The sequence below is a fragment of the Plantibacter sp. MCCC 1A11337 genome (genome assembly GCF_013349365.1).
Taxonomy (GTDB): domain Bacteria; phylum Actinomycetota; class Actinomycetes; order Actinomycetales; family Microbacteriaceae; genus Plantibacter; species Plantibacter flavus_A.
This window is the reverse complement of record NZ_JABJWX010000003.1, coordinates 224,644-339,986: the sequence shown is the minus strand read 5'-3', so window position 1 is coordinate 339,986 and position 115,343 is coordinate 224,644. Positions and strand designations below refer to the sequence as shown.

Below are 115,343 nucleotides of genomic sequence, written 5' to 3'. Positions count from 1 at the left end.
CGCTCGACACGTCGGACGCTCCGGATCACGTCCTGCTCGAACGTCCGGAGAACGGCGGTTTCTCCGCTGGAGTCAACATCGGTTTGCGCTATGCCCTCGACGCTGGCGCAGACTTCGTGCTCGTCATCAACAACGACGCTCGGCTGCATGAGGGGGCTTTGTCCGCGATGCTGGCCGCGGTCGAACGCGATGCGAGTGTGGGGATCGTCGGCCCGGCGATCCTCAACGAGGACGGCTCACTCCAGGCGCTCGGTCCGAGCATCGGGTTCCCCTTGCGGATCGACGAGACGGCGGGATCGACGAGCCCCGACTTCGTGACCTGGGCGTGCGTCCTGGTCTCCCGACGACTTCTGGAGACGATCGGCCTGCTGGACGAGACCTTCTTCATGTACTGGGAGGACGTGGAGTTCGGCTACCGCGCCCGCGCCGCTGGTTTCGGGATTGCGACCGCACCCGACGCGACCGTCGCTCATGCGGTCTCGTCGTCGCACAGCATCGCCGGCGACCGAGTCCAGCTCTACTCGGCGTATGGACTCGGCCGTGTCGCTGCGCGTCAGCGGCACTTCCTCCTGGCGTCCGCCATCCGCGCGACGCTGCGTGTGGGCAAACGCGTCGCCGCAGGCCGATTCCGCTTCGCTGGTGACCTCTGGCTGGCGTATCGAGACGGCCTGCGCCAGACGGAACAGCCTGCTTTCGAACGTGTGACGAAGGACGCTTGGCCCCGATGACTCAGAGACCCATCGCCCGGTACTACCGCGGCGCGCGAACGACGCACCTCGAGCGGCTGCACGACAGTGCCCCGGGCGACTTCTTCTATCAGAAACCGATGTACGACTTCGATATGACCCGAGCTCCTGCAGGGGTCCGGGTCGAACAGACCTCATTCCTGCACATCGCGGCGCTGGTTCTCAAAGGCACCTACTCGAAGCTGGAGATCGTCGAACCGTACGCACCGAGCGCGCTGCCGCAGAACCTTGTGCTCTCGGCGGCAGCCCGAATCGGCCGGGTGTTGCATCGACAGCCGACCCAGCTCGTGACCTACGCGATCGAGAATGCCGACCTGCCGAGAAAGGTCGCCGCAAGTACACATCTGCCAGTTGCCGTCACCCGAGCCCTGCTGCGTCTGACGGTCGGATTCTGCTACCGATCGCTGACTCGGGTCGTCTTCGGCACCGCCGACGCGGAGACGAACTACGAAGCCCTCCTTGGCGCCCGGATGAAGCGTCGTCCACCGGAAACGACCTTGATCTGGGGCCTGCCGACGGCCCACCCGTCCGCGCTCGCCGTCGACAACGAGGAGCGAGCATCCAAGGTGCTGTTCGTGGGTGCGCTCGACGAACGGAAGGGCATTCGCCAGCTCATGGACAGCTGGTCGGACGTCGTGGTCGCCTTCCCGGACGCGGAGCTGCAGATCCTCGGCAAAGGGCCGCTTGAGGCGGAGGTGCTCACATGGGCGAAGACTGCTCCGCGTACGACGGTCATCATCGACCCCACCCGCGACGTCATCTTCGAGGCGCAGCGTCACGCCGACGTGGCCGTCCTGCTGTCGCAACCCTTCACCAACTGGAAGGAGCAGATCGGCCTTCCGATCGTCGAGGGCCTCAGTGTCGGAACCGAGATCGTCGCGAGCACGGAAACCGGCATAGCTGGCTGGCTCGAGAATCACGGGCATCAGGTGCTGGCACCTCACGCTCCGCGAAGCGCCCTTGCGTCCGCAGTCGTCCACGCCCTCCAGTCCCGGCGGGTGCGCTCGGCAGTACTAGCTGACCTTCCTGACATCGACGGCCGGCTTGCCGCCGATCGGTGGTTGTTCATCCCGGCGATCTGATCGCGGCAGGAGACTCGGTGGCATCCGCCGGCCGTCACCTGACATCAAGGTGGCAGGTCTGTGGCGAGGCGAATCTCAGACCGAGGGTGTCCGGGTCACAGCTTGGGACGGGCCTATCGCCCTGGTCGAAGACGTCGACTGCCGCGTTGCCAGCTGCACCTGATCCTCAGCACGGGCCGGGACCGTCACCGCTGCGGCCGCGAGCGCTGCGGGGATGAACCAGGTCGGAAAGAGCATGTAGCTGGAATCGATGCTCGCTCCGATGGCGAGCGTCAACCACACGACCCACATGCCGCTTCGGCGAGAGATGGAACGCGCGATGATGGCGACGAGCAGGATCATCCCGAAGATGCCGATCTGCATCATCATCCCGATGACCCCCTCTGCGGGAGTTCGCCAGGTCGCCATCCCGAAGAAGTACTCGAGCGGTGTCAGCTGCGACAACACCATCGACCAGACATCGCTTCTGCCGGCGCCTCCCGATGCGAGGATGTTGTCAATGGAATACCGCTCGATGAAGCCTGGCTGGATCGTGACCACGGTCATCACGACGCCCACTGCCACGGCGGAGATGGCGAGTTTGCGACTGAGGCTTCCTCCTCGCAGGAACACGACAAGCGTCACGATCGCGGCAGCGAGGATAGCCGTCCTTGAGCCAGAAAGCGCGATCGCCGCGAGCGCCCCCAGGAGGACGACGACGTCTTGCACGCTGGATTGCTTCTTCGCGATCCGCAGCAGTGCGGCTGAGAAGAACACCGCGGCCGCCAGCCCGAAGATATTCCCGTTCTGGTAGGTGGACGGGATCTTCGAGAAGTCGGCGACGGTGCTTGAGTAGATGACGTTGTTCTTCTCCAGGATGTCATCGCCAAGTGCGTAGGACAGGCCGGGAATCGCCGTCTCGACGACTCCACCGACGAACTGGACGAGCGCGTACACGCAGGCAACCAGGAATCCTCGCTCCAAGCTCTTTCGGATGGGCGTCCCGTCACCCTTGAGATGAGTCGTGATGACGAGGAGGACGACGGGGATCGCCGACCAGGCGAGCAACTGGAATGCAGGTGTGAAACCGGCCGGGAGTCCGACTGCGACGACCCGGCACAGGACCCAGACCAGGTAGATCAGCAGCAAGATGTCCATCGTCGGGGCGCGACGCTTCCATCCGAGTGCGATCGTGGCGAGAGCGATGGCGAGGATGAGCCCGAACAAGAACACAGGGAAGGGGAATCCGTCGACCTTGATTCCGGCTTTCGGGAACGCTGCCGTCAAGAAGGCGAGGACGCACGCCGCTTGGAGCGGCTTGAACAGCGCCCACACGATCAGCAGACCAGCCCCAAGGAGCAGCAGGGAGATCACCGGTGAGAGAAAACGAAGGCAGGCAAGCACGAGGACCGCAGTGGCGATAGCACCGCCGATCCCCCAGACCACCCCGCGATTGTTCACGGGTCCAGTATGACTCACCTGACCAGCGGCCCCGGGAGTTCTCTCCGATATCGCGCGCACGAGTGACGCTTCGCAGAATGACAGGCGCTCCGAACGAGCAATGCGACGTTCAATGGTGTACCCCGTTGGTAGTCTGAGACGCACCATCACGCTCAGGACAGTGCTGAGATCATGCCGTTTCTTTCCGCTTCGCCCTGAAAGGCATCTTGTATGGGTCGGCTGCGCTTCCCGGAGCTCTCGCGACGTGAGAACGACGCATGAGAATCGCGATCTTCACCCCCGACATCACGTCGAACTCACTTGGACGCACCTACTGCCTCTGGCTGCTCATGCGGGCCAACGGCTGGGAGACGCAGGTGTTCGCACCACGCGGTGGCGAGATCTGGGGTCCACTCCGCGGCGGGGACTTTGCCGCGAACTGTCGCACGGTCGACGAAGACGACCCAGAACTTCTTGCGGCGGTCGAAGCTGCCGACCTGGTCCTCGCGGTCAAGCCGGTGGAGACGTCCTTCGGGCGCGCAAGACGGCTCGCACGCGCCGCGCAACGGCCACTTCTCCTCGATGTCGATGACCCGGATCTCGAAGCCGCGTTGTCGTGGCGGCGCCCGTTGCGCCGCTTCGCGAAGGGCATCCTGAAATTCAGCGCCGTGCGGAAGAACACGGAGCTGAAACGGCTCGCTCTGCAGGCGGACACCATCGTGAGCAATCCGGTCCTCCAAGCCATTTACGGCGGGCCCGTCGTCCCCCATGTTCGCGACGACCGCGGTTTCGGCGCACCGCACACCGGCTCCAAGCCCTCCATCGCATTCGTCGGAACGAATCGGAAGCACAAAGGCGTCGACATCCTGCGTGAGGCGGTCGCGAACCGTCAGGATCTTGGCATCACGCTCAAGCTCACCGACGAAGCTCCCGAGGACGCTCGGCCCTGGGAGCAGTGGGTCGGAATGACCTCCTTCGACGAGGGCCTCGCGCTGGTCGAGAACGCTGACATCGTCGTGATCCCGAGCAAAGACGACGGATACGCCCATGGCCAGCTCCCGGCGAAGTTGATGGACGCCATGCTCGCCGGCCGCGCGGTCATCGTGAGCGACATCGAGCCCATGACCTGGGCAGTGGGGTCCGGCGGTCTGACGGTGGAACCATCATCGGTGCCTGCCCTTGCAAACGCGTTGGAGCAATTGACCGATCCTCTCGTTCGCCGGGAGCTCGGCTCTCGAGCGCGGCGCAAGGCGCTCGACCTCTTCACGATTGAGGCCAACAGCGAGCTCTTCCGCAAAGCCTGCGAGCGGGTGGTGTCATCTTTCCAGCGGCCAGAAGGCGGCCAGTGAGGTTGCCGCAGAAGCTCCGTCTCCTGGAAGACACTCTCCGATGAATGCGAAGACGTTCCGTCGACTCTTCGGATTTCTGGTTCTCCCGATGCTTGGCGCGATCAGTCCGCTGATCGCGCTACCCGCGATCACTTCCAACTTCGGGGCCCTCGCATGGGCAGCAGTCGCGATCGCTCAATCAGTCGGCGCAGCCGGCGGCGTCCTCGTCGAATTGGGCTGGGGTCTCAACGGACCGCAGAGGGTGGCACGAGCACGAGCGGCGAATCAGCGTCAGATCTTGGCGACCTCGCTTGCGACGAAGGGCCTTGCTTTTGTCGTCATAGGGCCGATCGCTGCAGTTGTTTCGGTGCTGCTAGCGCCGGGCTACGAGATCGCCGCGGCTCTTGTCGCAGTCGGAGCAACCGGAGTTGGGCTGACGGCGTCTTGGTTCTTCGTCGGGACCGGTTCACCTTCGAAGATCATGATTACGGACTCCTTGCCTCGAATTGTCGCGGTGATCATCGCAACTGTGGCGATCAGCCTCGGTGCGCCGCTGTTGGTCTATGGCCTGGCGATCCTCATTCCATCCGTCGCTTCACCGGTCCTAGCGCTCCTGCTGACTCGAGTGAGGTTCGGCGATTTCCGAACCGTTCGCGGAAGTCGGATCCTCATCGCTATCCGCCTCCAGATGGTTGCCCTCTCAGGACGAGCGGTCAGCGCTCTCTACATCGCCCTACCCATCACCCTTGTCAGCATTGTCTCTCCGCAATCGGTCGCGGTATTTGCCTCGATCGAGCGACTGCAGCGGATGACCTTGACTGTCCTGCAATCGATCCCAAACTTCATGCAGGGCTGGGTCGGTCGTGCGCCAGATCGCGAACTCAGACTCAGGCGCGCTACTCGCTCCATACTCCTGAACGCAATCATGGGGGCCGCTGCGGGAGCGGTGTTTGCGGCGCTAGCCCCGTGGGCCAGTTCGATACTCTTCTCGGGAGTCGTCACCGTATCCTTCACCCTGAGCGCCCTTGGCGGCTGCATGATTTTCATCGTTTGCGTGTCCCGCGCCACCGGGAACATCGCCCTTGTCGCCTTACGTAACATCCGCGCAATCAGCCTCAGTGCACTCGCAGGCGCGCTGGTCGGCGTTCCAGCAATCCTTCTACTGGCCTTCCATTTCGGACCGCTCGGGGCTCTCCTCGGAGAGATCGGTGCGGAGGCAACAGTTCTCCTCATTCAGCTCTCGGCGGTCAGACGAGCATTCAAGTCACGCCGATAGATACCCTCGCCGTTCTCGGCCGATCTGCCCCATTCTCCTGAAACGACAGCCGCGCGACGCGCACCTCGCCTGAGGTTGCCTCCGCGGCCCATCCAGCTACGTCCGCGCAGCTCGAGACGGGCGCCACAGCGCGCATGGTGCGCCGCGACCGAGAGCGCACTCTAGCGAGGCTCGCCTGTCGCAGATGACAGTGGTCCAACGGTTGGTGCCAGATCCGGCTTCCGTCGGGTGAAGAGTCTTGATGACGGCTTTTCCACGAAGAACCAACTTGCCGCAGCCAACGGAATGGTGAAAGCCACAGCGAGACCGGCGAACGCCGCGACCGGCAAGCTCGCGAGGATTGTTCCAGCCATTACTTGCTGAATCGGAAAGGCGTAAATATAAAGACCGTACGAGAGGTCGTTCCTCATCGTGAGCCACCGCACTTTCGTCAGTGCGCCGACGGAGACCAAGAGGTACGCGTACGGCCAAACACCAAGAGTCCGATAGTCAGGCAGAAACAGGGATCCGACGAATAACGCAGCAGCCAAAGTAACGATCGGCCAGGTCACAGGCAATCGTCGGCCGATCTTGAAGATCAAGACACCAGCTAGAAACAGCAGGGCAAACCGAAGGCCGTCTGCCAGACGGCTCAGCACGAATGAGTCTGCATCGAGTCGGCCCTGTAGAGCCATGTAGAGCGCCCAGCAGCCGACAGTGAGCACTGGCACGACCCATTTGCGCGCGAGCAACCCGGTGAGGCCGAGGGCAAGCAGCCCCAAGTAGCAGAATGCCTCCCATTGGAGCGTCCACAACGACCCGTTCCAGACGCCCGGGTACGGTACGCCGCTCGGAGTGCTCCCGATGGAGTGTTGGAATATGTAGAGCGCCGCATTCTGCGCGACGTATGAAATTGACTCTCCAGAGGAAATCAGCTTCCATCCGTTACCCCCATGCAGCGCAACTCCGACTGGCGCCAGCACGAAAGCGGTAACGAGGAGCGCAACCCAGAAGCCGGGAAGGATGCGCCGCGCGCGCGCGAGGAGGAACGCCCGCCAATCTGGCCGACGGGCCCAGCTGCCCGCAATCAGATATCCCGACAGGATGAAGAATCCGTCCACCCCGAGCGTGATGAGGGGTCCCGAGAACTCTCTTCCGGTGAGCGGCCACGAGTGCGCAACGATGACGCTCGCGGCAAGAAGCAAACGAATCGCGTTTAAGGCGTTGAGCTTGGGGTTGAACACGAGCTCAAGTGTTGGCAAAGCGGCATTGCGCGACAAGTGGAACTCCCCAGGTTTCGTTTGCGTCACCGGAGGCTACCGCACGAGCAGTTGAATTACGGTGCTATCAGCCATCGGCGGGTAGCCGGCTGCAGCGGTTTCTCACGGTGCGGAGCTCTGACAAACCGGATTCGCACCGGCGTGCAACCTGGCCACAAGATCGCCCCCAGCCAGCGCGAAGCGCCGGCGCTCTCACGTGGATCTCTTCGAAGCGGCCTACGCTATTGGGAGCACGGTAGTGCCGTCGAGAGTGAGGGCAAGAATGGCAGTAGGCAGAGATTCCACGCCGGCAGCCGAGGATGCCCCGGATCCCAACCCCAAACGCCCCACCTCCCGCCGCGACTTCTTCCGCGCCGCGGGCTTCGGCGTCGCGGGTCTCGCAGCTGGCGGTGCCGTCGCCGGTGGCATGGCGGCCGCCACCGCGTCCAACCCGCAGGAGGACTACGGCTTCACGCCGCTCCCCAAGCGCAGCGAACCGGGGTTCGACCACGTCGTCGTCGTGATGTTCGAGAACCGCTCCTTCGACCACATGCTCGGATGGCTGTACCCAGCCGGAGGCGAGCCCGCCGGCCAGAGCTTCGACGGCCTCGCCCAGGGCGACTACAGCAACCCCGGTGAGTCCGGCGAAGCCGTCCGCGCCCACGTCTACACGGGCCCCACCGACCAGATCATGGCGCAACCTGACCCGGACCCCGGCGAGTTCTATCCACACGTCAACACGCAGCTCTTCGGCACCATCGACCCCGAGAGCAACGGCGACCTCCGCAACCCGCTCCAGCCGCCGTGGAACCTCCCCGCCGACACCTCCTCCCCCAAGAACGACGGCTTCGTCAGGGACTACATCGTCAACTCGACGCTCGCCCGCGGACGCAAGCCGACGCCCGAGGAGTACTCCACCGTCATGGGCGGCTTCTCCCCCGAGATGCTGCCGGTGCTGTCCACGCTCGCCAAGAACTTCGGCGTCTATGACCACTGGTACGCGGCGGTCCCCTCCCAGACCTTCTGCAACCGCTCCTTCTTCCACGCGAGTACCTCCCACGGCTACGTCACCAACATCGAGGGCGACGGCATCGGCAAGTGGCTGAGCGCACCTGCCGTCCCCACCGTGTTCAACCGACTCGAGGAGGCCGGCAAGACCTGGCGCGTCTACTACGACGCTCAACAGGTCGTCTCCCTCACCGGCCTCCTGAGCGCACCGTCGATCGAGCAGTACTGGAAGAGCAACTTCCGGAGCATGGAGCAGTTCCACGAGGACGCGGCGAACGGAAACCTGCCCGACTACGCCTTCGTCGAACCACGCATGGTGTTCGACCACAACGACATGCACCCGCCGGTCGTCCGTCCCGACAACCCGAGCCGGGACGACCTCGACCCGGAGCTCGACTCCGCCTACTCCGACATGCGCGCCGGCGAGCAGCTCCTCGGCGAGGTCTACACGGCGATCAAGCACGGGGCGTCGACCACCGGCTCGAACGCGATGAACACGGTCATGCTCGTCACCTTCGACGAACACGGCGGCATCTACGACCACGTTGCGCCACCTGAGGCGACCCCGCCGTCTGGCAAGCCGGAGGCGGGCGAGATGGGCTTCACCTTCGACCGCCTCGGACTGCGGGTGCCGACCATCGTCATCTCCGCGTACACGAAGGCCGGCAGCGTCATCAACGAGGAGATGCATCATGGCTCACTCATGAAGACCCTCGCCGAGCTGCACGGACTCGACCCGCTGACCGAACGCGACCGCACCGCCACGAGCATCTTCAACGCCGTGAACCTCACCTCACCGAGGCAACCGGTGCTGTGGCCGACGGTGACGCCCGCCTACGTGCCGCCGAACCCCGAGGCGAACGCCCGTACCGACAAGGACAAGGACCGCAAGCGACCGCTCACGCCGCCGGCTCTCGGACTGATCGGAATCCTCCTCGCGAAGTACGAACCCGGCGCCCCGCTGCCGGACAACTACGCCGACGCGTACGAGGTGCTGACGAAGCACGGCGAAGGTCTGTTCGGCACGCGGGACTGATTCGGGCGGTGGTGCCCTTCGACAGGCTCAGGGACCGAGCCGGATCGTGACGGATGCGAACGCTTCGGTCTTTCGCACCGCTCCCGGCCTCTGAGCACCACTCCCGGTCCCGGTGCGCCTTTCCCGGTCCCGGCGTGCCTTTCCCGGTCCTGGCGCGCCTTTCCCTGCCCCCGAGCACCCCACCCGGTTCCCGAGCGCCTTTCCCGGTCCCTGAGCCCCCTACGGTCCCTGAGCCTGTCGAAGGGTGGCGACCCCCGTCGAGAGGTGCGAGCCCACCGACCCGCGACCTCAGAACTGGACGTCCGCCACCGGCGGGAACTCGGTGATCGGTTCATCGCCGAACGGGGCGAGTTCCAGGTACGTCGGCCGGTCGTCCTCGATGAAGAGGAGGAGGAACGCGTTCGACGCACTCGCCTCGAGGACCGTCTGACGCGCCGTGGTCGGCCGGTCGTAGCCCTCAGGGGCAAGGTCGATCGAGGGACACGTGCCGCACCCGCATGTCCCGTGCACCATGACGCCTGGAAGGTGTCCCGCCCACCGTTCTCGATCGGAGGCGGCGATCACCCGATCACCACCGTGCTCCGTGCCGCGGGCGATCAAGGCGACCAGGAGGTCACGCTCACGGTCGGCGAGGGGGCGCATATGGCGAGTGTACGCGGGCCACGCGAGAACTCGCTTCCCTCTCGCCGAGCCCGGCAAGACATCCGCACGCAACAGACGTTGGCTAAATATCCCAGATCAGCGGAGGAATCGCTCGGCGTTCGAATGTCAGTGGCTCATGTTTGGATGGTCCCATGTCCAGCAGCCCACGCGATCCCCTCGGTCCGGTCTCCGCCGACCCCTTGGGCACGCTGGGCGAGACGGTGTCCGAGCTCCTCCGCACCTGGTCGGGCGCGCTCGACCCGATCCGCCCGGGCGACGACGCCATCGAGCAGCTCGCCGGCATGAACGACGCCGGCGTGGTCCGCGTCCTCGACCAGCTGGGTGCGGTGCAGCACGTGGTCGAGGTCTTGGCCGCTCGGGTCATGGGTTCGGTGTCGGAGCGCTCCCGCGGCGGCATCGTCGGCCACGAGCCGTTGGCCCGCAGCCACGGGTACGCGACACCGGCCGTCATGCTCTCGGAACGCTGGCGCATCCCTCGCGGACGAGCCGCCACGATCACCTCGGTCGCCCAGGCGATCACCCCCAAGCGCGCCCTCACCGGCGACGTCATCGAGTGCGACCGCCCCGAGATCGCCGCCGCCATCGAACCCCGGCCCGCCGCCGACGCGCCCTGCCTGCCGCTGTCCGAAAGCGACAACCCGACGTGCACGGTCGACCACGACGAGACGGCCGCCCCATCCCGCTTCGTCCGGTCCGCACTCAGTGTCGAGGGCGCGGGTATCCTGCTGCGCGAGCTGCGACTGGTGGGCTCCGGTGTCGACGACGAACGCGTCCACCGTGCCGTCAGCGCCGGCATCGAGCACAGCGACGGTGCGCCGCTGGCCGAGGTCGGCAGCCTCGCCAAGCTCGTCCGCACCAGCCTCGACCAAGACGGCCCCGTGCCGCGTGAGATCGCGCTCCGGAAGCAGCAGCGCTGCACCCTCCGCGAACTCCCCGACGGCATGACCGAGCTCCGCGCCTTCCTCGCACCCGAGGCGGCGGGATGGGTCCGCGCCACGATGGACGCCGTCGTCGGCAAGCAGCTGCGGCAGGTCCGGTTCGTCGACCCCTCCGATGAAACGGCCGCGGCGGCAGCAACCAGCGGTGAGCTACCCTCCGCGGATCCCCTCGACGATACCTACGTTCCGGCCGCAGAGATGCCCGACACCCGCACGATGGACGAACGCCGCGTGGAAGCACTCGTCGGGGTCTTCCGTCACGCCGCGGGTTGCGAGTCGGCGGTCATGGAACTGGCGCCCGTCTCCCTCATCATCCGCATGGACGAACCCGATCTGGCCGACGACGGCCAGTGGTCCGACGGCAGGGCCTACATCGACGGCGTCTCCGAACCGATCTCCGCCGGCACCGCACGGTGCATGGCGGCCGACGGACGGATCATCCCCATGGTGCTCGGCGGGCCGTCCCAGGTGCTCGACCTCGGAGTCGGCACACGGTTGTTCACCAAGGGGCAGAAGATGGCCCTCGCCGAGCGCGATGGCGGCTGCGCCTGGACCGGCTGTACCCATCCACCGTCGTATACCGAGGCTCATCACCTCGTCTGGTGGTCACGAGGCGGACCGACCGACCTGTCCAACGGCATCCTGTTGTGCAGTTTCCATCACCATCGCATCCACAACGACGGATGGGAGGTCATCGTGCGCGACCACGTGCCCTGGTTCATCCCGCCCGCACACATCGATCCGCATCGCATCCCGCGACGCGGCGGAAAGCCGAGGCTGCGCGCCGCGTGACGCGCTCAGCACGACCGGACGATTATCTCGACGTCAAACCAATCCACGCCGCCGGACGCTCCGAAGCACTGTTTCCGGTCATTTTCGTTACCCGAACGCGCAAATGGCTGGCGCGCATGGCCTGGGCCAAGCGGTCCCGGCACGTGCGACCGGGCGGAGTGCAGCAATGGAGCTGCCGCTCCGCCTTCCTCCCCCGCTGGGCTCGAACCAAGAACTCTCCCGTGGGCCCTTCGACAAGCTCAGGGAACGGGAAACGGGCACTGAGCCTGTCGAAGTGTCAGCGCCCCGGCGGCAGCACGAAGCCCCGCCCTCGACCGGAGTCGTGGACGGGGCTTCGAAGGTGAGACTAGGCCGTGACCTGCGCGCCCTTGCGACGAGCAGCTGCGAACAGCATGCCGGCAGCACCGAGGAGGAGCAGCGCGGCAGCGCCACCGACGAGGACACCCGAGTCCGAACCGGTGTCAGCCAGCGTCGGAACGGCCGGGGCGCCAGCGGCGACCGGGTCGGCGATGACGGCGATGGAGTCAGCGCGAGCGTTGCCGGCGGTGTCGGTCACGGTGAACGTGTAGGTACCGACCTGGATGCCCTCGCCCTGCAGGGTGAGGCCCGAAGCCGCGAAGCCACCGGTCTCGTCAGCGATGACCGTGTTGGCGCCGTCGGCGGAACCGAAGATCTCACCGTTCGGGTCGGTCACGGCGAACGACAGGGTGTCGCCCGGGGTGAAGCCCGTGACGGTCACGCTGAAGCCGGCGCCGCCGGGGCGGACGTCGGAGAAGTAGATCGTGTCGGGGTCGACGAGGACCTTCGGGTCGAAGACCGGAGCGACGACCGGAGCGGCGAAGTTGTACGTGTCAGCGCCAAAGGTCACCGACTGCAGCGTGTCGACCGTGCCGGCGTTGGCGAAGACACCGAACGCGAGCAGGTTGAAGTCGCCGAGCGCTTCGCTGAGCTCTGCCGGCGTGTAGGTCGCGTCGGTCGCGAGACCCGGAACGTTCCGGCTGACGACCCAGTCGCCACCGAGGTTCTCGACGCCCGGCGCCACAGGACGCAGGGTGGTGAAGGTGTCGGAAGTGCCGTCTGCGAAAACGGGGATCTGGAAGTAGAGGTCGTCTTCGACAGACGCGTAGCTGATGCTCGCCGCTGCTTCGAGGAAGCCGCCAGCCGCGACCGGGACACCGCCGGTGTTGTTGAAGCCGTAGATGATCTGCGAGTCACCGGTCATGGTGAGGCCGGCGTCGCTCAGGACGGCAGGAGCACCAGGAGTGGCGACACCCTCGTGCCAGCCGGCGTAGGTCGCCTCGTTCGGAGCGATCTGATCTGCAGTGACCTGGATCTCCGCTGCGGAAGCGGGTCCGGCGATGAGGAGCGTGGATCCGGCGACAACTGCGAGGCCGGTGGCGAGAGCCGCAGTGCGGCGTGACGTCTTCAAATTCACGGAGTTGAGTACTTTCGTCTAGGGGTCCGACAGGCGCGACGTACCTGTTGGTTTTCTGAGACTAAGCGGATTCCCAGGGAAAGTTAATAGGGGGAACCACTGATTCTTTTGTCCTCCGCAGAGGGGACACAGGGAGCGATGGTCGCCCGTGGGCCCTTCGACAAGCTCAGGGTCCGGAGGAGGCCTCCGCAAACAGACTTCGGTCACTGAGTCTGTCGAAGTGCATACACGGAACCCCGACCCTTCGACAAGCTCAGGGACCGGAAGAAGCGCTCCGGGTCCGGGCGAGGTGCTCCGCGGCCACGTTTCGGTCACTGAGCCTGTCGAAGTGCACACGAAGAACCCCGCCCTTCGACAAGCTCAGGGACCGGTAGAGGTGCTCAGGGTCCGGCAGAGGTGCTCAGGGACCGGCAGAGGTGCTCAGGGACCGAAGGGTCGGCGACTCGCGGCTACGCCAGTGCGGCGACCGTCTGGCGGGCGATCTCGAGCTCTTCGTTGGTGGGGACGACGAGGACGGTCACCGGGGAGTCGCCCGTCGAGATCACCCGGATGCCACGCGCACGCTCAGCGTTGCGGTCCTCGTCGAGGATGATGCCGAGCCCCTCGAGCCCCTGCACCGCACCCGCGCGGATCAGCGGCGCGTTCTCGCCGACACCGGCGGTGAACACCACCACGTCGAGACCGCCGAGGACCGCGAGGTACGCCCCGAGGTAGTGCCGCAAGCGGTGGACGGTCACGTCGAGCGCGAGCTGCGCCGCTTCGTCGCCCTTCGACGCCGACTCGGTGACGTCGCGCATGTCCCCGGTACCCGACAGCCCCAGCAGACCACTGCGGCGGTTGAGCAGCGTGTCGAGCTCGTCGAACCCGAGCCCCGCCTTGCGATGCAGGTGGAACAGCACCGCGGGGTCGAGGTCACCGGAGCGCGTTCCCATGACGAGTCCTTCGAGGGGCGTCATACCCATCGAGGTGTCGACCGAGCGGCCGCCGTCGATCGCGCACGCCGACGCACCGTTGCCGAGGTGGAAGACGATCTGCTTCAGCTCACCGAGCGGGCGGTCGAGGAACGCCGCCGCAGCCTCCGACACGAACTTGTGCGAGGTGCCATGGAAGCCGTACCGACGCACGCGGTGCTTCGCTGCGAGCTCCGCGTCGATCGCGTAGGTGTACGCCGCTGCCGGGATGGTCTGGTGGAACGCCGTGTCGAAGACCGCCACGTGCGGGACGTCGGGGAACGCGACCTGCGCCGCGTTGATGCCCTGCAGGTTCGCCGGGTTGTGCAGCGGCGCCAGCTCGGAGATGTCCTCGATGTTGATCTTCACGAGGTCCGTCACCACGGTCGGCTCGAAGAAGCGCTTCCCGCCGTGCACCACCCGGTGGCCGACCGCGATCGGCGCGTGCTCGTCGAGTGACGGCCCGTGCTCGGCGAACGCTTCGATCATGACCCGGAACCCGGCTGTGTGGTCGGGGATCTCGCGCTCGATGACCCAGCGCTCCTCGATGGGCGGGGTCGTCGCGCCGGCGGCGTCCGGCAGGTACGACCGGTGCTCGGCGGCACCCGTCGCGTCGCCGATGCGTTCGACGAGTCCGCTGGCAAGCGTCCGCTCCGTCTCGACATCGATGAGCTGGTACTTGAACGACGAGGAACCGGAGTTCACCACGAGGACGGTGGGCATGTCTGTCTGGACCTATTCCTGTTCCTGCGCCTGGATGGCGGTGATCGCGACGGTGTTGACGATGTCCTGCACGAGCGCGCCGCGCGACAGGTCGTTGATCGGCTTGTTGAGCCCCTGCAGCACCGGGCCGATCGCGACGGCACCCGCGGAGCGCTGCACCGCCTTGTACGTGTTGTTGCCGGTGTTGAGGTCGGGGAAGATGAACACCGTCGCACGGCCGGCGACCTGCGAGTCGGGCATCTTCGTCGCGGCCACCGCGGCGTCGGCAGCGGCGTCGTACTGGATCGGCCCCTCGACGAGGAGGTCGGGCCGACGCTCGCGCACCTGCCGGGTCGCTGAGCGGACCTTCTCGACGTCGGCACCCGCACCGGAGTCACCGGTGGAGTACGACAGCATCGCGATGCGCTGCTCGATCCCGAACTGCTCCGCCGTCTCGGCCGAGGAGATCGCGATGTCGGCGAGCTGGGCGTCGGTCGGGTCGGGATTCACCGCGCAGTCGCCGTAGACGAGCACGCGGTCGGCGAGCGCCATGAGGAACACGCTCGACACCACGGAGACGCCGGGCTTCGTCTTGATGATCTCGAACGACGGCCGAATCGTGTGCGCCGTCGTGTGCGCGGCGCCCGAGACCATGCCGTCGGCGAGCCCGAGGTGCACCATCATCGTGCCGAAGTAGGACACGTCGGTGACGGCGTCGCTCGCCATGTCGATCGTGACGCCCTTGTGGGCCCGCAACCTGGCGTACTCCTCGGCGAACTTGAGGCGCAGCACCGCGTCGAAGGGGCTGACGATGGTCGCCTTGCTGAGGTCGATGCCGAGCTCGATGGCCCGCGACCGCACCTCGATCTCCTCGCCGAGGATGGTGAGGTCGGCGACCTCGCGGGCGAGCAGGGTGCCGGCCGCGCGGAGAATGCGGTCGTCGTCGCCCTCCGGCAGCACGATGTGCTTGCGGTTCGACCGCGCGCGCTCCAGCAGCCCGTATTCGAACATGAGGGGCGTGACGACGTCGGCGCGCGCGACGTTGAGCAGCTCGAGCAGGAGCGGTGCGTCGACGTTCTGCTCGAACAGCGCGAGTGCGGTGTCGTACTTGCGCTGCGAGTCTGCGGCCAGACGACCACGGGTGTTCATGACGCGGACCGCGGTGTCGTAGGTGCCGAGGTCGGTGCTGACGATCGGCGGGATCTCGCCGAGACCGGAGATGAGTTCCTCCACCACCTCGGGCAGCGGGAACCCACCGTTGAGCACGATCCCCGCTATCGACGGGAACGTGCCGGAGGCGTTGGCCATGAGGGCGGCGAGCAGCACCTCGGTGCGGTCGGCCGGGATGACGATGACGGATCCCTCGGTGATGCGCGGGAGCACGTTCACCATGGACATGCCCGCCACGACGACGCCGAGCGCCTCGCGGGTGAGCAGCTCCTCGCTGCCCTTCACCAGGGTGCCGTCGACGGCCTCGAGGATGCTGTCCATGGTCGGCGCGATGAGGAAGGTGTCTTCGGGGATGGCCCAGACGGGGACCATCGCGGCACCGGCGGCGTGGCCGGCCGGCGCGACGACGGAACCGTTCGCGGAACCGTTCGGGTGGATGGCGTCGCTGATCGCGGCGGTGATCTCGAGGAGCTTGTCGGGATCGGCGCGGTTCGCGACGACAGCGAGCAACTGGGCGTGCGCGTCGGCGAGCTCACCCAGGGCGAGTTCGGCGATGTTGCGCATGTCGTCGGGTGTGCGGGCGACGGACTGCCCGAGCTGCTCCCCCGCACCCTGACCGGCACGGCCGCCGAGCACGAGGAGGACGGGTGCGCCGAGGTTGGTGGCGATCCGGGCGTTGTAGCCGAGCTCCGTCGGGCTGCCGACGTCGGTGTAGTCGGAGCCGAGGATGACGACCGCGTCGCACTGCGCCTCGATGTGCTTGTACCGCTGGACGATGCGCGAGAGCGCCGCCTCAGGATCGGTGTGCACGTCGTCGTAGCTGACGCCGATGCAGTCCTCGTAGGCGAGGTCGACGCCGTCGTGCTCGAGCAGCAGCTGGAGCACGTAGTCGGGTTTCGTCGTGGACCGTGCGATGGGGCGGAACACCCCGATCCGCTCGATCTGATGACTCAGGGTGTCGAGGACCCCGAGGGCCACCGTCGACTTCCCGGAGTGTCCTTCGGCAGAGATGATGTAGATGCTTCGCGCCACGGTTTCCAGCCTACGGGGGCGACGTCTGCGGGGGCTGGGTAAGCGCACAATGTCGTGGTCGCGAAGAGCGGTAGCAGCAGAACCGACCCAGGGCAACCCCGGATCGCCGCCGCCATCAATGTCGCGGCCGCGTGATCTGCAGGAGTGCAAACGCTTACATCATCGAGAACCGCGCCCTTCCGCGGAAGCGGCTCCCGATCACCGCGCTACACCCGCGTAGCGTGGCGCTGATCAGGCAATTTTGTCGATCATCCAATTTCCGCTCTGGGGTCAACAGCGCTCCAAACACTGTTAGCTTCTCCCGCAGGGCGACCGACATCTGACGGGCGCCTGATCCGGTCGTATCTCCCGTCCACGAACACGGACGCTCTGCACAGTCGCATGCGGCTGTCCTGCCGGACGCTCCAGCCCGATCCTCGAACCCAAGGAATCCTCTTGTCACGACACCTGTCCTGGCGGAAGGCACTCGCCGTGCCCGCCGCCATCGCTCTCGCCCTCGGCGGCGCAGTACTCACCGCCGCTCCGGCCTCCGCTGCCGAAGCCGGCCTCACGGTCACCGCGCCTGCCCAGAACTCCACCGTCGACTCCCGCACCGTCACCGTCACCGGTTCCGTGTTCGGCGGCTCGACCGTCATCGTCTACGCGGCGGACGGCACCACGCCGCTCGCCCGGACCAACGTCGGCGGCAGCTTCGGCCAGCCCATCGACTACAGCGTCCAGCTCCCGACCTACGCGGACGACGCAGCCGTCGCCCAGAACATCAAGGTCGGCGGCCTCTTCGGCGGCAGCGGCATCCCGCAGGTCGGTGTCGACTTCTCCCTCCCGGCAGTCGCCCCCGCCTTCGCAGTGACGAGCCCGACCGAGGGCCAGGCTCTGGACTCCCGCACGGTCACGTTCACCGGCACCGGCACCGACGGCTCCACCGTCAACGTGCTCGACACCAACGGCGACCGCGTCCCCGGCACCACCGCCGCCGTCGTGACCAACGGCCAGTGGACCACCACCGGCACCTACGCCGACGACGCAGCCGTCGCCCAGACGGTCAACGTCAACCAGGTCACCGGCGGCGCAGGCCGCGGCGAAGCGACCGTGAACTTCACCCTCCCGGCCGCCGTGCCCGCGCAGACCTTCTCGGTCACCAGCCCGACCGAGGGCCAGGCTCTGGACTCCCGCACGGTCACGTTCACCGGCACCGGCACCGACGGCTCCACCGTCAACGTGCTCGACACCAACGGCGACCGCGTCCCCGGCACCACCGCCGCCGTCGTGACCAACGGCCAGTGGACCACCACCGGCACCTACGCCGACGACGCAGCCGTCGCCCAGACCGTGAACGTCAACCAGGTCACCGGTGGCGCAGGCCGCGGAGAGCAGACCGTGAACTTCACGCTCCCGACCAACACCGTCCTCGGCGCTCCGAGCATCACCAGCCCGACCGAGGGCGAGACGGTCGTCGGCGACGTCGTCACGTTCACCGGAACCGGCGAGCCCGGCGCCTACATCGGTCTCCTGACCGTGCCGACCGCGGCGCTCGACGAGGTCTCCGCGAATGCCCGCGCAGCAGCCGAGCCGGCCGACCCCGCCGACGAGATCCTCGTCGACGAGAACGGCCAGTGGAGCGTCACGCTCGCCTTCGCGCCGAACGCCTACACGACCGTCGCGATCCAGAGCACCGTCCCGGCCCCGACCGAGGTCGACCAGATCTCGGCACCTTCCGAGCCGGTGTCCTTCACCCTCGCCGCGGCTCCGGCCGCTGCCGCACCGGGTGCCGCCACGCCGCCGGCGGCGAACGCCGGGAACACCCTCGCGTCGACCGGTGTCGACGGCACCGCGTTCCTCGGTCTCAGCGCCCTGCTGATGCTCGGTGGAGCCGCTCTGCTCGTCGTTCGGAAGCGTCGCGCCCAGCTCAGCTGACCTGACGCACTCCAGAGTCCCGGAGTCCTGCCGTGTGCAGGGCTCCGGGACTTCGACGTTCGCGCTCGAGACGAGACCGGATCGAGCACAGGAGATCGGCGCGAGAGCAGGAGGAAGCAGGGCCGGGTGTCCTGCTGCCGGGCGGATGTCCTGCTGCGGCGCGAGCGGGCGGAGAGCGGGAGCCGGGCGCCGCGGGCACGAAAAGACTCCCCGCGCACCCGCCAGAGCCCGGTTACCCTTGCTGCGTTTCCGCCCTGGGGGAGTTGGCCTGGATGGCGCCACGCGGGGAGCCGTCTCCTAGTGTACCCGAGCCGCGACCGGGTTGCGTACGCCCCGGTTGAGGCGTTGACTGGCGGATCTGGGACCACTGGCCCCAGACCACCGATCGACCGCCGTCCCCACGAACGGGCGGCGGACTGACCGGGACCGCATCGAACGAGAGGACTCACATGACCGACGTCGTCATCGCCGGAGGACACGGACAGATCGCCCTGCACCTGCAGCGACTGCTCGCCGAAGCAGGACACTCCCCCGCCGGCATCATCCGCAACCCCGAGCAGGTCGGCGAGCTCCAGGGCATCGGCTCGCGAGCCATCGTCCTCGACCTCGAGCACTCCTCCGCGGCAGAACTGGCCGACGAACTCGCCGGAGCCGATGTCGTCGTGTTCGCGGCGGGAGCCGGCCCGAACAGCGGCGCCGACCGCAAGCTCACACTCGACCGCGACGGCGCCATCCTCCTCGCCGAGGCCGCCGAGCTCGCCAAGGTCCCGCGCTACGTGATGGTCTCGTCGATGGGTGCCGACGACTTCGACCCCGACTCGGACGAGGTGTTCCAGGTCTACCTGCGGGCGAAGTCCGAGGCCGACGCCGACCTCCGCGGGCGCGACCTCGACTGGACGATCGTGCGCCCCGGTGGCCTGACGGACGACGCCCCGACCGGAACGATCACCGCCGCGACGACCACGGGCCGCGGCTCGATCCCGCGCGCCGACGTCGCCGCTGTGCTGTTCGCGCTCATCGAGTCGGGCGCGGCGTCCCGCACGCAGTTCGAGGTCATCGGCGGCGAGACCCCGATCCGCGAGGCGCTCGCGGCGCTGTAGGCCCTTGCACCTCGACAGGCTCGGTGAACGGACCCCCGTTCCCGGGCCTGTCGTCGTTTCGAGCACACCCGATCCCAGAGCTCGAACCCGGTCCCTGAGCCTGAACCCGGCCACTGAGCCTGTCGAAGTGCACACGAGACACCCCGCCCTTCGACAAGCTCAGGGACCGGAGGGGGTGTCAGGGACCAAAGAGCGTTTCAGGGACCGGAGAGGGTGTCACGGACGGGAGAACGTCTCACCGACCGGAACGAGGACGGGCAACGAACACCGAACACTGAGCCTGTCGAAGTGCACACGGGACACCCCGCCCTTCGACAAGCTCAGGGACCAGAACGGGACGGTCAACCAACACCGCTCCCTGAGCTTGTCGAAGGGCCGCACAACCGTTGGGCACGTCGGCTCCGAAGAGTTACCCGACCCGCACCGGCACCGTGTGTGTGCGACCTGGTGCACATATGGAGTTCCTGTGGGCGACACGTCCAGGGGTGTTACCTGTTCGTTATCAGTCTTAGGATCGGGCAACGGGTTCCGACCCGGACGATGTACGCAGCGCGACGGAGGCCGACGATGGACCAACGCTACGACCCCGCGTTCCAGCGCGGACACACCGACGAGCGCACCCGCCCGAACACCGGTGACACCGGCCGGCGCAGTCACCTCGCCTCGCTCGAGGAGATCGCCCCGCAGCTCATCCAGCCGCCCACCGACGGTCGCCCCGTCCGCCCGCCGACCGACGACCGGTTCGACGATGGCCCGCGCGCCCAGCCGTCCCGCGGCATGCCCTCGCAGGCCGACCGTCGCATCCACCCGTTCGAAGCCCGGACCGGCGACACGACGACGGTCGCCGATCCGCCTGGGGTGACAGGTCCCGACGCGCAGCAGACCCAGCTCGACCAGCAGCGATACGAGGAGTACCTCGACGCCGCCGACGCCCACCGGGTCCGCGCCGTCGTCTGGGAGCGAGCCCTCTGGATCGTCGGTGTCGTCCTCACCCTCGGCGGCGGCGTAGGGCTGTGGCAGTCGTTCACCCTGCTGTACCGCGGGTTCGTCGGCGACAGCGGCCCGACCGACAACTACCTCTGGATGCAGTTCCTCGGAGCACTCGCCCCGACCCTCATCACGATCGGCCTCGCCACCATCGTCGCGCTGCTGTTCAAGCGCATGCTCGACCACGACCGCAGGAGCCGACCATGACCGAGCAGAGCAACACCAGCCGCGCCCCACGGGACACCGTCGCCGAACTGAAGCCGGCACTGAACGCCGAGGAGTTCCAGGTGCTGGCCGAGCGCATCCTCGACAACGTCGAGCGCGTCCTCGACGGCAAGCCGTTCGCCGCGCGGATCGCGCTCATCGTGATGCTCGCCGAGGGCCACCTGCTCATCGAGGACGTCCCCGGCGTCGGTAAGACGGTCCTCGCGAAGGCCCTCGCCGCGTCCGTCGGCAGCACCGTCCGCCGGATCCAGTTCACGCCCGACCTGCTCCCGTCCGACGTCACGGGCGTCTCGATCTTCAACCAGGTCGACCGCGAGTTCGAGTTCAAGCCCGGCGCGGTGTTCGCGAACATCGTCATCGCCGACGAGATCAACCGCTCCTCGCCGAAGACCCAGTCGGCGTTGCTCGAGTCGATGGAAGAGCGTCAGGTGACGGTCGACGGCGAGACGCACGCCCTGCCGTCGCCGTTCACCGTCGTTGCCACGCAGAACCCGCTCGAGATGGAGGGCACCTACGCCCTGCCGGAGGCCCAGCGCGACCGCTTCATGGCGCGCATCTCCATGGGATACCCCGACGCTTCCGCGGAGCTCGCGATGCTCCGCCAGCGTGACACGGTCAACCCGCTCGACACCATCGGACCGGTCGCCTCACGCGGCGACGTCGAGCGCCTCATCGCCTGGGCACGCGGCGTCTTCGTGTCGCCGATCGTCGAGCAGTACTGCGTCTCGCTCGTGCAGGCGACTCGTGTGCACCCGGAACTCCGGCTCGGCGCGAGCCCGCGCGCCACCCTGCAGCTCGTCCGCGCGGCCAAGGTGCTCGCCGCGCTCGACGGTCGAGAGTTCGTCCTGCCCGACGACATCGACCAGCTGCTGGCACCGGTCCTCGCCCACCGGCTCATCCCCACCCGCCGTGCGGTCAGCGCCCACGACCGCTCAGGCGTCCAGGCGGTCTCCGAAGTGCTCGCCGAGCTGCTGGAGCGGACACCCGTGCCGCACTCCGGTCGCACCGAGCTGAGGTCGTGAACCGATGGCCGCGCACCGCGACCGCCGGATCGCCGTGAACCGGCAGCGGAGGTCCTGAGCCCATGAAGCGTCGCGTGCCGTTGACGAGACGCGCGGTCGGCGTGCTCGTCGCGGCCGGCGTGTGCCTCATCTTCGCGCGCGGGATCGGCTCGCCGGAGCTGCTCGCCGCCGCCGGACTGCTCGTCGCGCTCGTCGCCGCCAGCTTCGGCGCGGTCTACCTCGAACGGCCGTCGCTCCGGGTCGACCGCACCACCCGGCCCGACCTCGTCGCGGTCGGCGGTCGGATCTCCGTCGAGGTCTCGATCGCCGAGACGAGCGCGCTCCCCCACGTCCACACGGAGTGGAAGGACCGCGTGCCGGCCGGACTCGCCGGCAGCGCCGAGGGCACCCTGCCGAGTACCGGCGTCGCGGGCATCGGATCGCGTCGGCGAACGGCCGAGTACACCGTGACGGCACTGCGTCGCGGAGAGCACGAGCTCGGCCCGCTCGGACTCACCGTGAGCGACCCGTTCGGACTCGTCGTCCGTCGCCGCGACGTCGGCGGGACGCATGCGGTCGTCGTCCTACCGGAGGTCGTGGTCCTGCCCGAGATCCCCGCGCTCACGGCCAGCCGCGACGGTTCCACGCGCCCGTCGTCGCTGCACGTCGGCGCCGGCGAGGACGACATCATCGCGCGCCCGTATCTGCCGGGGGACGCGATCCGCCGACTGCACTGGCGGGCGAGCGCGCACCACGGTGAGCTGATGGTGCGGCAGGAGGAGCAGCAGAACGACCCCGAGGCGACGGTCCTCCTCGACACCGCCGCGGCCCACTGGGCCTGGCCCGACGACGATCCGTCGTACCTGCCGGCGTTCGAGCAGGCCGTGTCGCTCGCGGCCTCGATCACCGCCCACCTCGTCGACGCCGACTACCGCGTCAACCTCCTCGGAGCCGGCACCGAGGAGCTGTCGCGCGAGATCAGTGCGAGATCCGCGGCCGGTGGCCTGCGGTCCAGCCCCGTCGGCGACATGGGCGACGCGCTCGCCCGCGGCGGGCAGCATCTCGAGGAGGACGACCTCGACGCCGCGCTGCTCGACCTGGCCCTCCTGCGTCCATCGGTCCGACCCGATCGGTTCCTCGACCTCTCACCCGTCATCGCCGCACGCCGGTCGCAGCCGGTCATCGCGATCCTCGGCGACGTGGAGGAGGGCGACCTCGGTGAACTGACCGCGGTCGCGCACCTCTCGCCTCTCCCTGTCGCACTGCTCCCGGCCGGCGCGCGGCGTCGGTCCATCGAGCTCCTGGAGTCGGCCGGGTGGCGATGCCACGTCGGCGAGCGCGGCGCATCGTTCCAGGCCCTGTGGTCCGGCACGAGCGGTCCGGCGACCACCACGCTGGCGCCGCAGTCTTCCGGCCGCGGCGGCCGTGGTGGTCGGGGTGCCGGAGGTTCGTATGTCCGTCGCTGAGGAACGCCGCGCGGCGGCCGCCGCCCGTGGCCGAGTGTCGTCTCGCGGAGGCGTGCCGTCGGGGGTCCGTCCTGGTGTCGGCTCGTCGAACCCTCGGCGACCGTCCCGCGGTGGAACCAGCGGCGGGTCGTGGTCGGGAGGCGCCGGCGGACGCCGCGACGACCCGCGCGACACCGCGAACGTCGGCGACCTGCGTCTGGGCCTCGCCGCCTTCCTCCTCCTCGCGACGGGTGGCCTCGGATTCGGGCGGGTGCTCGACGCGCTCGACTGGTGGTTCATCACGAACCTGGTCATCGCGATCGTCCTCGCCACGGCGATCCTCCTCCGGCGCACGAGACTGCCCGCGGTGTTCGTGTGGCTCGGCGCCGGCATCGCATGGCTGCTGACGATCACGCTGTTCTTCGCCAGTGAGACGGCGATCGTCGGCATCGTCCCGACCCCTGCGACGCTCGGCGCCTTCGAACGGTTGCGCGACGCCGGGTTCCAGACCTTCCACGACGGCTCGGCCCCACTCGACACCGACGCCGGCGTGGTCTTCGTCATGGCCGCGGGCGGCGGCCTCGTCGCGCTGGCGGTCGCGTGGCTCGTGCTCGGCCGCCACGCACCGGTGCTCGCGGCCGTCCTGGTCTTCGCCGTCTACGCCGGGCCGACCGTCGCCGTGTCGTTCCCGCTCGATCCGTGGGTGTTCGCGTTCGTCGCCCTCTCCTTCCTCTGGCTGCTCCGCGAGGACGTCCGGCGCCGCGAGTTGCTGCGAGCGCTCGCCTCGGCCCGGGCTGCCGGCGACGGACGCGGCGCCGGACCGTCGGCGATGACCGGCGCCGGTCGCTTCGGAGGCCTCGGTCCGGCCGTCCTCGTCAGTGCCGTCGCGGTGGTCGTCGCGCTCCTCACACCGGCCGTGCTCCCGGACCTCGCCGTCCGGGACGTGACCGCCGGCGCCCGCGGGAGCGGTCCGTTCGTGAACGGCATCAACCCGCTCATCTCACTCGGCCAGAGTCTGCGGCGCCCCGCGAACACCACCGCACTCGAATACACGACCACCGCCGACGAACCGCCCTACCTCAAGGTCACCGACCTCAACGAGTTCACCGGCACCGTCTGGGGACCGGACAACTCGGGCTACAACGACGGCAACACGCTCGACGCCTTCCCCGCGCCGGCCGGACTCAGCGAGGCGATCCCGGTGGAGACCTTCGAGACGACGGTCACGGTGGACTCGCTGTCGAGCCCGTGGCTGCCCTTGCCCTACCCGACGCAGAAGGTCGACGGGCTCCGCGGCGACTGGCGGTTCGAGGCCGCCGGGCTGACGGCGATGGCGGAGCGTGGATCCACCCGCGGGCAGACCTACACGGCGACGAGCACCGCGATCCTGCCGACGGCGCAGCAGATGCGCGACGTCCCGCCGGTCGCCGACCCGGCGTCAGCCGCCCCCTATCTCGAGCTGCCCGACGACCTGCCGCAGATCATCCGTGACACCGCTGCGGACGTGACGGCGACCGCCTCCACCGACTACGACCGCGCGATCGCCCTGCAGCGCTACTTCCGCAGCACCTTCGAGTACTCGGAGTCGGCACCCGTCGAGGAGGGCTTCGACGGCAGCGGCGCCGAGGTCATCGCGACGTTCCTGGAGCGCAAGGCCGGCTACTGCATCCACTTCTCGTCCGCGATGGCCGTGATGTCGCGCGTCCTCGGCATCCCCGCGCGCATCGCCATCGGGTACCTGCCGGGCACGACGATCGACAACACCCCGGCGAACCGCGACACCTACATCGTCACCTCGGACCAGTTGCACGCCTGGCCGGAGCTGTACTTCGAGGGCGTGGGCTGGGTGCCGTTCGAGCCGACGGCCAGCCGCGGGGTTGTGACGCAGTTCAGCGACGCGAGCACGGCGACGCCCGGCAGCGGATCGGTGAGTCCTGACAGCCGTCCGGCTCCGACCGCGGCGTCGACGCCCACCCCCACTGCGGACGCGCTCGGCGGACCGACCTCGACCCGCTCCGACGGGGCGTTCACCGCCGCCCTCGTCCCGCTCGCGATCCTGCTCGGCGTGCTGGTGTTGCTCGCCACCCCGTCGATCGCCCGGGGTCTCCGGCGCGCGGCCGGGCGGCGCCGTGCACGCACCGAGGGGAACTCGGCGGGCTGGGCCTGGGCGGAGTTCCTCGACACCGCCCGCGACCTCGGTTTCCCGGTGACGTCGGCGGAGTCACCACGCGGGTTCGCGTCGAGGCTGCGCGGGCAGTTCCGGATCGAGTCACCGGCCGTCGACCGGCTCGTGGCCGCGGTCGAGCGGGAGAGCTATGCGCCGAGCGCTGGAGCGCGACGCGACATCGGGGGCGATCCCCGGATCGGTTCCTCGGCTGGTGGTGCGGCGAGCGCCGGTTCGGTCGACGCGGCGTTGGCTGACGCGAAGGCGGCCCTGCGGTCGGCGAGTCAGCCGCTCGAACGCGTGCTCGCGGCAGTCCTCCCCCGGTCGCTCGTGCTGCGGCGTGACCAACGGGTGGACTGGCGGCCGCCTGCTGCGAGCTGACGCGAGTGGCGCTCCGTGCCGGTGTGTTCGACCGCTCGCGTTCGTGGTCGGCCGGGCTCGGCCGGGCTCGGAGCGCGGCGGCGGGGCCGGGTGGCGCGCGGCGGTCCGGGAACCAGGTATGCTGCTATCTGGCCGTTTTTCACAAACTGCCTTGGAGAATTCGCCTAGTGGCCTATGGCGCACGCTTGGAAAGCGTGTTGGGTTAACGCCCTCGGGGGTTCGAATCCCCCATTCTCCGCCAGCTGCACCCTGAACGCCCCGCCTCGTGTGGGGCGTTCTGCGTTTCCGGGCCTCCCCAGCGACGTATCTCCGTGGTGCCAGCGCGGTGCGCTGGCGTGAGCGCGGGTCACACGCGTGAGCGCGGGTCTCCGGAGGGGCGCGCTCAGGGATACGACCCGCGCCCACGCCGAACTCGTTGGTTTCGTGTCAGAGCACCGCGCTGACGCCGAGTCAGCCCAACTCACGCCAGCGCACCGCGCCGAGCAAGTCGATCATTCGATGGTTGACAGTTAGAACTCGAAGCGTTAGTGTTCTAACCATGGACGACGAGACACCCGATTTCAGCAGCACACTCCAACTGCTCCGCTGGATCGCGTGGGCACAACGCAAAGCCGGCGAAGACTGGATCCGCGCTCGCGAACTCACGCACGAGCAGGCCTTCGTCCTCGGGTACCTCGTCCAGCATCCAGGCTCCATCCAACGCGACATCGCCGAGGTGAGCCGGACGAGCGCCGCCAGCGTCTCGAGCCTCCTGCAGGGACTCGAACGCCGAGCGCTCGTGGAACGACGCGCCGAAGCGGGGAACGCCCGCACCAAGCGGGTCTTCGCCACGCAGCGCGGCACCGAGCTCATCGCCGGGTTCGAGACCGCGATGGCCGATGCCGACGACAGCATCCTCACCCCGTTGGACCAGAGCGAACGCGACACCCTGCACGCTCTGCTCACGAAGCTCACGGCACACCTGCCGCAGCCGACCCGCTGATCACCGCTCGGGAACCCGAGCTCCCCGACCACGCGCCGAGACCACTCGCCGCGCCATCCGCCGACCGCCACACGCGATGGCGGCCGCGAACGCCACGACGGCGCTGTCCGTCGCGCCCGGACGCCTGCTGAGCCCGTCCGCTCGGCCCGCGCCGGACGACCACCCCACCAACGAATCCTCGCCGCGCCGGCGCTCATCGTCGCGCCCGGAACCTGCCCGAAACGGAGCCTGCCATGCACCCCGAAGACCACATCGATCCCACAACCGGAACACCCCTCCCCAGCCGCACCGCACCGTCGACGGACACCGCGCCACCGACCGTCACCACAGCCTCGACCGACACCGCACCATCGGCCGACACCGCACCATCGACCGCCGCCGACACGGTCGGCAGCAACCGCTGGTACCTCGCGACCGCCCCGATCATCCGGGCACTCATCCACCTGTGCGTCCCGATGGCGGCGGCCCTGGTCGTCAGCGCCGTCTACAACCTCATCAACGCGGGTGTCGTCGGCTCGCTGCACGACACCACCCTGCTCGCCGCGATCACGCTCGGAGCCCCGATCCTCGGACTCATCATGGCGATCGGCGACCTGTTCGGCGTCGGCGGCGGCGCACTCATCTCCAGGCTCCTGGGCGCCTCCGAACACGACCCGGCACAGGCCGGAGACATCAAACGGGCCGCCTCCTTCTCCGTCTGGGGCGCGTTCCTGACGGGCGCCGTCCTGGGCGGGATCGGCCTCGTGTTCCTCGGTCCCCTCGTGTCGCTGCTCGGGGCGGACGCAGTCACCGCACCGGCGACCTCGGCGTTCATCGGCGTCATGCTCGCGTTCGTCCCCGTCATGGCGACCGCGTTCTGTCTGGAACAGCTCGTGCGGGCCGAGGGTGCCGCCCGTCAGGTGATGATCGCCCTCATCGCGTCGGCCGTGGCGAACCTCGTCCTCGATCTCGTCTTCATCCTCGGGTTCGGCTGGGGCGTCGCCGGTGCGGCGCTCGCGATGGGCCTGGCGAACCTCGGCGTCCTCGTCTACTTCGTGGCGTGGCTGCAGCGCAACAGCGAGCACGTCAGCCTGGCACCGCGCTGGTTCACCCTGTCGCCGACGATCCTCAAGCCGGTCCTCGGTGTCGGGGTCAGCACGCTCCTGCAGTCGGGGTTCCTCATCGTCACCGCGCTCGTGTTGAACACGCTGGCCGCGGCCTACGGAGACGCCCCGCTGGCCGCCATGGGCGTCGCGGTCCGGATCGCCCAGGTGCCCGAGTTCCTCGTCATGGGCGTCACCTTCGGTGTGCTCCCGCTGCTCGCCTACGCGTTCGGCAGGGGCGACGGCGCGCGCCTCCGGTCGGCTCTCCGCACCTCGGCGCTCACGGTCGGTGGGATCTCGGTCCTCTTCGCCGGCGTCGTCCTCGTCCTGCGTGAGCCGATCGTCTCCGCGTTCATCGCCGACCCCGCCGTCCTCGGTCTCGGCGTCACGATCCTCGTCGCCCAGCTCACCGCCATGATCGCCAACGGGTTCACCGGACTCATCACCTCGCTCTTCCAAGCGACCGGGCGAGCGCTCCCCGCGGCGGTCATGGCCGTCACCCAGGGCGTGTTGTTCGTCCCGATCGTCCTCCTCGGCAACCTGTGGTTCGGACTCGGTGGCATCGTCTGGTCGCTCACCGTCACGGAGGTCATCGTCTTCCTGGTCGGTGTCCTGCTCTGGCTCGGCTCGCGACGCGCCATCGACCGTGGCCTCGCAGCCGGTTCCCCGGAGCGTGCCGAGGCCCAACTCGCCGACGCCTGACGGGCTGCCAGCGCGGTGCGCTGACCTGAGCGCGGGTCACACGCGTGAGCGCGGGTCTCCAGAGGGCCGCGCCGACGTCCACGACCCGCGCTCACGCCGATTGCAGCGATCTCACGTCGGCGCACCGCGCCGGCACCCGCACCACCGCGCTCGGGTCGGCGCACCGCGCTGGCGACACCCCGCCGAGCGCGTGGGCCATCTCGGGAGCGTCACCCCGCGGCGTCGTCCAGGGGTATCCGCATCACCGCGTTCTCGATGAGCACCCCGCGACGCTCGACCCGCTGCTCGCGGACCACGACGAAGCCGTGGCGCTCGAACACCGGCTGCGCCGTCCGACTCGCCTGCACGGTCACCTCGTGGAGCCCCACCGCCCGGGCTTCGTCGATCACCTGACGGATGAGCGCGGACCCGACGCCGTGTCGTCCCGCGTCCGGATCGACGAACAGCATGTCGAGGTAGCCGATATCGACGTCCAGATCGGTGAAACCGACCACCGCGTCGTCGAGCTCGGCCACCCACGTCGTCACCGCGGCACGTCGGTCGGCCCAGTCGTCCAGCACGGCGCCTGCCGGTTCGTCCGGCACCCATGCGGCGAGTTGCTCGGCCGTGTAGTGGGCGGCTGCGGTCACCCGCACCGCGCGTTCGAAGATCGACCTGGTCGCCCGCGCATCGGTGTCGCGGTAGCGGCGGATCCTGAGGTCGTCGAGCACGCGCGTCAGCCTAGCCGGAGCACGGGGGCTCCGCGGGCAAGCGACCTCAGCCCTCGAGCGCCGGAATCTCCGAGAGGTCGGTGTACACGGGGATCCCGCGCTCACGGGCGATGGCGACGTCGGTGTCGGCGCCGGACGACTCCCCCGGCAACCGGAGCACGGCGTCGCAGTGCTGGAGCAGCCGCCTCGCCGTCTCGTACATGACGTCACCGTCGCCCGACGCGGTGTCGATGCCACGCAGGATCGGCAGCGCGACCCACTCCCCGATCATCGGGACGTGACCGAGCGCGTAGATGGGCGCTGCAGCGGCTTCGAGTCGTTCCAGGTTGCCGGCGATGGCGTCGGGATCACCGCCGGTCCCGGAACGGTAGGGGCCGGCGATGAGGATGAGGAGTGGCGTCGTCATGTCCAGCACTGTAGCGTTAACCGTGCACGATCGTGCAACATCATGAAGGAGCACGTATGTTGAGCGCCCAACGCCGATCGCACCTGCTCGACCTCCTCGACCGCGACGGGCGGATCGTCGCGAAGGACGCCGCCGCTGCGCTCGGACTCTCCGAGGACTCGATCCGCCGAGACCTCCGCGAGCTGGCCGAAGCCGGCCTCTGCGTCCGCGTCTACGGCGGCGCACTCCCGGTCCCCGCGGCCGACCGCTCGTTCCAAGATCGACTGTCCCTCGGGACGGCGAGCAAGGAGCGCGTCGCCCGCATCGCCGCCGAGCGGATCCGACCAGGCAGCACCGTCATCATCGACGCCGGCACCACCGCGCTCGCCCTCGCGCGACTCCTCCCGGACGACCCCACCCTCACCGTCATCACCCCGAGCCCGGCGGTCGCCCTCGCCGTGGCGGAGCACTCGCCGGCGCGCGTCATCATGATCGGGGGCGAACTCGGACGTCACTCCATGGTCGCGGGCGGCGCTCTCGCCGCTGAAGCCATCCGTCACCTGAGCGCCGATGCCTGCTTCCTCGGCGTCACGGGCTTCCATCCCGAACACGGCCTCACCACCGGCGACCTCGGCGACGCCGCGACGAAGCGCGCCCTCGCCGAGCGCAGCACCGACGTCTACGTCCTGGCGAGCGAGGAGAAGGTCGGGGCCGTCTCCCGGTACCCGGTGCTCGACCTCGGCGAGGTCACCGAGGTCATCGTCGATCCACAGACGCGCGGATAGGACCGGTCGACGCGGGCCGGGGGTTCAGACGCGCAGGATCGTCAGGATCGCGGGTAGGTCTCGGCGAGGAACGCGGCGTAGCCACCCGGGGTGCGGCCGCGTCGCCGACCCGAGGTCTCGACGGGTGCATCCGGCGTCGGCACGACCCTCAGATCCGCCGCGCGGGCGCGCTCGACGAGATCGACGTCCTCGTGCTCGGCCAGCTCACGGAAGCCGCCGAGTTCGTCGAGCCGATCGGCACGGACACCCAGGTTGGCCCCATGCACGTTGCCCGGCAGATGTCCGGGCGGGTGGGTCTCCGTCCAGCGCTCCACGTCGCGCTCAGAGAAGTCCGTGAAGTCGGGCCGGACGGTCCCGAGGAGGACGTCGACACCGTCGTCGAAGGCACGGGCGTGCACGGAGAACCAGTCCTCCGGAACGCGCGAGTCGGCGTCGGTGTTGGCGATCCAACGTTCTGAGACCTCTGCAGCACCCGATCCGGCAGCACCCGATCGCACAGCGGCCGCGACACCGGCCCGCCGGGCCGCCCCGACACTGCGCTCGTCGACGACGACAGTGACCGCCTCCTCGGGATCGAAGCCCGCCAACCGCTCGCGGACGATCCGCGCCGTGTCGTCGCGGCAGTCGTCGAGCACCACGACGATCCCCACCTGCAGCTCGGGACGAAGACGAAGCACGGCGGCACGCGCGACGAGCAGCGCGTCGAGGCATGCCCCGATCAGCTCCTCCTCGTCGTGCGCGGGCACGACGGCATCGATCCGTCGCAGCATCAGCCGGTCAGACCGTCCACCGTGGCGACGCTCGCCTCGTCGGCGGGCACGAGGACGTCGAGCAGGAAGTCGTCCTCGACGTGCTGGATCGACCGACGGCCGGGCCAGCGTTCGAGCAACCGGCGATGGACGAACTCGGCCGAGGTCGTGGCGTGGTCGTCGGGGTGCCGCCAGTGACACGCGACGATGCTCCCGCCGGGCGTGAGCGAGCCGAGGAGGTGGTCGATGACCCGATCGAGGTCGGTCGCCGACAGGTAGTAGCCGACCTCAGACATCACCACGAGGTCGAAGGCACCGCTCGGCCAGTCGTCCGGGAGCGTCCCCCGTTCGAACCGGGCAGCGGGCACCCGTCGACGGGCGATCTCGAGGGGCGCCTCGGCGATGTCGACACCGAGCACGTCGTCGCTGCGGTCCGCGAGCCGCTCCGTCAGGACACCCGTTGCGCAGCCGAGTTCGAGCACCGACCCGTAGCGCTGGCGCGGCAGGGCGGCGAGCAGGACCCGACGTTTGCGCTCCTCGTACCAGGACCCGAAGTCCCAGCCGTCGGGGTGGTCGCGGTAGTGGTCCTCGAACGACTCCTTCGAGCGCGAGGTGGTGTCGGCAGTCACGACGGTGTCCGTCGCGGTGACGGTGGCGGCGGGGTCGGTGACCGCCGCCGCACCCGCATCCGGCTCGCTGTCGGGGTCGAGGTCCAGTGCACGCCCGTTCGGGAACAGCACCTCGAACCGCCGTGCGTAGTGCTGCAGGTGGTGGTGGTCGACGATCGCCTCATCGCCCGGCGCATCCGAGAGCGGCTCCGTCTGCGAGGGGTAGGCGTCCATCGCGGCGATCTTCGCCCCGTGCGCCGCGGCGTCGAGCGGGACGATCCGCGCCTCGGCCCACGGCAGGGTCGCGTCGTCGGTGTCGGCCCAGTGCCAGAGCCAGATGGGGAACTCCGCGAGCGCGAGGTCGAGCTCGGTCGCGAGGGCCGTGGCGAGTTCGCCCGCGATCCGGTGGTCGCGGTGCCCGTCGCCGCGCCAAGGGGCGACGATGAGCGGTCGCGATCCGGCGGTGGCGACGGCTGCACGCAGTCGCTCCGCGATGCGCGCGCGTTCGGCGTCGAGGCCGCCGTCCGGTATGTGCAGGACGTCGTACCCGACCGTCGGGTGGAGACGACCGACGGCATCGATGAACTCGGCCTCCCGGCGCGGGGCGAGTTCCTCGGGGGTGGTGGTCGGCGAGTCGGGGTGCGATCCCTCGCCGAGGGTCACGAGGAGGACATCGACCGGGATCCCGGCGGCCGCGGCGGCCGCGATGATCCCGCCGGCTCCGAGCGACTCGTCGTCGGGGTGCGGTGACAGGACGACGACGCCGGTGGCGTGCCGCCAGCCGTCCCAGACGGGCAGGTCGAGCTCGTGCAAGCGGGTCGCCCAGGCGGCTGCCGACGTGCCGGGGTCGCGGTGGTCGAACGCGGGCATCAGTCGGCCTCCACCAGCATGCGGCCGTAGCGCGCGAGGTCGCGGTCGCCGTGGTCCTGCTGGACGTAGAGCTCGAGGTCGGACATACGGGCGAGGTAGGCGGGTTCGGAGGTGAGCGGGCCGGGGCCGAGTGCTCCGAGCACCCCGGCGCGGATGGCGTCGACCCGACCGCGGACCGTCGACCGCACGCGCTGGGCGAGGCGCGGGCCGGCCGTGTCGTCGGCGTGGCCGTGTTCGATGGCCTGGGCCGCGTCGGCGATCGCCTGCTCGGCGATCGAGAGGTCGACGGCCGCGGCGCCGAGCGTGCGCAGGAGGAGGTCGGCGTCGGGTCGTGTGCGTGCCGCGGCGAGCAGGCGGTCGACGAGCGTGATCGCGCCGCCCCACCAGCAGGCGGCGACGCCGATCCCGCCCCAGGAGAAGCCGGGACGTCGCAGGTACCACCCGTCGTCGCCGACCGGGGACGCGGGGACCCCGTCGAAGCCGACCGGGCCACTCGGGACGAGCGGCAGTCCGCGGGCGAGCCACACGCTGTCGTCGGTCGTGACCCCTGGATCGGTGAGTGCGACGGCGAACAGCCGCCGCTCGCCCGGCGCGGTGTGGGCGGTGACGAGGGCGTCGCTCAGGCGGGAGGCGAGGGAGCACCACGGCTTGGTGCCGGTCAGCTGCCAGGCGTCGTCGACCAGGGTCGCGTCGAGACGCAGCCCGGGTGCTTCGGCCGCGAAGACGCCCCAGGTGGAGACGGTCGGCGGTTCGAGGTCGGCCTGATGCAGGATGGCGAGCGCGTCGAGGTGCGGTTCGACGACGCGTGCGAGCGTGACGTCGACCGCGGCGATCGCGCCGAGTCCCGCGAAGACGCGCCCGGCGGTGTGCTGTTCGAGCGGGCCGACGAGTCGCACGGCTGTGGAGGTGAACGCCAGGCGCGACTCGATGCTCGCCAACGATCCCGTCGCCGCGTCGTGCACGGCGCCGAGATCGAGGGAGGTGCCGCTGGAAGGCCAGGCGGTCGACTGCAGACGGATCATGCGATCCGCGTCTGGTGTCGGGGTTCCATCGGTGCGCGCATGCGACCTCCTCGCGTCGTGGAGGTCCAAGTCTTGCACCGCCACGCGCCGCCGCCCGACCCTGGACCGCGACCATCGACCCTGGTAGTGCGTCAGCGCGGTGCGCTGCCGCGAGCGCGGGTCTCCGGACGGATGCCAGCGCGGTGCGCTGACGCGAGCGCGGGTCATGGACGTGAGCGTGGGTCTCCAGAGGGGCGCGCTCGTTCGCCTGACCCGCGCTCACGCCGATTCCCCCGGGTTCGCATCAGCGCACCGCGCTGGCACCGGTTTCCGGCACCTCGGCTCAGCGCACCGCGCCGGCACCCCGCTCGGGCGAGGTGCGGGCACCGGCTCAGTCGCGGAAGAGGGCGCTGTAGGCGTTGATCGCCGGCTGCCCACCGAGGTGCGCGTAGAGGACGTTGCTGGACGCCGGGATGTCACCACTCGTCACGAGGTCGATGAGGCCCGCCATCGACTTCCCCTCGTAGACCGGGTCGATGATGACGCCCTCGAGCCGACCGGTCAGGCGGATCGCCTCCATCGTCGACTCGACCGGGATCCCGTAGAGGTCGCCGGCCCATCCTTCCAACACCGTGATCTCGTCATCGCGGAGCTCGCGTTCGAGGCCGATGAGCTCCGCCGTGTTGCGGGCGATACGTGCGACCTGGTCGCGGGTCTCCTGGATCTTCGCCGACGCGTCGATGCCGATCACCCGGCGCGGTCGGTCCTGCCCGGCGAACCCGGCGATCATACCGGCGTGCGTGGACCCGGTGACGCTGCAGACGACGATCGTGTCGAAGAACACCCCGAGTTCACGCTCCTGCTGTTCGACCTCGGCGGCCCAGTTCGCGAAGCCGAGACCACCGAGCCGGTGGTCCGACGCACCGGCCGGGATCGCGTACGGGGTGCCGCCGCGTTCGCGCACGTGGTCGAGGGCGCGCTCCCAGCTCGACTTGAAGCCGATGCCGAAGCCCGCGGGATCGAGACGGACCTCGGCACCCATGATCCGCGACAGCATGATGTTGCCGACCCGGTCGTTTACGGAGTCGGGCCAGTCCACCCAGTTCTCCTGCACGAGCACCGCCTGCATCCCGAGCTTCGCCGCGACCGCCGCGACCTGACGCGTGTGGTTGGACTGGTAGCCGCCGATCGACACGAGCGTGTCGGCACCCTGCGCGATCGCATCGGGGATGAGGTACTCCAGCTTGCGGGTCTTGTTGCCGCCGTAGGCGAGACCGCTGTTGACGTCCTCGCGCTTGGCCCAGATGGTCGCGCCGCCGAGGTGGGCGGTGAGGCGGTTGAGTTCGTGGACGGGACTCGGTCCGAAGGTGAGGGGGTAGCGGGCGAAGTCGCTGAGGGACATGTGGTGGCTCCTGGGTCTCGGTGGTGCGGCGGGATGTCGGGGAACGGGTCGGGTGGTGGGCGCTGCTCAGTCCTCGTCGAGGTGGGCGAGGACGAGGTCGGCGAGGGTCGTCCAGTTGCCTCGGACAAGGGCGGCCGCCGCGTCGACGTCCCCCTCCGCACAGCGCTCGATGACGGCGTCGTGCTGCGCGATCGACCCACGTGCCGCGACCGAGGAGAACCGCAACCGTTCGATCCGTCGCAGCAGCGGGGTGACCGCCTCGAGCGCATCACGGATGAACGGATTCCCGGCGACGTCCACGGCCACGGCGTGGAAGGCGTCGTCGGCCGCGAGCGCGGCCTCGGCATCGTCACGCTGGAGGGCGGCTGCGAAGTCACGGTTCGCCGCGCGCATGCGGTCGAGGTCGGCCGAACTCAGGTGCGGTACCGCCTCACGGACGGCGAGTTCGTGCATGGCGGCGGCGACCGCCTGTGCCTGCAACGTCGCCCGGCTGTCGAGTGGGGCGACGACGGTCGACCGTCCGGGTTTCGCGATGACGAGCCCGCTCCGGGCGAGACGCAGGACGGCCTCGCGGATGGGCGTGCGGCTCACGCCGAGCCAGCGTTCGAGTTCGGTGTCGACGAGCTTCTCGCCCGGAGTGAAGGTCCCGTCGACGATCGCATTGCGCAGCGACTGGTAGACGTCGTCGCGGAGGAGCGCTCGGCGATGCGGGTTGGCTTGAGCGGGAGCGGGCATGCAATATATTGCACATCGCGGGAGCGAGAAGTCAAGTGTTCCGGGGCAACCGGGCGGACCACGTCGAAGAGTGGGGCATTCGTCCTACTTGTCCCCCAGATGGCGGATTGTCCGCCCACTGAAAGCAGGCCACGATGGTCCGCGGGGGTGAGTGCGTGGTGCAACGGGGTGATGAACCGGTGACGGTCAGACCGCATCCTCGCGTGCTCTGGAGCGCCGTCCTGAGCGCCGCCATCGTCGTCCTCCCCGTCTGGGGCGTCTCGCTCTGGCTCGTCGGCCCGGCCCCGAGTGTCGAACGCACGTGGGTCATCACGCTCGGCATCATCGGCATGGTCGTCCTGCTCGGCGTCGCCGCCCTCTCCCGTCGCCAACGCATCGTCGTGCGGCACGACGGGTTCGTCGAGCAGCCCATCGTCGGGCGGCAGCGGTTCGTTCCACGGGAAGCGATCGGCCGCAGTCTGCTCTTCGAATTCCGTGGTCGGGGTCTGCACGCGAGCTCGCAGTTCTTCGTCTGCGACGCCGAGAACCGACCGCTCCTCCGCATGCGCAGCAACCGATGGAGCACGGACAGCATCGCGGCCGTCGTCGCCGCCTACGACGGCCCGGTGGAGCGACCTCGCCAGCCGGTCTCGCTCGACGATCTCCGCGAGGACCACCCCGACCTCCTCACCCCGCTCGAGCGCCTGCGCTGGGCGCGCGCCGAACTGCTCTAGCCGAACTGCTGTCGCTGAGTCGGCCTGGCCCGGCTACCGCGACGGAGCGCGAGGGCGTCGTCGCACCACCCGGCATCCGGCTCGGGCGGGATGCAGCTCGAGTCAGAATGTCTTCGCGTACCAGTGGGCCCCGGGACCGCCCTCGACCCGGGTGAAGCCCGTCCGCTGGTAGAACTGCTGCGCACCGGTGTTCGAGACGCCGACGCCGAGGTGCACACCCGGGACGCCGCGCTCCGCGAGGAGCCCGCAGAACGCGTCGATGAGCCGTCTGCCGACACCCATCCCCTGCGTCTCCGGCAGCAGGTCGATGTGCAGGTGGGCCGGATACTGCGCGAGGAGCTCCGGGGCCAGCCCGCCGCGATCGGTCGCGGATCGGACGATGCCGCGCTCCCCCTCCGAGGCGGCACCGGAGGCCGCGGCCGCCGCGTACTTGCCTTCGACGGTCGGCCACCAGCGCTCGATGAACCAGCGGTCGAAGGCGGTCGTGTCCGCGGTGCCCAGGATGTACCCGATCGGACCCGAGCCGGCGTCGACGAGCAGCGCCAACTCGGGCTCGTGCTCGACGTAGGGCAAGGCATAGATGTCGGGCAGGAGGTCGTCCGTGCTGAACTGCCCGGTCGCGTCCGCCCCCGAGTCGCCCGTTCGGGTGCAGATCGCCGCCACGGCGGCGCGGTCGGACGGTCGGTACGCGCGGATCTCGGTCACCGCGCCAGCCTAACCGGCGTTCCCCGGTGCCGGAGCCCCATCCTCGCCGGTCCTGAGCCCCACCTTCCCGGTCCCTAAGGCCCACCCTCCCCGACCCCTGAGGCCCACCCTCCCCGACCCCTGAGGCACACCCTCCCGACCCCTGAGGCACACCCTCCCCGGTCCCTGAGCCTGTCGAAGGGCGACGTTCCTTCGTGTGCCCTTCGACAAGCTCAGGGACCGATCGAGGCGGCGATCGAGGCGGCGATCGAGGCGCGACCCAGCGACCGCCCCAGGGACCGCCCGAGGCGCGACCCAGGCACCGGGTCCGATCGGGTTGCCTAGGCTGAGTCCCGTGACATGGCGACCAGGAGGCATCGAAGCGGCCGTCGAGCAGTGGCGGCTCGTGCCCGACGGCGAGCTCATCGTGACGCCGTCGAGCCGGTTGCTCCCCGTGACACATCACGGACGACCGGCGATGCTCAAGGTGCCACTCGTCGAGGAGGAGGCGCTCGGCGGTCAGCTGCTCGCGGCGTGGGGCGGCGCCGGGTGTGCAGCGGTGTTCGCGGGCGATGACCACGCGATCGTCCTGGAACGCGCGACCGGCGGCCGAGATCTCGCCTCGCTGACCCGCGCAGGTGACGACCTCGGAGCCGTCGCGATCCTCTGCTCCGTGCTCGACACTTTGCACGCGGCGATCCCCACCCCGGCGCAGATCGATGCCGGTGGCGTCATCGCCGAGCTCCCGACGCTCCGCCGGTGGTTCCGCGAGCTGCTCTCAAACGATGCATCCGCCGTGGGCGCCCTCCTCGGCGATCCGGCGAGCGCGGCGTTCCTCGAGCGTGGGCGGGAGCTTGCCGGTCGACTACTCGACACCACGACGCCTGCCGACGTCGTCGTGCTCCACGGCGACCTCCACCACATGAATGTGCTCGAGTTCGCACCCGGCGACTGGCGGGCGATCGACCCCAAGGGCATCGTGGGCCACCGCGCCTTCGACGCCACCGCGCTGTTCAGCAACCCCGATCCAGCGACGGCGCGGAACCCACGGCTGTTCGCCGAGCGGGTGGACGTCGTGCGTCGATCGCTCGGCCTGCCGCGAACCGTCCTGCTCGAGTGGGTGGCCGCGCGCTCCGCACTGTCCGCCGTGTGGTCGCTGCAGGACGGGCTGCTCGACGACGCCCGCGCCATCATCGAGATCGGTCGCCTCGCCGAGGACGGCCTCCGCTAGGCCCTTCGACAAGCTCAGGGACCGGAGAACCGCTCCGGGGACCGGAAGTCCGCTCCGGGGACCGGAAGTCCGCTCCGGGGACCGGAAGTCCGCTCCGGGATCGGAGAACCGCTCCGGGGATCGGAAGGCCGCTCCGAGACGAGAGGTAGTCGCTCACGGGACCGGAAGACCGCTCGGGAACTGGGATACCGCTCAGGGACCAGGACACCGCTCAGGGACAGGACACCGCTCGCAGGACCAGGACACCGCTCAGGGACAGGACACCGCTCGCAGCACCAGGACACCACTCCGGGACCGGGACACCGCTCCCGGGGCGAGACACCGCTCCGGACCGGGACACCGCTCAGAGACCTGGGCGTCGATGAACAGACGGAGCCGCAGCTCAGCGGCGGCGACGCGTCCCGAAGATGCCCTCGACGACCCCGGTGAGGATCGACCGCGTCGCCTTCGACCCGAGGATCTCCTCGAGCGGACTCTTCGACGACGTCGACGACGACCTCGTCGACGTCCGGCGGGTCGTGCCGGCGGTCTTCCGGAGCAACCGTTCGTACTCGGCGTCGGCCCTCTTCTGCGCCGCAGCCTGGGCCTTGTCGGCGGCGGCCTGCTGCTTCGCGAGTTCCGCCGCGATGCGCTGCCGCTCGAGTTCGGCCTCGGCGGCGAGCGCGGCCTGGTTGGCCTCCTCGAGCTTCGCGGTCAGGATCTCCCTCGCCGACTCACGGTCGACGGGCGTCCCGTACCGCGCGAGCAGCGGTGACGCCGCGATCGCCGCGTCGATCGACGTGTCGGCACTGGGCGACATGAGTCCCTGCGGCGCCCGCAGTCTCGTCCACGCGACCGGCGACGGCGCCCCCTTCTCGTTCATCACGGTGACGACCGCCTCACCCGTACCGAGCGAGGTGAGGACCTCGCCGAGCTCGTAGCCGGAGGTCGGGTAGGTCGACACGGTCGCCTTGAGCGCCTTCGCGTCGTCCGGGGTGAACGCACGGAGGGCGTGCTGCACGCGCGACCCGAGCTGCGCGAGCACCTCGCCCGGGACGTCCTTCGGCGTCTGGGTGACGAAGAAGATGCCGACACCCTTGGACCGGATGAGCCGGACCGTCTGCGTGATCTGCGCGAGGAAGTCCTTCGACGCGTCGCGGAACAGCAGGTGCGCCTCGTCGAAGAAGAACACGAGCTTCGGCTTCTCGGGGTCGCCCACCTCGGGGAGGGTGTTGAAGAGGTCGGCGAGCAACCACATGAGGAACGTCGAGTAGAGGGCCGGCTGATTCTGGACGCCCGGCACCTCGAGCAGACTGACGATGCCCTTGCCGGTCGGATCGAGGCGGATGAAGTCGGCGGTGTCGATCTCGGGTTCGCCGAAGAAGACGTCGGCGCCCTGGTCGGCGAAGGTGATGAGCTCCCGCAGGATCACCCCGACGGTGGCGCCCGACAGCCCGCCGAGCTCCTGCAGTTCGCCCTTGCCGTCGTCGCTCGCGAGGTAGGTGAGGACCGCGCGCAGGTCGCTCAGGTCGAGGAGCGGCAGACCCGCTTGATCGGCGTAGTGGAAGACGAGACCGAGGCTGGACTCCTGCGTGGCGTTGAGACCGAGGACCTTGCTCAACAGCAGCGGGCCGAAAGCGGCGATGGTGGCGCGGATCGGGACGCCCTTGCCGACGCCGCCGAGCGCGAAGTACTCCGTCGGCGTGGCGGCCGGCGTCCAGTCCTGGCCGATGCCGTGGGTGCGGTCGAGGAGCTTCTCGTTCGACTCCCCCGGGGTCGCGATGCCCGAGAGGTCACCTTTGATGTCAGCGGCGAACACGGGGACGCCGGCGGCCGAGAGCTGCTCGACGAGGCCCTGGAGCGTGCGGGTCTTCCCGGTTCCGGTGGCGCCGGCGACGAGCCCGTGCCGGTTCATGACGCTGAGCGGGATGCGGACCTGGACCCCGGGCACCGGTTCCCCGTTGACCAGTGCGCCCATCTCGAGCGCCGGGCCGTGCACGACGTAGCCATCGCGGATCTTCAGCACGTCGTCGAGGCCGAGCGGTCCCGGGCCGATGGTGTCGGCGCTGAGGTCATCGGTGCCGGGCGCGGTGCTGCTGGCGTCGCCACCGACCGCGTCGTCGGTCGGAATGTCCGCCCGGACATCGGCTGGGGCCTCGGCGGCCGCCGCATCACTCGCGGAACCGGAGCCCGCCGCCACCGTGGCCCCGCCCGACGCGGTGATCCCGGCCCCGGCGAGCGCCGCTGCAGCCTCGGCCGCCTTCACTTTGGCTGCGGCGAGTGCCGCCTGCGCCTGGGCGGCTTCGAGCTCGGCCTGGGCTTGGGCGGCGGCAGCCTGGAGTGCGGCGATCTGCGGGTCGGATGCTGCATCACTGGGCGTCATGTGCCGAGCCTAGCGACGCGTTCCTCACCGGTCGAGGGGTCGCGCGGGGGCTGGACGACTGCTCCGATCACCACTGTTCGCGGGTGCGCTCCTGGTCGACGACGGCGCGCAGGTCGGACAGTCGGCGCATCCCGGCCAGCGGTTGCGCCATACGGGTGTTGGGCCGGATGCGCGGTTCCACGCGGTCGAGGAAGGCCCAGTATCCGGCGGTGAAGGGGCAGGCGTCCTCGCCCAGCCGCACCTTGGGATCGAAGACGCACCCACCGCAGTAGTCGGACATCTTGTCGATGTACGCACCGCCCGAGGCGTAGGGCTTCGTCGCGACGATGCCGCCGTCCGCGTGCTGCGACATGCCGATGACGTTCGCGGGCATCACCCAGGGGGTGCCGTCGACGAACATGTCGATGAACCAGTCGTTGAGTGCGACCGGGTCGTACCCGTGCTGCATGGCCCAGTTGCCGAGCACCATGAGCCGCTGGATGTGATGCGCCCAACCGTGGCGACGCATCCCGTCGATCGTCTCGCGGAGGCAGTTGGACTGAATGGCGGCGGCGTCGAGTTCGCGGAACTGACGTGGGAGCGGCTCGTGGGCTCCGAGGGCGTTGTGACTCGTCCGGTACGGCTCGCCGAGGTGCCAGTAGAGATGCCAGACGTAGTCGCGCCAGCCGATGATCTGGCGGGTGAAGCCCTCGACGCTCGACAGCGGCGCGCGACCGGCGTGGTACTCGGCGACCACGGTCTCGACGGCGTCGCGCGGGTCGAGCAGGCCGAGGTTGAGCGGCGCGCTCAGCAGGGAGTGCGCCATCGTCCAGTCGCCGCCGAGCATGGCGTCCTCGAACGGGCCGAAGTCGCCGAGCCTGGTCTCGATGAAGTCCGCCAGCGCCGCCTCCGCCTCGGCCGCCGTGGCCGCGAAGCGCCGGGGCCCGTCGTCGCCGACCAGCTGGACCAGTCCGTCGCGCTGCCACCGGTCGAGGTCCTCGCGGACCTCCGCGTCGATGTCGTCCTCGTCAGGCCAGAGCGGCTCGGGCAGACCGAGCCGGGCGGCTCCCTTCGGCGGCGGGTTGCGGTTGTCGTGGTCGTAGTTCCATCGGCCGCCCTCCGGCTGGTCGCCGCGCATGAGGATCCCGGTCCGCTCCCGCACCGTGCGGTAGAAGTCCTCCAGGAGGAGCCGCTTGCCGTCCCGCGTCGACGCCCAGGCCGCGAAGTCCGGCTCCGAGGTCACGAAGCCGCGGCTCGGGAGCACCCGGAGGCCGCGCTCACGGACGAAGCGCCGAGCCGTCCACGAGGTCGGGGCGATCACCTCGAGGTCGGCGCCGACCTCGACGACCTCCTCGTAGCGGTCGACCTGGTGGAACTCCGCCCGGTCGCCGAGTTCCGCCGCGCGATGTCGGATGGCCGAGAGGAAGAGGTGCGCCTTCGCCCGGTGCATCGGTCGCTTCGTGAAGGTGGACTTCGATTCGATGAGCAGGATCGGTCCGCCGTCGTCGAACGCCGGACCGAGCTGGCCGGTGAGGATCCATCGCCGGCGAGGAGTCGCGTCAGCGTCGTGCTCGGTGCTTCGCCGACCGGTGGTGTCCATCGCCTCAGCGTACGTGGGGCGACGGACACCACCGGGGGCTTGCTCAGCCTGGTCCGATGCTGCTCGGTTCTGTTCTGCTCGTGGCTGCTCGGCTCACAGCGCTCAGAGCGTGGCGGCGAACGGGTCCCAGTCCTCGGCGACGAGCGGGACCGGCGCGACCCGGCTCGCCACGTCGACGGTCTGGCCGGACACCACGGACTCGTCGATCGAGACGAGCGTGTCGAGCACGTGGTAACCGAGGGCACCCGAGGCGAGCGGCGTGCCGCCGGAACGGATCGCCCGGGCGAGGTCGAGGACCCCGGTCCCGCGGCCGGCGAGGACACCCTCGGTCGGCACGACCTCCCACTCCGGGTCCTGCTGCATCCGCTCGATGGGCGCCGCACGGGTGATCCGCACCTCGCCCGTGAACATGTTCGGGTCGGGTATCACGAGCGTCCCCTCGGTGCCGGTGATCTCGACGACGCCCATCTTCGCGAGCGGCGACTCGAAGCTGAAGACGCTCTGGCTCACGCCGCCTTCCACGAAGCGGGCGATGGCGCTCACGTGCGTCGGCACCTCGACGGCGAACTCGGTGCCGACGCGGTCGCCCTGCTGGATCGTCCGCGTCGCACGCCCGCGGGAGCCGGCCGCCGACACCGAGGCGACCGAACCGAACACCTGCACGAGCGTCGTCAGGTAGTACGGCCCCATGTCGAAGAGCGGCCCGCCACCCTTCGCGAACAGGAACTCCGGGTTCGGGTGGAAGATGTCCGGCCCGGCGTACTGCATGACGGTCTGGGCGGTGAGCGGCTGACCGATGTCGCCGCGGGCGATGGCGCGACGCGCGGACTGGACGCCCGGGCCGAGCACCGTGTCCGGCGCGATGCCGACGAGGAGTCCTGCGGCGTCGGCCTGCTCGAGGAGCGCGAGCCCGCTCGCACGGTCGACGCTGATCGGCTTCTCCGTCCACACGTGCTTCCCGGCGGCGAGCACTTGCGACGCGACCTGTGCGTGGACGGCGGGGATCGTGAGGTTCACGACGAGCTCGACGTCCGGGTGCGCGAGGACGTCGTCGGCGGTCCCCCACTCGCCGACGCCCCACTTCTCGGCCTGGGCCTTCGCGCGGTCGACGTCGAGGTCGCCGAGGATCACGACGCGGACGTCGGGGAACGAGGTCAGGTGCTCGAGGTAGGTGTCGCTGATCATGCCGGTGCCGATGAACCCGACGCCGACCGGGCCGCTGCCCTGCGGTGCGCGTGCCGTGCCCTGCGCTGCCGCCGTGTCGTGCGCTGCCGCGGCCATCAGCGGACCACCGCCTCGGTCGAGACGAGCTGCTCGGCGACGAGCGCGTCGACGCTCGCCTGGATGCCGTCGAAGATGTCGCCTGCACCGTAGTGGTCGAACTCGATGATCGCGAAGCGTGCCGAGGGGGCCGCTGCGATGGACTCGCGCAGCGGGACCTCGCCCTGCCCGAACGGTCGCTGGTCGAGACTCGTCGGCACGAAGGGTGCGGCGCCCGGTGCGAACGGGTCGGCGGGCAGCAGGCCGTCCTTGACGTGGAGCGCCTGCACGCGGTCGCCGAGGCGGCCGAGCAGCTCGGGGACGTCCTGACCGGCGGTCGCCGCCCAGAACAGGTCGACCTCGAGCGCGACGTCGTCACGCAGCTGATCGGCGAAGACCTCGAACGCGCTGCGTCCGCCGAACGATGCGACGAACTCCTGGGAGTGGTTGTGGTAGCCGACGCGGAGACCGTGGTCGGCGGCGCGCTCCGCTGCGGCGTTCAGGCGGGACGCCGTGTCGGCGACGGCGGCTTCGTCGAGCCAGCGGTCGGGGCTCACGAAGGAGTCGATGACGATCTCGAGGCCGAGTGTGGTCGCGGCGGCGAAGACGTCCTCCTGTGAGGCGACCGGCATGACCTGGTCGCCGAAGCGGATCTCGTCGGAGAGGAGGGTCGCGTGCCCGGTGCGGGCGGCGAGACCGTGGCGGTCGAAGGCCTCGCGGAGTTCGGGCGCACGGGAGACGAAGTCGAACGCCTCGACCTCGCGCAGGCCCATGCCGGCGAGCCGGGCGAGGGCGTCGTCGAGGCCCTGGTCGAGGTGCTCCTTGATGCTGTAGAGCTGTACGGAGAGCGCTGGTGCGGTCATGGTGTTGTCGTCCGTTCTGACGCCGTCGTTGGCATCGCTGGTGGTGGAGTGGAGCTGGTGATCGGGGTGCGGGAGGCTGTGACCTGGTTCACCCACGGGTCGCGATCGATCCGGTGATGGTCCCGTCGGCGTTCCGGGTCATGCGGTGTCGGACCGGCAGGATCGTCAGCGCGCCGAGCACGGCGATGACCCCGGCGCCCCAGAACAGGGCCGTGTAGTTGTTGCCGACCGCGCCGAGTCCGAGGAGGAACGCGCCCACCGCGCCGGCGAGCGACTGCGGCAGCGCGTTCGCGATGTTGAGGACGCCGAGGTCCTTCGCCGCGTCGTCGGGGTTCGGCAGGACGTCCACGACGAGGGCGGTGTCGACCGCGACGTACACGCCGTACGCCGCTCCCATGATCGCCTCGACGACGTAGAACATGGGCACCGTCGTGGTGTGGGCGAGCAGGATGAGTCCGACCGCGAACACCGCCGTCGACCCGATGACGAACACCTTGCGGTTGAGCATCCGGTCCGACAGCCAGCCGCCGAGCTTCGCGGTGATGACGAGCGCGATCGTGTAGATCAGCACACCCATGGTCAGGGTGTCGACCGCGCCCTGCTGCGACAGCCCGACCTCCTCCTGCAGGAAGAACAGGCGGAACGCGACGAAGAGGAACGAGGCGAGCGTCAGGAGGAACCGCGAGAGCCAGACCCAGCCGAAGTCGGGGTGCTTGAGCGGGTTCACCCAGAAGGTGAAGAGCAGGCCCTTCCACCCGCCGACGTCCGGACGGGTGGTGATCGCGCGGTCGGGCAGGACGAAGCAGTACAGCCACACGGTGATGAGCGCGAAGACGGCCGGAGCGACGAAGAGCAGCAACATGTCGGTGACGAACCAGCTGGCCACGAACGCCGCCGCGAGGATGCCGACGTTCTGCATGACGCCGACGTTCGCGGAGACGCTCCCCCGCTGCTCCGGCGGGACCTGGTCGGCGATCGTCGCGAGGAGCGGGCCGAGGATGGCGTTGCCGGTCAGCTGGGCGAGGCACCACCCGGCGATGAGGACCGGGACGTTCGGTGCGAGGGCGACGATGGTGAGCGAGGCGACGAAGCCGATGGCGCCGAGGAACATCCACGGGCGACGGCGACCGAAGCGAGAGAGCGTGAGGTCGGAGAGTCGGCCGATCACCGGGTTCGCGACGAGGGCGAACAGGGCGGCGATGGAGAGGACGTTGCCGTTGACGACCGCCGCCTGATCCCCCGGGACGAGCTGCTGCGTCTTGAGGGCGAGGCTGACGGTGACCGGGGCGAGCAAGGCCACGAACAGACCGAACTGGGCGAGCGCCATGGTGGTGACGACCCGTTTCGACGCCCGTTCCGTCGGTCCCGACGGGCCGGTGACGAGGCTGACGTAGGGGCCGCTCGAGGCACGCTGGCCGGTGGGTTTGGGGCGGCGGGGTGGGTTGGACATCCGAGTTCCTCTCAACGCTGAGCTGCGGACCGGCTCTGGCCCGCGGGTGGTGCTGTCCTGGCAGGATCAGGAAACCGATCACTGCACGGCTTTGAGTATAGGCGCGAAACCCGAGTGTTCAATAGGTTTTCAAGAATCCCGTCGGTGTTGCTGCTGCCAGCGCGGTGCGCTGACGCGAGCGCGGCCCAGCCGCGTGAGCGCGGGTCTCCGGAGGGTCGCGCTCACGCGGCCGGGGCGCGCCCACGCCGGTTCCGCAGCGCTCGCGTCACCGCACCGCGCCGGGCCCCACAGACCCGCGCTCGGGTCAGCGCACCGCGCCGGCGTCACCGACGAGGAGCGCCCAGGCGCGCTCGAGGTCACCGGCCATGTCGACGGAGGGGTCGAGCGTCCACTGCACCTGCAGACCGTCGGCGAGGGCGACCATGACACGCGCCACGTGATCAGGGTCGAGGCCCGCGGCGACCCGCCCGGAGGCCTGGCGATCCCGGACGACGTCGGCGATGCTCCGACGCACCGCCGTGACGTGATCGACGAAGAACCCGCGCACCGGGTGCTCCGCATCACCGGCGGCGGCCGCCATCGTCAGGTACAACTCGACGAGACCCGGGACATCGCTGTTGTGGCGCATGACCGCGACCAGACCCTCGATCGCGTCCTGCGACCCGGCCGCGGCGAACTCCTCGTAGTCGACGGCGTCGCGCTCCCGCAGGATCGCCGCGAACAGGTGCTCCTTGGATTCGAAGTAGTGCATGAGCCCCGGAAGGCTGACGCCGACCTCACGTGCGACCTCGCGGAGCGACGTGCCGCGGTACCCCTCGCGCGCGAACACCGCGAGCGCGACGCGCAGGATCTCCTCCCGACGCGCGACGCCCTTCGCGTAGGAGCCCCGTGCCGTCATGTGCCGATTGTAGGGCCGCGCGACGACGGCGGCGGGAGGGATTCCCCACCCGCCGTCGACCTCGACACGTCCACAACGCAGGACGGGTCCGGCGCGCCGCCCCGCGATCGCCGCGAGCGCGGCAGACCCGCCGCGATCGTCCTGCATTGCGAACGTCGAAACCCCTGGCTCACAGACCGGAGCCCGCAGCCCGCTTCCCGACTCAGGCGCCGAGCGCGACCGCCGTCCACGACACGGGCGGGAGCGTGATCGTGAGGGTGCCGTCGGCGAGCGACGCGCTCTCGTTCGCGACGAGGCCGACACGCTCGCGGTCGTCGATCGTGTTCTTCGCGTAGACGTCCTCGTCGTGGATGCCGTTCGCCTCGAGGATCGAACCGACGCCGAGCGCCGAGACGTCGACGGTCACCGTGATGGCCTCGTCCTGATGACGGTTCACGAGGAACACGGCCGCGGTCCCGGCCTCGGCGTCGTACGTCGCGACCGAGTCGACGAGCGGTGCATCGCCGTGGACCTTCGTGGCGTAGCTGCCGACCTCGATGCGCGGCGAGAGCACGACACCCGACGCAAGCCGGCTGGTGACCGAGAACGGGAAGAACGTCGTCTGCCGCCAGGCGCCACCACCCGGCTCGGTCATGATCGGGGCGATGACGTTCACGAGCTGCGCGAGGCTCGCCGACCCGACGCGGTCGCTGTGCTTGAGGAGCGTCATCAGCAGGTTGCCGAACACGACCGCGTCGGCGACCGAGTAGACGTCCTCGATGAGTCGGGGCGCGTAAGCCCACTCCTCGATCGTGCCCTCGATCGCGTTCCACTCGTCGAGGTACCAGACGTTCCACTCGTCGAACGAGAGCTGGATCTGCTTGTCGGAGTGACGCTTGTGCTGCACGTGATCGGCGGCCGCGACGACGGTGCGGATGAAGTACTCCATGTTCAGGGACGACGCGAGGAACGACCCGAGGTCGCCGTCGCGCTCCTGGTAGTACGCGTGGCAGGAGATGTAGTCCACCGAGTCGAAGCTGTGCTCGAGGACCGTGCGCTCCCAGTCGCCGAAGGTCGGCATCGAGGAGCTCGACGAACCGCAGACGACGAGTTCGAGCTTCGGGTCGACCATCTTCATCGCCGACGCGGTCCGGGCGGCCAGCTTGCCGTAGTCGTCGGCCGACATCGCGCCGACCTGCCACGGCCCGTCCATCTCGTTGCCGAGACACCACATGCTGATGCCGTAGGGCTCGGGTGCACCGTTCGCGATCCGCTGGTCGGACAGCGCCGTTCCGCTCGGGTGGTTCGTGTACTCGAGGAGGTCGAGCGCTTCGAGCACCCCGCGCGTACCGAGGTTGACGGCCATCATCATCTCGCTGCCGGTGAGCTTGCACCACTTGGCGAACTCGTCGACGCCGACCTGGTTGGTCTCGAGCGAGTGCCAGGCCAGGTCGCGGCGCACGGGACGGTTCTCGCGCGGCCCGACGCCGTCCTCCCAGCGGTAGCCGGAGACGAAGTTGCCGCCGGGGTAGCGGATGGTGCTCGTGCCGAGTTCCGTGACGAGGTCCACCACATCGCCGCGGAAGCCGTCGGCGTCGGCGGTGGGGTGGCCGGGCTCGTAGATGCCGTCGTAGACGCAGCGGCCCAGGTGCTCCACGAACGAGCCGAAGATCCGGCGGTTGACGGGGGCGACCGTGACGTTCGGGTCGATGGCGATGCGTGCGGTGGTCATGCGTGATCCTCTCCAAGGACGTCGTCGTCCGGGCTTCTTCAACGTTGAAGGTAAACGTTGTACAAATAGTCTCGTGTGCCGATCGACAGCTGTCAAGACACGTTCGGAGATGGGGATTCGGCTCTGACGGACGAGGGCGTGGTCGACTCACGTCGCACCAGTTCGAAGTCCGCGTAGACCCGACGGGGTGGCACGTCGTCGACTCCCCCGGCGATCCGCTCGACGAGCAGCGACACGGCGGTCCGGGCGATCTGCTCCCGCCCAGGTGCGATCGTCGACAGCGACGGCAGGGAGTACCGACCCTCGTCGATGTCGTCGAAGCCGATGACCGCGACCTCGTCCGGCATGGCGACGCCTCGTTCACTCAGGACGCGCATGGCTCCGAGCGCCAGGGCGTCGTTGAACGCGACGATGCCGTCGAACGCGACACCCTCGTCGAGCATCTCGCGCATCGCGAGCGCTCCGTCGAAGCGACCCCAGACCGGGACCTCCCGGACGAGCGCCGGATCGAACACCATGCCGGCAGCCTCCAGCGCCGCTCGATACCCGGCGAGCCGCAGACTGGCCGAACCGACGATGTCGGCGCGGTGCGCTCCGAACGCGACGATCCGTGTCCGACCGAGCCCGATCAGATGCTCCGTCGCGGCACGCGCTCCCTCGGTGTTGCGCATCGTCACGTGGTCGTTCGGCGCGTTGAACATGCGCTCACCGAGGAGCACCATCGGGATGGTGACCTCCTCCACGACGGCGAGATCCTCGTCGCCGAGGTGGAGCGCGCTGTAGAGGACACCGTCGACCGCACGGAGTCGCGCACCGCGCAGGAGCTCGGCCTCGCGTGCCCGGTCGCCGCCGCTGAGCTCGATCAGCACCGACAGGCCGAGCTGGTCGGCGGCGTGCATGACGGCGTCGGCGAGTTCGGCGAAGTAGGAGTTCCGGAGGTCGGGGATGATCAGGCTGATGACGCCGGAACGACCGGAGCGGAGCCCGCGTGCGGAGAGGTTGGGCCGGTAGCCGAGCTCGGCGATCGCGGCGAGCACCCGCTCCTTGGTCGCCTGCTTGATGTGGGGGTAGTCGTTGACGACGTTCGAGACGGTCTTGGCGGACACCCCGGCGAGCTTCGCCACGTCGTGCAGGGTGGTCGCCATGATCCTCCTCGGCGGCGGCATGCCCGGCCGCCCTGTACGCACTCTACAACGTTGAAGGAGTGTCCCTGGGTCCGGGCTCGTGAGCGGTGACGGAGCTGGTGGACTCCCGCGGTACGACGCGGTAACCGCTGACGATCGCCCGCGGTTCCTCCGGCTGCCCGGGCGCGGCGATCCGCTCGATCAGCAGCTCGACGGCGCGCTCGGCGATCTCCTCGCGGCCGATGTCGACCGTGGACAGGGCCGGGAGGGCGTAACGCGTCTCGTCCAAATCGTCGAAGCCGATGATCGCGACGTCGTCGGGGATGCGGAGACCGGCGTCCTGGAGGACGCGCATGGCGCCGAGGGCCATCGCATCGTTGAAGGCGACGACGCCGTCGAACGGCAGGCCCGCGGCGATGACCTCGCGCATCGCGTTCGCCCCGTCGCTGCGGTGCCAGCTGACGACCGTGCTGACGTAGGCGGGATCGGCGGGGATACCGGCGGCTTCGAGCGCCTCCCGATACCCCTGGAGGCGGAGGGCGGCCGGCCCGAGGGTGTCGTGCGGGTCGGTGCCGAGCGCGACGATGCGGCGTCTGCCCTGCGCGAGCAGGTGTTCGGTCGCCGCGCGGGCGCCGTCGACGTTGGCCATCGTCACGTGGTCGCGGTCGCCGTCGAACAGTTGCTCACCGAGGATCACCATGGGGCCCTCCGGGAGGAGTGCACTGTCGTCGCGGTCGAGGCTGAGCGGGCTGTAGAGGATGCCGTCGACCAGCTGCATGCGCGGCCCACGGAGGATCTCGAGCTCGACGTCGCGACCGCCGGCGACCTGCTCGATGAGCACGGAGAGCCCGCGCGCACGCGCCTGACGCATGACCGCGTCGGCGAGCTCCGCGAAGTAGGCGTTGCGGAGGTCGGGGATGATGAGGCTGATCACGCCGGACCGGCCGGAGCGGAGACTCCGGGCCGAGAGGTTGGGGCGGTAGCCGAGTTCGGCGATCGCGCGCTCGACCTTGGAGCGGGTCGCGTCGCTCACGTGCGGGTAGTCGTTGACGACGTTCGAGACGGTCTTGATCGAGACGCCCGCTCGTGCGGCGACGTCGTGCATCGTGATCGACACGCGTCTCCTCCCCCGGCCGGCTCCCGGCTGTCAGCAGACTACCGCTCCGCCGGCACGGGGGGGGGGTGGGGCCACCAGCGCGGTGCGCTGACGCGAGCGCGGGTCTGTGGCGTGAGCGCGGGCCTCCGGAGGGGCGCGCCCACGCGGTGGACCCGCGCTCACGCCGGTCCGGGCGGTCTGAGGTCAGCGCACCGCGCTGACGCCAGGACGGAACACGAACGACGAACGTTGGATGACCGGCATCGAGGGACGGGCCTCCACGCGATCAGCCGTCGGCGAGCGGGACCCGTTTCTTCGGCTCGGTCGACATCCGGTGCAGCAACGGCACGGCGATGATGAGCGCGACACCGGCACCGAGCAGCAGCCCGCCGATCGTGTCGCTCACCCAGTGGGCGCCGAGATAGGTGCGCGACAGCATCATCAGCAGCGTGTAGGCGACACCGATCAACCACACCCAGACCCGCGGGAAGATGATCCCGAACGCGACGGCGATGGTCGCCGCGTTCGCGCTGTGCCCGGAGGGGAACGAACCGAAGTCGGCGTGGACGAGGATGTCCTCGGGCCGTGACCGACCGACGATGTTCTTGATGATCTGCACTGCTCCGGCACTCAGCGCGGAGACGAGCGCGAAGTACAGGGCGGCCCATGGACGGCGCAACAGCAGCAGGACGGCGATCCCGAGCAGCGGCACGACGAAGATCGCGACGACCCCGCCGCCGAGCCAGTTCATGACGAGCGCAGCCTGGACGAGCCACGGCGAACGCTCCTCGAGGACCTCCTGCATCCACTCCTCGTCGAACCCGAACGGGGCGTTCGGACCGCGCTGGAAGAGCAGCACGCCGAGCAGGAGGACGAGGACCACGGCGATCGCGCCGCTGATCAACGGCCACCGCCGGGAGACCTTCGCGGCGAGCTTCGGATCGGGCCGGATCGACGCCGGGTCCGGATCCATCGCGAGCGAACCCGACTCGTCGAGGGCTGGCGAGACCGCCTCGTGCACCTCGGGAGCCGGTGCAGCTGCTGGGTCGTCGTGGTCGTCGGGTGCCGTCATCGTCCCATCATGCCGTGTCGGGTATGTTCCACGCGCGGGCTTGCGTCGGGAGGATGACGTACTGATCGCCGCGCCGATGCGCCACCGGACGAGTGCCGACGGGCAGTGGCAACCGACGTCCGGCGAGCACGACCCGCGAGCCTGGCGGGCGATACTTGAGCAGTGACGACCGACGCCCGAACCGCTGCCCTCTCCGACGACGCACGGTGCCCCTGCCTGTCCGGTGAGACGTACGGCGCTTGCTGCGGCCGCCTGCACCGAGGCGAGTCGTCGGCGGCGACCGCGGAGGCGCTCATGCGGTCGCGGTTCTCGGCCTTCGCGGTCGGCGACCCGGAGTACCTGTTGCGCACGTGGCATCCGTCGACCAGGCCGGCGTCGCTCGAGTTGGACGGCTCGCTCCGCTGGTACCGGCTCGACATCCTCGCGACCTCCCGCGGTGGGCTGCTCGACACCGAGGGGATGGTCGAGTTCGTCGCGCACCACAAGGTTCCCGGCGTGCGGGGCTCCGCGGGGAGCCAGCACGAACGGAGTCGGTTCTCGAAGGACACCGGCGCGTGGACGTACGTCGACGGCGTGGACCCCTCCGTCTGACCGGGACCCGCCCGCCCGATCCGGCCCCGATGCCGGCGTCAGCGCGGCGCGCCGGCCCGAACCGCCCGGGACCGGCGTCAGCGCGGTGCGGCCACGTGAGCGAGCCCGAACTGGCGCGACCGCGGGTCGCAGCCGTGAGCGCGCCACCCCGGAGACCCGCGCTCACGCCACAGGTCCGCGCTCACGTCAGCGCACCGCGCTGGCGCAGCCCACCAGGTCAGCCGGCGAGGGCCGGGACCTTCTTCGGCTGCACGATGAACCAGAGCGCGCACACCGACACGACCGAGGTCGCGGCCATCACGGCACCCATGGGGATCGCGGTACCGATCCCGAGCACACCGACGATCGGCGAGATGAGCCCCGCGAGACCGAAGTTGAGCGCCCCGAGGAGCGACGCCGCCGTCCCGGCCTCATGCCCGTGGTTTGCGAGTGCGAGCACCTGCACCGCCGGGAAGCCGAAGCCGCACGACAGGATGAAGAAGAACAGCGGCACCAGCACACCGAACAGCCCGATGTCCGCCATCGTCAGCGCGACGATCGTGACCGCCGAGATGAGCTGCACGATGGTCGTGCACGCGAGGATCCACTGCGGCCCGTACCAGCGCATGAGGCGCGACGAGATCTGCACCCCGGCGACGATGCCGAGCGAGTTCACCGCGAACAGGAGACCGTACTCCTGCGCGTCGAAGTCGTAGACCTCCTGGAAGAGGAACGACGAGCTCGAGAGGTAGGCGAACAGGCCCGAGAAGCTCATGCCGCCGATGAGGGCGACACCGACGAACACGCGGTCGCTGAACACCGAGCGGTAGCGGTCGCGGACGGTGCTGTGTCCGGCGTCGCGACGCCGCGCCGGAGGCAGGGTCTCGACGATCCACAGCGACACCGCGATGACGACGAACAGTCCGTAGGCGGCCAGGAACACGAAGAGTCCGCGCCAGTCGAGGACGAGGAGGAGCTGCGACCCGATCACGGGGGCGGCGATCGGCGCGAGCCCGTTCACGAGTGCGAGTCGCGACAGCATCCGCACGAGCGGCTTCCCGCCGAAGAGGTCGCGGACCATCGCCATCGCGACCACACCACCTGCCGCCGCACCGGCGCCCTGCAGCACGCGGAACACCATGAGCCATCCGATGTCGGGCGCGAACGCGGCGCCGACCGAGGCCGCGATGTGGATGCTCGTCGCGAGGATGAGCGGGAGACGCCTGCCGACCTTGTCGCTCCAGGGCCCCATGAAGAGCTGGCCCACCGCGAAGCCGATCGTGGTCCCGGTGAGGGTGAGCTGGATGAGGCTGACCGGGACGTCGAGGTCCTGTTCGAGGATCGGGAACGCCGGCAGGTAGAGGTCGATGGTGAACGGCCCGAGTGCGGTGAGCGCGCCGAGCACGAGGATGTAGACGAGGCGCTGCCTGCCCGAGAGCGAGTCGCCGGGGTGGACGACGGTGATTCCTGCGGTGTGCACTGGTGAACGGATTCCTAGCGAGGTGCGGGGGGGGGTGGGAGGGGTGGTCCGAATCGATGTCGAATCGATTCGAGAAGTGGCGTCAAGGCTAGCAGCCGGGGACGCGTTTTCGCGACACCCCAGGACGACCGATCGGCGTCGACCTCGCTCCACAGGCCCTGGGGAGCAGGGTCGTCTCACCGACTCCCAGGCGACCGCCCAGCATCCGTTTCACGACGTTCGCTAGGCTGATCCGGCTGCAGACGAACCGGTCGCGGTCCGTCTGCATGAAGCCCGATCCACCCCGCACAGACGCCCGATGCAGGCCCCGCAGCCGCCGACGGAAGAGAGCCATGCCAGACCACTCCCGAGCCCCGCTGCCGTTCCAGGTCGACCTCCGCGGAGTCGTCGACCTCCTGAGCCGCCACATCTACTCGGGACCGCGCGTCTACCTCCGTGAGCTCCTGCAGAACGGACGCGACGCCGTCGCAGCCCGTCGCGCCGACGACCCGACGGCGCCTCCCGGCAGACTCCTCATCACCCCGCACGTGCCACCGTCCGGCTCGGAGGCGGGCTCGCCGTTCCGATTCCGCGACGACGGTGTCGGGCTCACCCGCGACGAGGCCGCAGAACTCCTGGCGACGGTCGGCCGCAGCTCCAAGCGCGGCGACCTCGACGAACTCCAGCGCGGCGACTACCTCGGCCGGTTCGGCATCGGTCTGCTGAGCTGCTTCATGGTGGCCGACACCATCACCGTCCGCAGCCGCTCGGCTCGTGGCGGTCCGGCCATCGAGTGGATCGGCGATGCCGACGGTACGTTCACGATCCGAGAACTCGACGACGCCGCGACCGCCGCCATGCCGATCGGCTCCGAGGTCGTCCTCGATCCACGCATCGACGGTCCGATGCACGACGGCAGTCTGCTCGGGCACGGTTCGGTGCTCGGCCTCGCCACGACGTTCGGACGCTTCCTCGACCTCGATGTCGAGGTGGTCGATCCCTCCGCCCCCGACCACCCGGTGCGCATCAACGTCGACCCGGTGTTCCGGACGGCTGAGGCGACGACTCGCGAAGCGCTCCTGGCGTTCGGGGAGGACCTCCTCGGGACGCGCCCGTTCGACGCCGTCGAGATCGTGGTGCCCGGCACCGGCACCCGGGGCACCGCCTTCGTCCTCCCCTCACCGCCTCCGCCGGGCGCCCGGCAGGCGAGCCGCGTCTACCTCGGCGGCATGCTGCTGAGCGAACAGATCGACGACCTGCTGCCCGAGTGGGCGTTCTTCGTCCGCTGCATCGTCGACACGACGGGGCTCCGCCCGACGGCTTCGCGCGAGCAGCTCGTGCAGGACGACGCGTTGGAGTTCACCCGCGAGGCCATCGGAGCAACCCTGCGACGGTGGATCCTCGACCTCGCCCGTCAACGGCCGCACCGACTCCAGGAGTTCATCGGCGTCCACCAGCTCGGCATCAAGGCGATCGCCGCGCACGACGACGACCTCGCGAGCGCCGTGGTCCGGTGGCTCCCGATCGAGACCTCCGCCGGCACGACGACCATCGACGAACATCTGTCGCAGACGGGCGTCATCCGGTACACGGCATCCCGCGACGAGTTCCGTCAGATCGCCGCGGTCGTCGATCCGGCCTCACCGATCGTCAACGGCGGGTACGTGTACGACCAGGAGATCCTGGAGCGGCTGCCCCACCTGATCGACGGCGTTCGGGTCGAACGGGTGACGGTCGCCGACGAGCTCGACAACCTCGAGCCGCCCCACCTGGACGACCTCGCCGCGACGACGGCACTCGAGGACCGCGCCAGCCGCGTGCTCGCCGAGGTCGAGTGCCGGGTCTCGGTGCGCCGATACCGGCCGGACGACCTCGCCGCGCTGTACGTCGCCGACCCGTCCGTGCTCCGACGGCTCGAGCGGCACCGGGCCGCCTCGGTCGCACCGGGTATCTGGTCGCAGGTCGTCGGAGCCGTCGACTCCTTCCTCGCCGACGCCGGCCCGGGAGGCACTGAGGCCGACACCGCCGCCCGGCTCTGCCTCAACTGGAACGCGGCGCTCGTCCGCCGCTTGGCGACCCTCGACGACGACCTCGTGTTCGAGCGCAGCATCCAACTGCTCTACGTCCAGGCGCTCCTCGCCGGGCACCGCCCCCTCGAAGCGCGCGACCGCCGCATGCTCGATGCAGCCATGACCGACCTGATCGGCCTCAGTGTCGGTCTCGACGACAAGGAACTCCGATGACCGACACCACCGCCACCCCTGTGAACGACATCGACCCCGACGCGAGCATCCAGGACCTCCTCGAGGAGGCCGACACCCTGCCGTGTGGTCCCGCCGAGCGCGCCCTGCTCGACGAGGCGCTTCGGCGAGCCGAGGCCGCCGCCGACGAGGAGGCCGCGTACGCCACCCGCATGCGGCTGACCCAGTCGGCGCACATGACGGGCGACACCGACGCCATGTTCAGCTCCTTCGGCTGGTGCGTCGGCAAGCACGACGCAGACCCGGAGCGCTTCCCGATCACGGTCGACGGCTGCGACCTGCTGTTCCAGTACAAGTGGATGGCCGGCCGGCTGTCGACGAACCCGGCCTTCTCGCTCGCGCAGATCGAGGCCATGCACGAGGACATGCGCGCGCGGTACGCGGCAGCGGGCGCCACCATGAGCGGCGTGGTGCAGTCGCAGTTCCACATCGCGACGGTGACCGGTCGCCTCGACGAGGCCGCCGCATTCCTGGAACGCCGCTCGACCATCGAGGACGACCGGTACAGCCACTGCGAAGCGTGTGTACGGAACGAGGACGCCTGGTTCCACCAGCTCCGCGGGCACGACGACGACGCGATCCGGATCTACGACGAGATGTTCGAGAACCGCATGAGCTGTGGCGAGGAGCCGGAGACCAGCGAGGCACAGGCACTCCTCCCCTACCTCCGCGCCGGCCGGTTCGACGACGCCAAGGCGGCGCACCAGCGCAGCTACCGGGTCGCCCGTTCCAACGCCGACGGATTCGGCATCATCGCCGACCACCTCGTGTTCTGCGCCGTCACGGGCAACGAGGCGCGCGGCCTGGCGATGCTCGAACGCCACCTGCCAACCCTCGTCAACGACCCCATCAACCTGTCCGGGCACGCCGACGGGCTCATCGCGGTCGGCGTCCTCCTGGATGCCGTCGCCCGAGCCGGTCACGGTGATCTGCCCGTCCGCGGTGCCGACGCCCCCGACCTCGCCCGGTACCTCGGCACCGAGTCGACCGACGCCGCCGACTGGACCGTCACCGCGGTCGCGGCTCGCGCCTGGGCGGCCGCCGAGCACCTGACCCGTGCCTTCGACGAACGCAACGGCAACGGCTTCCGTACCGAGCGACTCGAGGCCGCGCGCGCACTCGCGACGGAGCACTGGGACCTCCCGCTGTCGGTCGAGGGGTTCGCAGCCCCCGTCGCCGAGCCGGAGCCGGCGACCACGGCCGCCGAGTGGCGTGAACGGACCTCCGCGCTCCTGCAGAGCGCCGATCCGCGGGCTGCGATCGTCGCCGCGGAGCAGGGCCTCGCGCTCCTGGCGGACGACGCGGATCCCGACGAGAACCTCCGCGCCGGACTCCTGGGCGCGATCGCGCAGGCTGCGGTCATCGAGGGTGACGACGATCGCGCTGGGGCGGCCTGGACCGACCGCGGTACGGCGCTCCGTGCAGCAGGACGCATCGAGGTCGCCGACGTCGAGGCCCGCTTCGGCGTGGCCCTGCTCGGCACGGCGACCGAGGACCGGCTCACCCTCCTGCTCGCCGAGCTGGACGACGCCCGTCTCGTCCCCGTCGACGCGGACCGGCTCATCCACACGCTCGTCGTCACGGCGCGCCATGCGTTCGAGCTCGCGGGAGCGCAGACCGAGCAGGAGTCCGCGGAACGGTTCATGGGGATCGCCGACCGGCTCGCGGGTGAGGCCGTGCTCGCCGCCGCGGTCGACGATCCGGGCGAGGCAGGCCCGCCGGCCCGCCTCCTGCACGCGCACCTCTTCGCCGTGACCGGCCGGATCGAGGAGGCGGCAGAGCTCCTCGACCCGCTCCTCGAGCCCGGGCAGCGGGCGTCGGTCCGCCTCCCGGCATTGACGCTCCGCACCCGGATGCTCGGCGGGGCAGGGGCCTTCGCCGAGGGGGTCGCGCTCGCCGACGAGCTCGTCGCGCTCCAGACCCTCCTCGGCAACCGGCTCGGCATCATCCAGGCGTGCACCCTCTCCGCGGCCCTCCTGAGCGACGCCGACCGCGATCGCGAGGCCGCGGCTCGCATGCAGCTCGCGATCACCCACGCGAAGCGGGCGGAGTACGCCGACCTCGACTCGCTGACGCTCCAACTCGCGCGGTACCTCCAGTTCGCGGGCGATGCCGCCACGGCGCTCGAGCACTACGACGAGGTCTACCAAGCGAAGCGTGAGCACGCCGCGCCGGGTGAGCTCGCGGATCTGCTCGCCAACATGGGTGAGGCCGCGCGCATGATCGGTGAACACGGCATGGCGTACGGCGTGTGGCGCGCCGCGATCGACGACGCCGCGTCCGTCGGGAACGACCAAGTGGTCATCCGCACCGGCTTCGGGTTGAGCACGCTCCTCATCCAGTTCGAGGACGACGACGCGATCGAGGTCATCGACCAGGCACTCGCCGCCGCTCGGCGCCTGGGCGACCCGCAGCTCCTCATCCAGGCGCTCCAGCGCGCGGCGAGCGCACGGGCGGCCTTCGGCGACGACACCGGGCTGCCGCTCTACTCGGAGGCTCGTGACATCGCCTCGGCGCACGAGGCGGCGTGGCTCGTGGCCGACATCACCGATTCGGAGGCCCGCTCGCTCGGAGCGCTCGGACGCGCCGACGAAGCGACGGCGACGGCTCGGCTCGCCGCTGCGGGGTTCGTGGCCGCCGGTGACGAGAACGGGGCGGCGGTGGCCGAGGTGTTCGCGGCGAGGTCCCGGGTCGCCGTCGACGACCACGCCGGTGCCGTCGACCTGTTCCGTTCGGCTCGCGGACGCCTCCCTGCAGGCTCGCCCGACTGGACGACGGTCACGGCCGAGCTCGCGGACGCGTACGAGCGATTGGAGCAGCACACCGATGCGGCACTGCTCCGGGCCGAGATCGAGGAGTGATCGGGACCGTCCTCAGCGCGCCGACGGCACCGCGAGGACGGTCTTCGGACCGCGCCTAGGGCAGTCGCGCGAAGGCGCGGACGGGGAAGGTCGCGAAGTCCTCGACGAGCGGTGGCGTCGCGGTGAAGGCGGCGCCGCTCGCGGGGAGCTGCTCGAGCCCGGTGAGGTGCTCGACCACCTGGATCCCGGCTTCGAGGAGCAGCGAGTGGGCGGGACGTGCGCCACCGGATCCCGGCTCGGTGTCGTCGATGTTGATGGAGTCGATGCCGACCAGCACCACGCCCTGCTCGACGAGGTACCGCACCCCGTCCTCGGCGAGGTAGGGAGCGTCCTTCGTGTACGCCTCGGTCGCGAAGTGGCGGTCCCACCCGGTGTGCAGGAGGACGGCGGTCCCGCGCAGCTCGCGGTCGAGGAAGACGTTCGCGCCGATGCCGCGTTCCGTCGAGCCCTGGAGGTGGAACACCTCGGCCGGGAGGTCGACGAGCTGCTCGAGCGTCAGGCTCGCGAGGTCGCCGCCGCCGGCGTAGCGGTGGTACGGGCTGTCGAGGTAGGTGCCGGTGTTGCCGACCATCTCGATGATGTCCATCGCGAACTCGGTGCCCTCGGCGTACTTCGGGCGAGAGTCCTCACGGGTGAGGAACGGACGGATCACGGGCTCCGGCAACCCCGGGTAGGTGCGGAGGCCGGCACGGATCGGGTGGCTGAGTTCGACGAGCGCGCCCTCCGGACGGGAGCGCACGGCGTCCGCAGCCGCTGTGGTGTCGGGGATCTCGAGCCCGGCCGCCGCAGCCGCCGCCAGGATCCCGCGGGAGCCCTTGTGCTGCTCGCGCACGATCTCCAGCTTGGTGATGCGGATCTCGCCGACCATCGCGAGACCGAGGTGCGTGACGAGCAGCCGACCGACCTCCTGCTGCTGCGCCTTCCCCTTCGCCTGCGCGATGGCGGGCGGCAGGTCGAGGCGGAAGTCCTCGACGGCGAGACCGCCGCCGTTCAGGAAGCTGACGGTGGCATCGAGGACGGCGCGTTGTTCGGTCATGCCCTCATTCTGACGGGTGCCGCGAACCCTGCCGAGGGATTCCCGGCCACGGGCCACCGATATCCGGCCACGACCGTGCGGTTCCGTCGACTGGACGGCTGAATGCACTCCACAAGCAGCCCTCATGAGGCTTTTGTACACAGGGCTTGCATATCACATACCTCATGCCTATCCTCGATATGCAAGGACGGCTGACGAACCCGTCCGCGGACGAGGAGAGCCCCCATGAAGCACCAACGAACCCTGTCGATCGCCGCTGCAGCCGCCACGCTGGTCGCGCTCTCCGCGTGCACGGGCGACGCCGGGGGCGAGCGTGTCGGCCGCTGCACGATCGCCGACGAATTCGCCGCTGGCACGCCGGTCGACGCGACGCCGTCCGGCGAGATCACCTTCCAGACCACCGCGCTGAAGGCCTCGTTCTCCGAGTACTTCACCGAGCTCATCGAGGACTTCGAGGCCGCCTACCCCGGCACGACCGTCATCTGGGAGGACGACCCTGGCGACGGCAGCTTCGCCACTCGGCTCGTCGCGGACGCGCAGGCGTGCTCGCTGGCGGACGTCGTGAACATGCCGCTCGCCACTGCCGGCGGGCTCCGCGAACAGGGCTTCCTCGCCGACCTCGACGCCGCGTCACCGGGCATCGGCGCCGACTTCATCCCGAGCCTGTGGGACAGCCTGGTCCTCCCCGGCGACGACCACCACTACGTACTCCCCTGGTACTGGGGCCTCATCGGCCTCCAGACCTACAACACCGAGCTCATGCAGCGCGCCGGGCTCGACCCGGAGCAGCCGCCGACCACCTTCGAGGAACTCTTCGACGCGGCCGATCAGGTCGCCGAACGGTCGAACGGCGAGTTCAGTGCCTTCTCCGCGAGTCTCGGTCTGCGACTCCCGCTCGAGTGGCAGCTGCAGGAGGCCGAGGTCATCGCCGACGACGGTTCGGCGTTCGTCTTCGCCGACGATCCGGCCGTGCAGGAGTGGACCGAGCGCATGACGCGACTCGCGCTGGCCGGCGGCATCCCGAAGGACTCGATCGCGTCCGACGACGAGCCCACCGCCCTGTTCACCCAGGGCGCGACCGTCTGGGGGTCACCGAACGCCTCCTCGCTCCGATACGTGCAGGAGGGCAACCCGGGCGTGTACGAGCACGTGGGCGTCTCGTCCCTCCTCGACCACCGCGGCACGGCGATCGCCGAGGTGCAGACCATCGGTGTTCCGAGCACGAGCACCAACCCGGCCACCGCCATCGCGTTCGCGCGGTTCCTCCTCGCCGCCGAGCAGCAGAACCGCTTCATCAGCGACCCGCGCATCCAGAACTTCCCGAGCACCACCGAGTCGCTCGGCATCCCGAAGCTCACGGACATCACCGGCACCGCACCCATCGACGAGGCGAACCGTCTCGCCGTCGAGCTCGCCGACGAAGCGGAGATCGTCACCATCGTGCAGTGGAGCGACGCGGTCGCGAACGCGGTCAACGCCGAGCTCCAGCTGGCGCTCACCGGGAAGAAGGCGCCGCGTGAGGCGCTCCAGGCCGCCCAGGACGCGGCCAACCGGGTCATCGGAGCCGATGCTCGATGACGACCGCGATCCACCTCAACGGGGCGGCGCGCTACCGACCGCCCTGGGTGCCGCTGCTGTGGTGCGCACCCGCGCTGCTCATGATCACCATCTGGAGCGTCGGGCCCTTCGTCGGGACCATCGCGCTGTCGTTCACCGACACCTCCCCGCTCGGCATGGGTGGAGCCTTCGTCGGCCTCGACAACTACCGCTCGATCCTGCAGGATCCCGCGTTCTGGTCCGCGACCGGCAACAGCGTGCTGTACGCGGTCATCGCCGTCCCGTTGCTGGTCGTCCTCCCGTTGCTGCTCGCGCAGCTCGTCCACACCCGGCTCCCCGGGATGGGGTTCTTCCGCTCCGCCTACGCGGCTCCGATCGTGGCGTCCGTCGTCGCGGTCGGGCTGGTCTGGCAGAACCTCCTCGGTGAACAGGGGCCCGTGAACACGGTGCTCCAACGGGTCGGTCTCATCCAGCAGGCGGTGCCGTTCCTCTCCGAGGGGTCGCTCATCCTGCTCAGCGCCATCGCCCTCACGGTGTGGCGTGGGCTCGGGTGGTATCTGATCTTCTACCTGGCGGCGCTCTCCAACATCCCCTGTGAGCTGTACGAGGCGGCGGAACTCGACGGCGCCGGCCCGACACGACGGTTCCTCACCATCACGGTGCCGGGCACCCGCCTCACGATGCTCCTCGTCGGGCTCCTCGCCGGCATCGGGTCGCTCCGCGTGTTCAGCGAGGTCTACCTGCTCGGCGGCGCCACCGGTGGCCCGGGAGGCGAAGCGCGGACACTCCCGTTCTTCATCCGCGACGCAGCGCTCGACCCGCTCACCGGCAACGCGGGCTACGGCGCGGCCGCGAGCGTGGCGCTCTTCACGCTCACCGCCGTGTTCGCCGTGCTGGCTCAGCGCTTCGGCGGGGAGCGGGACGCATGATCGCGCACATCGGGCAGCCACCCGCGCGACCACTCCTGCGGCGTCGGCGTCGGCGCTGGTCGAGGACGACACCGGTGCGGTACGCGCTCCTGCTCCTCGTGCTGCTCATCTCCGTCGGCCCGCTGCTGTGGCAGTTCCTGTCGTCGCTCAAGGGCTCAGGCGAAGCACTCTTCGGGCGCGACACCACCCTGTTCCCCCAGTCGCCGACGCTCGACGCCTACGTCACGATCTTCCGGCAGATCCCCATGGACGCCTACCTGACGAACAGCGCGATCGTCTGCGCGCTCACCATCGCCTCCCAGGTGGTGCTGCCGACCGCAGCCGGCTACATGCTCTCCCGACGCGGCTGGCACGGCCGGCGGGTCACCTTCACCGTGCTGATCGTGTCGATGGTCGTGCCCTTCGAGTCGATCATGGTGTCGCTCTTCCTCATGACCCAGGAGCTCGGCCTGCTCGACACCCTCGTCGGCGCATGGCTCCCCGGTGCTGTCTCCGCGATGAACGTCCTCATCATGCGGGCCGCGTTCACGGCGGTGCCCGACGAGATCGAGGACGCCGCCTTCCTCGACGGAGCCTCGGAGTGGCAACGGTTCACCGCCCTCTTCCTGCCGTCGTCCATCGGCGCGATGCTCGTCGTCGTCGTCAACTCCTTCATCACCGCCTGGGACGACTTCCTCTGGCCGCTCCTCGTCCTGCGGAGCGAGTCGTCGTTCACCGTCTCGCTCGGACTCGCACGACTCTCGGCGTCGTCGTTCGGGTTCGACCCCAGGGTCGTGATGGCCGGATCCATCATCGCCGTCGTCCCGGTCCTCGTGGTGTTCATCGTGCTGCAACGATGGTTCCACCGAGGCGTCGCAGCAGGAGGAGTCAAGTGAGTCAACAGTCGCACCACCGCCAGCACCGTCCCGTCCCGACCGAGGGCCAGTTGCGCTGGCAACAGGACGGCTTCGGCGTGTTCTTCCACTTCGGCGTCAACACCTTCGCCGGCAAGGAGTGGAGCGACGGCACCCTGCCCGCCTCGAGCTTCGATCCGAGCGACCTCGATGTACGGCAGTGGGTGCGCGTGGCGGCCTCGATCGGCGCCCGATACGTCATCCTCACCGCGAAGCATCACGACGGGTTCTGTCTCTGGCCGACCGCGACGACCGACTACAGCGTCGCATCCTCTCCGTGGCGGGACGGCCACGGCGACATCGTGGCCGAGCTTGCAGCGGCCTGTCGCGAGGCGGGCCTCGGACTGGGGCTGTACCTCTCGCCGTGGGATCGCCACGCTCCCGAGTACGCCGACGAGGCGCGCTACGCCGAGGTATACGCCCGGCAGCTCACCGAACTGTGCACGAACTACGGCGAGCTCGTCGAGCTGTGGTTCGACGGCGCCGGGTCCGAGGGGTACACCTACGACTGGCCCGGCATCACCGCCATCATCGAACGACTCCAGCCGCAGGCGATGGTGTTCAACATGGGCGCCCCGACGATCCGCTGGGTGGGTAACGAGAACGGTCTCGCCGAAGACCCGGTGCGGTACGTCGTCGACCACACCGACTTCAGCAACTACACGGTCGTCACCAGCCGGTTCGAGGAGGCCCTCTACCTGCCGCCCGAGTGCGACGTCTCGATCCGTCGCGGCTGGTTCTGGCACCCGGACGACGAGCCGAAGTCGGTCGAGCATCTGCTCGCGATCTTCTACCGGTCCGTCGGACTCGGAGCGAACCTGCTCCTCAATCTCCCACCAGACACTCGCGGGCTCCTCCCCGACGCCGATGTGGAACGCGTGACCGCCTGGGCCGCGGAGCGCGACCGACGCTTCGCACAGCCGATCCCGGGAACGCTGACCACCGACGGGTCGACGGTCACCGTCACGTTCGCGGAGCAGGTCACCATCGATCACCTCCGGCTACACGAGGACCTCGCAGCCGGACAGCTCGTCGACCGCCACGAGGTCCGGACAGCGGACGGCCGCACGCTCGTCGGAGCCGGTTCCGTCGGCGTCTCGAGGGTGCACGTGTTCGAACCGGTCACCACCGACCGGCTGACGATCGAGCTCGTCCCCGACGTCACCGACGAGGCGGGCCACCCCGAGAAAACGCCGAACCCGACGCTTCTGGCGGTCACCGCGTTCCACACTGGCACGAGCACCGTCCCCGAGCTGCCGGTCGGATACGAGGCCCCGACGGACGCCCCCGACTGATCGGGCCGCGCCTCGACGCGGAACTAGGCTGGAGGGCGTGCAGGCGCTTCCCGAACCACTCGACACGAGTGCGCTCACCCGGCCGCTTCCCCGCCGCGAGGTTCGAGAGCAGTGGCGAGCCTTCGTCGCCGAACAGCCCGACGCCCTCGACCGCATCGGGCGGGCGCGCCGGATCACGACCACGATCGGCACGGTGGGCGGACTGCTGAGCATCCCGCTCTTCACGCTGATCGGCGTCCTGGCGCTCGCACAACACGGCGCGGATGCTGCACGACTCGCCTTCGGATTGGGAACGCTCGCGCTGGCCATGGTCACCGTCGCCGTGATCCTCGTCCGGACGACGGTCAGGGTCTGGTCACGCAGGACCATGCGACGCACGCACCTCCGTCTCGTCGCCTTCGCCGAGGCGAACGGATTCGACTACCTGGTCGGCCCCGTTGCGGCGCCGCGCGACATGCCCTGGCGGAACCGCGGTGCACTGAACCTTCACCGCGTCCTCCGAAGCCGCCAACCGCGCGGCATCGAGATCACGAATTACGAGATCACCGGAAACCGGAAGAACCTCGCGGCCCCCTTCGGCGGCTACTGCGCGCTCCGGATACCGATCGCCCTGCCACACCTGGTGCTCCGCGCGCAGGACGGCCGACGCCGCGGCATGAGCGCCGCGAGCGCCCCGGTGGGCACTCAGCGACTGGAGCTCGAGGGCGACTTCGATCGACACTTCCACCTCTACTGCCCGATCGGCTACGAGGCGGACGCGCTCTACCTGTTCACGCCCGACGTGATGGCGCGCCTCCTCGACCACGTGCGCGGCTTCGACGTCGAGATCGTCGACGACTGGCTCCTCCTCGTGACCACCGACGACCTCGTCACGACGAAGGTCGACGATTGGCAGGACATCGCCGCCGCTGTCGACGCCGTGGACGACCGTGTCGAGCGCTGGGCCCGGTGGCGCGAGACCCGGGGCGACCGACGGAGCACCGAGACGGTCGCACCGGCGCCCGACGCGATGGTCGGCCGCGTCAGCACTCGCGGCCGACGCCTCAAGCTCCGTATGAGTACCGACGACATCCTCATGTGGAGCGCGCTGGCGCTCTTCGCTGTCGGCGCCGTCGTCGGGCTCCTCCCCTAGCGCGTCCGGACGGGTACGGGTCAGTCGCCGTACTCGTCGAGGAAGGTGTCCGACTCGGCATCGAGCGCACATCCCTCGGCGGCGGCCTCGGCCGGGGTACGGTCGCCGGCGTCGACGATGCTGCTCGCCCGCTCCGCGATGCACCGTTCCATCGCCCGCTCGGCGGCCGCCGGGTCGGCGGCGGTGAACCCGCCCGTCGCTGCGACGATCGCGAGGACCGCTCCGACACCGGCGACGAGGACGGTCCCACCGATCGCGAGCTTCCATCCGAGCCTCGTCGGCTCGGCCGTCCCCTCGTCGCCCGGTTCGTGCTGCTCCGTCCGCGTGAACACATCCGTCATCGGTCGATCCCCGTCGTTCAGTGCGCCACCCCCGGCGCGTCGCCCCAGGCTAGCAAGCGCCGTCGTCGCACCGCACGATCGACGACAGCACGACGCGAGACGGCCTCCCGCTGGTGGGCAGGAGGCCGTCTCGGTCGGATCGTCCCGAGGCTAGAACCCCTGGGCCAGGCGGTAGTACGCGTTGTTCCAACGGACCTCGCGCTGGAAGTCGCGCGTGGTGGTCGACTCGTCGATCACGAGGAGCTCGGTCTTGGCGATCTCCGCGAAGTCGGCGAAGACCTCGACTCCGACCGCGGTCGACATGACGGTGTGGTGCGCGGCGCCGGCGGTGAGCCAGGCAGCGGCCGAGGTCGCGAAGTCCGGAGCCGGCTTCCACACGGCGCGCCCGACGGGCAGCTTCGGCAGGGCCTCGATGGGCTGGACGACCTCGACGACGTTCGCCGTCAGCCGGAAGCGGTCGCGCATGTCGCTCATCGCGACGACCACGGCGGGGCCGGAGTCGGCCGTGAAGACCAGGCGCACCGGGTCCTCCTTGCCGCCGATGCCGAGCGGGTGCACCTCGAGGGTGGCGCGCGCCGAGGAGAGCGTCGGGCTGACCTCGAGCATGTGCGCCCCGAGGATGAGCTCGTTGCCGGGCTCCATGTGGTACGTGTAGTCCTCCATGAGCGAGGCGCCGCCGGGGAGGCCGGCGCCCATGACGGACGCGGCGCGCACGAGGACGGCGGTCTTCCAGTCGCCCTCCGCGCCGAAGCCGTAGCCGTCGGCCATGAGGCGCTGGACGGCGAGGCCCGGCAGCTGACGCAGCTCACCGAGGTCCTCGAAGCTCGTCGTGAACGCGGCGAAGTCGCCGGCCTCGAGGAAGGAGCGCAGGCCAAGCTCGATCGCGGCGCCGTAGCGGAGCGACTCGTGCCGCTCGCCACCCTTCCGCAGCTCGGGGACGACGTCGTACAGCTCCTCGTACTCGGCGACGAGCGCGTCGATGTCGGCGTCCGTCGACGCGTGCACGGCCTCGGCCAGCTCGTTGACGCTCCACGTGTTGACCTGCACCCCGAAGCGCAGCTCGGCCTCGGTCTTGTCGCCCTCGGTGACGGCGACGTACCGCATGTTGTCGCCGAACCGTGCGAGCTTGAGCTCGTGCGTGGCCGCCCAACCGGCGGCGGCGCGCTGCCAGGTGCCGACCTCACGCTGGACACGCGGGTCCGAGACGTGGCCGACCACCGTCTTGCGGGCGACACCCAGACGCGTCTGGATGTACCCGAACTCGCGGTCGCCGTGTGCGGCCTGGTTGAGGTTCATGAAGTCGAAGTCGATCTCCGACCACGGCAGCTCGACGTTCGCCTGCGTGTGGAGGTGCAGCAGCGGCTTCTGCAGCGCGTCGAGGCCGGCGATCCACATCTTGGCCGGGCTGAAGGTGTGCATCCAGGTGACGAGACCGATGACGCTGTCGTCGGCGTTCGCGTCGAGCATCGCGCGACGGATCGACTCGGAGTCCTTGAGGACGGGCTTCCACTCGATCCGCACGGGGACGTCGGCGGCGGCGCCGAGTTCGGCGGCGATGGCCTGGGACTGCTCGGCGACCTGACGGAGGGTCTCCTCGCCGTACAGGTTCTGGCTGCCGGTGAGGAACCAGACGGTGTAGTGGTCGAGCGTGGTGGTGGGCTTCGGCATGGGTGGGTCTGCTTTCTGAGTGGGTGGGCCCTTCGACAAGCTCAGGGACCGGAGTTCGGTGCGGCGGTCCCTGCCCTTCGACAGGCTCAGGGACCGGGAACGGCGCGGGGACCGGAGGTCGTTCTGGTCAGAGCGCGCCCTGCGGCGCCTGGCCGTAGACGTTCTGGTAGCGGTCGAACAGGGCGTCGATCGCTTCGGCCGGCATGGGCTTCGGCTCGCCGAGCTGACGCGAGATGTGCACGGTGCGGGCGACGTCCTCGACCATGACCGCGGCCTTCACGGCGTCGCGGGCGTCCTTCCCGATCGTGAACGGCCCGTGGTTCTGCATGAGTACGGCGCGCGACCGGTGACCGGTCAGCGTCTCGACGATGCCGCGTCCGATCGAGTCGTCGCCGATGATCGAGAACGGACCGATCGGGACCTCTCCGCCGAACTCGTCGGCCATCGCCGTGATCACGCACGGGATGGGCTCGGCGCGTGCCGCCCAGGCCACCGCGTAGGTGGAGTGGGTGTGGACGACGCCACCGACCTCGGGCATATGCCGGTAGACGTATGCGTGCGCAGCGGTGTCGCTCGACGGCGACCGCTCAGCGCCGGGCGTGCCCGGGATGACGTTGCCGTCGAGGTCGCAGAGGATCATGTTCTCGGGTGCGAGGTCGTCGTAGTCGACGCCGGAGGGCTTGATGACGAAGAGGTCGGCTCCCGGCACCCGACCGGAGACGTTGCCGCCGGTCCAGATGACGAGCCCGTACCGGACGAGCTCGCCGTGCAGCTTGGCGACGTCGGACCGGACGCGCGCGATCGCGACCTCGATCTCGGGCGAGTAGGTGTTCACGCGGTGGCTCCTTCGAGGGCGGTGGTCTCGGTGTCGGTCGGCAGGCCGTCGACGCCGCCACCGAGGGCGGCTCGGCGGATGCGCTTCAGGCGCTTCATGACGTCGTTGGCGCCACGACCGAAGTAGTCGTGCAGCGTCGCGTACTCCGCGTAGAGCAGGTCGTACGCATCGGCCGCCGCCTCGTTCGGCGTGTAGACGGCGCGGTTCACCTTGCCCATGGCGGCGCTGGCCGCGGGGACGTCCGGGTAGGCTCCGGCGGCGACGGCGGCGTGGATGGCCGAGCCGAGCGCGGGCCCCTGGTCGCTCGCGGTGATCGAGATCGGCAGGCGGAGGATGTCGGAGTAGGTCTGCATGAGGAAGGGGTTTCGCTGCAGACCGCCGGCGACGATGAACTCGGTGACGGGGACGCCCGAGGCGTTGAACGTCTCGACGATCTTCCTGGTGCCGAAGGCCGTCGCCTCGAACAATGCGCGGTACACCTCCTCGGTGCGGGTGGTGAGCGTCAGGCCGAGGACGGTGCCGGAGAGCTCGTGGTCGACGAGGACCGAGCGGTTGCCGGAGTGCCAGTCGAGGGCGACGAGGCCGTGCGCGCCGACCGGCTGGTCCTGGATGAGGGAGGTGAGGTGTTCGTGGATGCTGACGCCGCGCGCCGCAGCCTCCTCGGTGTATCGGGCGGGGACCTGGTTCGCGACGTACCAGGCGAAGATGTCGCCGACGCCGGACTGCCCGGCCTCGTAGCCGTAGAGGCCGGCGATGATGCCGCCGTCGACGACGCCGCACATGCCCGGGACCTCGCGGAGGACGTCGCCGTTCATGACGTGGCAGGTGGAGGTGCCCATGATCGCGACCATCTGGCCGGGCGAGACGGCCTGCGCCGCGGGTGCCGCGACGTGCGCGTCGACGTTCCCGACCGCGACCGCGATGCCCTCGCGGAGACCGGTCCACGCAGCGGCCTCGGCCGAGAGGGTGCCGGCGGCGGCGCCCAGCTCACCGATCTCGTGCGCGACCTTGTCGTCGGCGAAGCGCTCGAAGGCGGGGTTGAGGGCCGCGAGGAACTCGTGGCTCGGGTAGGCGCCGTCCTGGTAGATGCCCTTGTAGCCGGCGGTGCAGGCGTTGCGGACGTAGGTGCCGGTGAGCTGCCAGATGATCCAGTCGGCCGCCTCGACCCAGTGGTCCATGCGCTCGTAGAGTTCGGGGTCCTCCTCGAGGAGCTGGAGGCCCTTGGCGAACTCCCACTCGCTCGAGATGAGCCCGCCGTATCGCGGCAGCCAGGACTCGCCCCGCTCGGCGGCGAGCTCGTTGATGCGGTCCGCCTGCGGCTGCGCGGAGTGGTGCTTCCACAGCTTCACGTAGGCGTGCGGGCGATCGGCGTACTCGGGCAGCTCGTTGAGCGGCGTCCCGTCGGCGATGACGGGGACCATCGTGCAGGCGGTGAAGTCGGTGCCGATGCCGATGACGGCGGCGGGGTCGATCCCGGCGGCCTCGACGGCGCGCGGCACGGCGGACTGCATGACGGCGACGTAGTCGGCCGGCACCTGCAGCGCCCAGTCGGGCGGCAGCGCGGCGCCGGTGGAGGCGAGCTCCCGATCCATGACGGCGTGCGGGTAGTCGAGCACCGCCGACCCGAGTTCGGCGCCGTCGGACACTCGCACGACGACGGCTCGGCCGGACAGCGTGCCGAAGTCGACGCCGATCGTGTAGGTCTCGGCGTGCGTCGCTGTCGCCTGCTCGGGGGCGCTGGCGGCCGGGTTCTGCTCGGTGTTCACCGGTGGGACTCCTTCGTCGATCTGGTGCTCGGTTGATTCGCGATGCTGTGGTGAAGCGGGTGGGGGCGGCTGCTCGTTCGGGTGGATCAGGGCTGGGCCGCACTCCAGTGTACAACGTTGTATATTGCCGTGGCCATGCACAGGACGACGCGATCTCGACTCATGCGAGACCGCCCATCGTCTCGATGACGGCGCGTGCGTCGAGCGGCTCGGGATCCGGCGCGTCAGCAGCGCCGACGGTCCCCACGATCCGGCCCGCGCGGACGGCGACGACCCGGTCGCAGACGGCCGCGAGCGCCGCTGGGTCCTCGCTCGAGACGACGACCGCCCGGCCGGACGCCGCGAGCGATCGGATCAGGGAGCACCGCTCAGCCCGCCGACGTCCGTCCTCGGAGTCGGGGACGCCCGTCGCGCCGAACGGTTCGGCGAGCAGGACGGCGCGGGCCCCCGTGTCCGCGATGATCCGGAGCGACTCGGTGAACTGGTCGGCGTCCGGCCCGCGGTGCACGCCGGGGAGTGCGGCGACCAGGCCGCTCGGCACGGTGGTCGCCCGGTAGTCGCGGCGCGCGTCGGCAACACCGAGCCTGACCATCCTCGTGAGGGCGTCCGGGGAGACACTCGACGGCACTCCGCCGAGGAAGGAGAGGTCGAAGCGGATCGGATGCTCGGTCGTGTAGAGCACCCCCGCGGCGCGCGCCAGGTCCGTCGTCGAGACGTCGACCGCCGCACCGTCGAGCGCCACCGAACCACGGGTCCGCGCACCGTACGACCGACCGAAGACGCTCAGCAACACTTCCCCGGCACCGGAGTCGGGCGGACCGAACAGCCCGAGCACCTCCCCCGGTGCACAGGCGAAGGAGAGGTCGTCGACGACGGTCCGCTCGGGGTCCGCCGGGTGGCTCGCGGTCCAGTGTTCGACGGCGAGGCCGGTGCCCGACACCCGATCCGTGGGAACCGTCTCGGTGCCCGATGTCCACGCGCGGGCCCCGGCCGGACCTGCGGCGTCGAGGGCGAGCGCACCATCGGCCAAGGCTTCGAGCACCTCGCGTTCACCGCTGTCGGGAGTCAGTCGGATCGAGGGCGAGTGCGCACCGCCGACGGCCAGCACGGTCGCGGTCGATGCGACGCCCGCCAGCCCGGTGACGGCCCCGGTCGCGAGCAGGACGCCGGGTGCTGGGCCGGCGGTTCGAGGAACTCGGGCCACCTCGACCATCGCCTGCCGCCAGCGCTCGACCTCGTCCGCTCGAAGCGCGGGTCCGCTGTCGTCGATCACGATGAGGGACGCCTCCGCGGCGACGGCCCTGGCCAGCTCCACGAGCCGACGCTCCACGACCGACAGGGCACCGGCGGGGTCCGCGGGTGACCGGTCGAGGCCGACGACACGCAGAGCGCGGTGGATCCGCGCGGCATCGCTCCGCCCCACGGACGTCCGGTCGGCGGACGGTCCTCGGAGGAGCCGCATGACCGTCTCCCGCAGGCCCGCGGCACGCTCGGAACCGAGCAGCACGTTCTCGCCGATGGTCTGCGACCAGCTGATGGCCTGCCCGGCCGTCACGACGGCCACCCCGGAGGCGCTCGATGCGGCCCGGGACGACAACCGCGCCGGTCGACCGGCGACGAGCACTGTCTCGGAACCGGACGACCTGGTCACGCCGCGCGGGACGGGAGCCGTCCCGGACAACCGCGCGATCAGGCGCCGGAGCGCGGAGACCGGGCCGAGCACGGCGTGCACCGTGCTGAAGGGCACCTCCAGCAGCGGCGTGCCGTCCCGCAGGACGGCGAGCGCCGGCATGGCCGACGAGGACTCGGGCGGGGCGGTCGCCTCGCCACCACGCACGGAGGCGAGGGCACCGGCCAGGTCGCCGGTGCTCTCGCCTCCGTGGTGGATGTCCATGCGTCGGATCGATCCGGGTTCCGCGGTCGCGGACCTCGGGATCAGCGTCCGCCGCTGCGGCGCTTGTTGTAGACGTCGAACGCGACGGCCAGCAGCAGCACGAGACCCTTAACGGCCTGCTGCCACTCGATGCCGAGGCCGATGATCGACATACCGTTGTTCAGCACACCGATGATGAGACCACCGATGATCGCGCCGCCGATGGTACCGACACCACCCTGCACCGCGGCTCCACCGATGAAGGCGGCGGAGATCGCCTCGAGCTCGAAGCCGTCACCGGCCTTCGGACCGGCGAGGTTCAGGCGGGCCGTGAAGATGAGGCCCGCGAGCGCCGCGAGGAAGCCCATGTTGACGAACAGGAAGAAGTCGACCTTGCGGGTCTTGATGCCGGACAGCTCCGCGGCGTGACGGTTGCCGCCGATCGCGTAGATGTGGCGGCCGAAGACCGAGCGGTTCATGACGATGCCGTAGACGAGCACGAGGACCGCCAGGACGATGAGCGTGACCGGGATGCCCTTGTACGCCGCGAGCGAGTACACGAAGAAGCCGATGCCCGCGATGATGAGGACGAGCTTGGCGACGAACCACGGGAAGGGCTCGGTGTCCTGGCCGTACTTCTGACGGCCGAGGCGCGTGCGGACCTGCTGCACGACGAGGCCGACGACGGCGATGACGCCGATCCCGAGCGTGAGCGGGTCGATCGGGAAGTCACCGAACACGTCGTTCAGGAAGCCGTTGCCGAGCGCGCGGTACTCCGCCGGGAAGGAACCGATGTTGGCGTTGCCGAGGACCACGAGCGCGAGGCCGCGGAAGATGAGCATGCCGGCGAGGGTCACGATGAACGCCGGGATCCCGACGTAGGCGATCCAGAATCCCTGCCAGACACCGACGAGCGCGCCGATGGCGAGCGACAGGATGACCGCGATCCACCACGGCATCTGCATCTGCACGGCGAACACACCGGACACCGCACCGACGAACGCCGCGACGGAACCGACCGACAGGTCGATGTGGCCGGCGATGATGACCATCACCATGCCGATCGCGAGGACGAGGATGTATCCGTTCTGCACGATCAGGTTGGAGATGTTCTGCGGCCGCAGCAGGATGCCGTCGGTGATGACGGCGAAGAACACGACGACGAGCAGGAGGGCGATGAAGATGCCGTTCTTGCCGAGGTCGCTGAGGATGTGGGTCAGCCAGCTCGTGAAGCGGTTGGTGGCCGGGTTGACGAGGCCGCCGGCGGCGGTACCGTCGCCTGCCGGGACGGTGGGTTTGGTGTCCAGATCGGACATTGCGGTTCTCCTTCGATCCGTCCGCGCCCGCGTCAGCGGGGCTTCTCCATGGTCATGAGCTTGAGGAGCGCTTCGGGGTTCGCTTCCTCGATCGGCAGTTCGCCGGTGATGCGGCCCTCGCTGAGGGCGTAGATGCGGTCGCAGATGCCGATGAGCTCGGGGAGCTCGGAGGAGATGACGATGACGCCCTTCCCCTCGGCGGCGAGGCGGTTGATGATCGTGTAGATCTCGTACTTCGCGCCGACGTCGATGCCTCGGGTGGGCTCATCGAGGATGAGGACGTCGGGGTCGGAGTAGATCCACTTCGAGAGGACGACCTTCTGCTGGTTGCCGCCCGAGAGCTTCCCGGTCTTCGCGAGCACGTTCGGAGCCTTGATGTTCATGCTCTTCCGGTACTCCTCGGCGACCTTGTACTCCTCGTTGTCGTTGACGAGTCCGCCGCGTTCGAGCTTCTTCAGCGAGGCCATCGAGATGTTCCGCTTGATGTCCTCGATGAGGTTGAGGCCGTAGTACTTGCGGTCCTCGGTGGCGTAGGCGAGGCCGTTGTCGATCGCCTCGGACACCGTGCGCGTGCGGATCTCGGTGCCGTTCTTGAACACCTTGCCGCTGATCCGGCTGCCGTACGACTGACCGAACAGGCTCATCGCGAACTCGGTGCGGCCGGCGCCCATGAGGCCGGCGATGCCGACGATCTCACCGGCGCGGACGTTGAGGTTGACGGCGTCCACCATCACGCGGGTCGGGTCCTGCGGGTGGTGGGCGGTCCAGTCCTCGACGCGCAGGATCTCCTCGCCGATGTTCGGCGTGTGGTCCGGGTAGCGGTGCTCGAGGTCGCGGCCGACCATGTCCTTGATGATGCGCTCTTCGGTGACGTCGTTCTTCACGATCGTCTCGATGGTCTTGCCGTCGCGGATGACCGTGACGGTGTCGGCGACCTTCTTGATCTCGTTGAGCTTGTGGCTGATGATGATCGACGTGATGCCCTGCTCCTTGAGGTGCAGGATCAGGTCGAGCAGGTGGTCGGAGTCCTCGTCGTTCAATGCTGCGGTCGGCTCGTCGAGGATGAGGAGCTTGACGCGCTTCGAGAGGGCCTTCGCGATCTCGACGAGCTGCTGCTTGCCGACGCCGATCTCGAGGATCTTGGTCGTCGGGTTCTCCCGCAGGCCGACCCGGGCGAGCAGTGCTGCCGCCTCCTGGTTGGTGCGGTTCCAGTCGATGAGGCCGAGCGGCCCCTTCAGCTCGTTGTTGAGGAAGATGTTCTCCGCGATGGAGAGGTAAGGGCTGAGGGCCAGCTCCTGGTGGATGATGACGATGCCCTTGGACTCCGAGTCGCGGATGTCCTTGAACTCCATCGTCTCGCCCTCGAAGACGATGTCGCCCTCGTAGGTGCCGAACGGGTAGACGCCGGACAACACCTTCATGAGCGTCGACTTGCCGGCGCCGTTCTCACCGCAGATGGCGTGCACGGTACCGCGCTGCACATCGAGCGTGACGTTCGAGAGGGCCTTGACGCCGGGGAAGGTCTTGATGATGTTGCGCATCTCGAGGATGCTCGTGGTCTCGCCTGACACCGTGTCTCCTTACAGGTGGTCGAGGTGCGATGGTGTCCGCTCTTGCCCTTCGACAGGCTCAGGGACCGGGTCGGTCCGGTCACTGAGCCGGACTCCGGACACTGAGCCGGACTCCGGTCACTGAGCCGGACTCCGGTCACTGAGCCTGTCGAAGTGCGAGGTGAAGCGGGGGTGCCCTCCGGGGTCGGGATGAGCCGACCCCGGAGAGCGGGGAGGAACAGGACTGACTAGCCCTTGATCTCGTCTTCGGTCCAGTACCCGGAGTCCACGAGGACCTCCTTGATGTTGTCCTTGACGACGATCTGCGACTCGAGGAGGAAGGACGGGACGACCTTCTTGCCGTTGTCGTAGTCCTCGGTGTTGTTGACCTCGGGCTTCTCACCGTTCAGCACGGCGACGGCCATCTTGACGGCCTCGGCAGCGAGCTGGCGGGTGTCCTTGAAGATGGTCGCGTACTGCTCGCCGGACTCGATGGCCTTGACCGAGTCGAGCTCGGCGTCCTGGCCGGAGATGACGGGCCAGCCGTCGCCCACCGAGTAGCCGGCGTCGGTCAGCGCCGAGATGATGCCTCGCGAGATGCCGTCGTAGGGCGACAGGACCGCGTTGACCTTGCTGCCGTCGGAGTAGGTCGACGTGAGGATGTTCTCCATGCGCTTCTGCGCGGTCTCACCGTCCCAACGGAGCGTTGCAGCCTGCTCGAAGGAGGTCTGGCCGCTGGCGACCTTGAGGGTGCCCGCGTCGATGAACGGCTTCAGGGTGTCCTGAGCGCCGTCCCAGAAGAACGTGGCGTTGTTGTCGTCGGGCGAGCCGGCGAACATCTCGATGTTGAACGGACCGGCGGGTGCGCCCTCGGTGGGCTTGCCCTCGAGGTCGACGAGGCCGAGGCCGTTGAGGACCGAGTTGGCCTGCTGCACGCCGACCTTGTAGTTGTCGAACGACGCGTAGTAGTCGACGTTCTCGCTGTCGCGGATCAGGCGGTCGTAGGCGATGACGGGGATGTCGCCGTCCTTGGCCTCCTGCAGCACGCTCGTGAGCGTGGTGCCGTCGATCGAGGCGATGATCAGGACGGAGGCGCCCTTGGTGATCATGTTCTCGATCTGCGAGACCTGGGTTGGGATGTCGTCCTCGGCGTACTGCAGGTCGACCTTGAAGCCCTCCTTCTCCAGCTGCTCCTTGACGGCGTTGCCGTCCTGGATCCAGCGCTCGGAGCTCTTGGTGGGCATCGCGACGCCGACGAGCTTGCCGTCGCCTTCGCCGCCGCCCGATCCGCCGCTTGCGCCGCCGGAGCAGCCGGCGAGCGACACGATCATCGTGCCTGCGGCCAGCGTGGCGAGGAGCATTCTCTTCTTCACTGTGTGGTTCCTTCCCTAGGGAGTTGCTTGGACGTCATTGTCATGCGCAGGTCTGTCGGCTCCGATGTGTCCAGCTCATCGAGGCCGCTCGTCGGTTACGTGGCGTTCGCGGGTGCGGGTGCGGGCGCCTCGTCGTGGTGCCGGCGAGGGTGCAGGGAGAGGTGGCCGGCGGAGAGCCGGGCCGAGAGGGAGCTGTGGTCGGATCGATCGGTGCCGTGGATCGGGAGGCGGCTCATCGCCGACCTGCTCGCTCCATTGCGCTTCGTTCCCACGTCGACTTCCTCGTCACTCCGAATGTGACCGTTCACATTGTGTGTCACACGATAGCCCCAGACCTCCACCTGATGTCAAGTCGGGATGGGTCTCATTTTCATAACCGGCGACGGTCGGGGCATGGTCGCGCTCTCAGCGTGCCCGCGCACGCACGTGCCGGGGGCGCAGGTACGCCCCGATCGGCATGGCCGGAAACCGGGGACGTGTCCGGCAGATCCCAGTGGGCGCCTAGAGTTCGGCGTCGATCGCGCGGATGACGTCCCAGGCGCCGTCCTCGGAGTTCGACAGCACGACGACGTCGATCGCGTCGGCGGCGGTCGGGCCGAAGTAGGTGCGCACGATGCCGCTCGCACCGGGATTGACACCGTCGAGGTACATCGATCGCACCTGGCCGTTCTCGTCGACGTCGAACTCGAAACCGAAGCCGTAGGAGATCTCCTCGTCGACCTCGACCTGCGGGGAGGTGAACTCCTCGGTCAGCTCGGCGGTGAGGATCTTCGCGTCGCGGGCGGCGCGGAGGAAGGTGATGAGGTCGGCCGCGGTGGACTGCGCACCGGCGTCCGGGCCGCCGAGCGGCGGGAACGCGTCGGCGTTCGAGTGCCAGACGCCGTCGTCGTCGACGTCGCCGCCCTCGGCCAGACCGGGCTCGCCCGTCCGGCGGTCCACGAAGCCCGAGTGGTCCATGCCGAGGAGCGCGAACACCTGCTGCTCGACGAGCTGGCGGTAGGGCAGCCCCGTCACGCCCTCGAGCGCGAGCCCGAGCAGCACGTAGCCCGCGTTGACGTAGTTCGCCTCCTCGCCGGGGGCTGCGAGCGGCTCCTTGTCGGCGAAGAGCGGCAGGAGGTCGGCGGTCTCGCGGATCGACGAGGCCGGGCGCTCCGCCCAGAGGTCGTCGTAGCTCTCGCCGGCCGTCTCGTCGGCGTCGTCGGCGATGCCGGAGGTGTGGGTGAGCAGGTGGAGCAGCTGGACGTCGCGGCGGATGGTCGTGCCGTCGAGGTCGACGTACTCGTGGATCGACTCGTCGAGGTCGATGTGTCCGGCGTCCACCTGCTGGAGCACGGCGGCGGCGGTGAAGAGCTTCGTGATGGAGGCCGTGTCGAAGCGGGTGTCGAGCGTGATGGGTTCGTCGCGCTCCCTCGAGGCGAGGCCTCGGGCGGCCTCGAAGAGCGTCTCGTCACCGCGCTTGACGAGCACGACGCCCGAGAAGTCGGTGGCTTCGATGACGCGGGCGACGCTTTCGGTATCCATCCCCCAACGGTACCGTCGCGGACCCCTCCGTGGCTCCACGCGCCCTGGGGGACCCGATCCGTCGGGGGGCCTGACGCGTGTGCATAATGGGTGCAGCACGAAATGTGACCGTGCACATCGAGGTCCGAGGAATCCGTGAGCGACGACGCCGAACGGGGGCGAGCCCCCAATATCCGCGATGTCGCGCGCCTGGCCGGGGTCTCCCACCAGACGGTCTCACGGGTGCTCAACAACCATCCGAGCATCCGCGACTCCACCCGCGACCGGGTCCTCGCCGTCATGGACGAGGTCAACTACCGTCCGAACCGGGCCGCCAGGGCACTCGTGACGAGTCGGTCGCGGACCATCGGCGTGCTCGCGAGCCAGCGGTCGCAGTACGGTCCGGCGAGCATGATCCAGGCGATCGAGAACGCGAGCAAGGACGCCGGGTACCTCGTCAGCACGGCCAACCTGCCCGACGTCTCCGACGCGTCGATCGTCGCCGCCGTCGAGCATCTGCTCGCGCAGTCGGTCGACGGCATCGTGGTCATCGCACCGCAGGTCCGGGTGTTCCGGGCGATCGAGGAGCTGCAGGTACGGGTGCCGTTCATCGCGGTGCAGTCCGGCGGTGACCTCGACGACCACTCGATCGGTGTCGACCAGGTCGCCGGTGGACGCTTGGCGACGCGGCACCTCATCGAGCTCGGGCATCGGAACATCTACCATCTCGCCGGCCCGCAGGACTGGATCGAGGCGGAGGCGCGCATGCACGGCTTCCTCGCCGAGATGAGCGCGCAGGACGTGCCGACGACCGCGCCGATCCTCGGTGACTGGACCGCCGACTTCGGCTATCGCGCCGGGATCGAACTCATGCGCGTGCGCGACTTCACCGCGATCTTCTCGTCGAACGACCAGATGGCGCTCGGTCTCATCCATGCGATCCGCGACGAGGGGTACGACGTGCCGCGCGACGTGTCGATCGTGGGGTTCGACGACATCCCGGAGGCACCGCACTTCTGGCCGCCGCTCACGACGGTGCGCCAGGACTTCGACGAGCTGGGGCGTCGCTGTGTCGCGCGGTTGCTCGGCAACCTCGAGGTCGACGCCGTCGGCTACCGCGGCACGATCGAGCCGGAGCTGATCGTACGGAAGTCGACCGGTCGCCCGGCCTTCTGACCCTCGTGTCGTCGTGGTGTGTCGTGGTGGCGCCAGCGCGGTGCGCTGACGTGAGCGCGGGTCGCACGCGTGAGCGCGCCCCTCTGGAGACCCGCGCTCGAGTCCACGCCCCGCGCCCACGCCTGTTCGGGTGACCTCGCGTCAGCGCACCGCGCTGACGCCGGGTGAGCACATCTCACGCCGGCGCACCGCGCTGACCACCAGGCCGACAGCACCCAGGGCGACGATCACCAGGCGGCGGGGTCCGCGATGAGTCGATCGAACGCGAGTTCCGCGGCACCGATGAGCAGGAGGTCCTGGCCGAGTTCCGCACGAACGATCGTGACGTCCTCGAACGGCGGGACGAGCGCCCGCTCACGGACCGCGTCGTGCAACTCCTCCGACGCCAGTTCGAGCACGATCCCGAGATGACCACCGAGGACGACGAGTTCGGGGTCGAGGATGTTCACCGTGCCGGCGAGCGCCCGTCCGAGCGTCCTGGCCTGCCGGACGACCTCCTCCCGCATCGCCCCGGCCGGATCGGCCGCGATACCCTCGGCGAGCGCCGCTTCGAGGACCGCGTCGTCCCCGGCGGTGAGACCGGCGACACGGAGGAGCTCGCTGCGTCGCACGGCGTCTTCGAGCGCATTTCCGGCGGTCGTCGCCGAGGTGTGGCCGAACTCCCCCGCGTAGCCGCGCGCGCCCCCGACCGGTCGGCCGCCGGCGATGATGCCACCACCGATACCGCTCGCGCCACCGTTCAGGTAGACGAGGTCGTCGATACCGCGTCCCGCCCCGAAGGTCCGCTCCGCCCGGGCGCCGAGACTCGCGTCATTGGCCGCGAACACCGCACGACCGGTCGCGGCACGCAGCCGTTCGACCAAGGGCTCGTCGACCCACCCGAGGTGCGGTGCGAGCCGGACGACCCCGTCGGCGTCCCGGACGAGACCGGGGACCGCCAGCCCGATCCCACCGCCGCCGAGAGCTTCTTCGGGCAGGCGGTCGGCGAGTTCCGCGACCAGTTGCGCGATGATCGCCGTCGCCTCGGCCGCCGACGGTGTCGTGTCGACCTCGCGACGTACACGCTCGAGGACCTCGCCGCCGAGTCGCACGGCCGCCACCGTGATCGCGTCGAGTTCCGGGTTCGCTGCGAAGGCGACGGCTCGCGAGCCGGCCGAGACGAGTGGCGACGGCCGGCCGACACCCTGCCCACCGACCGGGACGGACTCCGTGACGATTCCGATCGAGGCGAGTTCCGTGACGAGCGCGGCGACCGTGGACCGGTTGAGCCCGGTCGTCCTCGTGAGCGCCGACCGCGACTGCACGCCGCCCTGATGCACGAGCTCGACGATCCGGCCGAGGTTGCGACGGCGCACCGAGTCGAGTCCGCTCCCCATGCCGGGTCCGCCCGCTGGACCCGCCCCGACCGCTGTCGACTCGCTCACACGCACACCCTCTGCTCGATCCCTCCAGTGTCCCCTATCCGAGCACACGCCGGTTCACCCGCTTCCGGCCACGGATGGTTGACTGGACGGATGCCCGCCGCCTGGACACTCCGCCCCGCCACCATCGACGACTCGACCTGGATGGTCGAGTTGCGTGCCGTCGTCATGCGACCCGACCTCGAGCGCCTCGGTCGCTACGACGAGACCCGCGTGCGTCAGCGCTTCCTCAGCGGATATCGACCGGAACACACCTCGGTGATCGAGGTCGAGGGCATCACGGCCGGGCTGGTCGCCCTCCGCCCGGAACCCGACGAGCGGTGGCTGGAGCACTTCTATCTGGCGCCCGAACACCAGGGCGCGGGCCTCGGCACCGCGGTGCTCGCATGGCTCCTGGCCGACGACGGCGACCCGCGCCCGTTCCGCCTGAACGTCTTGCAGGGCAGCCCGGCCCGCCGCCTCTACGAGCGCCACGGCTTCACGCTCGAACGCGAGGACGAGGTCGACGTCTGGATGGTCCGCGGCGCGGGAGCAGGAGATCGGCACGGCGCCAGGACGTTCGGGTGAGTGACGTCCTGCCACCGCGCGGATCTCCTCCTGCGACGCCGGCACCGGCTAGCGGCTAGCGGGTGAGCAGCGCGACGCCCGACCAGCTCACGCGGGCTGGCGGACCGTGGTCACGATGTCGACGAGGTGCGGGTCGGCCGGCGCGGAGCCGAAGCCGAAGCGCACGGGCGGGTCGAGTCGGGCGAGGGTGCCGAGGTCGGCACCGGACCAGCTCGCGGTGGCGGCGGTGATGCGGCGGGCGCCGGTCACGCCGTAGTACTCGCGTCGACCGTTGCCTGCGGAGCCCGCCGTCCGGGCGCCGGGTTGGAGCACGCGGGCGAGGGGGTCGATCGTCTGCAGCCAGACGGGGTTCACGGCCACGGGTTTGGGGACGACCCGGAGCGCACGACCGAGCGGAGAGCTCCCGCCGATGCGGAGGGTCGTGTCGAGCGGACCGCCCACGAAGCGGAGCCCCGTCGGTAGGCGGGTCCAGCCGACGGTGCCGATCTCGACGTCGTCGAAGGTGTACGTGGAGGAGATGAAGTCGGCGATCTCCTGGGTCGGCGCGAGCAGCAGGCGTTTGCCGCGGGAGTCCTCGATCATCGCGTCGGCGAACGAGCCGAACGGCGAGGTGGACCAGAGCCCGAGGACGATGCGGACGCCACCCGTGGTGCCGTAGCCGGCGATCCTCCCGGAGAAGCGAAGGTCGGTTGCGGGCATGGGATCACCCTAGTCGCCCCTCCTGCGGGAGTGTCCGTGAACGGGGGTCCACGGCCCGGCCCCCGTGCCGGTGGACAGGCGCGGGGGCACCACCCGGTTGACGAGGTCGGCGCGATCCGCTTCCGTGGGAACATGCCGACCTCGCTGCTCCTCCTCGCCGACACCCACCTGCCGAAGCGGGCGAAGGCCCTGCCGGACGCGGCCTGGGCCGCCGTCGACGCAGCAGACGTCGTCGTCCACGCGGGTGACTGGGTCGACGAGGCGACCCTCGACGCCCTCGAGGCCCGGGCTGCCCGCCTCGTCGGTGTCTTCGGCAACAATGACGGCCCAGGTCTCCGCGCGCGCCTTCCCGAGGTCGCGCGCTTCGAACTCGACGGGCTGCGGTTCGCCGTGGTCCATGAGACGGGGGCGGCGACCGGTCGCGAGCGACGGGCCGACGAGGCCTTCCCCGACACCGACGTCCTGGTCTTCGGACACAGCCACATCCCGTGGGACTCGGTTTCGCCCGCCGGCCTGCGTCTGCTCAACCCCGGGTCGCCGACGGACCGCCGTCGTCAACCGGAGTGCACGATGATGACCGCGTGGGTCGAAGACGGCGCGCTCAGGGACGTCCGGGTCGTCCCGGTCGCCCGCTGAGGCGGATCAGCCGCAGTACTCGCTGTCGATCTTCGCTTCGTCGCGGACCACGATGCCGTCGACGAGGTCGTCGGTCACGGAGAAGTTGATCCAGTGTCCGGCGTCGTCGGTGACGGCGTAGAACACGGCGTACTTGCCCTGCTGCTCGGTGAGCGCCGGGTAGGCGGTCCGGAGTTCCTCGAGGGTGGATCCGACGCCCACGCCCTCAGCGGTCGTCGGGGAGGCTCCAACCGCCGCAGACGCGGGCCCGCCCCACGCCTGCAGGACGATCTGGCCCACGACGCCGGTGCTCTGCGGATCGGGGAGCCAGACGGAGGGCAGCCCGTCGGCGGCGTAGGCGGTCACCCACGGGCACGCCTCCTGCGTCGCGACGGTGAAGGCGGTCATGAACGACGCCGTGCCTTCGATCGGTGCGCCGACCTCGATCGGGCCGAGCCCGGTGAACGACACGATCCAGGACGTGGGATCGGCGAGGTCGGGACCGGTGGGTGTCGGCGTCGGCGACGGTGTCGGCGTGGCCGACGTGGTGACGGTCTCGGTCGGTGCGGGCGTCGATGCTCCCGCGCCGCCCGAGCATCCGGCCAACGCGAGTGCTGCTGCGATCGCCAGGACGGTGCCGACCGGACGTCGGTGTGCTCGTGTGAACGCCATCATTCCCCCAAATGTGTGCTCGGATCAGCCCATCCTCGCACACCATCCGGTCCCCTCCCTTGCCCGCGAACTGTCACTCCGGCACAGTTCCAGCCGTCCGGACCAGCGCCGAGTGACAGTTCGCGGGCAGGGGGAAGGGGAGGAACTCAGGCGACGGAGGCGGGCTGCAGCACCGGCGCCGGGCGGGAGACGGTGCTCGTCAGTTCCACGACGCGGTGCTCACGACCGGCGACGATGATCGCCTCCATGATCTCCAACACGTGGAACGCGAGGTCGCCCGATGCCCGATGCGGTCGGTCCTGTTCGATCGCCTCGGCCAGGTCCGACAGGCCGACCCCGCGCCCGGCGTCGACGAAGCCGGCGCTGTCGGGGACAGCCCGCCAGGTGCGGTCGTCGGCCGTCGCGATCTCCACCGGGTCCGAGAACCGGTTCGGGTCGGGCACGGCGACCGTCCCGCCCGTCCCGTAGACCTCGAAGAGCGGCACGCGGCTCGCCCACACCTCGAACGAGACCGTCACGGTCGAGACCACCCCGTTCGCGTGCTCGAGGATCGCGGTGACGTGCGTGTCGACCTCCTCGTGCACCGGGATCGGCGTCCCGGCCAGCGCTCCGGTCGCGACCGACCGCTCACGATCCGACCGCGCGACCGCGCCCGACACCCGCACGACGGGACCGAAGAACGACACGAGGCTCGTCAGGTAGTACGGCCCCATGTCGAGGAGCGGTCCGCCACCCGGCTGGTAGTAGAACGCGGGGGCCGGGTGCCACAGCTCATGTCCCGGGGCGCTCCAGGCGACGGCTGCGGCGATCGGCCGACCGATGGCGCCGCTGTCGAGCACGGCGAGCGCCGTCTGGACCCCGGACCCGAGGACGGTGTCCGGCGCGCTGCCGACGCGGAGGCCCTTCGCCGCCGCGAGCTCGAGCACCGGTCGTGCCTCGGCGGTCGACAGCGCGAGGGGCTTCTCCCCGTAGACGTGCTTGCCGGCCTCGAGGGCCCGGAGCGCGACCTCGGCGTGCGCGGCCGGGATGGTGAGGTTCAGGACGACGTCGACCTCGGGGTCGGCGAGCAGTTCGTCGACGCTCGACGACCGCACGCCCTGTTCGGCGGCGACCTCCGCGGCGCGGGCGAGGTCGAGGTCCGCGACGACGACGAGCTCGAGGTTCGGGAGCTTCGGGAACTCGGCGAAGTACTGCTTCGAGATGTTGCCGACGCCGATGACGCCGACCCGGAGGACGGACCCTCCCGTGCTCTCCGATGACCCGTTCAGCGTGCTGCCCACAGCAGGCCCCTTTCGATGATGGTGCGGACGTTCGGGTCTTCGACGATCTCGATGCGGTGGCCGGGCGCGGACACGAAGATCCTGCCCTTCCCCCACTGGCGGGTCCAGATGGCGGGCGCCGTGACGGGACGGTTCCACGCGTCCCAGGGCCGCACCTCCTGCGTCGTCGTCGCGAGGACGTCGTTGTACTCGTCGCTCAGCACCCAGTACTGCTCGGTGACGAGGTCGAAGTCCTCGATCCCCTCGGTGATGGGGTGCGTCCGGCCGTACTCGGTGATGTGGACGGTGTAGGGGATGTAGTTGTCGGACTGCTCCCCCGTCCGCTCGGCCGGGTCCTTGCCGGCGTGGTGCGCGAACTGGCCACCGATCATGTGGAGGTAGTCGGCGTTGTTGCGGTAGGAGTCCGCGATCCCTCCGTGCCAACCGGCCATGCCCGTCCCGTTCAGGACGGCGCGTTGCAGGCCGGCGAACTCCTCCGGCTCGATGGTGTTCATCGTGTTGATCTGCACGATGAGGTCGACCGTGTCGAGGTAGTCGGTGTCCGTGTAGACGGTGGTCCCGTCCTCGACGCGGACGGTGAACCCGTTCGCCTCCAGGAAGGGGATGAAGGCCGCGGTCGTCTCGACGGGCATGTGCCCGTCCCAGCCGCCTCGCACCACGAGCGCCTGCTTGTCAGTCATGTGTTCCTCTCAGGGGGTGGTTCCGTCTCCGGTCGACTCGCGACCGGCACTACTTGCTGAAGCCGGCGGTCATGCCACTGATCAACTGGCGTCGGCCGAACAGGTACAGGATGAAGATCGGCAGGGTCGACAGCACCACGGCGGCGAGCACGGCCGGCACGTTCACGCTGAAGGAGCCCTGGAACGTCCACAGCGACAACGGCAGCACCCGGTTGCTCGGCGACTGCGTGAGCACGAGCGGGAACAGGAAGCCGTTCCACACGTTGAGCGCGTTGTAGAGCGCGACCGTGACGATCGCCGGCCGGGCGAGCGGGAGGACGAGCGAGACGAGGGTCCGCCAGCTCGACGCCCCGTCGACGGTCATCGACTCGAACAGCTCCTTGGGGATGTCGCGGATGAAGTTCGACAGGATGAGCACGGTGACGGGCACCGCGAAGCCGATCGACGGCAGGATCAGCGCCAGGAGGGTGTCGTAGAGTCCCGCCTTGCTGAGCATGTAGAACAGCGGGATGATCGTCGCCTGCAGCGGGATCGCGAGGCCGAGCAGGAAGAACGAGAACGCTCCCCGCGTGAACCGGGAGTTGGTGCGCACGATCGCGTACGCGGCCATGAGGCAGACGAACACGGTGACGGCGACGCTCGCGACGGTGATGACGACGCTGTTGCCGAGGTACAGGAAGAAGTCGCTCTGCAGGACGAGGGCGTAGCCGTCGAGGGTCGGGTCGGTGGGCGGGATGAGCTGGTTGCTCGAGAAGAACCCGGCCTGCGGGCGCACGCTCGTGATGACGATGTAGTAGATCGGCAGCACGATGATGAGCAGCCAGATCCATGCGCCGATCCCGCCGATGATGTTCGGCTTACGGCGGGCACCGCGGGGGCGCCTGCCGCGCGTCTCGTGCTCGCTCGGGCGTCCGCGCTTGGACCCGGCGGTCGAGACGCTGACCGTGTCGAGGCTCCCGGTCGGGAGCGCACCGGGCTTCGTGAGTGGGTTGGTCGCTGACATCAGAGGCCCTCCTGCTGACTGTCCATCTTGGCGAAGCCGCTCAGTTTGGTGAGCAGCAGGGCGATGGCGAGACCGATGACGGCCAGGATGATCGCCATGACGCTCGCCTGCCCGAACTGGCTCGCGGAGAAGCCCGTCACGTACATGAGGATCGGGAGGATGCGGGTGCCGGCGCTCGGAACGCCGCCGGTGAGCACGAAGATCACGTCGAAGTAGGTGAGCGAACCGATGATCATGAGCGTGGACGACGTCACGAGCGTGTACCGCAGCTGCGGGAGCGTGATGTGGAAGAACTGCTTGACCGTCCCCGCGCCGTCGATCTCGGCCGCCTCGTAGAGGGACGCCGGGATCTGCCGCACGCCACCCTGGAACAGGAGCGTGTGGAAGGGCACGAACTGCCACGCGATGATGAAGATCACGACGAAGAGCACGAGCTGCTGGTTGCCGAGCCAGTCCTGCTTGAGGAACGGGATGCCGAGCGACGCCGACAGGCCGAAGTTCGGGTCGAGGATCGCCTTGAACGCGATGGCCGTCGCCGCCGACGACAGCAGGAGCGGCAGGAAGAAGATCGCGCCGAGGACGGCCCGGTTGCGCTGCTTGCCGGCGGTCCAGGTCCCGAGCAGCAGGCTGATCGGGGTCTGGACGATCCAGGAGATCACGATGACCTTGAGGGTGAGGACGAGGGCGTCAATCGCGACCGGGTCGACGAGGACGGAAGCCCAGTTGTCGAGGCCGACCCACGCGGGGTCGGTGATCGCATCCCAGCGGGTGAAGCTCAGGTACAGGGCGACGATGAGCGGGATGATCGCGAAGACGAGGAAGAAGCCCAGCGCCGGCGCGACCATCCAGCCGCTGGGGCCGGTGCGGCGGCGCATCGCTGCCGCACCGGCCCCTCGGGCCCCGTTCAATGGACGGGTGACGGTCATCGGGAGATCACTGTCCGATCGTCTTGTTCATGTTGTCGGAGAACTCCTGCGGGGTGATCTGCAGGTTGAACAGCTGGTCGAGGTTCGTCAGCAGCGCGGTCGCCTGTGCCGGTGGGAGCGCCTGGTCCCACGACATCTGGAAGTTCTTCGCGTTCTTCGTCAGGTCGTAGACGGTCGTGCCGAAGTCGCCGCCGGCGTCCGCGATCTCGGAGTCGATGTCGGTGATGGGCGGCACCTGGCCGGCCTTCACCATGCGGTCGATGTAGCCCTTGTCGAACACGCCCTCGGTGAGGTACTTCAGCGCGCTGGCCTTCTGCTCCTTCGTCGCCGAGGCGGAGATGGAGAAGTACCCGGACGGGTTGCCGACGATGTTCGACGGGTCGCCCTTGCCACCCGTGACAGCGGGGAAGGTCGTGTAACCGAGACCCTTCTCGGCGAACTCGGCCGCCTGCTGCTTGAAGGTCGTCATGACCCAGGCGCCCTGGAGCATCATCGCGGCCTTGCCCGTGTAGAGCAGGGCGACGTCGGCGTTGCTGTCGGCGGTGACCGAGGCGTAGCCGTCGACGAACGCGCCGGCCTTCACGAGCTCCTGGATCTTCTCGTTCGCCTCGATGATGCCGGGGTCGCTCCACGCGTCGGCCTCGCCAGCCATGATCTTGTTGAAGGCCTCGGGTCCGGCGACGCGGTCGACGAGGTACTCCTCCCACATGAGCGACGGCCACTTGGAGGCACCGGCGAGCGAGAACGGGGCCACGCCTGCGGCCTTGAGCTTGGGGATGGCGTCGACGATCTCGTCGAAGTTCGTCGGGACCTCGACCCCGGCGGCCTTCAGGACGTCCTTGTTGTAGTAGAACATGATCGGCGTGGTGGCGTTCATCGGCACCGCGTAGACCTTGTCGTCGATGACGCCCTGGTTCCAGACGGACTCGAGGAACTTGCCCTTCGCGTCCGCGGTCTCCGAGGTGATGTCGGCGACCTTGCCGGCGTCCACATAGGAGTTCAGGGTGCCGCCCGCCCAGCTGTAGATGATGGTCGGAGCGCTGCCCGCGCCGACGGCCGTGCGGATCTTGGTCTTGTAGGCGTCGTTCTGGAAGTAGGTCGCGGCGACCTGGCCGTCGGCGTTGGCGGCGTTCCACTCCTTGAGCGACGGGCCGAGGACGGTGTCCTCGTCGGTGCCGGTGAGGCCCCAGAGGGTGGCACTGCCACTCGGGGCGCCGCCGCCGCTGGAGCAGGCGGTCGCGCCGAGCATGAGGGCCGAGACGCCGAGGGCGACTGCGGCCAGTCGGGTCCGACGGCGGGATGAAGTACGAAGCGTCATTGCGTTCTCTCCTTGGTGGGTGCTGCTGCTGATGGTGCGATGGGGACGGATCAGTCGGTGGGTGTCCAGGCGCTGCCGTTCGCCGCACTCGACTCGACGGCACGCAGGACCCGCTGGACCTGCAGCCCGTCGGCGAAGGACGGCTCGGGATCGGTGCCGGCGGTGATGGCCTGGACGAGGTCGCGCACCTGGTGCGAGAACGGGTGCTCGTAGCCGATGCCGTGACCGGTCGGCCACCAGGCGGCCATGTACGGGTGCTCCGGCTCGGTGACGACGATGCGCGTGAAGCCCTGCTTACCGGCAGGAGCGGTGGCGTCGTACACCTCGAGCTCGTTCATCCGCTCGAGGTCGAAGGCGATGGCTCCGCGGGAGCCGCTCAGCTCGATGCGGAGCGCGTTCTTCCGGCCGGTCGCGTAGCGGGTGGCCTCGAAGGCACCGATCGCGCCGTCCGCGAGTCCGCCCGTGAGCTTCGCGGTGAACCAGGCGGCGTCGTCGACGGTGACCGCGCCGCGTTCCTCCGAGGCGGTCCCGCTCAGGCCGACGGTCTCACCGAGGAGCGGTCGCTCGGTGACGAAGGTGGCGAGCGTCCCGCTGACGGTGTCGAGTCGGGCACCGGTCAGGTGCTGCACGAGGTCGATGGCGTGCGCGCCGATGTCACCGAGCGAGCCGGAGCCGGCCTGGTCCTTGTCGAGGCGCCACGTCATCGGGCCCTCCGCGTCGCTCAGCCAGTCCTGGAGGTAGAGCGCGCGGATCTGACGGACGTCACCGAGCGCGCCCGCCGCGATGAGCTGGCGGGCGTACCCGATGGCGGGCACACGACGGTAGCTGAAGCCGACCATGGAGCGGACGCCGCGGGCCCTCGCCGCCTCGGCCGCGGCGACCATCAGCTCCGCCTCCTCGACACTGTTGGCGAGCGGCTTCTCGCAGAGGACGTGCTTGCCGGCTTCGAGGGCGGCGATCGCGATCTCGACGTGCGAGGAGCCGGGCGTGCAGACGTCGACGATGTCGATGGACGGGTCGGCGATGACGCTCCGCCAGTCGGTCGAGGCCGACTCCCAGCCGAACTTCACGCGGGCCGCTTCGAGTGCTTCGGCGTTGCGGCCGACGATCGTCGCCATGACCGGTTCCGCGTCGAGGTCGAAGAAGCGCGGTGCGGTGCGCCAGGCCTGCGAGTGTGCGGCTCCCATGAAGCCGTATCCGACCATCGCGACCCGGAGTTCCGGCCGTCCGCTTCCCGCCATGTGCAACGCTCCCGAGCTGCTCGCGCAGCTGCGGCCCCGGGGTTCCGGATCGCTTCGCTGCGGTGCCCTGAAGCTAGCCCCGCCGCCTGTTCCCCCGCAACTTCCCTATCCCGCATTGGAAACTTTTCGCACCCATCACCAGCCCGTCCACCCCCACCCTTACCCGCGAACTGTCACTCCGGCACAGTCCCGACCGCCGGGACTAGCGGCGAGTGACAGTTCGCGGGCTAGGGGGTGGGCGGGGCAGCGGTCGAACCCCGGACGACGAGGGAGGTGGCGAGGTCGAGGCGGATGTTGTCGACCGTCTCGGAGCGGAGCTTCAGCACCAGGCGGGTCGCCTCCTCGGCCATCTCGATGAGCGGCTGCCGGATGGTCGTGAGAGCCGGGCCGACCCACTTGGCCGGCGGGACGTCGTCGTACCCCACGACCGACAGCTGCTCCGGGATCGAGATCCCGAGCGAGCGCGCCGCCTCGTAGACGCCGAACGCCTGCATGTCGTTGCCGGCGAAGATCGCGGTCGGCCGGTCCTCGAGCTGCAGCAGTTCGAGCGCCAGGACGCGTCCGGCCTCCGGGATGAACTCCCCGCGGCGCAGGATCGTCTCGTCGAGCGGGATCCCGGCCTCCTCGAGCGCGGACCGGTAGCCGGAGACCCGCGCCCGCGAGCACATGAGGTCCTGCGGGCCCGAGATCAGGCCGATCCTGCGGTGACCGAGCTCGATGAGGTGGCGCGTCGCGGCCATCCCGCCGGACCAGTTCGTGGAGCCGATGGCGGCGACCTCCGGGCCCGGGTCCCCCGCCGGGTCGACCACGACGACCGGGATGTTGCGCGTGTGGAGCTGGCGCCGGTACGCCGGGTCGATGTCCGAGAACACGAGGATGACCCCGACCGGCTTCCGCGAGATGATGCTCTCGACCCAACCCTCACCGGTCGAACGCCGAGCGCCCGTCTCGGTGAGGGTGACGCTCATGCCGTGCTGGCGCGCGACCTTCTCGACACCGCGGATGATCTCGAGCGACCACGAGCTGTCGATGTACTCGAAGACGAGCTCGATGAGCGAGCCCTGCGCGAGCTCGGCACCGCGGCGACTGTACCCGTGGCGGTCCAGCAGCCGTTCGACGATCTCCCGGGTGTCCGGCGACACCCCCGGCCGCCCGTTGAGCACCTTCGAGGCGGTCGACACCGACACGGAGGCCTCCCTGGCGATGCGCGACAGGGTCGCGCGTCCGCCAACGGCACCGGGTCCAGCGGTCTGCACCGCGAGGTCGTCGCTCATCCGAGTCCTCCGATCCCGCTCCGTCGGGCCGGACGGCCGTCTCTCCAGCGAGAAGTTCTGCCCATGCTAACGAAATATTTCGCGACCTTCGACCGGTGACGCGAGGCCGACGATCTGCTAGTCTCGACTATAAGTTGTGGTTAACAACAAATCATCCACTCACCAACGACGTTGAAGGACTGCACGCATGAGCCTCACCCCCACCAAAGCCGATCGGTTCTCCTTCGGCCTCTGGACGATCGGCTACAACGGGACCGACCCGTTCGGTGGCCCCACCCGCCCCGACCTCGATGTGGTCGAGGCCGTCACCCGCCTGAACGACCTCGGCGCCTACGGCCTCACCTTCCACGACGACGACCTCTTCGCCTTCGGCTCGACCGACGCCGAACGCCAGAAGCAGATCGACCGCCTCAAGCAGGCGCTCGCCGACACCGGCGTCATCGTGCCGATGGTGACCACCAACCTGTTCAGCGCGCCCGTCTTCAAGGACGGCGGCTTCACCTCGAACGACCGCGCCGTCCGACGCTTCGCCCTCCGCAAGGTGCTCCGCAACCTCGATCTCGCCGCCGAGCTCGGTGCCAAGACCTTCGTCATGTGGGGCGGCCGCGAGGGCGCCGAGTACGACTCCGCGAAGGACGTGCAGGCGGCGCTCGAGCGCTACCGCGAGGCCGTCAACTTCCTCGGCGACTACGTCACCGACAAGGGCTACGACATCCGCTTCGCGATCGAGCCGAAGCCCAACGAGCCCCGCGGCGACATCCTGCTCCCGACGCTCGGCCACGCGATGGCGTTCATCGAGACCCTCGAGCGCCCGGAGCTCGTCGGCATCAACCCCGAGGTCGGCCACGAGCAGATGGCGGGCCTGAACTTCACGGCCGGTATCGCCCAGGCGCTGTATCAGGGCAAGCTCTACCACATCGACCTCAACGGCCAGCGGGGCATCAAGTACGACCAGGACCTCGTCTTCGGTCACGGCGACCTGCAGAACGCGTTCTCGCTCGTCGACCTCCTCGAGCACGGTGGCGTGAACGGCGGCCCCGCGTACGACGGCCCGCGGCACTTCGACTACAAGCCGAGCCGCACCGAGGACATCACGGGCGTGTGGGACTCCGCAGCCGCCAACATGCGCATGTACCTGCTGCTCAAGGAGCGCGCCGAGGCGTTCCGCGCCGACCCCGAGGTGCAGGAGGCGCTGGCCGCCGCCCGCGTGCCCGAGCTGCGCGAGCCGACGCTCAACCCCGGCGAGACCGTCGAGCAGCTGCTCGCCGACCGCTCGTCGTACGAGGACTTCGACGCCGACGCCTACTTCGGCGGCAAGGGCTTCGGGTTCGTCCGCCTGCAGCAGCTGGCCGTCGACCACCTCATGGGCGCGCGCTAGCCGACACCCGCGAACCTGGCGTTCCGTCTCCCGATCCGAGAGGATCGGGGGCGGAACGCCGTTCCGCGTTCCACCCCCACAGCAGACCCGGCGGTCACCCGACCGCCCACCACCGAGAACAGGGAGAGCGATGACGCTCGTCGCCGGCATCGATTCGTCCACCCAGAGCTGCAAGGTCGTCATCCGCGACGCCGAGACGGGAGCACTCGTCCGCGAAGGACGTGCGGCGCACCCCGCCGGCACCGAGGTCGACCCGGCCGCGTGGTGGCAGGCGCTGCAGGAGGCGGCCTCCGCCGCAGGCGGATTGGCAGATGTCGCCGCGGTGTCGGTCGCGGCGCAGCAGCACGGCATGGTCGCGCTCGACGTCGACGGACGCGTCATCCGTCCGGCACTCCTCTGGAACGACACCCGGAGCGCGCAGGCCGCGACGGACCTCATCACGGAGTTCGGCGCTGCGGAACTCGCCCAGCGGACGGGGTGCGTCCCCGTCGCCTCCTTCACGATCACGAAGCTGCGCTGGCTGCGCGATGCCGAACCCGCGAACGCCGCCGAGGTCGCCGCCGTCGCGCTCCCCCACGACTGGCTGAGCTGGCGTCTGCGCGGCTTCGGCCCAACCGACGAGAGCCCACTCGGCGCGGACCTCGCCGAACTGACGACCGACCGATCCGACGCCTCCGGCACCGGGTACTGGTCGCCCGCCGACGGTGAGTACGACCGCGAGTTACTCGTCGCAGCGCTCGGCCATGATGCGATCCTCCCGCGTGTGCTCGCGCCGGAGGAGTCGGCCGGCACCGGTGTCGACGGTGGCATCATCGGGCCGGACACCGTCATCGGGGCGGGCGCCGGTGACAACGCGGGAGCCGCCCTCGGGCTCGGGGCGACGGCCGGCGACGTCGTCGTGTCGATCGGGACGAGCGGGACGGTGTTCGCCGTGACGCCGGCCGTGGTCCGCGACAGCTCGGGCACCGTCGCCGGGTTCGCCTCCGCCGACGGCGCGTTCCTGCCGCTCATCGCGACGCTCAACGCCGCCCGGATCCTCGACGCGGTGGCCGCGCTGCTCGGCGTCGACCACGCGGAACTCGGTCGACTCGCGCTCGAGGCCCCGGCCGGGGCGCGCGGTCTCGTGCTCCAGCCGTACTTCGAGGGTGAGCGCACCCCGAACCGGCCGGACGCCACGGCGACCCTCTTCGGCATGACCCTGGAGTCGACGACGCGCGAGGGGCTCGCCCGGGCGGCGATCGAGGGGCTGCTCTGCGGACTCGCCGACGGTCTCGACGCGGTGCTTGCGCAGGGCGTCACGGCGGAACGGGTCCTCCTCATCGGCGGAGCGGCGCAGAACCCGGCGGTGCAGGCGATCGCGCGCGAGGTCTTCGACGTCCCGGTCGTCGTGCCGGCACCCGGGGAGTACGTCGCCGACGGCGCAGCGGTGCAGGCGGCCTGGGTGCTCAGCGGCACCAGGCCGGTGTGGGCCGCGGTGGGGGCCGGCGACGGTGCGGTTCGGGCGGTCGCTGCCGACGCGTCCGGGATCGCCCGGGAGCAGTACGCCGCCCGAGCCTGAGGCGGTGCCCGAGGCGACCTCCCCCGGTCCCGGGGCCGACCTCCGCCGGCCACCGAGCCGACCCCCACCGGTCAGTGAGCGAACATCCCCCGGTCACTGAGCCTGTCGAAGTGCCACACACCGGAGCCTCCCGAACCGCAACGCCACCCCGGGGGCCCTTCGACAAGCTCAGGGAACGCGTATCCCCGCCCCGGTCAGTGGGCCGAACCTCCACCGGTCAGTGGGCCGACCTCCACCGGTCACTGAGCCGACCTCCATCAGTCACTGAGCCGACCTCCATCGGTCACTGAGCCTGTCGAAGTGCCACCACGGAATCTTCCGCGGGGCGGAGACGTTGGCGACGGTATGCGATCGATCGTCTACTCCACCAACGGTGACCCGTCCGTCCTCCACCTCGTCGAGCGCGAGCTCCCCGAGCCCGGCCCCGGCGAGGTCCGCGTCAAGCTCGCGTTCTCCGGCGTCAACCCGACCGACTGGAAGACCAGGCGCGGCGGCGGCCCCTCGGGTGGCATGCCGTTCCCCGAGGTCGTCCCGAACCTCGACGGTGCCGGCGTGATCGACGCGGTCGGCCCCGCTGCCGGCGACGCGACCACGACCACCTTCGCCGTCGGCGACCGCGTCTGGGTGTACCTCGCTGCACACGAGAGCCCGCTGGGCACGGCCCAGGAGTTCACGGTCCAGCCCGCCTCCCGTGTGGTCCCCCTGCCCGACGCCGCGTCCTTCGAACTCGGCGCCAGCCTCGGTGTCCCCGCGATGACCGCGCACCGTGCACTCACCGTCGCGCAGGATGGTCCGACCCGCCTCACCCCCGGTGCCCTCGACGGCCGGACGGTCCTCGTCCAGGGTGGCGCCGGCGCCGTCGGCAATGCCGCGATCCAGCTCGCGCGCTGGGCGGGCGCGACGGTGATCAGCACCATCAGCAGCGACGAGAAGGCCCGCCTCGCGACCGCCGCGGGAGCGCACCACGTCGTGAACTACCGCGAGGGCGACACCGCCGCGGCGATCCGCGAGGTGGCGCCCGACGGCGTCGACCTCGTCGTGGAGGTCGCGATCGCGCAGAACCTCCCCCTCGACCAGGCGGTGCTCGCCCCGCGCGGCACGGTCGTCAGCTACGCGAACAACGGCGGTGACTCGATCACGCTCGACATCCGTCCGCACATGGGGCTCAACACACGGCTCCAGTTCATGCTGCTGTACACGGTCGGCGACGCCGCACTCCACGCCGCCGCTGAGGACATCACCGCCGCGATCGAGGACGGCGCGCTCCACGTCGGCGAAGACCACGGTCTGGCGCTGACGGTGTTCCCGCTCGCCGAGACGGCTGCGGCCCACGCCGCCGTCGAGGACGACACGGTCGGGAAGGTCCTCATCGACGTCACCGCTTGACGTACGTCACCGCCAGGTGACGTGATCAGGGGCGGTACTGGGTGGCCAGTGCCGCCCCTGCCGCACGCAGGTGGACGAGCGGTTCGGCCATCGCCGCCTCGACGCCGCCGGCCAGCTCCGTGAGCGAGGCCGCCGCGAGGAAGATCCCCTCGGTGGGCGCCTGGATCGCTCCGGCGACGAGCATGGTCCGGTCCGCCGCGAGCCCCGCGACCCAGGATGCGACCTTGCCGTCGGCCGTCTGGTCGTCGAAGCGGCCCTCGCCCGTGATCACGATCGACGCCGCGGCGGCCGCTTCCGTGAGGGCGATCGCCTCACCGACACCACCCGCGCCCGAGGTGGCGGTGGCTCCCCACACGAGGAGGCCGAAGCCCGCACCGCCCGCGGCACCGGCGCCGGGTTCGACCGCTGCCGCGTCAGCGAGGTCCTGGCCGAAGGCGTCCTGGGCTCGACGCGCGAACCGCGCGAGGTTCGCGTCGAGGACGGGGACGTCCGTGGCGTCTGCCCCCTTCTGCGGTCCGAACACCGCTGCGGCGCCGCGGTCGCCGAGCAGCGGGTTGGTCACGTCGCTGAGGATGACCGCACCGTCGGCCGGCAGCGCGCGGAGGCCGGTGGTGTCGATCCGGTCCAGGGTCGCCAGCCCCGCATTGCCGTGCGCCGTCGAACCGCCGTCGGAGTCGATCAACCGGGCCCCCAGCGCGGACAGGAGTCCGGCTCCGCCGTCCGTGCTGGAGCTTCCGCCGATCGCGAGCAGCAGTCGTCGCGCACCGTGGTCGAGCGCGGCTGCGATGGCCTCGCCGAAGCCGACGGTGTGCGCTGCGAACGGCTGCAGGGGGTCGAGGAGGGTCAGCCCGCTCGTCTGCGCCAGTTCCACGACCGCGGAGCCGTCGGGCAACTCGAGCCATTCGGCGTCCACCGGGTCGCCGACCGGGCCGGTGACCGTGATCGGGTGCCGACGCGCTCCAGGGACGGCGGCCGCGAATGCGTCGAGCGTGCCCTCGCCGCCGTCGGCCATGGGAAGCGACTGCAGGAGGTCATCCGGTCGGACGGTCCGCCACCCGTCGGCGATCGCCTCGGCGACCTCCGCGGCGGTCGCCGTGCCCTTGAACGAGTCAGGTGCGATGACGATGTGTTGGGTCATGTCTTCAGCCTCCCACGGTGGACGGGATCTGGTGGGTCGAGGCCGAGCTCGTCGTCAGCACCTCGACACCGTCCGGCGTGACCACGACGGTGTCCTCGACCTTCACGCCGGGTGCGGTCGGGTTCCAGGCGAAGGCCTGCCAGGGCTGGACGACATCGCTCGCCCCAGGCGTGGCGCGCGGATCGCGTCCCGCGTAGCCGGCCGCACCGCCCTGATGGTGTTCCGTCCACTCCTCGGCGTCGAAGCCCTGCTCGGCGTAAGCGGCACTCCCCGTCCGGAGGATGTCGGCGAGCGAGGCACCCGGCACGGTGGCGTCGAGATAGGCACGTTCGACGGCCCGGATGCGCTGCATGTCGGTGGCGAACGGCTCGGCCGGGGTGCCGCCCTCGTCGAACCACCGCGTGAGGTTCACGATGAGCCCGTCGCGGCGGCCGCAGGCGACGACCATGGCCCGGGAACCGAGTCGCCCCTCGGTCGGCAGCGGGTGTCGATGGGCGAGTCTGTGCTCCCCGGCGACGAGGAGGACGAGAGGGTCGATCCCGGCCGCGACGAGGCGCCCGGCGAGGTCAGCGGCGACCTCGCGTTCCGTCCAGGCAGGAGCGACCTCGTCGACGAGCGTCTCGAGCGCCGACGTCGTCGCCCGCCCGAGCGAACGGAACCGCGAGAGTTCGGCAGGGAGGAGCGACGCACGCGCCGCCCGAAGCTCGGCGGCGACGTCGGACTCCTGCAGCACCCCGTCCCCACTCGGCAGCACCGTGTCGATCGGCGTGTGCCACGGCACCGTCCGAACGCGGATGTCGGGCAGCTCCTCGGCCTGCAGCCGGTCCACCTCGTTGGAGGTCGCGACGAGCCACGCGTCGCCCGGCGAGACCACGACCGCGACGATCGGGTCGGCCGCGAGACTCACATGGACGCGCGAGCCGTCGAGGTACCAGCTGACCGCGGCGGCGGACCGCAGCACGATCGTGCCTGCTCCGCGGGCCTCCAGGAGCGACACGAGCCGGGCGTGCTTGCGCCGGCGGTCGTCCTCGTCCGGCCCGGGTCGCTCGTCGTTCATCGCCGGGCCCAATCGGCCCCGAGTTCGGCGAAGGTGCTGCCGGTGGCGGCCGCTTCGGCCACGAGCTCCTCGATTCTCGGGATCACCGGGCGGCGCTCGTCGCCCGTCCCGAACCACTCGACGAGATCAGCGGGGATGGGGTGCGGCGCTGGGGCCGATCGGACCGCGTCGAGGACGGCGGTGAAGGCGGACGCGTCGGCCAGGGAGCTGACGAGTGCGGCGTCCTGACCCGCCCGGACCGCCTCGCGCGCGCGGAGGAGGTCGGGGAGCAGCTCGGTCCGGCCTGTGGTCCAGCGTCGCCGGGTGACACCGTCGACGACCACCTCGACCTCGTCGCGCGTGTAGTGGAACCGGATCGAGCCGAGCTCCCCGCGCACCGTGACCACCGGGTCGGTCGTCGCCTGCGCGCACAGGGTGAGCGCCGCCGTCATGACCGGACCGCGCTGTGGGGTGATGCGGACGACCGAGGTGTCGTCGGCCTCGATGTCGTTTGCCCGGTACTGATCGAGGTCGATGGTGGCGATCGCCGCACGGTCGGTCGTACCGCCGAGCCGCAGCATGGTCTGGACCGCGTGCGCGAGGGGGTTGGTGACGACACCGTCCACGACGGGCACACCGTCGAGCGAGCGCCTGCCCGACCACGCGGCACGCGTCCAGTACCCGACGGTGCGGACCCAGGTGCCCCGCGCCTCGAGCGCTGTGACGGCCCCGATCTCCCCGCTGTCGACGACGTCCGCGATCTCGCCGATCGCGTGGGACCCGAGGCTCTGGAACCCGACCTGCACGAGACCGCCGGTCCGGGCGGCGGTGGCCTCCAACCGGTCGAGTTCGTCGTTCGAGGTCACCGGCGGCTTCTCGAGCAGGACGTCGGCGCCGTGCTCGAGGGCGGCGACGGCGAGGTCCAGGTGCGTGTGGATCGGCGTCGAGAGGATGACCACGTCCACCCGCCCGTCGGCGAAGCACTCCTCGAGTGAACCGCGGAGCGGCGCGTCCCCGGTGGCGCGGTCCTCCTCGGTGAAGGTCCGGTCGACGAGGCCGACGAGGCGGATCGCGCCGGTCGCGGCGAGCGCCCTGGCTGCCGCCACGTGGCTGGCGCCATGGCCGTGGATCCCGACGACCACGACGGTCGGGACGGTGGTGTGGTCGGTGCTGGTCATGCGTCACTCCCTGTGCTGCGCGGTTCGGTACTGCGCGGTTCGGTGCGGCGTTCCTCGGCCGTGAGGAGCGCGCGGTGGATGGCGTCCGCCTGTTCCGCGTCCAGGGCGCCGTCGACGACGACCGCCTCCAGACCGGTGACGAGCGGGGTGTCGGCGGTGATGGCGGTGCGGGTGATGGCGGCGAGCGAGACCCCGACACCCGGGTACTCGGCCGCACGGACGAACCAGGGGAAGGCGTTCGCTGCGGGCTGCCGGAACAGGACGGTCGTGGGGCGTCGAGCCGGCGTCGGGGCGGACTCGGCCGAGTCACCCGTCTCCGGGTCGGCGCTACCGTCGGCGTCGAGGACGAAGGCGACCCACGCCGCACGGGAGTCGTGCGCGGTCGACTCCTCTGGCCCCTCCGCGCTGAGGACGGACCGTCTGGCGTCCGCGGGCAGCCGCCAGAACCATCCGCCATACCCGGCGCCCTCACGACCGTTCGTCGCCGGCGATCCGATCGTCACCGTCGATCCCGTCGTCTGCAGGACGCTGGAGACGGCGACGCGGAGCGCCGACCTCCCGCTCCCGACATCGGATCCGGGCAGGGCGAACGCCTCGACGACCGTGCTGCGCGACTCCCGCAGCTGCGTCGTCCCGTCGCGTCCGGTCCAGTCGAGGGACTGATGCAGCACACCGGCGTCCACCTCGGTCTCGGTGACGCGCTGGACACCGTGGTTGTCGAGCATCGTCGACCCCTGCCCGGCGACGTAGGTGCGACCGCCCCAGTAGGAAACGCCGTCGACGTCGGCGACGGCCATCGAGAACCCGACATGGTGGGGGTGGTCGTCGGGGCCGGATTCCGTGACGACGCTGCCACCGAGCGAGGTGACGGGGTGCGCGAACGGTCGCGGGGCGTCGGTCGGTCCGAGGCCGCTGCCGTCGTGGAGGACGAGGACCTCGCGGTCGCCGAGCCGGGCGGTCAGCTCCGGTGACGTGGGGTGCTGCTCGGTTCCGTGCCAGACCGGCGGACTCGCGGCCGGGCGCGCTGCGGTGCTCTCCCGGGCGACGAACCGCGGTCGGAAGACGAGCGGGTGTCCACCGTCCGCGCCGCCGATGGTGTCGCGCAGTCTGCTCCACGCCTCGGCACCGAGCTCGCGCCGCGGGACGGACACCGTGCTGAGCGCCGGCACCGCGAACGCCGCGAACGGGATGTCGTCGAAGCCGACCACACTGAGCGCCGAGGGGACGGACACACCGGCACCGCGGAGCGCCGAGACGAGCCCGAGGGCGACGAGGTCGTTGAAGGCGACGACGGCGGTCGCGTCGTGCTGCACCACCGTCTCGACGACCGCCGCGCCGTCCACCAGCGCAGAGCCGGCCGTCACGATGTCGACGGAAAGATCGCCGAGGTCCGAGCGGGCGCGGGCGATACCGACCCGTCGGAGGCGATCGCCCTGGCTCGCGGCGGGCCCGGCGAGGTACAGGATGTGCCGGTGCCCGAGTGCGTGCAGCTCGGCGAGCACCTGCTCCATGCCGCTCGCGTAGTCGATGGACACCGATGGAACGGGCGAGTCGGCGAGCTCGCGGTTGACGAGCACGACCGGGTGCAGCTCCGCGAGGAGCGCTCGAAGCTCCGGCTCGGCCAGGCGGGGCGAGCAGAGGACGATCGCGTCGCAGCGACGACGGGCTTCGCGGGCCGCCGCCGCCTCGTCGGCCGGGTCCTCCTCGGTGTCGGTCACGAGGACGCGGTAGCCGTCGGCCGCCGCGGCCCGGGTGACCCCGCGCAGGATCTCCTGAAACATCGGGTTCTCGAGGTCGGGCACGACCACCCCGATGGTGTTCGTGCGGCCGAGCGACAAGCTTCGGGCCAGCATGCTCGGTCGATAGCCGAGGGCGTCGACCGCGGCGAGGACGCGGTCGGCGATCGCCGCGTCGACGGTGGCCTTGCCGTTGAGCACGCGCGACACGGTGGCCTTCGAGACGCCCGCCTGCACGGCGACGTCCGAGATCGTCGGCGTCGGGCCAGCAGTGGGGAACCGGTTGCTCATACGTCCTCGTCCAACTCATCATGGGTGGTGCCGTCGTCAATCATCCTATAGGCTCACCCCGAGAAACCGGTTTCTTGGTCAGCGCGGTCGGCCTGGTCGATCCGGACGTGGTCAGAGAGGACACCGATGCGCATCATCGTCACCGGCGGCGCAGGACGACTCGGGCGGAGCGTCGCGAGCGCCCTCACCGAAGCAGGCCACGAGGTCATCTCCGTCGATCGGACCGACCCCGGGCTCCCCGGCGTCGAGGGCCGGACCGCGGACCTCCTCGACCACGACGCCACCCATGAGCTCTTCGCCGCCCTGCGGCCCGACGCGGTCGTGCACCTGGCGGCGATCGCCGTGCCCTTCAGCGCGCCGGAGCACGTCATCCTGTCGACCAACCAGACGCTCGCCTTCACCGCCCTCACCGCGGGGATCGCCGCCGGAGCCACCCGGCTGCTGGCCGCGAGCAGCCCGACCGTCATCGGCTACGGCGCCCCGCACGGGTGGATGCCCGAGGCGCTCCCCATCACCGAGGAGCACCGGGTCGCCCCGTGGAACGCCTACGCGCTGTCGAAGGTCGCGATCGAGTCGACGGTCGCGATGCTCGCCCGAGCCCACCGCGACGCCGTCGTGACCGGCGCCTTCCGGCCGTGCTTCGTCGTCTCCCCGGAGGAGTGGGAGGGCGCACCGACGCAGCAGGGGCACACCATCGTCGACCGGCTCGCCGATCCCGCCCTCGCAGCCGTGTCCCTGTACAACTACGTGGACGCGCGCGACGCAGGTCGCTTCGTCGCCGCCTGGATCGATCGCGCGGAAGCCCGGCACTCCGGTGAGATCTACTTCGTCGGTGCCGACGACGCACTGGCCCTCGCGCCCCTGTCCACCCTGCTGCCCGCTCACGTCCCGAGCACCGCCGGATTCGCCGACGGACTCGTCGACCGAGCCGCCGCCTTCAGCAGCGCGAAGGCCTCCGCCCACCTCGGGTGGCGGCCGGAGCACGACTGGCGATCCGTGCTCAGCCCCGCCGAGGCGGCCAGGCTCACCGATCTGCTCGCCGCCGACACCGGCCGGCCGGCCACCATTCCTGTTCCAGCCCCAGCCCCACGATGACGAGGACCTCCACCATGCCAGCACCGCTCGCCTTCGACGGCGTCCTGTACTTCCCGATCACCCCATTCGACGCCGCGGGCGAGGTCGACCTGGGGCTCCTCGGCACCCACCTCGAGTCGCGACTCGAACACCGCCCCGGAGGGGTGTTCCCCGCCTGCGGCACCGGCGAGTTGCACGCGATGTCGCCGTCGGAGGCCGCCCGCGTCGTCCGGCGGACCGTCGAGGTCGTCGACGGCGCCGTCCCGGTCATCGGTGGCGCCGGAGGAGGCGTGGCGACCGCGAAGGAACTCGCCGCGGCGGCCGAGGAGGCGGGAGCCGACGCGATCCTGCTCATGCCGCCGTACCTCGTCTCCGGGCCGGCGGCCGGACTGCAGGCGTACGTCGAGGACGTCCTCTCGGCGACGAGCCTCCCGGCGATCGTCTACCACCGGAACAACGCCCGGTACACGACGGCGACGATGCGCCACCTCGCGCGCAACCCGCAGGTCGTCGGCTTCAAGGACGGCGTCGGCGACGTCGCGGCCGCCCAGGACATCGTGCTGGCGGTGCACGAGGAGGGACGAGACGACTTCGCCTTCTTCAACGGCCTCCTCACCGCCGAGCTCACGCAGGCCGCCTACCGCGGCATCGGCATCCCGCTCTACTCCTCGGCCGTCTTCGCCATGATGCCGGAGCTCGCGACGCTGTTCTACCGCGCGTACACCGAGCACGACGAGCCGCTCCGAGAACGCCTGCTGCGCGAGTTCTACCGCCCACTGGTCGGCCTCCGCGACGAGACCCCCGGCTTCGCCGTGTCGCTCATCAAGACCGGCGTCCGGCTCGGTGGCCTCCCGGTCGGTTCCGTGCGATCGCCCTTCGTCGATCCGACCCCCGAGCAGACCGACCGCCTGGAGGCGCTGCTCGCGACCGGCGCCGACCTCGTCGCCGAGCACGCGACGCTGGTCGCAGGGCGCTGACGATGCCGGGGATCGCCTCCATCACCACCTCGCTCGGCCGGTTCACCATGCCGCGCCCCTGGGTGCCCGAGGCGCCGTGGCTGCATCTCATCCGCGTGGACGTCGTCGACGCCGAGGGGGCGACCGGCTCGGGCTTCACGTGGACACCGACGATTGGAGCGACGGCCGTCCGCGCGCTGCTCGACGACGACATCACGGCCACCGCCCTCGGAGCGACGACCGACCCCGAAGCGCTCTGGCCCCGACTGTGGGCGCATCTGCACGAGGCCGGTGGTGGCGGGATCACCACGATCGCGCTCGCCGGGCTCGACACCGCGCTCTGGGACCTCCGTGGGCGACGGGCCGGTCTCGGGCTCTCCGACCTCCTCGGCCGTCGACGCGACACGGTCCGGGCGTACGGCAGTGGCGTGAACCTCCACCTCGACGCCGCCTCGCTCGCCGCGCAGGTCGAGCGGTGGATCGCGGCGGGCTACGACGCCGTCAAGATCAAGGTCGGCAAGCCAGACCTCGCCGAGGACGTCGACCGCGTGACGATGGTGCGCGAACTGCTCGGACCGGACCGCCGGCTCATGATCGACGCGAACCAGCGCTGGGACGTCGACCGCGCGGTCTCGTCCCTGGAACGGCTCGGCGTCGTCGACCCGGCGTGGATCGAGGAGCCGCTGCGCTCCGACGACACCGCGGGGTACGAACGGCTGCGTCAGGCGACCGACATCCCGATCGCTCTGGGCGAGAACGTGCACACGATCCACCGGTTCCGCGACCTCGTCGACCGTGGCGTCGCCGACGTCCTGCAACCGAACGTGGTGCGCGTCGGCGGCATCACCCCCTTCCTCGCGATCGCCGCGCTCGTCGACGACGCCGGGCTGACGCTCGCGCCGCATCTGCTCCCCGACCTCTCCGGGCAGCTCGCCCTCGCCCTCCCGCAGGTCACCGAGGTCGAGGACGTCGAGGACGCGGGCTTCGTGGCCATCGGCGCCATCGATCCGCCCGGACCGGTCACCGTCGCGGACGGACTGGTGCAGGTCGAGCAGCGACCCGGCCTCGGATTCGTCATCCGCGACCGGATCGCCGAGAGCGCTCCTGTCGCGCACTGACCCGTCCGCCGCCCGATCCGCCACTCGCCCGATCTCCACCAGCCGCATCCGCATCCCCGAGGAGCCATCACCATGCACGACACCGACCACAGCACCGGCACGATCGACCGCACCACCCCCGCCAGGTCGCGCACCGACGATTCGGACAGCGTCCGCGGACGTATCGACGTCGCCGACAGCAGCAGCAGCAGCAGCAGCGTGGGCCACGGCGGCGACACCGTCTTGCCCGCAGGTCACACTGGCGACGCCGCGTCCGATGCGGGACGTGCCGCCGTTCCGACCGTCGACGAGGTCGCTGCGGCAGCAGGCGCGGCCTCCTCCGAGCTCGCATCCACTGTGCCCTCGACCCGCGCCGCCTGGCTCGAGGCCGTCGCCGACGCCCTCGACGGACGGGTCGACGAGCTGGTCGCACTCGCCGACGAGGAGTCCCGCCTCGGGACCGCGCGCCTCGCGGGCGAGGTCGCGCGGACGACGGGCCAGTTGCGGCTGTTCGCCGCCGTCCTCCGCGACGGCGCATTCCTCGAGGTCGTCATCGACCACGCCGATGCCTCCGCCACCCCGCCCAAGCCGGAGCTGCGACGCATGCTCCGGCCGACGGGGCCGGTCGCGGTCTTCAGCGCGTCCAACTTCCCGTTCGCGTTCTCGGTCGCCGGTGGCGACACGGCGTCAGCCCTGGCTGCCGGATGTCCGGTCATCGTGAAGGCGCACTCCGCCCACCCGCGGCTTTCGCGACTGACCGCGACGATCGTCACCGAGGCCTTGCGCTCGGCCGGCGCCCCGGACGGCACGTTCGCGCTCGTCGAGGGTCGCGAGCAGGGCACCGCCCTCGTGCAGCACCCGGCGATCACCGCGGTCGGGTTCACCGGCTCACTCGCCGGCGGGCGCACTCTGTTCGACCTCGCGTCGCAGCGGCCGGCCCCGATCCCGTTCTACGGCGAGCTCGGCAGCACGAACCCCGTCGTCATCACCGAGGCCGCACTGCGGGGCGAGGCGGCAGGTGAATTCGCGCGCGGACTGGCGGCGTCGTTCACCCTCGGTGTGGGGCAGTTCTGCACGAACCCCGGTCTCGTGCTCGTGCCGAGCGGCAGCGGGTTCGCCGAGCTCGTCGCGCAGGCCGCGGCGGACACCGTCGCCGGGCGCATGCTGACGCCGGGCATCGCCGAGTCGTACGCCGCGGGCACCGCTCGCGCCGCCGGCCATCCCGGGGTGCGGACGCTCCTCGGCGGCGGGACGGCGGCTGCGGATTCCGGCGTTCCGACCGTCCTCGCGACCACCGCCGTGACGGTCCTCGACGCGCCCGACGTCCTGCTCGAGGAGATCTTCGGGCCGGCGACGCTCGTCATCGAGGTCGCGGACGACGCCGAGCTGCACGCGGTCCTGGCCGAAGTCGGTGGCGCGCTCACGGCGACCGTGCACGCGGCGCCCGGTGAGGACATCGCCGGTCTCGTGTCGCGGCTCGAGCCGATCGCCGGGCGAGTGCTCTTCGGGGGCTGGCCGACGGGTGTCGCGGTCGGCTGGGCGCAGCACCACGGCGGACCGTGGCCGGCGACGACCTCGCTCCACACCTCGGTGGGCGCGTCGGCGGTGCGCCGCTTCCAGCGTCCGATCGTCTACCAGGACGCACCCGAGCGTGTGCTCCCCGAGGCCCTGCACGAGGCGAACCCGCTGCGTCTCCCCCGCCGCGTCGACGGCGTCCTGGAGCTGCCCGTCCCAGCCCGCGCCTGACCGCCGTCCTACCCGTCCCCGACTCAGGACTCCCCCGGCGTGCCGCCCCAGCCCAGCCCCGACACACCGGACGTCTCCTGAGTTGGGGACACCCCACCACCCACATCCACCCACGTTCACAACTCAGGACGCACCCGGCGCGCCGTGAGCCACAGCACCCGCCCCGGGCCCGACACACCGCCTCCGTCCTGAATGACGAACACCGCGACCACCGTCCCCGACTCAGGACTCTCCCGGCGTGCCGCCCCAGCCCAGCCCCGACACACCGGACGTCTCCTGAGTCGGGGACGGGACCAGGGTCGGTCAGGCGAGGGCGGCGGTAAGCCAGGCGCGCAGCTCGGCCTGCATCGAGGCCGACCAGCTGTGCGGTTCGTCATGGAACGTGCCCGTGTAGGCCGAGCGCTCGCCACCGGACCGGTACCGCTCAGTGAGCATCGCGTGGGCATCACGCATGCCGGCCGGCTCGAAGAGCTCATCGTGCTCGGCGTACTGGACGAGGAGCGGCAAACGGGGGCGCAGAGAGGCGAGCTCCGGCCAGTCGCCGACCCGTGACAGTCCTGGTGACAGGAACGTCCACGAGTGCTGATCGGCATGCCCGTCGAGCACCCCGTCGAACGTCGACATCATCGCGACCACGCCGGCAGCGCGGATCCGGTCGTCCATGGCTGCGAGCAGAACGGCCCGGGCACCGCCGCCGGAGAGACCGAAGCACGAGACGGCTCCGGAACGGACCCCGGGCGCGGCCGCCAGCTGGTCGAGCGCGATGAGGTCGTCGCGGAGGACGAGACCGGCGAGCGACGTGCCCAGGACGCCCAGCTCCTTCGCGAGCTGCGGCTCGTTGGCCGCCGCGAGAAGCTCGGACCGCTGCCCGGGCGACACCGCCGCGGGCTGCTCCCCGCGCTGCACCGACGCGAACCGACGACCGGCGAGCTGCAGGTCGACGGTTCGATGGAAGCGTTCGGCGACGGCCTCGTCCGGGATCCGCCGTGATCCCCACCCGAACGCATCGTGCACGAGCACGGCGAACCCGTCGCGCGCGAGGTCGGACGCGACGGCGCGGCCTCCGTAGTAGCGGTCGCGGAACGCCTGCAACTCCTCCCGTGACACGGACGTCGTGGCAGGGACACCGTCGGGTCCGTCCGCGAGCTTCTCCCGTCCGACGCGCGTGAAACCGCCGTGGTCGTGCAGCGCCAGCGCGCCCGGGAGCGGGCTCGTCTCGCCGGCCGGACGCAGGAGCCACGCCGACGTCGGCACACCGAACCCGGTCGACCAGCGGAGTTCGACCCCGTCGACGCCGTCGCGGGTCCAGCGGCCGAGCTCCTGGGGCGGCTCGGGCTGCACCGGTCGTGGGAGCACACCGAGGACCTCGGCGAGGCGCGTGCGCGTGGTGTCGAGCGATCCGTCTGCGGTACTGATGCCCCGGATCGACTCTCTGAACCGGGCGGCTAGCGCCCGCAGACCGGGGTCGCGGCCGGGTGGAGGTGCGAACGACCTGGCGCGCACGTCGACACCCTCGTCGGGCGAAGATGGGGCGGTCGTCGGGCGCACTTCGACAGGCTCAGTGACCGGGGTCGCCCCATCGACCGGAAACAGGGCGGCGGTCAGCACGGTCGTCGGGCGCACTTCGACAGGCTCAGTGACCGGGGTTGCCCCATCGACCGGAAACAGGGCGGCGGTCAGCACGGTCGTCGGGCGCACTTCGACAGGCTCAGTGACCGGGGTCGCCCCATCGACCGGAAACAGGGCGGCGGTCGGCACGGGCGTCGGGCGCACTTCGACAGACTCAGTGACCGGGGTTGCCCCGGCGACCGGAACCGGCTCGGTGACCGGAACAGACTCAGCGGCCGAAGCAGACTCGGTGGTCAGGGCGGGCCCGGTCACCGGCTCGGCGGCCGGGATCGACCCGACGTCCGAGTCGGCGCCGGTGCCGGCCTCCGGGCCGCAGCTCACGGCGCGATCGTCGCGACCGGACGCCCGGTCAGCAGCGACTCGTTCCCGGCGATGCCGACGGAGATCGCCCGCACGCCGTCGTCGTAGCCGGCGGGCCGTCCCAGTTCGTCCTCGGTGACGCGGTCGAACAGGTGCCGTAGCAGGAACGCGTCGCCGCCGCCGTGTCCGCCGACGCCCTCGGGGATCTCGATCTCGCGGGCCTCCTCCCAGTGGCGTTGCAGCACGAGGCGTTCTCCGCGCGAACGCACCGGCGCGACGGACGCGGCGCCGTCCGCGGTCTCGTCGTCGCCGCTCAGGCTCGGGTCGAGGACGACGCGCCCATCGGCCCCCACGAGCACGGCGGCGCGCTCCACGACCTCGAGCTCGACCCTGCCCTCCGTCCCGTTGATGGAGACGCGGTACCCCTCCCACGGCGCGTGGGCGTTCAGGGAGTAGCTGAGCGAGGCGCCCCCGTCGTACTCGACGAGGACGGACAGGTTGTCCTCGATGTCGATCCCGGGCGAGAAGACGTCGCGGTCGCGCAGGTATCCGTCGTGCTGCTCGGCCCGCAGGTAGAGCGACTCGAGCCGCGGGTCGTCACGCAGGTCGAGGGCGAACGGGTCGTTCGGGCGATCGCGAGCCGCCGCCTCGGCGTCGTCCGGTACCGATCCACGTCCCGGACGCGCAGCGAGCCCGCGTTCGGCCGCGTTGGCATCGCCGTAGAAGCGGAGGCCGCCGGTGGCGTAGACGGAGGCCGGCCGAGCCCCGATCCACCAGTTGACGAGGTCGAAGTGGTGCGACGCCTTGTGGATGAGGAGCCCGCCGGAATGCTCCTTCTCACGGTGCCAGCGGCGGAAGTAGTCGGCGCCGTGCACGGTGTCGAGCACCCACTCGAAGTGCACGCCCGTCACCCGTCCGATCCCACCGTCCTGCACGACGCGGCGCAGCTCCGAGTTCCGCGGGCTGTAGCGGTAGTTGAAGGTCGTGACGACATTCCGGCCGCTCTCGGCGACGGCCGCCGCGATGCGCTCGACGCCCTCGCGGTCGATGGTGAGCGGCTTCTCGACGACGACGTCGGCACCGGCGAGGAGCGCGCGCGAGACGATCTCGGCGTGCGTGAAGTCGGGGGTCGTCACGATGACCCGGTCGACGCGCTGCTCGGCGATCATCCGCTCGACGTCGTCAGGGCCGTATCGAGCCGGCAGTGGGACACCCTGCTCGGCGAGGACCCCCTCGTAGTGGTCGAGCCGGCCGGGGTTGCTGTCGCTCCAGGCGACGAGCTCGGCGACGTCGGCGTGCGGGCCGACGATGGCGTCGAGGTACATCTGCGAGCGGTGTCCGGTGCCGATGAGGGCGTAGCGTTCGCGGGTCGTGGTCATGCGCGTGGGTCCTTCCGGGTCGGTGCGGCGGGCGTTGCGATGGACGCGCTGTCGTGGTGATCGGGACGGCCCGAACGCGAGCGTTCGAGTGCGTCGCGACCGGATGCGGCGAGCGCCACAGCCCGGCCGTCACCGGCTGCACCGTCGGCGACGACGACGGCGTAGCGGAACTCGAGGGTCTCGTCGGCTCCGAACGGCAGCTCCTCGCTGAAGAAGGGGGCCGGGCAGAGTCCGGCGAACTCCTCGGTGCGCGCGAACCACTGCGGCGGGTGCGCGGGGTTCCGGACGTCGTCGATGATGACGATGCTCGACGCCGCGGACGTTCCGTCGTGGAGGCCGGTGAACCCCATCCACGCGTGGCGGGTGCCGCGCAGCTCCTCGCCGCCGCTCCCGTCGGGGGTGTGGAGGGTACCGCCGGTGAAGGATCGTGGGCCGCGCCAGAAGAGCCCGCCGTAGCCGGCGTTCTCCCGACCCTTCGTCGTGGGCGACCCGATCGACAGGTCCCGGCCGGAGACGTTGCGCATCCGGGTCTCGAAGGTCAGCATCCAGTCCCCGGCGGCCGGTCGCACCGTGAGCGCGCGTTCCTCGTCGACGACGTGCCGACCGTCCTCCGTGATCCAGGCGAGGGTGTGCGCGAATCGCACCTCGCCGGGGTCGGCACGGACGTCCGTGAGCGCGACGTGCTCGGAGCGGCCGTTGTTCGCGAGTTGTTCGTAGGCGGTCCCGGTGAAGGTCGGGCCGCCCCAGAAGTTGTCGTCGCCGACGTGCGGGAGTGCCCACGCGATCCCGGTGTGCCAGACGTGGTCGTGCGGTCTGGCCAGCGTCACGAGCGCGCCACCTGCCGTGCGCACCGGGTGGAGGTACGGCTTCGGCGACTCGCGCTGGACCGTGTCCGGACGGTAGGTGTACCGCAGGATGTCGATCCCGTCGAGGTGCACGACGACGGCCGAACCGACCTCGTGCGTCAGCGCGAGACCGGTCGGGCGGGTGCGGTGGTCGGTCGTCACGGGATCCCCTCGGATGAAGCGGTGGTGGAGCTGCCGGTCGACCGGCTCGGGGAACGGATGTCGTTCTCCGAGCCGGTCGAGGGGCTGTGGCCGGGTCAGCCGGCTGCGACCGCGGCCTTGAGGTCCTTGATGAACCCCTCGGCGGCCTGGTCGGGCGTGTTCTTCCCGAAGAGGACCTGCTCGGTGTACTGCTTCACGAGCGCCTCGATCGCGCTGCCACCGGCGGGCGTGACGGTCGGCGGCTCACCGATGTCGTCGGCGAGCCCGTCGAGGAACTCGACGACCGCCTGGTCGGTCTCCGCCAGCTTCGGCGTGATGTACTCGCGGATCTTCGTGTTGGCCGGGACGCCGCGCTCGGTGAGGAGCGAGTCGGCCGCGGTCTCGCTGTTGGCGAGGAAGTCGATGAACAGCGCCGCCTCGGCGGGGTGCTCGGTCCGGGCGGACGCCGACCAGTACATCGACGGCTTGTAGTACGCCGACTCGTCGGCCCCACCGTCGACGGTCGGGATCCGGAGGAGTTCGAGCGGCGAACCGCTCGCCTCGGTCAGAGCCGTCAGCTGGCTGTTCCACCAGGGGGCGAACGCCGCGGCGTTGGTCGCGGTGAAGGATTCGGCGAGCCCACCGGCCTGCTTCTCGACGATCGCGGACGCCGGCGGCGTCGCACCGTCGTTCACGAGCTCGAGCAGGTACGTCCACCAGGAGGCGAGCGTCTCCGGCTTGATGGACACCTCGCCCTTGTCGTTGTACAGCTCGTCGCCGTGCTGACGGGCCCAGTTGTTCAGGCCTCCGTCCTCGAAGCCGAAGGGCTGGAAGCCGTAGACCGATCCGCCACCGGCTGCCGAGACCTGCTCGCTCAGCGCGGTGAAGTCGTCCCAGGTCCAGGTCTCGTCGTCGGGCATCTCGATGCCGGCCGCGGCGAGGAGGTTCGGGTTCACGACGATGGAATAGCTCGTGATCCCCGAGGGGATGCCGTAGAGCGAATCGTTGACCGTGCCGGACGTCAGCGTCTCCTTGGGGAAGTCTCCGAGGTCGAGGTGGTCGGTCACGGTGTTGAGGTCGAGGAGCGCGCCGCGGTCGCCGTAGGTGGCGATGTACTTCTCGTCCATCTGGATGATGTCGGGGGTGTCGTTCGCCGCCGTCTCGGTGGCGAGCTTGTCCCAGTAGCCGGCCCAGTCCGTGAACTGCGGCTCGATGGTGATGTTCGGGTGTTCCTTCTCGAAGGCCGCGATGACCTCCTGGGTGGCCGCCGTGCGGGCGTCGTTGCCCCACCAGGTGAAGCGGAGGGTGACGGGCTCGTCGGACAGTTCGGTGGCGGCGTCGCCTCCGGCGCTGCAGCCGGCGAGGAGGAGGGCGGCGACGGCTCCCGTCGCGATGAAGCCGGCGGCTCTGCCGTGCTTGCTGATGCTCATGCTGTTCCCTTTCGAATCGATCGATCCGGATCCGGAGCTGCTGGATCCGGTGGTGCTGGGTCTGGTGCTGGTGGTCTGGTGCGGGTGCTGCGGTGGTGCTGGTCGGTGGGTCGTGCCTCACTTGCCGCCGGTCGTCGCGATGCCCTTCAAGAGGAACCGCTGACCGAACAGGAAGACGAGGAAGATCGGCAGGAGCGAGACGACACTCATGGCGAACATCGGCCCCCACGAGGTGGACGATTGTGCGTCCATGAACGCCCGGAGTGCGAGCGGCACCGTGTACATCTCCGGTTTCGTCAGGTACAGGAGCTGACTGAAGAAGTCGTTCCAGGTCCAGATGAAGGTGAAGATGGCGGTCGTCGCGAGCGCCGGCACCATGAGCGGCAGGATGATGACCCCGAAGATGCGGGGGTGGCCGCAGCCGTCGATGCGGGCCGCCTCATCGAGTTCCTTCGGGATGCCGCGGATGAACTGCACCATGAGGAAGACGAAGAACGCGTCGGTCGCGAGGATCTTCGGCAGGATCAGCGGCAGGTACGTGTTCACGAAGCCGAGCTGGGAGAACATGATGTACTGCGGCACGATGATGACGTGGATCGGCAGCATGAGCGTCATGAGCATCGCCGCGAACCACCAGCGCTTACCGCTGAACTTCAGCCGGGCGAAGGCGTAGGCGGCCATCGAGCAGGACACGAGGTTGCCGACGATGCAGCCGAGGACGATGAGCACGGAGTTCAGCAGGAAGACGTGGAACGGCTCCGAGAGGGTGTTCCAGCCCTCGCTGTAGTTGCTCACCTCGAAGCTGTCGAGGACGATGCCGGGGTTCCGGAAGATCTCCTCCGTCGGGCGGAGCGAGGAGACGACGAGCCAGATCACCGGGTAGAGCATGATGAAGCCGACGAGGATCAGGCCGATGTGCTTCAGGACCGACTTCCAGGGCGACCAGCCCCGAGCGCGGCGGTACTGGCGTTCGGCCTCCTTGGCCTCGCGACTGCGGTTCTTGCTGTCCGTCGTGATGGACCGTGTGGTCAGCGTGTCAGTCATCGTAGTTCACCCAGTATTTCGAGGCCCAGAAGTTGATCGCGGTGAAGACTCCGATGATGAGGAGCAGGAACCAGGCCATGGCCGAGGCGTAGCCCATGTCGAAGTTCGAGAAGCCGCGGTTGTAGAGGTACAGCGTGTAGAACAGCGTCGAGTCGGCCGGGCCGCCCGTTCCGCCCGACACGATGAAGGCCTGCGTGAAGGCCTGGAACGCGTGGATGATCTGCAGCACGAGGTTGAAGAAGATGATCGGGGTGAGCAGCGGCAGGGTGATCTTGGTGAAGCGCTGCCACTTCGTCGCGCCGTCCATCTGCGCCGCCTCGTGGTACATGACGGGGATCTGGCGGAGACCGGCGAGGAAGATCACCATCGGTGCGCCGAAGGTCCACACGTTGAGCGTGATGAGGGTCGAGAGGGCGGTCGACGGGTCGGCGATCCAGCTGCGCCCCTCGATCCCGAAGATCGCGATGAACTGGTTCACGAGGCCTTCGCCGCCGAACACCTGCTTCCACAGCACCGCGATGGCGACGGAGGAGCCGAGGAGCGACGGCAGGTAGTACACGGACCGGTAGATCGCGAGGCCACGGAGACCGCGGTCGAGCAGGGCGGCCAGTGCCAGTGCCGCGGCGAGCTGGAGCGGCACCGAGACGAAGACGTACACGAAGGTGACGCCGAGCGAATTGTGGAGCCGCTCGTCGCCCATCATGCGGATGAAGTTGTCGACGCCGATGAACTTCGGCGCCTGCAGGAGGTTGTACTTCGTGAAGGACAGCGCGAGCGAGGCGACCATCGGGCCGACGGTGATGACGGCGAGTCCGATGAGCCACGGGAGGAGGAACAGGTAGGCGGCCTTGTTGTCGCGGCGGTTGTCCTTCTTGATGAAGGCCTTCTCGGCCGCCGTCTGGGGGCGTTTGCCGGCGCTGAGCTTGCGGAGCTCGCCGAGCGCGCTCACCGAACACCCCTCGCGAGTGTCGTCCTGGGCGCTCCTGGAGTTGCACGGACCACGTCGGACCTCCTTGTCGATCGTCGTTGATGACTTCCCGGAAAGCGTTTCCCGGCTGAGCTGCATCAAGTTCTATCACGGCCTCATCGGACGATGCAACGATTCAATCCGCATCCGTGTTCGATCCGTGATCACCTGTGACCGAATCGGTTCGAACCCTTGCCTTGGCCCCGCACGCCGTTCTACAGTGACCCGGTAAACGCTTTCCGGACGAGCCGCGGCCGCCGGGACCGGAACACGAACCAGAGGAAGAGCCACCGTGTCAGAGCAGACCATCGGGATCATCGTCAACGGCGCCACCGGGCGCATGGGCTACCGGCAGCACCTCGTGCGGTCGCTGCTGGCCATCCAGGAGCAGGGCGGCGTGCAGCTGTCCGACGGCACGCGCCGCCAGATCGAGTTGATCCTCGTCGGCCGCAACCAGGCGACCCTGGACGAGCTCGCCACGCGCCACGGCATCGAGCACACCTCGACCGACCTCGACGCGGTCCTCGCCGACCCCCGCTGGGACGTCTACGCCGACTTCCTCGTCACGAAGGCCCGCGCGACAGCGCTGCGCAAGGCGATCGCGGCCGGCAAGACCATCTACACGGAGAAGCCGACGGCGGAGTCCTTCGAGGAGGCGTTGGAACTCGCGCGTCTCGCCGCCGAGGCGGGCGTGAAGAACGGCGTCGTGCACGACAAGCTCTACCTGCCGGGGCTGCGCAAGCTCAAGCGCCTCATCGACTCGGGCTTCTTCGGCCGGATCCTCTCCGTCCGTGGCGAGTTCGGCTACTGGGTGTTCGAGGGCGACTGGCAGCCGGCGCAGCGCCCGAGCTGGAACTACCGGGCCGAGGACGGCGGCGGCATCGTCGTCGACATGTTCCCGCACTGGAGCTACGTGCTCGAGAACCTCTTCGGTCGGGTCGAGTCCGTGTACGCGAAGGCCACGACGCACATCCCCGAGCGCTTCGACGAGCGGGGCGAGGCCTACGCGGCCACCGCCGACGACGCCGCCTACGGGGTCTTCGAGCTCGAAGGCGGCGTGATCGCCCAGCTCAACTCCAGCTGGACGGTCCGCGTCGACCGCGACGAGCTCGTGCAGTTCCAGGTCGACGGCACGCATGGTTCCGCGGTGGCGGGCCTCTTCGGCTGCAAGGTGCAGCCGCGGAACGTCACCCCGAAGCCGGTGTGGAATCCCGACCTCGCCGACGACCACGACTACGCGGGCGACTGGCAGGACGTGCCGACGAACGACGTGTTCGAGAACGGGTTCAAGACGCAGTGGGAGGAGTTCCTCCGCCACGTCGTCGAGGACGGCCCCTACGAGTACGACCTGCTCGCCGGTGCGCGGGGCGTCCTGCTCGCCGAGCTCGGCCTCGAGAGCTCGCGCACCGGCCGCCGCCTCGACCTGCCCGAGGTGACGCTCGGAGGCACGAGCGACACCGCCGGCGCGGACGAGGAGCTGGCATCGCTCGAGGCCTCGGTCGCACGATGACGTCCGTCCCGCTGCTCTCGACCGACGGCACGGTAACCGCGCTGGAGCTCCGCGAGCCCGTCGTGGCCGAGCGCCCGACCACTCCCCTGACGAGCCGCACCGCCTACGCCGCCGCGCACGTCGTCCCGAAGCCTTGGGCGGAGAACGTGCCGGGTGCGCCGGCCGAGCTCGACTGGGACGCGACGCTCGCCTACCGCCACCACGTGTGGTCGTACGGCCTCGGCGTGGCGGACGCCATGGACACCGCCCAGCGGAACATGGGACTCGACACCACCGCCACGCGCGAGCTGATCACCCGGAGCGCCGCGGAGGCCGCCGCCGTCGGCGGTGCGCTCGTCGTCGGTGTCAACA

93 protein-coding genes, 1 tRNA gene and 1 other RNA gene (2 of these 95 only partly in view) are annotated in these 115,343 nt (G+C 69.9%); 38 read left to right on the top strand and 57 right to left on the bottom strand.

What is annotated here, in order from left to right; translation table 11 throughout:
- Together HOW07_RS13370 and HOW07_RS13365 are read left to right on the top strand one after the other, a co-directional pair.
- Positions 1 to 728, top strand: the 3' portion of a protein-coding gene (locus HOW07_RS13370; protein ID WP_254628346.1) for a glycosyltransferase family 2 protein. 169 nt of this gene lie to the left of the window's left edge; only the last 728 of its 897 coding nucleotides appear in the window; the start codon falls outside the window, past its left edge; the stop codon is at positions 726 to 728.
- A complete protein-coding gene (locus HOW07_RS13365) occupies positions 725 to 1,828 on the top strand; it encodes a glycosyltransferase (RefSeq protein ID WP_175117431.1) in 1,104 nt (367 codons plus the stop codon). Before HOW07_RS13370 ends, HOW07_RS13365 begins: the two co-directional genes overlap by 4 nt.
- Before the next feature lie 75 nt (positions 1,829 to 1,903).
- Here HOW07_RS13365 and HOW07_RS13360 read toward each other — a convergent pair whose 3' ends face one another.
- The gene (locus HOW07_RS13360) at positions 1,904 to 3,268 is read right to left on the bottom strand and encodes a hypothetical protein (RefSeq protein WP_153303510.1); all 1,365 of its coding nucleotides are present in this window, start codon (positions 3,266 to 3,268) and stop codon (positions 1,904 to 1,906) included.
- Positions 3,269 to 3,525: 257 nt separating this feature from the next.
- On the opposite strand from HOW07_RS13360, the gene HOW07_RS13355 reads away from it, so the two are divergent.
- Together HOW07_RS13355 and HOW07_RS13350 are read left to right on the top strand one after the other, a co-directional pair.
- Positions 3,526 to 4,596, top strand: a complete 1,071-nt coding sequence (locus HOW07_RS13355) for a glycosyltransferase family 4 protein (protein WP_175117430.1) — start codon at positions 3,526 to 3,528, stop codon at positions 4,594 to 4,596.
- Between the two features lie 40 nt (positions 4,597 to 4,636).
- Positions 4,637 to 5,851 carry a hypothetical protein gene (locus tag HOW07_RS13350; RefSeq protein WP_175117429.1) on the top strand — a complete coding sequence of 405 codons (1,215 nt, stop codon included), beginning with the start codon at positions 4,637 to 4,639 and terminating at the stop codon, positions 5,849 to 5,851.
- 161 nt (positions 5,852 to 6,012) lie between these two features.
- Here the strand turns inward: HOW07_RS13350 and HOW07_RS13345 are convergent, their stop codons facing one another.
- A complete protein-coding gene (locus HOW07_RS13345) occupies positions 6,013 to 7,074 on the bottom strand; it encodes an acyltransferase (protein ID WP_167620512.1) in 1,062 nt (353 codons plus the stop codon).
- 298 nt (positions 7,075 to 7,372) lie between these two features.
- Here HOW07_RS13345 and HOW07_RS13340 point away from each other — a divergent pair, with 298 nt between their 5' ends.
- Positions 7,373 to 9,133, top strand: coding sequence for an alkaline phosphatase family protein (locus HOW07_RS13340; RefSeq protein WP_175117428.1), 1,761 nt, complete (start codon positions 7,373 to 7,375; stop codon positions 9,131 to 9,133).
- A gap of 288 nt (positions 9,134 to 9,421) precedes the next feature.
- Here the strand turns inward: HOW07_RS13340 and HOW07_RS13335 are convergent, their stop codons facing one another.
- Complete coding sequence (locus HOW07_RS13335) at positions 9,422 to 9,775, bottom strand: hypothetical protein (RefSeq protein ID WP_175117427.1); 354 nt, start codon at positions 9,773 to 9,775, stop codon at positions 9,422 to 9,424.
- Positions 9,776 to 9,927: 152 nt separating this feature from the next.
- Here HOW07_RS13335 and HOW07_RS13330 point away from each other — a divergent pair, with 152 nt between their 5' ends.
- Positions 9,928 to 11,526, top strand: coding sequence for an HNH endonuclease signature motif containing protein (locus HOW07_RS13330; RefSeq protein WP_175117426.1), 1,599 nt, complete (start codon positions 9,928 to 9,930; stop codon positions 11,524 to 11,526).
- A gap of 346 nt (positions 11,527 to 11,872) precedes the next feature.
- On the opposite strand, the gene HOW07_RS13325 is transcribed toward HOW07_RS13330, so the two are convergent.
- The 3 genes from HOW07_RS13325 to pta all read right to left on the bottom strand — a co-directional run bounded on the left by HOW07_RS13325 (position 11,873) and on the right by pta (position 16,815).
- Positions 11,873 to 12,961, bottom strand: coding sequence for a hypothetical protein (locus tag HOW07_RS13325; RefSeq protein ID WP_175117425.1), 1,089 nt, complete (start codon positions 12,959 to 12,961; stop codon positions 11,873 to 11,875).
- Between the two features lie 449 nt (positions 12,962 to 13,410).
- Positions 13,411 to 14,634, bottom strand: a complete 1,224-nt coding sequence (locus HOW07_RS13320; protein WP_175117424.1) for an acetate/propionate family kinase — start codon at positions 14,632 to 14,634, stop codon at positions 13,411 to 13,413.
- A 12-nt stretch (positions 14,635 to 14,646) separates the two neighbouring features.
- Positions 14,647 to 16,815, bottom strand: coding sequence for a phosphate acetyltransferase (gene pta, locus HOW07_RS13315; protein WP_064296374.1), 2,169 nt, complete (start codon positions 16,813 to 16,815; stop codon positions 14,647 to 14,649).
- A 435-nt stretch (positions 16,816 to 17,250) separates the two neighbouring features.
- On the opposite strand from pta, the gene HOW07_RS13310 reads away from it, so the two are divergent.
- Positions 17,251 to 18,729 (top strand): LPXTG cell wall anchor domain-containing protein, encoded by a 1,479-nt coding sequence (locus HOW07_RS13310; RefSeq protein ID WP_175117423.1) that lies wholly within the window; start codon positions 17,251 to 17,253, stop codon positions 18,727 to 18,729.
- A gap of 198 nt (positions 18,730 to 18,927) precedes the next feature.
- On the opposite strand, the gene ffs is transcribed toward HOW07_RS13310, so the two are convergent.
- Positions 18,928 to 19,024, bottom strand: an RNA gene (gene ffs, locus HOW07_RS13305) — signal recognition particle sRNA small type.
- A 154-nt stretch (positions 19,025 to 19,178) separates the two neighbouring features.
- Here ffs and HOW07_RS13300 point away from each other — a divergent pair.
- The 8 genes from HOW07_RS13300 (at position 19,179) to HOW07_RS13265 (ending at position 28,798) form a co-directional block, all read left to right on the top strand.
- Positions 19,179 to 19,829 (top strand): SDR family oxidoreductase, encoded by a 651-nt coding sequence (locus tag HOW07_RS13300; protein WP_121293855.1) that lies wholly within the window; start codon positions 19,179 to 19,181, stop codon positions 19,827 to 19,829.
- 567 nt (positions 19,830 to 20,396) lie between these two features.
- Positions 20,397 to 21,023 (top strand): hypothetical protein, encoded by a 627-nt coding sequence (locus tag HOW07_RS13295; protein WP_175117422.1) that lies wholly within the window; start codon positions 20,397 to 20,399, stop codon positions 21,021 to 21,023.
- A complete protein-coding gene (locus tag HOW07_RS13290) occupies positions 21,020 to 22,063 on the top strand; it encodes a MoxR family ATPase (protein WP_175117421.1) in 1,044 nt (347 codons plus the stop codon). Before HOW07_RS13295 ends, HOW07_RS13290 begins: the two co-directional genes overlap by 4 nt.
- Before the next feature lie 62 nt (positions 22,064 to 22,125).
- Positions 22,126 to 23,508: a DUF58 domain-containing protein gene (locus HOW07_RS13285; protein ID WP_175117420.1), complete on the top strand. Its 1,383-nt coding sequence runs from the start codon at positions 22,126 to 22,128 to the stop codon at positions 23,506 to 23,508.
- The gene (locus tag HOW07_RS13280) at positions 23,495 to 26,032 is read left to right on the top strand and encodes a DUF3488 and transglutaminase-like domain-containing protein (RefSeq protein WP_175117419.1); all 2,538 of its coding nucleotides are present in this window, start codon (positions 23,495 to 23,497) and stop codon (positions 26,030 to 26,032) included. The genes HOW07_RS13285 and HOW07_RS13280 overlap by 14 nt, the downstream gene beginning before the upstream one ends.
- A 153-nt stretch (positions 26,033 to 26,185) precedes the next feature.
- Positions 26,186 to 26,273: transfer RNA gene (locus HOW07_RS13275), tRNA-Ser, on the top strand.
- A 297-nt stretch (positions 26,274 to 26,570) separates the two neighbouring features.
- Entirely contained in the window at positions 26,571 to 27,014 is a 444-nt protein-coding gene (locus tag HOW07_RS13270) for a MarR family winged helix-turn-helix transcriptional regulator (RefSeq protein WP_175117418.1), read from the top strand.
- A gap of 233 nt (positions 27,015 to 27,247) precedes the next feature.
- Positions 27,248 to 28,798 carry an MATE family efflux transporter gene (locus HOW07_RS13265; RefSeq protein WP_175117417.1) on the top strand — a complete coding sequence of 517 codons (1,551 nt, stop codon included), beginning with the start codon at positions 27,248 to 27,250 and terminating at the stop codon, positions 28,796 to 28,798.
- A gap of 209 nt (positions 28,799 to 29,007) precedes the next feature.
- Here the strand turns inward: HOW07_RS13265 and HOW07_RS13260 are convergent, their stop codons facing one another.
- Positions 29,008 to 29,508: a GNAT family N-acetyltransferase gene (locus HOW07_RS13260; protein ID WP_175117416.1), complete on the bottom strand. Its 501-nt coding sequence runs from the start codon at positions 29,506 to 29,508 to the stop codon at positions 29,008 to 29,010.
- A 46-nt stretch (positions 29,509 to 29,554) separates the two neighbouring features.
- On the bottom strand, positions 29,555 to 29,914 hold the full coding sequence (locus tag HOW07_RS13255) for a DUF4406 domain-containing protein (RefSeq protein WP_175117415.1): 360 nt from the start codon (positions 29,912 to 29,914) through the stop codon (positions 29,555 to 29,557).
- Positions 29,915 to 29,970: 56 nt separating this feature from the next.
- On the opposite strand from HOW07_RS13255, the gene HOW07_RS13250 reads away from it, so the two are divergent.
- On the top strand, positions 29,971 to 30,678 hold the full coding sequence (locus HOW07_RS13250) for a DeoR/GlpR family DNA-binding transcription regulator (RefSeq protein ID WP_175117414.1): 708 nt from the start codon (positions 29,971 to 29,973) through the stop codon (positions 30,676 to 30,678).
- A 41-nt stretch (positions 30,679 to 30,719) separates the two neighbouring features.
- Here the strand turns inward: HOW07_RS13250 and HOW07_RS13245 are convergent, their stop codons facing one another.
- From HOW07_RS13245 to HOW07_RS13225, 5 genes are all read right to left on the bottom strand, one after another.
- Positions 30,720 to 31,448: a glycosyltransferase family 2 protein gene (locus HOW07_RS13245; RefSeq protein WP_175117413.1), complete on the bottom strand. Its 729-nt coding sequence runs from the start codon at positions 31,446 to 31,448 to the stop codon at positions 30,720 to 30,722.
- The gene (locus HOW07_RS13240; RefSeq protein WP_175117412.1) at positions 31,448 to 32,905 is read right to left on the bottom strand and encodes a bifunctional PIG-L family deacetylase/class I SAM-dependent methyltransferase; all 1,458 of its coding nucleotides are present in this window, start codon (positions 32,903 to 32,905) and stop codon (positions 31,448 to 31,450) included. Before HOW07_RS13240 ends, HOW07_RS13245 begins: the two co-directional genes overlap by 1 nt.
- Positions 32,905 to 33,927: an acyl-CoA dehydrogenase gene (locus HOW07_RS13235; protein WP_175117411.1), complete on the bottom strand. Its 1,023-nt coding sequence runs from the start codon at positions 33,925 to 33,927 to the stop codon at positions 32,905 to 32,907. Before HOW07_RS13235 ends, HOW07_RS13240 begins: the two co-directional genes overlap by 1 nt.
- Before the next feature lie 370 nt (positions 33,928 to 34,297).
- Positions 34,298 to 35,308, bottom strand: coding sequence for a 1-aminocyclopropane-1-carboxylate deaminase (locus HOW07_RS13230; RefSeq protein WP_175117410.1), 1,011 nt, complete (start codon positions 35,306 to 35,308; stop codon positions 34,298 to 34,300).
- A 66-nt stretch (positions 35,309 to 35,374) separates the two neighbouring features.
- Positions 35,375 to 36,043 (bottom strand): GntR family transcriptional regulator, encoded by a 669-nt coding sequence (locus HOW07_RS13225; RefSeq protein ID WP_175117409.1) that lies wholly within the window; start codon positions 36,041 to 36,043, stop codon positions 35,375 to 35,377.
- A 179-nt stretch (positions 36,044 to 36,222) separates the two neighbouring features.
- On the opposite strand from HOW07_RS13225, the gene HOW07_RS13220 reads away from it, so the two are divergent.
- Positions 36,223 to 36,756: a hypothetical protein gene (locus tag HOW07_RS13220; protein WP_175117408.1), complete on the top strand. Its 534-nt coding sequence runs from the start codon at positions 36,223 to 36,225 to the stop codon at positions 36,754 to 36,756.
- A gap of 102 nt (positions 36,757 to 36,858) precedes the next feature.
- Here HOW07_RS13220 and HOW07_RS13215 read toward each other — a convergent pair whose 3' ends face one another.
- On the bottom strand, positions 36,859 to 37,461 hold the full coding sequence (locus HOW07_RS13215; RefSeq protein ID WP_175117407.1) for a GNAT family N-acetyltransferase: 603 nt from the start codon (positions 37,459 to 37,461) through the stop codon (positions 36,859 to 36,861).
- A gap of 334 nt (positions 37,462 to 37,795) precedes the next feature.
- Here HOW07_RS13215 and HOW07_RS13210 point away from each other — a divergent pair, with 334 nt between their 5' ends.
- Positions 37,796 to 38,671 (top strand): aminoglycoside phosphotransferase family protein, encoded by an 876-nt coding sequence (locus HOW07_RS13210; protein ID WP_175117406.1) that lies wholly within the window; start codon positions 37,796 to 37,798, stop codon positions 38,669 to 38,671.
- A gap of 382 nt (positions 38,672 to 39,053) precedes the next feature.
- Here the strand turns inward: HOW07_RS13210 and HOW07_RS13205 are convergent, their stop codons facing one another.
- The 10 genes from HOW07_RS13205 to HOW07_RS13160 form a co-directional block, all read right to left on the bottom strand.
- Positions 39,054 to 41,033 (bottom strand): helicase HerA-like domain-containing protein, encoded by a 1,980-nt coding sequence (locus HOW07_RS13205; RefSeq protein WP_175117405.1) that lies wholly within the window; start codon positions 41,031 to 41,033, stop codon positions 39,054 to 39,056.
- Between the two features lie 67 nt (positions 41,034 to 41,100).
- A complete protein-coding gene (locus HOW07_RS13200) occupies positions 41,101 to 42,612 on the bottom strand; it encodes a cryptochrome/photolyase family protein (RefSeq protein WP_175117404.1) in 1,512 nt (503 codons plus the stop codon).
- A 102-nt stretch (positions 42,613 to 42,714) separates the two neighbouring features.
- Positions 42,715 to 43,893 carry a Gfo/Idh/MocA family protein gene (locus HOW07_RS13195; protein ID WP_175117403.1) on the bottom strand — a complete coding sequence of 393 codons (1,179 nt, stop codon included), beginning with the start codon at positions 43,891 to 43,893 and terminating at the stop codon, positions 42,715 to 42,717.
- Complete coding sequence (locus tag HOW07_RS13190; RefSeq protein ID WP_175117402.1) at positions 43,893 to 44,735, bottom strand: sugar phosphate isomerase/epimerase; 843 nt, start codon at positions 44,733 to 44,735, stop codon at positions 43,893 to 43,895. Before HOW07_RS13190 ends, HOW07_RS13195 begins: the two co-directional genes overlap by 1 nt.
- An 88-nt stretch (positions 44,736 to 44,823) precedes the next feature.
- Complete coding sequence (locus HOW07_RS13185; RefSeq protein WP_064294978.1) at positions 44,824 to 46,185, bottom strand: MFS transporter; 1,362 nt, start codon at positions 46,183 to 46,185, stop codon at positions 44,824 to 44,826.
- Positions 46,186 to 46,489: 304 nt separating this feature from the next.
- Entirely contained in the window at positions 46,490 to 47,083 is a 594-nt protein-coding gene (locus HOW07_RS13180; protein WP_121293817.1) for a TetR/AcrR family transcriptional regulator, read from the bottom strand.
- Positions 47,084 to 47,285: 202 nt separating this feature from the next.
- The gene (locus tag HOW07_RS13175; RefSeq protein ID WP_175117401.1) at positions 47,286 to 48,794 is read right to left on the bottom strand and encodes an alpha-N-arabinofuranosidase; all 1,509 of its coding nucleotides are present in this window, start codon (positions 48,792 to 48,794) and stop codon (positions 47,286 to 47,288) included.
- Between the two features lie 92 nt (positions 48,795 to 48,886).
- Positions 48,887 to 49,939: a LacI family DNA-binding transcriptional regulator gene (locus tag HOW07_RS13170; protein WP_079003196.1), complete on the bottom strand. Its 1,053-nt coding sequence runs from the start codon at positions 49,937 to 49,939 to the stop codon at positions 48,887 to 48,889.
- Positions 49,940 to 49,982: 43 nt separating this feature from the next.
- A complete protein-coding gene (locus tag HOW07_RS13165; protein ID WP_175117400.1) occupies positions 49,983 to 51,035 on the bottom strand; it encodes a LacI family DNA-binding transcriptional regulator in 1,053 nt (350 codons plus the stop codon).
- Positions 51,036 to 51,300: 265 nt separating this feature from the next.
- Positions 51,301 to 52,086 carry a phosphatase PAP2 family protein gene (locus HOW07_RS13160; protein ID WP_254628345.1) on the bottom strand — a complete coding sequence of 262 codons (786 nt, stop codon included), beginning with the start codon at positions 52,084 to 52,086 and terminating at the stop codon, positions 51,301 to 51,303.
- Between the two features lie 162 nt (positions 52,087 to 52,248).
- On the opposite strand from HOW07_RS13160, the gene HOW07_RS13155 reads away from it, so the two are divergent.
- Entirely contained in the window at positions 52,249 to 52,677 is a 429-nt protein-coding gene (locus HOW07_RS13155; protein ID WP_121293811.1) for a YchJ family protein, read from the top strand.
- A 217-nt stretch (positions 52,678 to 52,894) separates the two neighbouring features.
- On the opposite strand, the gene HOW07_RS13150 is transcribed toward HOW07_RS13155, so the two are convergent.
- Complete coding sequence (locus HOW07_RS13150; RefSeq protein WP_371743680.1) at positions 52,895 to 54,136, bottom strand: multidrug effflux MFS transporter; 1,242 nt, start codon at positions 54,134 to 54,136, stop codon at positions 52,895 to 52,897.
- 332 nt (positions 54,137 to 54,468) lie between these two features.
- Here HOW07_RS13150 and HOW07_RS13145 point away from each other — a divergent pair, with 332 nt between their 5' ends.
- Both HOW07_RS13145 and HOW07_RS13140 read left to right on the top strand, forming a co-directional pair.
- The gene (locus HOW07_RS13145; protein WP_175117399.1) at positions 54,469 to 56,358 is read left to right on the top strand and encodes an HSP90 family protein; all 1,890 of its coding nucleotides are present in this window, start codon (positions 54,469 to 54,471) and stop codon (positions 56,356 to 56,358) included.
- Positions 56,355 to 59,237: a hypothetical protein gene (locus tag HOW07_RS13140; protein ID WP_175117398.1), complete on the top strand. Its 2,883-nt coding sequence runs from the start codon at positions 56,355 to 56,357 to the stop codon at positions 59,235 to 59,237. The genes HOW07_RS13145 and HOW07_RS13140 overlap by 4 nt, the downstream gene beginning before the upstream one ends.
- A 55-nt stretch (positions 59,238 to 59,292) precedes the next feature.
- Here the strand turns inward: HOW07_RS13140 and HOW07_RS13135 are convergent, their stop codons facing one another.
- Positions 59,293 to 60,273 (bottom strand): cyclase family protein, encoded by a 981-nt coding sequence (locus HOW07_RS13135; RefSeq protein WP_175117397.1) that lies wholly within the window; start codon positions 60,271 to 60,273, stop codon positions 59,293 to 59,295.
- A 225-nt stretch (positions 60,274 to 60,498) separates the two neighbouring features.
- Between HOW07_RS13135 and HOW07_RS13130 the strand changes: the two genes are divergently transcribed.
- Genes HOW07_RS13130 through HOW07_RS13110 form a run of 5 tightly spaced genes read left to right on the top strand, consistent with a single transcriptional unit; the run spans position 60,499 to position 66,079 of the window.
- Entirely contained in the window at positions 60,499 to 61,851 is a 1,353-nt protein-coding gene (locus HOW07_RS13130; protein WP_175117396.1) for an extracellular solute-binding protein, read from the top strand.
- Positions 61,848 to 62,759, top strand: a complete 912-nt coding sequence (locus HOW07_RS13125; protein ID WP_175117395.1) for a carbohydrate ABC transporter permease — start codon at positions 61,848 to 61,850, stop codon at positions 62,757 to 62,759. Before HOW07_RS13130 ends, HOW07_RS13125 begins: the two co-directional genes overlap by 4 nt.
- On the top strand, positions 62,756 to 63,634 hold the full coding sequence (locus HOW07_RS13120) for a carbohydrate ABC transporter permease (protein WP_175117394.1): 879 nt from the start codon (positions 62,756 to 62,758) through the stop codon (positions 63,632 to 63,634). Before HOW07_RS13125 ends, HOW07_RS13120 begins: the two co-directional genes overlap by 4 nt.
- Positions 63,631 to 64,947 (top strand): alpha-L-fucosidase, encoded by a 1,317-nt coding sequence (locus HOW07_RS13115; RefSeq protein WP_371743679.1) that lies wholly within the window; start codon positions 63,631 to 63,633, stop codon positions 64,945 to 64,947. Before HOW07_RS13120 ends, HOW07_RS13115 begins: the two co-directional genes overlap by 4 nt.
- A 37-nt stretch (positions 64,948 to 64,984) precedes the next feature.
- Entirely contained in the window at positions 64,985 to 66,079 is a 1,095-nt protein-coding gene (locus tag HOW07_RS13110) for a hypothetical protein (protein WP_121293797.1), read from the top strand.
- Between the two features lie 20 nt (positions 66,080 to 66,099).
- Here HOW07_RS13110 and HOW07_RS13105 read toward each other — a convergent pair whose 3' ends face one another.
- From HOW07_RS13105 to HOW07_RS13060, 10 genes are all read right to left on the bottom strand, one after another.
- The gene (locus HOW07_RS13105) at positions 66,100 to 66,420 is read right to left on the bottom strand and encodes a hypothetical protein (RefSeq protein ID WP_175117392.1); all 321 of its coding nucleotides are present in this window, start codon (positions 66,418 to 66,420) and stop codon (positions 66,100 to 66,102) included.
- Positions 66,421 to 66,570: 150 nt separating this feature from the next.
- The gene (gene araA / locus HOW07_RS13100; protein WP_056014267.1) at positions 66,571 to 68,088 is read right to left on the bottom strand and encodes an L-arabinose isomerase; all 1,518 of its coding nucleotides are present in this window, start codon (positions 68,086 to 68,088) and stop codon (positions 66,571 to 66,573) included.
- A 127-nt stretch (positions 68,089 to 68,215) separates the two neighbouring features.
- Complete coding sequence (locus HOW07_RS13095) at positions 68,216 to 68,923, bottom strand: L-ribulose-5-phosphate 4-epimerase (protein ID WP_175117391.1); 708 nt, start codon at positions 68,921 to 68,923, stop codon at positions 68,216 to 68,218.
- Positions 68,920 to 70,617, bottom strand: coding sequence for a ribulokinase (gene araB / locus HOW07_RS13090; protein ID WP_371743692.1), 1,698 nt, complete (start codon positions 70,615 to 70,617; stop codon positions 68,920 to 68,922). The genes HOW07_RS13095 and araB overlap by 4 nt, the downstream gene beginning before the upstream one ends.
- A 232-nt stretch (positions 70,618 to 70,849) precedes the next feature.
- Positions 70,850 to 72,583 (bottom strand): hypothetical protein, encoded by a 1,734-nt coding sequence (locus HOW07_RS13085; protein WP_175117389.1) that lies wholly within the window; start codon positions 72,581 to 72,583, stop codon positions 70,850 to 70,852.
- A gap of 41 nt (positions 72,584 to 72,624) precedes the next feature.
- Positions 72,625 to 73,878, bottom strand: coding sequence for a multiple monosaccharide ABC transporter permease (gene mmsB / locus HOW07_RS13080; RefSeq protein ID WP_175117388.1), 1,254 nt, complete (start codon positions 73,876 to 73,878; stop codon positions 72,625 to 72,627).
- Between the two features lie 32 nt (positions 73,879 to 73,910).
- A complete protein-coding gene (gene mmsA, locus HOW07_RS13075; protein ID WP_064295024.1) occupies positions 73,911 to 75,419 on the bottom strand; it encodes a multiple monosaccharide ABC transporter ATP-binding protein in 1,509 nt (502 codons plus the stop codon).
- A gap of 257 nt (positions 75,420 to 75,676) precedes the next feature.
- Positions 75,677 to 76,789: a multiple monosaccharide ABC transporter substrate-binding protein gene (chvE, locus tag HOW07_RS13070; RefSeq protein ID WP_079003210.1), complete on the bottom strand. Its 1,113-nt coding sequence runs from the start codon at positions 76,787 to 76,789 to the stop codon at positions 75,677 to 75,679.
- Positions 76,790 to 76,896: 107 nt separating this feature from the next.
- On the bottom strand, positions 76,897 to 77,037 hold the full coding sequence (locus HOW07_RS13065; protein WP_153303513.1) for a hypothetical protein: 141 nt from the start codon (positions 77,035 to 77,037) through the stop codon (positions 76,897 to 76,899).
- Positions 77,038 to 77,302: 265 nt separating this feature from the next.
- Positions 77,303 to 78,322, bottom strand: a complete 1,020-nt coding sequence (locus tag HOW07_RS13060; protein ID WP_175117387.1) for a serine hydrolase — start codon at positions 78,320 to 78,322, stop codon at positions 77,303 to 77,305.
- A gap of 135 nt (positions 78,323 to 78,457) precedes the next feature.
- Here HOW07_RS13060 and HOW07_RS13055 point away from each other — a divergent pair, with 135 nt between their 5' ends.
- Positions 78,458 to 79,477 carry a LacI family DNA-binding transcriptional regulator gene (locus tag HOW07_RS13055; protein WP_064294998.1) on the top strand — a complete coding sequence of 340 codons (1,020 nt, stop codon included), beginning with the start codon at positions 78,458 to 78,460 and terminating at the stop codon, positions 79,475 to 79,477.
- 227 nt (positions 79,478 to 79,704) lie between these two features.
- On the opposite strand, the gene HOW07_RS13050 is transcribed toward HOW07_RS13055, so the two are convergent.
- A complete protein-coding gene (locus HOW07_RS13050) occupies positions 79,705 to 80,901 on the bottom strand; it encodes an ROK family protein (protein ID WP_371743678.1) in 1,197 nt (398 codons plus the stop codon).
- Between the two features lie 90 nt (positions 80,902 to 80,991).
- Here HOW07_RS13050 and HOW07_RS13045 point away from each other — a divergent pair, with 90 nt between their 5' ends.
- Positions 80,992 to 81,465 (top strand): GNAT family N-acetyltransferase, encoded by a 474-nt coding sequence (locus HOW07_RS13045; protein WP_175117386.1) that lies wholly within the window; start codon positions 80,992 to 80,994, stop codon positions 81,463 to 81,465.
- An 87-nt stretch (positions 81,466 to 81,552) separates the two neighbouring features.
- Here HOW07_RS13045 and HOW07_RS13040 read toward each other — a convergent pair whose 3' ends face one another.
- Entirely contained in the window at positions 81,553 to 82,164 is a 612-nt protein-coding gene (locus HOW07_RS13040) for a hypothetical protein (RefSeq protein WP_064295001.1), read from the bottom strand.
- A 132-nt stretch (positions 82,165 to 82,296) separates the two neighbouring features.
- Between HOW07_RS13040 and HOW07_RS13035 the strand changes: the two genes are divergently transcribed.
- On the top strand, positions 82,297 to 82,800 hold the full coding sequence (locus tag HOW07_RS13035) for a metallophosphoesterase (protein WP_175117385.1): 504 nt from the start codon (positions 82,297 to 82,299) through the stop codon (positions 82,798 to 82,800).
- A gap of 6 nt (positions 82,801 to 82,806) precedes the next feature.
- On the opposite strand, the gene HOW07_RS13030 is transcribed toward HOW07_RS13035, so the two are convergent.
- The 8 genes from HOW07_RS13030 to HOW07_RS12995 all read right to left on the bottom strand — a co-directional run bounded on the left by HOW07_RS13030 (position 82,807) and on the right by HOW07_RS12995 (position 91,173).
- Positions 82,807 to 83,451, bottom strand: coding sequence for a hypothetical protein (locus tag HOW07_RS13030; RefSeq protein WP_175117384.1), 645 nt, complete (start codon positions 83,449 to 83,451; stop codon positions 82,807 to 82,809).
- A gap of 146 nt (positions 83,452 to 83,597) precedes the next feature.
- Positions 83,598 to 84,731: a Gfo/Idh/MocA family protein gene (locus tag HOW07_RS13025; RefSeq protein WP_371743677.1), complete on the bottom strand. Its 1,134-nt coding sequence runs from the start codon at positions 84,729 to 84,731 to the stop codon at positions 83,598 to 83,600.
- On the bottom strand, positions 84,716 to 85,411 hold the full coding sequence (locus tag HOW07_RS13020) for a ThuA domain-containing protein (RefSeq protein WP_064295003.1): 696 nt from the start codon (positions 85,409 to 85,411) through the stop codon (positions 84,716 to 84,718). Before HOW07_RS13020 ends, HOW07_RS13025 begins: the two co-directional genes overlap by 16 nt.
- A 49-nt stretch (positions 85,412 to 85,460) precedes the next feature.
- Positions 85,461 to 86,414, bottom strand: coding sequence for a carbohydrate ABC transporter permease (locus tag HOW07_RS13015; RefSeq protein ID WP_175117383.1), 954 nt, complete (start codon positions 86,412 to 86,414; stop codon positions 85,461 to 85,463).
- Positions 86,414 to 87,340 carry a carbohydrate ABC transporter permease gene (locus HOW07_RS13010; RefSeq protein WP_071258845.1) on the bottom strand — a complete coding sequence of 309 codons (927 nt, stop codon included), beginning with the start codon at positions 87,338 to 87,340 and terminating at the stop codon, positions 86,414 to 86,416. Before HOW07_RS13010 ends, HOW07_RS13015 begins: the two co-directional genes overlap by 1 nt.
- A gap of 7 nt (positions 87,341 to 87,347) precedes the next feature.
- Complete coding sequence (locus tag HOW07_RS13005) at positions 87,348 to 88,658, bottom strand: extracellular solute-binding protein (protein WP_071258843.1); 1,311 nt, start codon at positions 88,656 to 88,658, stop codon at positions 87,348 to 87,350.
- 50 nt (positions 88,659 to 88,708) lie between these two features.
- Positions 88,709 to 89,899, bottom strand: a complete 1,191-nt coding sequence (locus tag HOW07_RS13000; protein WP_254628344.1) for a Gfo/Idh/MocA family protein — start codon at positions 89,897 to 89,899, stop codon at positions 88,709 to 88,711.
- A gap of 227 nt (positions 89,900 to 90,126) precedes the next feature.
- Positions 90,127 to 91,173: a LacI family DNA-binding transcriptional regulator gene (locus HOW07_RS12995; RefSeq protein ID WP_175117382.1), complete on the bottom strand. Its 1,047-nt coding sequence runs from the start codon at positions 91,171 to 91,173 to the stop codon at positions 90,127 to 90,129.
- A 187-nt stretch (positions 91,174 to 91,360) separates the two neighbouring features.
- Between HOW07_RS12995 and xylA the strand changes: the two genes are divergently transcribed.
- The 3 genes from xylA (at position 91,361) to HOW07_RS12980 (ending at position 95,495) form a co-directional block, all read left to right on the top strand.
- Complete coding sequence (gene xylA, locus HOW07_RS12990; RefSeq protein ID WP_064295008.1) at positions 91,361 to 92,551, top strand: xylose isomerase; 1,191 nt, start codon at positions 91,361 to 91,363, stop codon at positions 92,549 to 92,551.
- Between the two features lie 130 nt (positions 92,552 to 92,681).
- Positions 92,682 to 94,109 (top strand): FGGY family carbohydrate kinase, encoded by a 1,428-nt coding sequence (locus HOW07_RS12985; protein WP_175117381.1) that lies wholly within the window; start codon positions 92,682 to 92,684, stop codon positions 94,107 to 94,109.
- A 345-nt stretch (positions 94,110 to 94,454) separates the two neighbouring features.
- The gene (locus HOW07_RS12980) at positions 94,455 to 95,495 is read left to right on the top strand and encodes an NADPH:quinone reductase (protein WP_175117380.1); all 1,041 of its coding nucleotides are present in this window, start codon (positions 94,455 to 94,457) and stop codon (positions 95,493 to 95,495) included.
- Positions 95,496 to 95,520: 25 nt separating this feature from the next.
- Here the strand turns inward: HOW07_RS12980 and HOW07_RS12975 are convergent, their stop codons facing one another.
- The 4 genes from HOW07_RS12975 to HOW07_RS12960 are packed head-to-tail and all read right to left on the bottom strand — an operon-like array spanning position 95,521 to position 100,874.
- Entirely contained in the window at positions 95,521 to 96,633 is a 1,113-nt protein-coding gene (locus HOW07_RS12975) for a glycerate kinase (protein ID WP_175117379.1), read from the bottom strand.
- Positions 96,634 to 96,637: 4 nt separating this feature from the next.
- Entirely contained in the window at positions 96,638 to 97,690 is a 1,053-nt protein-coding gene (locus HOW07_RS12970; RefSeq protein WP_121293753.1) for a Xaa-Pro peptidase family protein, read from the bottom strand.
- Positions 97,687 to 98,847, bottom strand: a complete 1,161-nt coding sequence (locus HOW07_RS12965) for a Gfo/Idh/MocA family protein (protein WP_175117378.1) — start codon at positions 98,845 to 98,847, stop codon at positions 97,687 to 97,689. The genes HOW07_RS12970 and HOW07_RS12965 overlap by 4 nt, the downstream gene beginning before the upstream one ends.
- The gene (locus HOW07_RS12960; RefSeq protein ID WP_175117377.1) at positions 98,844 to 100,874 is read right to left on the bottom strand and encodes a DUF6807 family protein; all 2,031 of its coding nucleotides are present in this window, start codon (positions 100,872 to 100,874) and stop codon (positions 98,844 to 98,846) included. The genes HOW07_RS12965 and HOW07_RS12960 overlap by 4 nt, the downstream gene beginning before the upstream one ends.
- A gap of 126 nt (positions 100,875 to 101,000) precedes the next feature.
- On the opposite strand from HOW07_RS12960, the gene HOW07_RS12955 reads away from it, so the two are divergent.
- The 4 genes from HOW07_RS12955 (at position 101,001) to HOW07_RS12940 (ending at position 105,747) form a co-directional block, all read left to right on the top strand.
- Complete coding sequence (locus tag HOW07_RS12955; RefSeq protein WP_175117376.1) at positions 101,001 to 101,969, top strand: NAD(P)-dependent oxidoreductase; 969 nt, start codon at positions 101,001 to 101,003, stop codon at positions 101,967 to 101,969.
- A 14-nt stretch (positions 101,970 to 101,983) separates the two neighbouring features.
- A complete protein-coding gene (locus tag HOW07_RS12950) occupies positions 101,984 to 102,925 on the top strand; it encodes a 5-dehydro-4-deoxyglucarate dehydratase (protein WP_175117375.1) in 942 nt (313 codons plus the stop codon).
- A gap of 2 nt (positions 102,926 to 102,927) precedes the next feature.
- The gene (locus HOW07_RS12945; protein WP_175117374.1) at positions 102,928 to 104,022 is read left to right on the top strand and encodes a mandelate racemase/muconate lactonizing enzyme family protein; all 1,095 of its coding nucleotides are present in this window, start codon (positions 102,928 to 102,930) and stop codon (positions 104,020 to 104,022) included.
- A gap of 72 nt (positions 104,023 to 104,094) precedes the next feature.
- Positions 104,095 to 105,747: an aldehyde dehydrogenase (NADP(+)) gene (locus HOW07_RS12940; protein ID WP_175117373.1), complete on the top strand. Its 1,653-nt coding sequence runs from the start codon at positions 104,095 to 104,097 to the stop codon at positions 105,745 to 105,747.
- 303 nt (positions 105,748 to 106,050) lie between these two features.
- On the opposite strand, the gene HOW07_RS12935 is transcribed toward HOW07_RS12940, so the two are convergent.
- The 6 genes from HOW07_RS12935 to HOW07_RS12910 form a co-directional block, all read right to left on the bottom strand.
- Positions 106,051 to 107,295 carry an acetylesterase gene (locus HOW07_RS12935; protein ID WP_175117372.1) on the bottom strand — a complete coding sequence of 415 codons (1,245 nt, stop codon included), beginning with the start codon at positions 107,293 to 107,295 and terminating at the stop codon, positions 106,051 to 106,053.
- A 398-nt stretch (positions 107,296 to 107,693) separates the two neighbouring features.
- Positions 107,694 to 109,055 (bottom strand): Gfo/Idh/MocA family protein, encoded by a 1,362-nt coding sequence (locus HOW07_RS12930; RefSeq protein WP_175117371.1) that lies wholly within the window; start codon positions 109,053 to 109,055, stop codon positions 107,694 to 107,696.
- Positions 109,052 to 110,062, bottom strand: a complete 1,011-nt coding sequence (locus tag HOW07_RS12925; RefSeq protein WP_175117370.1) for a PmoA family protein — start codon at positions 110,060 to 110,062, stop codon at positions 109,052 to 109,054. Before HOW07_RS12925 ends, HOW07_RS12930 begins: the two co-directional genes overlap by 4 nt.
- A 95-nt stretch (positions 110,063 to 110,157) precedes the next feature.
- Positions 110,158 to 111,471: an ABC transporter substrate-binding protein gene (locus HOW07_RS12920; protein WP_083397120.1), complete on the bottom strand. Its 1,314-nt coding sequence runs from the start codon at positions 111,469 to 111,471 to the stop codon at positions 110,158 to 110,160.
- Between the two features lie 117 nt (positions 111,472 to 111,588).
- Positions 111,589 to 112,515, bottom strand: a complete 927-nt coding sequence (locus HOW07_RS12915; protein ID WP_079003233.1) for a carbohydrate ABC transporter permease — start codon at positions 112,513 to 112,515, stop codon at positions 111,589 to 111,591.
- Positions 112,508 to 113,464, bottom strand: coding sequence for a carbohydrate ABC transporter permease (locus HOW07_RS12910; RefSeq protein ID WP_064295713.1), 957 nt, complete (start codon positions 113,462 to 113,464; stop codon positions 112,508 to 112,510). The genes HOW07_RS12915 and HOW07_RS12910 overlap by 8 nt, the downstream gene beginning before the upstream one ends.
- Before the next feature lie 358 nt (positions 113,465 to 113,822).
- Between HOW07_RS12910 and HOW07_RS12905 the strand changes: the two genes are divergently transcribed.
- Both HOW07_RS12905 and HOW07_RS12900 read left to right on the top strand, forming a co-directional pair.
- Positions 113,823 to 114,992, top strand: coding sequence for a Gfo/Idh/MocA family protein (locus HOW07_RS12905; RefSeq protein WP_121289142.1), 1,170 nt, complete (start codon positions 113,823 to 113,825; stop codon positions 114,990 to 114,992).
- A protein-coding gene (locus HOW07_RS12900; protein WP_175117369.1) for a dihydrodipicolinate synthase family protein crosses the window boundary here: on the top strand, positions 114,989 to 115,343 show its 5' portion. The gene runs 833 nt beyond the window's last position; 355 of the gene's 1,188 nt are visible here — the first part of the coding sequence; its start codon is at positions 114,989 to 114,991; its stop codon lies off the right edge, out of view. Before HOW07_RS12905 ends, HOW07_RS12900 begins: the two co-directional genes overlap by 4 nt.

Coding starts and splice junctions, on each gene's coding strand:
- HOW07_RS12915 (WP_079003233.1), bottom strand. CDS start 112,515: ATGACTGACACGCTGACCACACGGTCCATCACGACGGACAGCAAGAAC.
- HOW07_RS12950 (WP_175117375.1), top strand. CDS start 101,984: ATGCCAGCACCGCTCGCCTTCGACGGCGTCCTGTACTTCCCGATCACC.
- chvE (WP_079003210.1), bottom strand. CDS start 76,789: ATGCTCCTCGCCACGCTGGCCGCAGGCACGATGATCGTGTCGCTCGCC.
- HOW07_RS12975 (WP_175117379.1), bottom strand. CDS start 96,633: ATGACCCAACACATCGTCATCGCACCTGACTCGTTCAAGGGCACGGCG.
- HOW07_RS13145 (WP_175117399.1), top strand. CDS start 54,469: ATGCCAGACCACTCCCGAGCCCCGCTGCCGTTCCAGGTCGACCTCCGC.
- HOW07_RS13335 (WP_175117427.1), bottom strand. CDS start 9,775: ATGCGCCCCCTCGCCGACCGTGAGCGTGACCTCCTGGTCGCCTTGATC.
- HOW07_RS13285 (WP_175117420.1), top strand. CDS start 22,126: ATGAAGCGTCGCGTGCCGTTGACGAGACGCGCGGTCGGCGTGCTCGTC.
- HOW07_RS13085 (WP_175117389.1), bottom strand. CDS start 72,583: ATGGACATCCACCACGGAGGCGAGAGCACCGGCGACCTGGCCGGTGCC.
- HOW07_RS12960 (WP_175117377.1), bottom strand. CDS start 100,874: ATGAGCAACCGGTTCCCCACTGCTGGCCCGACGCCGACGATCTCGGAC.
- HOW07_RS13030 (WP_175117384.1), bottom strand. CDS start 83,451: ATGGCGTTCACACGAGCACACCGACGTCCGGTCGGCACCGTCCTGGCG.
- HOW07_RS13000 (WP_254628344.1), bottom strand. CDS start 89,899: ATGGCGGGAAGCGGACGGCCGGAACTCCGGGTCGCGATGGTCGGATAC.
- HOW07_RS13265 (WP_175117417.1), top strand. CDS start 27,248: ATGCACCCCGAAGACCACATCGATCCCACAACCGGAACACCCCTCCCC.
- HOW07_RS13170 (WP_079003196.1), bottom strand. CDS start 49,939: ATGGCGACCACCCTGCACGACGTGGCGAAGCTCGCCGGGGTGTCCGCC.
- mmsB (WP_175117388.1), bottom strand. CDS start 73,878: ATGTCCGATCTGGACACCAAACCCACCGTCCCGGCAGGCGACGGTACC.
- HOW07_RS13290 (WP_175117421.1), top strand. CDS start 21,020: ATGACCGAGCAGAGCAACACCAGCCGCGCCCCACGGGACACCGTCGCC.
- HOW07_RS13195 (WP_175117403.1), bottom strand. CDS start 43,893: ATGGCCGCGGCAGCGCACGACACGGCGGCAGCGCAGGGCACGGCACGC.
- HOW07_RS12970 (WP_121293753.1), bottom strand. CDS start 97,690: ATGAACGACGAGCGACCCGGGCCGGACGAGGACGACCGCCGGCGCAAG.
- HOW07_RS13140 (WP_175117398.1), top strand. CDS start 56,355: ATGACCGACACCACCGCCACCCCTGTGAACGACATCGACCCCGACGCG.
- HOW07_RS13175 (WP_175117401.1), bottom strand. CDS start 48,794: ATGACCACCGCACGCATCGCCATCGACCCGAACGTCACGGTCGCCCCC.
- HOW07_RS13040 (WP_064295001.1), bottom strand. CDS start 82,164: ATGCCCGCAACCGACCTTCGCTTCTCCGGGAGGATCGCCGGCTACGGC.
- HOW07_RS12955 (WP_175117376.1), top strand. CDS start 101,001: ATGCGCATCATCGTCACCGGCGGCGCAGGACGACTCGGGCGGAGCGTC.
- HOW07_RS13020 (WP_064295003.1), bottom strand. CDS start 85,411: ATGACTGACAAGCAGGCGCTCGTGGTGCGAGGCGGCTGGGACGGGCAC.
- HOW07_RS12940 (WP_175117373.1), top strand. CDS start 104,095: ATGCACGACACCGACCACAGCACCGGCACGATCGACCGCACCACCCCC.
- HOW07_RS13350 (WP_175117429.1), top strand. CDS start 4,637: ATGAATGCGAAGACGTTCCGTCGACTCTTCGGATTTCTGGTTCTCCCG.
- HOW07_RS13235 (WP_175117411.1), bottom strand. CDS start 33,927: ATGATCCGTCTGCAGTCGACCGCCTGGCCTTCCAGCGGCACCTCCCTC.
- HOW07_RS13065 (WP_153303513.1), bottom strand. CDS start 77,037: ATGAGCCGCCTCCCGATCCACGGCACCGATCGATCCGACCACAGCTCC.
- HOW07_RS13005 (WP_071258843.1), bottom strand. CDS start 88,658: ATGACGCTTCGTACTTCATCCCGCCGTCGGACCCGACTGGCCGCAGTC.
- HOW07_RS13320 (WP_175117424.1), bottom strand. CDS start 14,634: ATGCCCACCGTCCTCGTGGTGAACTCCGGTTCCTCGTCGTTCAAGTAC.
- HOW07_RS12985 (WP_175117381.1), top strand. CDS start 92,682: ATGACGCTCGTCGCCGGCATCGATTCGTCCACCCAGAGCTGCAAGGTC.
- HOW07_RS13240 (WP_175117412.1), bottom strand. CDS start 32,905: ATGCCCGCGTTCGACCACCGCGACCCCGGCACGTCGGCAGCCGCCTGG.
- HOW07_RS13135 (WP_175117397.1), bottom strand. CDS start 60,273: ATGACCGAACAACGCGCCGTCCTCGATGCCACCGTCAGCTTCCTGAAC.
- HOW07_RS13300 (WP_121293855.1), top strand. CDS start 19,179: ATGACCGACGTCGTCATCGCCGGAGGACACGGACAGATCGCCCTGCAC.
- HOW07_RS13200 (WP_175117404.1), bottom strand. CDS start 42,612: ATGGACACCACCGGTCGGCGAAGCACCGAGCACGACGCTGACGCGACT.
- HOW07_RS12995 (WP_175117382.1), bottom strand. CDS start 91,173: ATGAGCGACGACCTCGCGGTGCAGACCGCTGGACCCGGTGCCGTTGGC.
- HOW07_RS13120 (WP_175117394.1), top strand. CDS start 62,756: ATGATCGCGCACATCGGGCAGCCACCCGCGCGACCACTCCTGCGGCGT.
- HOW07_RS13270 (WP_175117418.1), top strand. CDS start 26,571: ATGGACGACGAGACACCCGATTTCAGCAGCACACTCCAACTGCTCCGC.
- HOW07_RS13035 (WP_175117385.1), top strand. CDS start 82,297: ATGCCGACCTCGCTGCTCCTCCTCGCCGACACCCACCTGCCGAAGCGG.
- HOW07_RS13125 (WP_175117395.1), top strand. CDS start 61,848: ATGACGACCGCGATCCACCTCAACGGGGCGGCGCGCTACCGACCGCCC.
- mmsA (WP_064295024.1), bottom strand. CDS start 75,419: ATGCGCAACATCATCAAGACCTTCCCCGGCGTCAAGGCCCTCTCGAAC.
- xylA (WP_064295008.1), top strand. CDS start 91,361: ATGAGCCTCACCCCCACCAAAGCCGATCGGTTCTCCTTCGGCCTCTGG.
- HOW07_RS13045 (WP_175117386.1), top strand. CDS start 80,992: ATGCCCGCCGCCTGGACACTCCGCCCCGCCACCATCGACGACTCGACC.
- HOW07_RS12945 (WP_175117374.1), top strand. CDS start 102,928: ATGCCGGGGATCGCCTCCATCACCACCTCGCTCGGCCGGTTCACCATG.
- HOW07_RS13105 (WP_175117392.1), bottom strand. CDS start 66,420: ATGACGGATGTGTTCACGCGGACGGAGCAGCACGAACCGGGCGACGAG.
- HOW07_RS13280 (WP_175117419.1), top strand. CDS start 23,495: ATGTCCGTCGCTGAGGAACGCCGCGCGGCGGCCGCCGCCCGTGGCCGA.
- HOW07_RS13330 (WP_175117426.1), top strand. CDS start 9,928: ATGTCCAGCAGCCCACGCGATCCCCTCGGTCCGGTCTCCGCCGACCCC.
- HOW07_RS13255 (WP_175117415.1), bottom strand. CDS start 29,914: ATGACGACGCCACTCCTCATCCTCATCGCCGGCCCCTACCGTTCCGGG.
- HOW07_RS13340 (WP_175117428.1), top strand. CDS start 7,373: ATGGCAGTAGGCAGAGATTCCACGCCGGCAGCCGAGGATGCCCCGGAT.
- HOW07_RS13060 (WP_175117387.1), bottom strand. CDS start 78,322: ATGGATACCGAAAGCGTCGCCCGCGTCATCGAAGCCACCGACTTCTCG.
- HOW07_RS13190 (WP_175117402.1), bottom strand. CDS start 44,735: ATGACCGCACCAGCGCTCTCCGTACAGCTCTACAGCATCAAGGAGCAC.
- HOW07_RS13180 (WP_121293817.1), bottom strand. CDS start 47,083: ATGACGGCACGGGGCTCCTACGCGAAGGGCGTCGCGCGTCGGGAGGAG.
- HOW07_RS13245 (WP_175117413.1), bottom strand. CDS start 31,448: ATGCTGCGACGGATCGATGCCGTCGTGCCCGCGCACGACGAGGAGGAG.
- HOW07_RS13205 (WP_175117405.1), bottom strand. CDS start 41,033: ATGACGCCCAGTGATGCAGCATCCGACCCGCAGATCGCCGCACTCCAG.
- HOW07_RS12965 (WP_175117378.1), bottom strand. CDS start 98,847: ATGACCAGCACCGACCACACCACCGTCCCGACCGTCGTGGTCGTCGGG.
- HOW07_RS12905 (WP_121289142.1), top strand. CDS start 113,823: ATGGGCTACCGGCAGCACCTCGTGCGGTCGCTGCTGGCCATCCAGGAG.
- HOW07_RS12980 (WP_175117380.1), top strand. CDS start 94,455: ATGCGATCGATCGTCTACTCCACCAACGGTGACCCGTCCGTCCTCCAC.
- HOW07_RS13225 (WP_175117409.1), bottom strand. CDS start 36,043: ATGCCCGCTCCCGCTCAAGCCAACCCGCATCGCCGAGCGCTCCTCCGC.
- HOW07_RS13015 (WP_175117383.1), bottom strand. CDS start 86,414: ATGTCAGCGACCAACCCACTCACGAAGCCCGGTGCGCTCCCGACCGGG.
- HOW07_RS13230 (WP_175117410.1), bottom strand. CDS start 35,308: ATGTCCCTCAGCGACTTCGCCCGCTACCCCCTCACCTTCGGACCGAGT.
- HOW07_RS13010 (WP_071258845.1), bottom strand. CDS start 87,340: ATGACCGTCACCCGTCCATTGAACGGGGCCCGAGGGGCCGGTGCGGCA.
- HOW07_RS12930 (WP_175117371.1), bottom strand. CDS start 109,055: ATGACCACGACCCGCGAACGCTACGCCCTCATCGGCACCGGACACCGC.
- HOW07_RS13250 (WP_175117414.1), top strand. CDS start 29,971: ATGTTGAGCGCCCAACGCCGATCGCACCTGCTCGACCTCCTCGACCGC.
- HOW07_RS13295 (WP_175117422.1), top strand. CDS start 20,397: ATGGACCAACGCTACGACCCCGCGTTCCAGCGCGGACACACCGACGAG.
- HOW07_RS13185 (WP_064294978.1), bottom strand. CDS start 46,185: ATGTCCAACCCACCCCGCCGCCCCAAACCCACCGGCCAGCGTGCCTCG.
- HOW07_RS12920 (WP_083397120.1), bottom strand. CDS start 111,471: ATGAGCATCAGCAAGCACGGCAGAGCCGCCGGCTTCATCGCGACGGGA.
- HOW07_RS13160 (WP_254628345.1), bottom strand. CDS start 52,086: ATGACGGCACCCGACGACCACGACGACCCAGCAGCTGCACCGGCTCCC.
- HOW07_RS13365 (WP_175117431.1), top strand. CDS start 725: ATGACTCAGAGACCCATCGCCCGGTACTACCGCGGCGCGCGAACGACG.
- HOW07_RS13130 (WP_175117396.1), top strand. CDS start 60,499: ATGAAGCACCAACGAACCCTGTCGATCGCCGCTGCAGCCGCCACGCTG.
- HOW07_RS13355 (WP_175117430.1), top strand. CDS start 3,526: ATGAGAATCGCGATCTTCACCCCCGACATCACGTCGAACTCACTTGGA.
- araA (WP_056014267.1), bottom strand. CDS start 68,088: ATGCCGAAGCCCACCACCACGCTCGACCACTACACCGTCTGGTTCCTC.